This window comes from Rhizobium sp. Root482 (assembly GCF_001426565.1).
Taxonomy (GTDB): Bacteria; Pseudomonadota; Alphaproteobacteria; order Rhizobiales; family Rhizobiaceae; genus Pararhizobium.
In genome coordinates this window covers 1-114,851 of record NZ_LMFA01000003.1, presented here as the reverse complement: position 1 = coordinate 114,851, position 114,851 = coordinate 1, and the positions used below count along the sequence as shown (strand labels likewise).

General features: G+C 63.0%; 107 protein-coding genes, 1 tRNA gene and 1 riboswitch (1 of these 109 running past the window's edge). Of the genes, 67 read left to right on the top strand and 41 right to left on the bottom strand.

Annotation, left to right across the window (positions count from 1 at the left end; all coding sequences use genetic code 11):
• The 3 genes from ASD31_RS04545 to ASD31_RS04535 all read left to right on the top strand — a co-directional run.
• Positions 1-22, top strand: partial view of a hypothetical protein gene (locus tag ASD31_RS04545; RefSeq protein WP_056329992.1) — the 3' portion only. Its footprint begins 329 nt before the window's first position; the window shows 22 of its 351 coding nt (coding positions 330-351); the start codon falls outside the window, past its left edge; it ends in the stop codon at positions 20-22.
• Between the two features lie 59 nt (positions 23-81).
• A complete protein-coding gene (locus ASD31_RS04540) occupies positions 82-621 on the top strand; it encodes a DUF4375 domain-containing protein (RefSeq protein ID WP_056329989.1) in 540 nt (179 codons plus the stop codon).
• A 121-nt stretch (positions 622-742) separates the two neighbouring features.
• Positions 743-1,123, top strand: coding sequence for a hypothetical protein (locus ASD31_RS04535; RefSeq protein WP_056329987.1), 381 nt, complete (start codon positions 743-745; stop codon positions 1,121-1,123).
• Positions 1,124-1,315: 192 nt separating this feature from the next.
• Here the strand turns inward: ASD31_RS04535 and ASD31_RS25775 are convergent, their stop codons facing one another.
• Positions 1,316-1,453: a hypothetical protein gene (locus ASD31_RS25775; protein ID WP_156392511.1), complete on the bottom strand. Its 138-nt coding sequence runs from the start codon at positions 1,451-1,453 to the stop codon at positions 1,316-1,318.
• A gap of 316 nt (positions 1,454-1,769) precedes the next feature.
• Between ASD31_RS25775 and ASD31_RS04530 the strand changes: the two genes are divergently transcribed.
• Positions 1,770-2,663, top strand: a complete 894-nt coding sequence (locus ASD31_RS04530; protein ID WP_156392510.1) for a sensor domain-containing diguanylate cyclase — start codon at positions 1,770-1,772, stop codon at positions 2,661-2,663.
• Between the two features lie 184 nt (positions 2,664-2,847).
• Here ASD31_RS04530 and ASD31_RS04525 read toward each other — a convergent pair whose 3' ends face one another.
• Positions 2,848-3,759 carry a bifunctional GNAT family N-acetyltransferase/nucleoside diphosphate kinase regulator gene (locus tag ASD31_RS04525; protein WP_056329981.1) on the bottom strand — a complete coding sequence of 304 codons (912 nt, stop codon included), beginning with the start codon at positions 3,757-3,759 and terminating at the stop codon, positions 2,848-2,850.
• A 189-nt stretch (positions 3,760-3,948) separates the two neighbouring features.
• Positions 3,949-4,068, top strand: a riboswitch (TPP riboswitch).
• A gap of 39 nt (positions 4,069-4,107) precedes the next feature.
• On the opposite strand from ASD31_RS04525, the gene thiB reads away from it, so the two are divergent.
• From thiB to ASD31_RS04505, 4 genes are all read left to right on the top strand, one after another.
• Positions 4,108-5,118 carry a thiamine ABC transporter substrate binding subunit gene (thiB, locus tag ASD31_RS04520; RefSeq protein WP_056329979.1) on the top strand — a complete coding sequence of 337 codons (1,011 nt, stop codon included), beginning with the start codon at positions 4,108-4,110 and terminating at the stop codon, positions 5,116-5,118.
• A gap of 242 nt (positions 5,119-5,360) precedes the next feature.
• On the top strand, positions 5,361-6,977 hold the full coding sequence (gene thiP / locus ASD31_RS04515) for a thiamine/thiamine pyrophosphate ABC transporter permease ThiP (protein WP_056330068.1): 1,617 nt from the start codon (positions 5,361-5,363) through the stop codon (positions 6,975-6,977).
• Entirely contained in the window at positions 6,964-7,707 is a 744-nt protein-coding gene (gene thiQ / locus ASD31_RS04510; protein WP_056329976.1) for a thiamine ABC transporter ATP-binding protein, read from the top strand. The genes thiP and thiQ overlap by 14 nt, the downstream gene beginning before the upstream one ends.
• A 306-nt stretch (positions 7,708-8,013) precedes the next feature.
• Positions 8,014-9,519, top strand: a complete 1,506-nt coding sequence (locus ASD31_RS04505; RefSeq protein ID WP_156392509.1) for a M48 family metalloprotease — start codon at positions 8,014-8,016, stop codon at positions 9,517-9,519.
• A gap of 91 nt (positions 9,520-9,610) precedes the next feature.
• Here the strand turns inward: ASD31_RS04505 and ASD31_RS04500 are convergent, their stop codons facing one another.
• On the bottom strand, positions 9,611-9,982 hold the full coding sequence (locus ASD31_RS04500; RefSeq protein WP_056329969.1) for a VOC family protein: 372 nt from the start codon (positions 9,980-9,982) through the stop codon (positions 9,611-9,613).
• A 284-nt stretch (positions 9,983-10,266) separates the two neighbouring features.
• A complete protein-coding gene (locus ASD31_RS04495) occupies positions 10,267-11,130 on the bottom strand; it encodes an RNA polymerase factor sigma-32 (protein WP_056329966.1) in 864 nt (287 codons plus the stop codon).
• 487 nt (positions 11,131-11,617) lie between these two features.
• Between ASD31_RS04495 and ASD31_RS04490 the strand changes: the two genes are divergently transcribed.
• Positions 11,618-12,124, top strand: a complete 507-nt coding sequence (locus tag ASD31_RS04490) for a GNAT family N-acetyltransferase (protein WP_056329963.1) — start codon at positions 11,618-11,620, stop codon at positions 12,122-12,124.
• A gap of 34 nt (positions 12,125-12,158) precedes the next feature.
• Here ASD31_RS04490 and ASD31_RS04485 read toward each other — a convergent pair whose 3' ends face one another.
• A complete protein-coding gene (locus ASD31_RS04485) occupies positions 12,159-12,773 on the bottom strand; it encodes a hypothetical protein (RefSeq protein ID WP_244483758.1) in 615 nt (204 codons plus the stop codon).
• Between the two features lie 154 nt (positions 12,774-12,927).
• On the opposite strand from ASD31_RS04485, the gene ppa reads away from it, so the two are divergent.
• Positions 12,928-13,461, top strand: coding sequence for an inorganic diphosphatase (gene ppa, locus ASD31_RS04480; RefSeq protein ID WP_056329960.1), 534 nt, complete (start codon positions 12,928-12,930; stop codon positions 13,459-13,461).
• Between the two features lie 307 nt (positions 13,462-13,768).
• Here ppa and ASD31_RS04475 read toward each other — a convergent pair whose 3' ends face one another.
• The gene (locus tag ASD31_RS04475; protein WP_156392508.1) at positions 13,769-14,062 is read right to left on the bottom strand and encodes a YggT family protein; all 294 of its coding nucleotides are present in this window, start codon (positions 14,060-14,062) and stop codon (positions 13,769-13,771) included.
• A 132-nt stretch (positions 14,063-14,194) separates the two neighbouring features.
• Between ASD31_RS04475 and ASD31_RS04470 the strand changes: the two genes are divergently transcribed.
• Entirely contained in the window at positions 14,195-15,430 is a 1,236-nt protein-coding gene (locus ASD31_RS04470; RefSeq protein ID WP_056329958.1) for an MFS transporter, read from the top strand.
• Positions 15,431-15,446: 16 nt separating this feature from the next.
• Here the strand turns inward: ASD31_RS04470 and ASD31_RS04465 are convergent, their stop codons facing one another.
• The 5 genes from ASD31_RS04465 to hemC form a co-directional block, all read right to left on the bottom strand.
• Entirely contained in the window at positions 15,447-15,932 is a 486-nt protein-coding gene (locus ASD31_RS04465; protein ID WP_056329955.1) for a TerB family tellurite resistance protein, read from the bottom strand.
• 28 nt (positions 15,933-15,960) lie between these two features.
• Positions 15,961-17,640 carry a heme biosynthesis protein HemY gene (locus tag ASD31_RS04460; RefSeq protein ID WP_056329951.1) on the bottom strand — a complete coding sequence of 560 codons (1,680 nt, stop codon included), beginning with the start codon at positions 17,638-17,640 and terminating at the stop codon, positions 15,961-15,963.
• A 10-nt stretch (positions 17,641-17,650) separates the two neighbouring features.
• A complete protein-coding gene (locus ASD31_RS04455) occupies positions 17,651-19,033 on the bottom strand; it encodes a COG4223 family protein (protein ID WP_056329948.1) in 1,383 nt (460 codons plus the stop codon).
• A gap of 152 nt (positions 19,034-19,185) precedes the next feature.
• Positions 19,186-19,923 carry a uroporphyrinogen-III synthase gene (locus ASD31_RS04450; RefSeq protein WP_082520408.1) on the bottom strand — a complete coding sequence of 246 codons (738 nt, stop codon included), beginning with the start codon at positions 19,921-19,923 and terminating at the stop codon, positions 19,186-19,188.
• 4 nt (positions 19,924-19,927) lie between these two features.
• Positions 19,928-20,857 (bottom strand): hydroxymethylbilane synthase, encoded by a 930-nt coding sequence (gene hemC / locus ASD31_RS04445; protein WP_056329944.1) that lies wholly within the window; start codon positions 20,855-20,857, stop codon positions 19,928-19,930.
• Between the two features lie 73 nt (positions 20,858-20,930).
• Here hemC and tsaD point away from each other — a divergent pair, with 73 nt between their 5' ends.
• The 5 genes from tsaD (at position 20,931) to ASD31_RS04420 (ending at position 24,638) form a co-directional block, all read left to right on the top strand.
• Positions 20,931-22,028, top strand: coding sequence for a tRNA (adenosine(37)-N6)-threonylcarbamoyltransferase complex transferase subunit TsaD (gene tsaD, locus ASD31_RS04440; RefSeq protein WP_056329941.1), 1,098 nt, complete (start codon positions 20,931-20,933; stop codon positions 22,026-22,028).
• The gene (locus ASD31_RS04435) at positions 22,025-23,020 is read left to right on the top strand and encodes an NAD(P)H-dependent glycerol-3-phosphate dehydrogenase (RefSeq protein ID WP_056329939.1); all 996 of its coding nucleotides are present in this window, start codon (positions 22,025-22,027) and stop codon (positions 23,018-23,020) included. The genes tsaD and ASD31_RS04435 overlap by 4 nt, the downstream gene beginning before the upstream one ends.
• 29 nt (positions 23,021-23,049) lie before the next feature.
• Positions 23,050-23,343, top strand: coding sequence for a YciI-like protein (locus ASD31_RS04430; RefSeq protein WP_056329936.1), 294 nt, complete (start codon positions 23,050-23,052; stop codon positions 23,341-23,343).
• Positions 23,344-23,345: 2 nt separating this feature from the next.
• Positions 23,346-23,777: an EVE domain-containing protein gene (locus ASD31_RS04425; protein ID WP_056330056.1), complete on the top strand. Its 432-nt coding sequence runs from the start codon at positions 23,346-23,348 to the stop codon at positions 23,775-23,777.
• Positions 23,778-23,993: 216 nt separating this feature from the next.
• Positions 23,994-24,638 carry a class I SAM-dependent methyltransferase gene (locus tag ASD31_RS04420; RefSeq protein WP_056329935.1) on the top strand — a complete coding sequence of 215 codons (645 nt, stop codon included), beginning with the start codon at positions 23,994-23,996 and terminating at the stop codon, positions 24,636-24,638.
• A 12-nt stretch (positions 24,639-24,650) separates the two neighbouring features.
• Here the strand turns inward: ASD31_RS04420 and ASD31_RS04415 are convergent, their stop codons facing one another.
• The gene (locus ASD31_RS04415; protein ID WP_156392507.1) at positions 24,651-25,253 is read right to left on the bottom strand and encodes a hypothetical protein; all 603 of its coding nucleotides are present in this window, start codon (positions 25,251-25,253) and stop codon (positions 24,651-24,653) included.
• Between the two features lie 302 nt (positions 25,254-25,555).
• Here ASD31_RS04415 and sdhC point away from each other — a divergent pair, with 302 nt between their 5' ends.
• The 20 genes from sdhC to lpdA all read left to right on the top strand — a co-directional run bounded on the left by sdhC (position 25,556) and on the right by lpdA (position 44,540).
• A complete protein-coding gene (gene sdhC, locus ASD31_RS04410) occupies positions 25,556-25,948 on the top strand; it encodes a succinate dehydrogenase, cytochrome b556 subunit (protein ID WP_056329929.1) in 393 nt (130 codons plus the stop codon).
• A 12-nt stretch (positions 25,949-25,960) separates the two neighbouring features.
• On the top strand, positions 25,961-26,341 hold the full coding sequence (gene sdhD, locus ASD31_RS04405) for a succinate dehydrogenase, hydrophobic membrane anchor protein (RefSeq protein ID WP_056329928.1): 381 nt from the start codon (positions 25,961-25,963) through the stop codon (positions 26,339-26,341).
• A 4-nt stretch (positions 26,342-26,345) separates the two neighbouring features.
• On the top strand, positions 26,346-28,190 hold the full coding sequence (gene sdhA / locus ASD31_RS04400; protein WP_056329925.1) for a succinate dehydrogenase flavoprotein subunit: 1,845 nt from the start codon (positions 26,346-26,348) through the stop codon (positions 28,188-28,190).
• 54 nt (positions 28,191-28,244) lie between these two features.
• Positions 28,245-28,481 (top strand): Arc family DNA-binding protein, encoded by a 237-nt coding sequence (locus ASD31_RS04395; protein WP_056329923.1) that lies wholly within the window; start codon positions 28,245-28,247, stop codon positions 28,479-28,481.
• 8 nt (positions 28,482-28,489) lie between these two features.
• On the top strand, positions 28,490-28,936 hold the full coding sequence (locus ASD31_RS04390) for a type II toxin-antitoxin system VapC family toxin (RefSeq protein WP_162251133.1): 447 nt from the start codon (positions 28,490-28,492) through the stop codon (positions 28,934-28,936).
• A complete protein-coding gene (locus ASD31_RS04385; RefSeq protein ID WP_056329918.1) occupies positions 28,929-29,708 on the top strand; it encodes a succinate dehydrogenase iron-sulfur subunit in 780 nt (259 codons plus the stop codon). The genes ASD31_RS04390 and ASD31_RS04385 overlap by 8 nt, the downstream gene beginning before the upstream one ends.
• Positions 29,709-30,094: 386 nt before the next feature.
• Positions 30,095-30,634, top strand: coding sequence for a protease inhibitor Inh/omp19 family protein (locus ASD31_RS04380; protein WP_056330053.1), 540 nt, complete (start codon positions 30,095-30,097; stop codon positions 30,632-30,634).
• A 64-nt stretch (positions 30,635-30,698) separates the two neighbouring features.
• A complete protein-coding gene (gene zapE / locus ASD31_RS04375) occupies positions 30,699-31,853 on the top strand; it encodes a cell division protein ZapE (protein WP_056329916.1) in 1,155 nt (384 codons plus the stop codon).
• A 194-nt stretch (positions 31,854-32,047) separates the two neighbouring features.
• Positions 32,048-33,010 (top strand): malate dehydrogenase, encoded by a 963-nt coding sequence (gene mdh, locus ASD31_RS04370; protein ID WP_056329913.1) that lies wholly within the window; start codon positions 32,048-32,050, stop codon positions 33,008-33,010.
• A 7-nt stretch (positions 33,011-33,017) separates the two neighbouring features.
• Positions 33,018-33,581: a hypothetical protein gene (locus tag ASD31_RS04365; protein WP_056329910.1), complete on the top strand. Its 564-nt coding sequence runs from the start codon at positions 33,018-33,020 to the stop codon at positions 33,579-33,581.
• Positions 33,578-34,771, top strand: a complete 1,194-nt coding sequence (gene sucC, locus ASD31_RS04360; RefSeq protein ID WP_056329907.1) for an ADP-forming succinate--CoA ligase subunit beta — start codon at positions 33,578-33,580, stop codon at positions 34,769-34,771. The genes ASD31_RS04365 and sucC overlap by 4 nt, the downstream gene beginning before the upstream one ends.
• Positions 34,772-34,775: 4 nt before the next feature.
• Positions 34,776-35,147, top strand: a complete 372-nt coding sequence (locus ASD31_RS04355; RefSeq protein ID WP_056329905.1) for a cupin domain-containing protein — start codon at positions 34,776-34,778, stop codon at positions 35,145-35,147.
• Positions 35,148-35,155: 8 nt separating this feature from the next.
• On the top strand, positions 35,156-36,058 hold the full coding sequence (sucD, locus tag ASD31_RS04350) for a succinate--CoA ligase subunit alpha (RefSeq protein ID WP_056329902.1): 903 nt from the start codon (positions 35,156-35,158) through the stop codon (positions 36,056-36,058).
• A gap of 151 nt (positions 36,059-36,209) precedes the next feature.
• A complete protein-coding gene (locus ASD31_RS04345; protein ID WP_056329899.1) occupies positions 36,210-39,206 on the top strand; it encodes a 2-oxoglutarate dehydrogenase E1 component in 2,997 nt (998 codons plus the stop codon).
• Positions 39,207-39,272: 66 nt separating this feature from the next.
• On the top strand, positions 39,273-40,520 hold the full coding sequence (gene odhB / locus ASD31_RS04340) for a 2-oxoglutarate dehydrogenase complex dihydrolipoyllysine-residue succinyltransferase (protein ID WP_056329896.1): 1,248 nt from the start codon (positions 39,273-39,275) through the stop codon (positions 40,518-40,520).
• A gap of 248 nt (positions 40,521-40,768) precedes the next feature.
• Positions 40,769-41,176, top strand: a complete 408-nt coding sequence (locus tag ASD31_RS04335) for an MAPEG family protein (RefSeq protein WP_056329893.1) — start codon at positions 40,769-40,771, stop codon at positions 41,174-41,176.
• 34 nt (positions 41,177-41,210) lie between these two features.
• A complete protein-coding gene (locus ASD31_RS04330; protein ID WP_156392506.1) occupies positions 41,211-41,849 on the top strand; it encodes a LysE family translocator in 639 nt (212 codons plus the stop codon).
• A 2-nt stretch (positions 41,850-41,851) separates the two neighbouring features.
• Positions 41,852-42,343, top strand: coding sequence for a hypothetical protein (locus ASD31_RS04325; protein WP_056329891.1), 492 nt, complete (start codon positions 41,852-41,854; stop codon positions 42,341-42,343).
• Complete coding sequence (locus tag ASD31_RS04320) at positions 42,340-43,110, top strand: SDR family oxidoreductase (protein WP_413813793.1); 771 nt, start codon at positions 42,340-42,342, stop codon at positions 43,108-43,110. Before ASD31_RS04325 ends, ASD31_RS04320 begins: the two co-directional genes overlap by 4 nt.
• A 23-nt stretch (positions 43,111-43,133) precedes the next feature.
• Entirely contained in the window at positions 43,134-44,540 is a 1,407-nt protein-coding gene (gene lpdA / locus ASD31_RS04315) for a dihydrolipoyl dehydrogenase (protein WP_056329888.1), read from the top strand.
• A 216-nt stretch (positions 44,541-44,756) separates the two neighbouring features.
• On the opposite strand, the gene ftsZ is transcribed toward lpdA, so the two are convergent.
• The 3 genes from ftsZ to ASD31_RS04300 all read right to left on the bottom strand — a co-directional run bounded on the left by ftsZ (position 44,757) and on the right by ASD31_RS04300 (position 48,513).
• A complete protein-coding gene (gene ftsZ, locus ASD31_RS04310; protein WP_056329886.1) occupies positions 44,757-45,782 on the bottom strand; it encodes a cell division protein FtsZ in 1,026 nt (341 codons plus the stop codon).
• A gap of 602 nt (positions 45,783-46,384) precedes the next feature.
• On the bottom strand, positions 46,385-47,479 hold the full coding sequence (locus tag ASD31_RS04305; RefSeq protein WP_056329883.1) for a TraB/GumN family protein: 1,095 nt from the start codon (positions 47,477-47,479) through the stop codon (positions 46,385-46,387).
• A gap of 98 nt (positions 47,480-47,577) precedes the next feature.
• Positions 47,578-48,513 carry a tyrosine recombinase XerC gene (locus ASD31_RS04300; RefSeq protein WP_082520412.1) on the bottom strand — a complete coding sequence of 312 codons (936 nt, stop codon included), beginning with the start codon at positions 48,511-48,513 and terminating at the stop codon, positions 47,578-47,580.
• A gap of 133 nt (positions 48,514-48,646) precedes the next feature.
• Between ASD31_RS04300 and ASD31_RS04295 the strand changes: the two genes are divergently transcribed.
• Both ASD31_RS04295 and ASD31_RS04290 read left to right on the top strand, forming a co-directional pair.
• On the top strand, positions 48,647-49,573 hold the full coding sequence (locus ASD31_RS04295) for a GNAT family N-acetyltransferase (RefSeq protein WP_056329876.1): 927 nt from the start codon (positions 48,647-48,649) through the stop codon (positions 49,571-49,573).
• 8 nt (positions 49,574-49,581) lie between these two features.
• Entirely contained in the window at positions 49,582-50,715 is a 1,134-nt protein-coding gene (locus ASD31_RS04290) for an AAA family ATPase (protein WP_056329874.1), read from the top strand.
• 59 nt (positions 50,716-50,774) lie between these two features.
• On the opposite strand, the gene fsa is transcribed toward ASD31_RS04290, so the two are convergent.
• Positions 50,775-51,428: a fructose-6-phosphate aldolase gene (gene fsa / locus ASD31_RS04285; protein ID WP_056329871.1), complete on the bottom strand. Its 654-nt coding sequence runs from the start codon at positions 51,426-51,428 to the stop codon at positions 50,775-50,777.
• Positions 51,429-51,524: 96 nt separating this feature from the next.
• On the opposite strand from fsa, the gene ASD31_RS04280 reads away from it, so the two are divergent.
• From ASD31_RS04280 to ASD31_RS04245, 8 genes are all read left to right on the top strand, one after another.
• Positions 51,525-53,726: a primosomal protein N' gene (locus ASD31_RS04280; protein WP_056329868.1), complete on the top strand. Its 2,202-nt coding sequence runs from the start codon at positions 51,525-51,527 to the stop codon at positions 53,724-53,726.
• A gap of 328 nt (positions 53,727-54,054) precedes the next feature.
• Positions 54,055-54,441 (top strand): DUF4345 family protein, encoded by a 387-nt coding sequence (locus tag ASD31_RS04275; protein ID WP_056329866.1) that lies wholly within the window; start codon positions 54,055-54,057, stop codon positions 54,439-54,441.
• Positions 54,442-54,701: 260 nt separating this feature from the next.
• The gene (locus ASD31_RS04270) at positions 54,702-55,268 is read left to right on the top strand and encodes a F0F1 ATP synthase subunit delta (RefSeq protein WP_082520406.1); all 567 of its coding nucleotides are present in this window, start codon (positions 54,702-54,704) and stop codon (positions 55,266-55,268) included.
• Positions 55,268-56,797, top strand: coding sequence for a F0F1 ATP synthase subunit alpha (atpA, locus tag ASD31_RS04265; protein ID WP_056329863.1), 1,530 nt, complete (start codon positions 55,268-55,270; stop codon positions 56,795-56,797). The genes ASD31_RS04270 and atpA overlap by 1 nt, the downstream gene beginning before the upstream one ends.
• A gap of 26 nt (positions 56,798-56,823) precedes the next feature.
• Positions 56,824-57,708, top strand: coding sequence for a F0F1 ATP synthase subunit gamma (locus ASD31_RS04260; RefSeq protein ID WP_056329861.1), 885 nt, complete (start codon positions 56,824-56,826; stop codon positions 57,706-57,708).
• A 24-nt stretch (positions 57,709-57,732) separates the two neighbouring features.
• Entirely contained in the window at positions 57,733-59,250 is a 1,518-nt protein-coding gene (gene atpD / locus ASD31_RS04255) for a F0F1 ATP synthase subunit beta (RefSeq protein ID WP_082520405.1), read from the top strand.
• 128 nt (positions 59,251-59,378) lie between these two features.
• Positions 59,379-59,786: a F0F1 ATP synthase subunit epsilon gene (locus tag ASD31_RS04250; protein ID WP_056330038.1), complete on the top strand. Its 408-nt coding sequence runs from the start codon at positions 59,379-59,381 to the stop codon at positions 59,784-59,786.
• A 228-nt stretch (positions 59,787-60,014) separates the two neighbouring features.
• Positions 60,015-61,442: a mannose-1-phosphate guanylyltransferase/mannose-6-phosphate isomerase gene (locus ASD31_RS04245; protein ID WP_056329858.1), complete on the top strand. Its 1,428-nt coding sequence runs from the start codon at positions 60,015-60,017 to the stop codon at positions 61,440-61,442.
• A 341-nt stretch (positions 61,443-61,783) separates the two neighbouring features.
• Here the strand turns inward: ASD31_RS04245 and ASD31_RS04240 are convergent, their stop codons facing one another.
• Positions 61,784-62,887, bottom strand: coding sequence for a saccharopine dehydrogenase family protein (locus tag ASD31_RS04240; RefSeq protein ID WP_056329856.1), 1,104 nt, complete (start codon positions 62,885-62,887; stop codon positions 61,784-61,786).
• Positions 62,888-63,008: 121 nt separating this feature from the next.
• Here ASD31_RS04240 and ASD31_RS04235 point away from each other — a divergent pair, with 121 nt between their 5' ends.
• Positions 63,009-63,440: an Lrp/AsnC family transcriptional regulator gene (locus tag ASD31_RS04235; protein ID WP_056329853.1), complete on the top strand. Its 432-nt coding sequence runs from the start codon at positions 63,009-63,011 to the stop codon at positions 63,438-63,440.
• 15 nt (positions 63,441-63,455) lie between these two features.
• Here ASD31_RS04235 and ASD31_RS04230 read toward each other — a convergent pair whose 3' ends face one another.
• The 7 genes from ASD31_RS04230 to ASD31_RS04200 form a co-directional block, all read right to left on the bottom strand.
• On the bottom strand, positions 63,456-63,785 hold the full coding sequence (locus ASD31_RS04230; protein ID WP_056329851.1) for a formate dehydrogenase subunit delta: 330 nt from the start codon (positions 63,783-63,785) through the stop codon (positions 63,456-63,458).
• Entirely contained in the window at positions 63,775-64,617 is an 843-nt protein-coding gene (fdhD, locus tag ASD31_RS04225; RefSeq protein WP_056329848.1) for a formate dehydrogenase accessory sulfurtransferase FdhD, read from the bottom strand. Before fdhD ends, ASD31_RS04230 begins: the two co-directional genes overlap by 11 nt.
• A gap of 305 nt (positions 64,618-64,922) precedes the next feature.
• Positions 64,923-67,802, bottom strand: a complete 2,880-nt coding sequence (fdhF, locus tag ASD31_RS04220) for a formate dehydrogenase subunit alpha (protein WP_056329845.1) — start codon at positions 67,800-67,802, stop codon at positions 64,923-64,925.
• 177 nt (positions 67,803-67,979) lie between these two features.
• Positions 67,980-69,536, bottom strand: a complete 1,557-nt coding sequence (locus ASD31_RS04215) for a formate dehydrogenase beta subunit (RefSeq protein WP_056329843.1) — start codon at positions 69,534-69,536, stop codon at positions 67,980-67,982.
• Positions 69,533-69,952, bottom strand: coding sequence for a formate dehydrogenase subunit gamma (locus ASD31_RS04210; RefSeq protein WP_413813794.1), 420 nt, complete (start codon positions 69,950-69,952; stop codon positions 69,533-69,535). The genes ASD31_RS04215 and ASD31_RS04210 overlap by 4 nt, the downstream gene beginning before the upstream one ends.
• A gap of 246 nt (positions 69,953-70,198) precedes the next feature.
• Positions 70,199-71,092 carry a LysR family transcriptional regulator gene (locus ASD31_RS04205; RefSeq protein WP_056329840.1) on the bottom strand — a complete coding sequence of 298 codons (894 nt, stop codon included), beginning with the start codon at positions 71,090-71,092 and terminating at the stop codon, positions 70,199-70,201.
• A gap of 36 nt (positions 71,093-71,128) precedes the next feature.
• Complete coding sequence (locus ASD31_RS04200) at positions 71,129-71,899, bottom strand: SDR family NAD(P)-dependent oxidoreductase (RefSeq protein ID WP_056329838.1); 771 nt, start codon at positions 71,897-71,899, stop codon at positions 71,129-71,131.
• Between ASD31_RS04200 and ASD31_RS25770 the strand changes: the two genes are divergently transcribed.
• The 9 genes from ASD31_RS25770 to ASD31_RS04160 all read left to right on the top strand — a co-directional run bounded on the left by ASD31_RS25770 (position 71,887) and on the right by ASD31_RS04160 (position 80,640).
• Positions 71,887-72,057 (top strand): hypothetical protein, encoded by a 171-nt coding sequence (locus ASD31_RS25770; RefSeq protein ID WP_156392504.1) that lies wholly within the window; start codon positions 71,887-71,889, stop codon positions 72,055-72,057. The genes ASD31_RS04200 and ASD31_RS25770 overlap by 13 nt on opposite strands.
• A complete protein-coding gene (locus ASD31_RS04195; protein ID WP_056330032.1) occupies positions 72,057-72,821 on the top strand; it encodes a DeoR/GlpR family DNA-binding transcription regulator in 765 nt (254 codons plus the stop codon). Before ASD31_RS25770 ends, ASD31_RS04195 begins: the two co-directional genes overlap by 1 nt.
• Positions 72,822-72,947: 126 nt before the next feature.
• On the top strand, positions 72,948-74,465 hold the full coding sequence (glpD, locus tag ASD31_RS04190) for a glycerol-3-phosphate dehydrogenase (RefSeq protein WP_244483757.1): 1,518 nt from the start codon (positions 72,948-72,950) through the stop codon (positions 74,463-74,465).
• A 48-nt stretch (positions 74,466-74,513) separates the two neighbouring features.
• Positions 74,514-75,602 carry an ABC transporter ATP-binding protein gene (locus tag ASD31_RS04185; protein ID WP_056329835.1) on the top strand — a complete coding sequence of 363 codons (1,089 nt, stop codon included), beginning with the start codon at positions 74,514-74,516 and terminating at the stop codon, positions 75,600-75,602.
• A gap of 10 nt (positions 75,603-75,612) precedes the next feature.
• Positions 75,613-76,701: an ABC transporter ATP-binding protein gene (locus ASD31_RS04180; RefSeq protein ID WP_056329832.1), complete on the top strand. Its 1,089-nt coding sequence runs from the start codon at positions 75,613-75,615 to the stop codon at positions 76,699-76,701.
• 2 nt (positions 76,702-76,703) lie between these two features.
• A complete protein-coding gene (locus ASD31_RS04175; protein WP_056329829.1) occupies positions 76,704-77,570 on the top strand; it encodes a carbohydrate ABC transporter permease in 867 nt (288 codons plus the stop codon).
• A gap of 21 nt (positions 77,571-77,591) precedes the next feature.
• Positions 77,592-78,428 carry a carbohydrate ABC transporter permease gene (locus ASD31_RS04170; RefSeq protein WP_056329827.1) on the top strand — a complete coding sequence of 279 codons (837 nt, stop codon included), beginning with the start codon at positions 77,592-77,594 and terminating at the stop codon, positions 78,426-78,428.
• Positions 78,428-78,847, top strand: a complete 420-nt coding sequence (locus ASD31_RS04165) for a DUF2160 domain-containing protein (protein ID WP_082520404.1) — start codon at positions 78,428-78,430, stop codon at positions 78,845-78,847. Before ASD31_RS04170 ends, ASD31_RS04165 begins: the two co-directional genes overlap by 1 nt.
• Positions 78,848-78,921: 74 nt before the next feature.
• Positions 78,922-80,640 carry an ABC transporter substrate-binding protein gene (locus ASD31_RS04160; RefSeq protein ID WP_056329824.1) on the top strand — a complete coding sequence of 573 codons (1,719 nt, stop codon included), beginning with the start codon at positions 78,922-78,924 and terminating at the stop codon, positions 80,638-80,640.
• Between the two features lie 169 nt (positions 80,641-80,809).
• Here the strand turns inward: ASD31_RS04160 and ASD31_RS04155 are convergent, their stop codons facing one another.
• The 8 genes from ASD31_RS04155 to rocF all read right to left on the bottom strand — a co-directional run bounded on the left by ASD31_RS04155 (position 80,810) and on the right by rocF (position 88,143).
• Complete coding sequence (locus tag ASD31_RS04155) at positions 80,810-81,571, bottom strand: sugar transferase (RefSeq protein WP_082520403.1); 762 nt, start codon at positions 81,569-81,571, stop codon at positions 80,810-80,812.
• Between the two features lie 338 nt (positions 81,572-81,909).
• Positions 81,910-82,779, bottom strand: a complete 870-nt coding sequence (locus ASD31_RS04150) for a DUF6030 family protein (RefSeq protein ID WP_156392503.1) — start codon at positions 82,777-82,779, stop codon at positions 81,910-81,912.
• Between the two features lie 451 nt (positions 82,780-83,230).
• On the bottom strand, positions 83,231-83,629 hold the full coding sequence (locus ASD31_RS04140) for a hypothetical protein (RefSeq protein ID WP_056329815.1): 399 nt from the start codon (positions 83,627-83,629) through the stop codon (positions 83,231-83,233).
• Between the two features lie 86 nt (positions 83,630-83,715).
• Positions 83,716-84,519, bottom strand: a complete 804-nt coding sequence (locus tag ASD31_RS04135) for a potassium channel family protein (RefSeq protein ID WP_056329811.1) — start codon at positions 84,517-84,519, stop codon at positions 83,716-83,718.
• Positions 84,520-84,622: 103 nt separating this feature from the next.
• A complete protein-coding gene (locus ASD31_RS04130; protein ID WP_056329808.1) occupies positions 84,623-85,039 on the bottom strand; it encodes a hypothetical protein in 417 nt (138 codons plus the stop codon).
• 176 nt (positions 85,040-85,215) lie between these two features.
• Positions 85,216-85,695, bottom strand: coding sequence for a chemotaxis protein CheW (locus tag ASD31_RS04125; RefSeq protein WP_056329805.1), 480 nt, complete (start codon positions 85,693-85,695; stop codon positions 85,216-85,218).
• A 279-nt stretch (positions 85,696-85,974) separates the two neighbouring features.
• Positions 85,975-87,180, bottom strand: coding sequence for an ornithine--oxo-acid transaminase (rocD, locus tag ASD31_RS04120; RefSeq protein WP_056329802.1), 1,206 nt, complete (start codon positions 87,178-87,180; stop codon positions 85,975-85,977).
• Positions 87,181-87,207: 27 nt separating this feature from the next.
• Positions 87,208-88,143 (bottom strand): arginase, encoded by a 936-nt coding sequence (rocF, locus tag ASD31_RS04115; protein ID WP_056329799.1) that lies wholly within the window; start codon positions 88,141-88,143, stop codon positions 87,208-87,210.
• Positions 88,144-88,290: 147 nt separating this feature from the next.
• Here rocF and ASD31_RS04110 point away from each other — a divergent pair, with 147 nt between their 5' ends.
• Positions 88,291-88,725 carry an Lrp/AsnC family transcriptional regulator gene (locus ASD31_RS04110; RefSeq protein ID WP_056330018.1) on the top strand — a complete coding sequence of 145 codons (435 nt, stop codon included), beginning with the start codon at positions 88,291-88,293 and terminating at the stop codon, positions 88,723-88,725.
• A gap of 37 nt (positions 88,726-88,762) precedes the next feature.
• Here the strand turns inward: ASD31_RS04110 and ASD31_RS04105 are convergent, their stop codons facing one another.
• The 3 genes from ASD31_RS04105 to ASD31_RS04095 all read right to left on the bottom strand — a co-directional run bounded on the left by ASD31_RS04105 (position 88,763) and on the right by ASD31_RS04095 (position 96,992).
• Positions 88,763-94,477 (bottom strand): translocation/assembly module TamB domain-containing protein, encoded by a 5,715-nt coding sequence (locus tag ASD31_RS04105; RefSeq protein ID WP_056329796.1) that lies wholly within the window; start codon positions 94,475-94,477, stop codon positions 88,763-88,765.
• An 88-nt stretch (positions 94,478-94,565) separates the two neighbouring features.
• Positions 94,566-96,491, bottom strand: coding sequence for an autotransporter assembly complex protein TamA (locus ASD31_RS04100; protein WP_056329793.1), 1,926 nt, complete (start codon positions 96,489-96,491; stop codon positions 94,566-94,568).
• 243 nt (positions 96,492-96,734) lie between these two features.
• Positions 96,735-96,992 (bottom strand): YMGG-like glycine zipper-containing protein, encoded by a 258-nt coding sequence (locus ASD31_RS04095; protein WP_056329790.1) that lies wholly within the window; start codon positions 96,990-96,992, stop codon positions 96,735-96,737.
• A gap of 409 nt (positions 96,993-97,401) precedes the next feature.
• Here ASD31_RS04095 and ASD31_RS04090 point away from each other — a divergent pair, with 409 nt between their 5' ends.
• The 4 genes from ASD31_RS04090 (at position 97,402) to hemA (ending at position 102,664) form a co-directional block, all read left to right on the top strand.
• Entirely contained in the window at positions 97,402-97,890 is a 489-nt protein-coding gene (locus ASD31_RS04090; protein WP_056329787.1) for a (2Fe-2S)-binding protein, read from the top strand.
• Between the two features lie 169 nt (positions 97,891-98,059).
• The gene (locus ASD31_RS04085; RefSeq protein WP_056329784.1) at positions 98,060-100,408 is read left to right on the top strand and encodes a xanthine dehydrogenase family protein molybdopterin-binding subunit; all 2,349 of its coding nucleotides are present in this window, start codon (positions 98,060-98,062) and stop codon (positions 100,406-100,408) included.
• Between the two features lie 13 nt (positions 100,409-100,421).
• Positions 100,422-101,219, top strand: coding sequence for an FAD binding domain-containing protein (locus tag ASD31_RS04080; protein ID WP_056329781.1), 798 nt, complete (start codon positions 100,422-100,424; stop codon positions 101,217-101,219).
• Between the two features lie 227 nt (positions 101,220-101,446).
• Positions 101,447-102,664: a 5-aminolevulinate synthase gene (gene hemA, locus ASD31_RS04075; RefSeq protein ID WP_056329778.1), complete on the top strand. Its 1,218-nt coding sequence runs from the start codon at positions 101,447-101,449 to the stop codon at positions 102,662-102,664.
• A gap of 40 nt (positions 102,665-102,704) precedes the next feature.
• Here the strand turns inward: hemA and dxr are convergent, their stop codons facing one another.
• The gene (gene dxr, locus ASD31_RS04070) at positions 102,705-103,898 is read right to left on the bottom strand and encodes a 1-deoxy-D-xylulose-5-phosphate reductoisomerase (protein ID WP_056329773.1); all 1,194 of its coding nucleotides are present in this window, start codon (positions 103,896-103,898) and stop codon (positions 102,705-102,707) included.
• A gap of 147 nt (positions 103,899-104,045) precedes the next feature.
• Between dxr and ASD31_RS04065 the strand changes: the two genes are divergently transcribed.
• Positions 104,046-104,468, top strand: a complete 423-nt coding sequence (locus ASD31_RS04065; RefSeq protein ID WP_082520401.1) for an META domain-containing protein — start codon at positions 104,046-104,048, stop codon at positions 104,466-104,468.
• Between the two features lie 82 nt (positions 104,469-104,550).
• Here the strand turns inward: ASD31_RS04065 and ASD31_RS04060 are convergent, their stop codons facing one another.
• Both ASD31_RS04060 and ASD31_RS26890 read right to left on the bottom strand, forming a co-directional pair.
• On the bottom strand, positions 104,551-104,763 hold the full coding sequence (locus ASD31_RS04060; RefSeq protein ID WP_056329770.1) for a hypothetical protein: 213 nt from the start codon (positions 104,761-104,763) through the stop codon (positions 104,551-104,553).
• A gap of 197 nt (positions 104,764-104,960) precedes the next feature.
• Complete coding sequence (locus tag ASD31_RS26890; RefSeq protein ID WP_274534250.1) at positions 104,961-105,092, bottom strand: hypothetical protein; 132 nt, start codon at positions 105,090-105,092, stop codon at positions 104,961-104,963.
• 201 nt (positions 105,093-105,293) lie between these two features.
• Between ASD31_RS26890 and ASD31_RS04055 the strand changes: the two genes are divergently transcribed.
• Positions 105,294-106,577, top strand: coding sequence for a cystathionine gamma-synthase family protein (locus ASD31_RS04055; protein ID WP_056329768.1), 1,284 nt, complete (start codon positions 105,294-105,296; stop codon positions 106,575-106,577).
• A 211-nt stretch (positions 106,578-106,788) separates the two neighbouring features.
• Here ASD31_RS04055 and ASD31_RS04050 read toward each other — a convergent pair whose 3' ends face one another.
• The gene (locus ASD31_RS04050) at positions 106,789-107,475 is read right to left on the bottom strand and encodes an acyltransferase (protein ID WP_056329764.1); all 687 of its coding nucleotides are present in this window, start codon (positions 107,473-107,475) and stop codon (positions 106,789-106,791) included.
• 103 nt (positions 107,476-107,578) lie between these two features.
• Positions 107,579-107,655, bottom strand: a tRNA-Arg gene (locus tag ASD31_RS04045).
• A gap of 232 nt (positions 107,656-107,887) precedes the next feature.
• On the opposite strand from ASD31_RS04045, the gene ASD31_RS04040 reads away from it, so the two are divergent.
• The 4 genes from ASD31_RS04040 to metH all read left to right on the top strand — a co-directional run bounded on the left by ASD31_RS04040 (position 107,888) and on the right by metH (position 114,401).
• Complete coding sequence (locus tag ASD31_RS04040) at positions 107,888-108,784, top strand: ROK family protein (protein WP_056329761.1); 897 nt, start codon at positions 107,888-107,890, stop codon at positions 108,782-108,784.
• 11 nt (positions 108,785-108,795) lie between these two features.
• Positions 108,796-109,290 (top strand): heme-degrading domain-containing protein, encoded by a 495-nt coding sequence (locus tag ASD31_RS04035; protein WP_056329758.1) that lies wholly within the window; start codon positions 108,796-108,798, stop codon positions 109,288-109,290.
• 18 nt (positions 109,291-109,308) lie between these two features.
• On the top strand, positions 109,309-110,466 hold the full coding sequence (locus ASD31_RS04030; protein WP_056329756.1) for an AGE family epimerase/isomerase: 1,158 nt from the start codon (positions 109,309-109,311) through the stop codon (positions 110,464-110,466).
• 161 nt (positions 110,467-110,627) lie between these two features.
• A complete protein-coding gene (gene metH, locus ASD31_RS04025; protein WP_056329753.1) occupies positions 110,628-114,401 on the top strand; it encodes a methionine synthase in 3,774 nt (1,257 codons plus the stop codon).
• A 258-nt stretch (positions 114,402-114,659) separates the two neighbouring features.
• Here the strand turns inward: metH and ASD31_RS26480 are convergent.
• The coding region (locus ASD31_RS26480) for a hypothetical protein (RefSeq protein WP_210168914.1) at positions 114,660-114,851 on the bottom strand (192 nt) is incomplete at its 5' end.

The following is a 114,851-nucleotide window of genomic DNA, read 5'->3' as shown; positions in this document are numbered from 1 at the left end:
GTCGTTCGAGCAAGCCAAATGAGTCCGCTCCGCGCCAATGGCGGTCATCGAGCTACATTCTAGCGTCGGAATGAAATAGCGATGTCTTCGCGGTTCACCACCCGCAGCCTGAGGACTTTGAGCTATAAGGCGTTTGACATTAAACGGGACGAGATGATGGCGACTTACAATGATCTCAATTCACTCGATGACTGGTTTCTGAGGCAGGCGATAGATCAGGCTGAACGAGGCATTTCCATCGAAGACCAGCGTATTCCACAGACGGTCGCACTGCTTGGCCAGCCAAGCATATATCTCTATGCAACATCAATATTCGACGGAGAGGTCGGGAATGGCGGTGTTCAGCAGTTCTTTGACAACTCGTCGGGAGCTCTAGCTCCGATTGTACGTGATGCGCTGCAGGACATGCTCCTACCCAAATGCGCGGACATCATGAGCAGGATTATCGATGCGTTCGGAGCACCATTTCCTGTAAGTCAGTTTGATCGGATGGATCGGATCGACAGCGACCCAGCGCTGCAGATCATTCTCAACGAAGCCTACGATGCCATAGATGTCTGGAGCAGTGACTACATCTTGGCTCGTGAACGATATGCGAAGAACAACCATCTACTGAAGTAGTGACACCGAGCGCTTTTCGGAGCTCGATGGCGGCTTTGGGCCAAAACGCGAATTCCGATGTAATTTGCGGCCATCCAATCGGCTCAGCAGTATCGGCCATGGCACATTGGAGGGTGAGAAGTTGAACGCGACCGAGTTCACAGATCGCTTGAGAATTCTCTTGCCGGAATTCACACGGATAGAAGAGCGGCTGAAACTAGAGTTTTTCCCCGCCCCCATTGGAATTGTTTCCCTGTGCGGTGAGGTCGGTTGGCACATAGCAGCCAATTTTCATTCCCTTCGAAATCTACGAGCACTCTTCGAGGTGATCGAAGCCGCCATGGCCAGGGGAAACGACGGACTGAAAAATGCCGTCGCGACAGGCCTGATCGAAGGGTTAATATCCTCGTCGGATAACCATCTCAGTGAGTGGGAAATAATAGTTCCATATCTCGGCATGGAGTCGAAGGTGTATGCGGACGCTTGGATCAAGTTTACTGACACCGGAACAATTTCGGAATAGGTCCGCTTTGGGCCGAAAGCAGACAATCATCTCGAAAGCGCCCGCGCGCCCACTTCCCTTTGCCAAGCATTTCACCGGCGGCTGAACCTCGTTTTGCTCTGACGGGGCCGTTCGTCTTTTTCAGGCGGATGGCTGAGAGGCTTTTTAGGGGGCCAACCGGAGAACCTGATCGCGGTATGTATCGGCCCCGCGCTAGCCGGCATTGCGGATGGCGAAGCGGGTGATCCTGTCGTCCTTGAAGTGGAAGACGTGGAGCACGGTCTTGTTCTTGAGGCCCTGGGTCTGGTCTTCCAGCGGCCGGCCATCGAGGTCGTATATTTTCTGGATCACCTCGACGCCAGTGCGCCGTTTTCCATGGACTGAAATGCCACCGGCTCGACATGCGGGCTGACGATCGCCCGCCGATGGCGTCGAGCTTCTGACGCGGCTGAAGTTCGAAGGAGCCGGCTCAAAGGCCGATATCGTGCTCGGGCTCGCCTCGATCCGCCGGTCGGGAATAGGTTTTGCTTCCAGGACATTTAGAGAAATGAAATACTGCTGTGGCAGTCTGGAGGAACCAAGAGGCTGAATAGCAAGTGAAATACATGCCGTGTGCAGGTGTTTTGCAGCAGCGCCATGTCGTCAGGCAATGTGGGAAAGTGGTTCCTTGTTTACGCAGCAGCAGTTGTTTTCAATCCTTTCCTCGCTCCCCGACCCCGCATTCGTCCTCACCCGCAGTGGCCGTTATGCGGCTGTATTCGGCGGCAAGGACGTCCGGCATTACCATGACGGGAGCGGCCTTGTCGGGCGCAGCATGTTCGACGTGCTGAAGGAGGAGAAGGCACTCTGGTTTTCTGCCGAAATCGAGAAGGCGCTGGAAAGCGGCGCGCTCCACATCGTCGAATACGAACTCAGCGGAAGCGATGTGAAAGGTGCCGGCGACGGCCCCAGCCATTCCATATGGTTCGAGGGCCGTGTTCAGGCGCTGAGCTTTCCAGTCGAGGGTGAGGCGGCCGTCGTCTGGGTGGCAAGCAACATCACCGACAAGAACGCGGTTCAGAAAGAGCTGCGCCAACTCAGCGAAACGGACGCGCTGACGGGGCTTTACAACCGACGAAAGCTGATCGAGACGCTGGATCAGCGACTGGCGATCTTCGAGCGGGAAAGGTCACAGACCTCGGTCCTTGTTTTCGATCTCGACGATTTCAAACGGCTCAACGACGAATTGGGGCATCAGGCCGGCGACGCGGCCCTCGTGGAAATTGCCCGCCTGTGCCGACAGCATCTGCGCCAGAGCGACGTGATTGCCCGCCTCGGCGGAGACGAGTTCGTGATCGTGATGCCCGGCACCCACCGCAGCGATGCGCTGGAAATTGCAGAACGCCTGCGTGTGAGCGTTCCGATCACCTTCCGGGAAAACCTGCGTTATGACGCGACGATCAGCGGAGGCGTCAGCGAATTCGCGCAGCCGGACCGCTTTTCCAACGATATCCTCAAGCGCGCCGACGAGGGGCTGTATCTGTCCAAGAGGGCAGGCCGCAACCGGGTGTCGGCTCTGTAGCCCGCTCGACGCCCAACTTGCGCGACGGCAATGGGTTTGCAAGCGGACTTTCCGGTTCCGGCCCCAAGTCATCTGAGTTGGCTCCTTCATGGAGGACCGTGCATAGCCGGTATCGAGCCCCGCCCGTCTCCATTGTTTGTCGGGTTGGCTGACGAACCTGGCAGGCAGGTTTTATACAGTGCGACTAGAGATGAAGATCGCCAGATGATTCCGGTTGGTAGATCACCTTCTCGATCAGAATGCGTCGCGTACGATCCGCGACCATCCAGTCGACGGCAGCGCCTTCCTGATAACCCAGGATCGCTGTGCCGATGTCGGAGAAGACGGAGAGTTTCCGATCGCGCGCGTCGGCGTCTTGCGGATAGACAAGAGCGACTTCCTGTTTTTCTTCGTCGAGATGCAGCACGACCCTCGAATTCATTGTCACGACATCGCCTTCGACGTGCTGAGGATCAACGACAATGGCTCTCTCGATCTCATGTTCAAGCTCGACAATTGCCGCCCCTTCCTCGAACGCCATCAGGCTCTGGAGGCGGGCCTTGTCGATCTCGGTGATATGGATTCCGGTCGAATCCGCCATTGCGCCTTCGCGCAGGAGCTGGAGGTAACGGCCAGCGGTCATCGACAGCGAATTGAGCGTCGGCGTTTCGCGTTGGAGATGAAAGCCGCAGCGCTCGAACCCCTTCAGCGAGCGCGTATTGTCCGGGTGGATTTTGGCGATGACGTTTTCGGCGCGCATGCCGAGGAAAGCGAGCTTCAGACCTTCCCGAATGGTGCTCCCGCCAAGCCCTTGCCCCCAGTTGTCATGGTCTCCGACAACCAGGACGATTTCACAGTCGGCGCCTGTCTTGACCAGGCGGACGAAGCCGACGGGGGTATCGGTTCTATCGCAAGCGATGAAGAAACGGCCGCCTTGATTGAACAGATGCGTCAGGATGGGCATCTGCGCTCGATCGGCGGCCTGTGCGATGAACCGGGAGACGCTGCTTGAATCGCTCAGGTAGCGCGTGACGCGTTCGTCTTCCATCCAGTTCATCAGGGTGAATGCGTGCGTTCGGGTGATTTCCGGACGCAGGGAAATAAAAGGCTTGTTCATCTTCGCCACCTTGGTCGCAAGAATGAAAGCCTGTCACGGTCGCTGCCGTGCTGGTTCTTTCGGGTCAGTGCTGAGATCGGAAGGTTCATCTTAGCAAAGATCCAGCCCTAAAGGCCAGAGAGAACCGCTTGCGCAGGCGTGCCTCCACCATATCCCCTTGCCAAGCATTTCACCGGCGGCTAAATCTCAGTTGATCTAACGGGGTGCCGTTCGTCTTTTTGTGAGGCGGGCGGCTGAGAGGCTGTTGCAGGCCAACCCGAAGAACCTGATCCGGTTTGTACCGGCGGAGGGATTAGACGGCACGTTTCAGCGCCCTATTCCCAATTTTCGGATTTGAAGGAGGCGCTGATGCGCAAGGCATTCATTTCACTTTTCGCGGCTGTGGCCGCCATTGCTGCGTCGACCGGTGCTCGCGCCGAAGACAAGGTACTGACGGTCTATACCTATGAGAGCTTTACCGGCGAATGGGGGCCGGGCGCCAAGGTGGCCGAAGCCTTCGAGAAGAGCTGCGGCTGCAAGGTCGAGTATGTCAGCGTCGCCGATGGCGTCGAGCTCCTGACGCGGCTGAAGCTGGAAGGGGCGTCCTCCAAGGCCGATATCGTGCTCGGGCTCGATACCAACCTGATTGCCGAGGCCAAGGCGACCGGGTTCTTCGTGCCGCATGGCGTCGATCTCTCGGCGGTCAAGGTGCCCGGCGGCTTCTCCGACGCGGATTTCGTCCCCTATGATTACGGCCATTTCGCCGTGGTCTACGACACGCAGGCGATGAAAGAGCCGCCGAAAAGCCTCAAGGAACTGGTGGAGGGCGACCCCAGCCAGAAGATCGTCATCGAGGATCCGCGCACTTCGACGCCGGGGCTTGGGCTGCTGCTCTGGGTGAAATCGGTCTATGGCGAGGAAGCGGGCGCCGCCTGGGCCAAGCTCAAGGACCGGGTGCTGACCGTCACGCCCGGCTGGTCGGAGGCTTATGGCCTGTTCACCAAGGGTGAGGCGCCGATGGTGCTCTCCTATACGACCTCGCCCGCCTATCACATGATCTCGGAAAATACCGATCGCTACCAGGCGGCTCCCTTCTCCGAAGGCCACTATATCCAGATCGAAGTGGCCGGGATCACCAAGAGCGCCAAGGACCCGGCGCTGGCCAGGGACTTTCTTTCCTTCGTGGTCGGGCCGCAGTTCCAGTCTATCATCCCCACGACCAACTGGATGATGCCGGTGGCGGAGGGGCAGGATGCCTTGCCGGAGGCTTTTTCGAAGCTGGTCGTTCCGGAAAAGACATTTCTGATGTCGTCCGACGAGGTGGCCGCCAACCGCAAGGCCTGGATCGACGAGTGGATTTCGGCGATGAGCGGCAAGTGAGGGGCGCTGAGCGAGGCCCCTCATCCGCCCTGTCGGGCACCTTCTCCCCGCAGGCGGGGAGAAGGGATGTGCGGCACCCTCTATCGTGATGATCGACCTCTGTCGTCCCCTCTCCCCGCAGGCGGGGAGAGGGCTAGGGTGAGGGGCTTGGCTCCCCGCCTGCGGAAACAGGGTCAGGTGAGAGGCTTGGCGAGCGCATCGGAAGTTTGAAGGCAGGGATGATCAATCGCATCGAGCGACGTCTGACATTTGCAGCCGGGGCGCTTTGCCTTGGCGGTATCGTGCTGTTCGTCGGTCTGGCGGCGGGGGCGCTTCTGGCTTTCGATGAACCGGGGTCGGCGAGCGGTGATGCGCTGTTCGATGCCTATGTCTGGCGCGTTGCCCGCTTCACGCTGCTGCAGGCGACGCTTTCCACGCTCCTGTCGATCCTGCTTGCCATTCCCGTTGCCCGGGCGCTTTCGCGGCAGGGAGCGTTTTTCGGGCGCGTCTGGGTGGTGCGGCTGATGGCGCTGCCGCTCGGCCTGCCGGCGTTGGTCGCGGCCCTCGGGCTGATCGGGATCTGGGGGCGGCAGGGGGCGCTGAACGGGCTGCTTGCCCATCTTGGCCTCGACCAGCCGGTGAGCATCTACGGGCTTTCCGGCATTCTTCTGGCGCATGTGTTCTTCAACATGCCGCTCGCCGTGCGGCTGATGCTGGCGGGGCTTTCGCGCATTCCCGGCGAATACTGGCTGGTCGGCGCCAATCTCGGCATGTCGCCGCTGTCACTGTTCCGCTTCGTCGAATGGCCGGTGATCCGGGGGCTTCTGCCGGGGATTGCCGGGCTTATCTTCATGCTCTGCGCCACCAGCTTCACGCTGGTGCTGACGCTTGGCGGCGGGCCGGCGGCCAGCACGATCGAGGTGGCGATCTACCAGGCGCTGCGCTTCGATTTCGATCCGCCGCGGGCCATTGCGCTTTCGCTGCTGCAGATCGCCATGACCGGCGCGCTGCTCGTCGTGCTCAAGCTTTTGACGCCGAAGCCGGAGGAGGGACGCGGCAGCGGGCGCCGGGTACGCCGCTTCGATGGCCGCAACGGGCCGGGCCGGATGGGCGACCACGCGATGATCGGGCTTGCTGTGCTGTTCGTCCTCCTGCCGCTCGGCTCGGTGGTTGCGTCGGGCCTGCGCGCCGACATGATCGGGCTGGCCGGCGATCCGCTGGTGCGGCGGGCGCTCGTGACCAGCCTTGCCATTTCGCTGGTCTCGGGGCTTTTGAGCGTCTGTTCGACGGCGGTGATGATCCGCACCCGGCAGATGCTGCTTCGGCCGCGCCAGGTGGCGAGGGGAGACCGGCTTTTCGCCGGCGGCATCGCGATGAGCGCCTCGCTGGTGCTTTTGGTGCCGCCGGTGGTGCTGGGAGCCGGCTGGTTCCTGCTGTTGCGGCCGCTCGGCGATGTCGCGCGGTTTGCGCCGGCGCTTGTCGTCCTCATCAACATGCTGATGGCGTTGCCCTTCGTCTACCGGGTGCTGGAGCCGGCGATGGAGAGCCATTTTGCGCGCACCGGCCGGCTTGCCGAAAGCCTGGGGCTCAACGGCTGGCACCGGCTGCGGTTCATCGACTGGCCGCGGCTGAAACGGCCGGGGCTGATGGCGCTGTCCTTTGCCTGCGCGCTGTCGCTCGGCGATCTCGGCGCGGTGGCGCTGTTCGGTTCGCAGGATATGGTGACGTTGCCCTGGCTTCTCTACAGCCGCATGGGCAGCTACCGTTCGACCGATGCCGCCGGGCTGGCGCTGTTTCTCGGCACGGTCTGCCTGCTTTTGACGATCGCCGGCACGCCATCGGCCCGCAACGACCAAAGGAGACCGGATGACGCCGGCTGAGACTGAGATCGCCATTCGCCTTGCGGATGTGGTGGTGAGCTTCGACAGGACGAGGCTTGCCTTCGACTGCGCCATCGGCCGCGGCGAGGTGGTTGCCGTCACCGGCCCCTCCGGCTCCGGCAAATCGACGCTGCTCAACCTGATCGCCGGCTTCGAGCAGCCGGACAGCGGCCGGGTGGACATCCTTGGCGCGGACGTTGCCGGGAGCGGGCCGGCCGAGCGGCCGGTTTCGGTGATCTTCCAGGAGCACAATCTGTTCTCCCATCTCGATGTCGGCACCAATATCGGGCTTGGCCTTCATCCGGGGCTCAGGCTCGGCGTCAAGGATCGCGCCCGGATTGCCGGCGCGCTCATGCGCGTCGGGCTCGACGGCTTCGGCAAGCGCATGCCGCCGACGCTTTCGGGCGGCGAGAGGCAGCGCGTCGCCGTGGCGCGGGCGCTGGTGCGCCGCCGGCCAATCCTTTTGCTCGACGAGCCCTTCGCGGCGCTCGATCCGGGCTTGCGGACCGGCATGGGCGACCTTTTGATCGATCTCCATCGCCAGGAGAACAACACGATCCTGATGGTCACCCACCATCCGGACGACGTGGCGAGGCTGGCCGACCGGGTGCTGTTCCTCGATGAGGGCCGCATTCTTCTCGATGCCCCAACGCAGACCTTCCTTGCGCGCACCGATATTCCGGCTATCGCCCGCTTCCTCGGCAAGGAGCAAGGGGCCGGCCTGCCATAATTTGAACGCCGGTGCATGCGAGGGCGCTGCGCGGGCTGGCGAGGGCGCTGCGCAGGCAGCGGCCTTAGGCGGTGTTGCGTTGCGGGGATATCACGGGCCGGGGAATTCTCGGCGCCGGAGGGCGGAACATAAGCGTGATCGGCACGGATGCTCTAGGCACGCATGGCGCGAATAGGGTAGATGAGAGCCATTGCGGAAACGGCCGGCGCACCTATGTAGACGGCTGCGAGGCAGAGCATGTTTCCATGGAGGCGGACCATGGGGACGGGCCGGGGACGGCCCGGAAGACTGGAAACGAGCTGAGGCATGACGACAAGGACAGACATGGATCCGCAATCGACGGAAAGACGCCCTGGCCGCCGCGCCGCTGCCGTCCTTTTCGGCGCCCTGCTCCTGTCGGGATGCCAGTCGGTGATCGAGCAGACCTATGAGCCGAGCGTCGCGCCGTCGGACAATCCGCAGATCGTTGCCGAAGTCCAGAAGAACGATCCGCGCGCGCAGGTGGGCGCCCGCGAACATCCGCGCATCGTTGCAAGCTATGGCGGCGAGTACAAGGATGCCAAGACCGAGCGGCTGGTGGCGCGCATCGCCGGCGCCCTGACGGCGGTCTCGGAAAATCCCAGCCAGTCCTATCGCATCACCATTCTCAATTCGCCGGCGATCAACGCCTTTGCCCTGCCGGGCGGCTATCTCTATGTGACACGCGGCCTTCTGGCGCTTGCCAACGACGCCTCGGAAGTGGCGGCGGTGCTTTCCCATGAAATGGCCCATGTGACGGCCAATCACGGCATAGAGCGCCAGCAGCGCGAGGAGGCGGAGGTTATCGCCAGCCGCGTCGTCACCGAGGTTCTCTCCAGCGATCTTGCCGGCAAGCAGGCGCTGGCGCGCGGCAAGCTGAGGCTTGCGGCCTTTTCGCGGAACCAGGAATTGCAGGCCGACGTGATCGGCGTGCGCATGCTGGGCGAGGCGGGTTACGACCCCTATGCGGCGGCACGCTTCCTCGATTCCATGGCCGCCTATAGCCGGTTTTCCTCGGTCGATCCGGATGCGGACCAGAGCCTCGACTTCCTGTCCAGCCATCCGAGCGCGCCGCAGCGCGTCGATCTTGCCCGCCGTCATGCGCGCGCCTTCGGCCCGGAGGGAACGAACGGCGATCGCGGGCACGAGTATTATCTCGCCGGCATAGACGGGTTGCTCTATGGCGACAGCCCGCAGGAGGGCTATGTGCGCGGCCAGACCTTCCTGCACGGTGCGCTTGGCATCCGTTTCGACGTGCCGGCCGGGTTCCAGATCGACAACAAGGCCGAAGCGGTGCTGGCGACCGGCCCGGGCGAGATCGCCGTGCGCTTCGACGGTGTCGCCGACAAGCAGCGCCGCAGCCTCACCGATTATATCGCCAGCGGCTGGGTCACCGGCCTCAAACCGGACACGATCCGCGCCATCACCATCAACGGCCTGCCGGCGGCAACGGCCCGCGCCTCGGCCGAGCAATGGGATTTCGACGTGACGGTGATCCGCATCGACACGCAGATCTACCGGTTCCTGACGGCCGTGCCGAAGGGCGCCTCAAGCCTCGAGCCCACAGCCAATGTGCTGAAGGCCTCGTTCCGCCGGATGACGGCGCAGGAGGCGGCGGCTCTGAAGCCGCTGCGCGTGCGCGTCGTCACCGCCCGGCCGGGCGATAGCCTCGCCACGCTGTCGGCGCGGATGATGGGAACCGATCGCAAGCTCGACCTCTTCCGCCTGATCAATGCCATGCAGGTGACCTCGGCCGTGCGGCCGGGCGACAAGGTCAAGATCATTTCGGAATAATTGCGGCGAAAGCCCGGGCTTGCCGTCTTCCTCTCGGAGAAGGAAGGCGCGCCGTTACGCGCCCTGTCTTTTCATCGGTGCACCATGACGTTTATTCCCAGGCGCCCTGCCTGGCGTTGACCAGGTGGACGACGGATGCCGGCGCGGAAATCCAGTAGCCGTCAAAGCCCTCTCCCAGATCCTCGATCTCGTCGCAGCGCGCCACGCCCGCCTCAGACAGGATGCGGGCCGCGTCCGCCGTGTCGTCGGTGACGATCTCCAGCCAGAGTTCCGCCTGGCTCATGCCGGGCACCTTGTCGATCCAGAGATTGTTGGGGCCGAACTTGAACCCGACGGCATCGCCCTGCGGCCCGCCTGTCGGCTCAAGCCCCAGCACGTCGCGGTAGAAGCGGACCATCGCATCATGCTGGTGCGGGGGACATTTCAGGGCGATATTCTTTCCCCCTTCGAAGCTTGCGGTCATCGTCTTCCTCCTTACGCCGGCGGTTTTCTTTGAGGTCGGGGCGTTCCGGCAATGCCCGACCCCGAGCACCGGCAACATATGTTATAAAAATATAACACGTCAAGCCGAACGAGGAGGGCGCCGAGGGAGGATGGACGAAGGGCGAGGGATGGAAGACGGCGGCGGGCACCCGGATAGGGAAGCGGATGGCGCCTCGATACGGATGCGCAACAAACCTGCCGCCGAACTGCGAGGTTGCGGCAAGCGTTTAACGGGTGGGGTTCGACAGCGAGCCGTCTACCGCATCAATGATGCATCGCGAGCACCGGAGCCTCGGCGACGAGGGCGACCTTGAGCTTTTCGAGCGCGCGGGTCTCGATCTGGCGGACGCGCTCCTTGGAAATGCCGAGATGGGTGCCCAGTTCCTCGAGCGTGGCACTGTCTTCCGACAGGCGGCGGGCGCTGATGATCTTCATTTCGCGCTCGTTCAGCTTGCACAGCGCATGGCTGAGCCAGGTGCGCCGGCGTTCCTGGTCGATCATTTCGGAGACCTGTTCATCGGGCAGCGGTGCGTCGCAGGCAAGCAGGTCGAGCCTTTCGCCGCTTTCGGAATCGGAGGACGAGATCGGCGCCTGCAAGGAGGCATCGTTGCCGGAAAGCCGGGCATCCATGGTCTGCACGTCGGCAAGGCTGACGCCGAGGGCCACGGAAATCTCCTCGTGCACGGCGCGCGCCGTCAGCTGCCGGTCGCCCTGGGCAAGCTTGGCGCGCAGGCGGCGCAGGTTGAAGAACAGCGCCTTCTGCGCCGAGGAGGTGCCGCCGCGCACGATCGACCAGTTGCGCAGTACGTAATCCTGCATGGAGGCGCGGATCCACCAACTGGCATAGGTGGAAAAGCGAACCTCGCGGCTTGGCTCGAAGCGGGCGGCGGCCTCCAGAAGGCCGATATGCCCCTCCTGCACGAGATCGCTCATCGGCAGGCCGAAATTGCGGAATTTCGATGCCATGGAGATGACCAGGCGCATATGGGCCATGGCGATCTTGTTGCGGGCCTCCTGGTCGTTGTGATCCTTCCAGGCCAGCGCCAGCGCCTGTTCCTCATGGCGCTCCAGATAGGGAGCGGCCATGGCGATCTTGATCATGCGCCTGTCTGCAGAGAGGGTTTTCATCGGCTACTCCATGACGGGCACAGGGCGTGCCGCTAACGATAAGTCGATCGGGTCTTTCGGGTTTCCGCCGCCCCATGCTTGACCGGCGGCGGCAATGCCCTACTTCCGTTTGAGAAGACCGGAGCCCGAGGGGCCGCGGTGCCCGACCTCATCCGCTAGATTGCGCATGGGTCGGACGTGTTCAAACGCGCAGACCCATGCGAAAGTTCCCGTCCCGCTATGTTTTATTTGCGGGCGTCTTGTCGCGTCTGTACGGGTGCGGTGGCGGCCGGGCGGCGGCGGCAAATTTCCGCCATTCCGCCCCGGGCCGGCCCCGGGCCGGAATTCAAGCCGCAGTTTGTTGTGCGGCACTGCTTTTGGTGCTTGCCGGGAAAATTAAAAAAGCGTTAAAATTTCCGCGTTCTCCCCATAAGTTGCCTGTGAGTTAACAACTTCGCGGGGCCTTGGCGGGATTCCTGTTTGTACGGCATCGGGCTAGAGTAGCGTCATGAAGACATTATCCATCGAGGTCCGACCGGGCGAGCCGAGGGACGCCGTGTCCATCTCGGAGGTGCATCGCGTCGCCTGGCTGCAGGCCTATGGCGGGCTCATTCCGCACAGGCCGCTGACCCAGATGGTGCACCGGCGCGATCATGCCTGGTGGCGCAAGGCGACGCGAGGTCCCGCCACGCTGCTGGTGATCGAGGTTGCCGGCGTCATCGCCGGCTATGCGACGCTCGGCCTTAACCGGGCACGGTCCTTGCCGCAGGAAGGCGAGGTCTATGAAATCTACCTGCGCCCCGAATATCAGGGCATCGGCCTTGGCCGCATCCTGTTCGGCGAGGCGAAGAGCCTCCTGAAATCGCTCGGCTGCCAAGGGCTCGTCGTCTGGTGCTTGGAGGACAGCCACCATGCCGACCGCTTCTTCCGCATGGCCGGCGGCCGCGACATCTGCGAGGGCATGGAGGATTTCGGCGAGAAGAACCTGAAGAAGATCGGCTATGTCTGGGACTGAGAGGGACTGATCCGCCGGGGATTCTCGCCCGGTCTCATTGCGGCAGGGAACGGGTCGGATCGGTCGCCAGCGGTCCCTTCGTGCCGTGATAGGCGGGCCGGTCGGTGCCGCATCGAAAATCGCCTGCTTGCGTATCGGCGATCCGGCGGGCGATGAGATTGGGCTGCGGATTGGCCAGCGCATCGACATAGCCGGCAACGCAGCCTTCCTTCTCCTTGTCCGCCACTTTCGAGACGACCAGTACCTGGCCCCGGAACGCCGGCGAGGATTCGCCGGTTGCCGGATCGGCGTTGAAGATGAACCAGCGCAGGATGGCCGCGATCGGCTTGCCGCCGGGGCCGAGCCGCCATTCGATCCTGTCTCCCGCGGTATTGAAGGGGCCGAAACTCTCGAATGCGCCGTCGATATAGGCCGCGCCGGGATGACCATAGAGAACGCTCTGGCGCAGGTCGCCCTCCTTGAGATAGACCGGATGATCCTCCCATCCCCGGCATTTCAGCAATATGAAGCCACCCTCGGCATTGTCTGGCGAAAGCCGTTCGCAGCGGTCGGTATCGAGATCGGTATAGGCGCTGTCATTGGCGTGTCCGGGCACCGGCGCCAGAAGGATGGCGATGAGCGGGACAAGCACGATGCGGGCGATGGGCATGGCGCCTCTCCTCCTGACCGACCATGGCCGGCGTCGTCGACGAACCGGCCAGCTTCCATCATTGCAAATTCCGGGCCGCGGCGAAAGGCATGTTGCGTTGCGGCAGTTTTCCCTTTATCGCACTGGCCATCCAACACTGMCCCCTGGGGGACACATGCGTATTGATGCAATTTCCATCGGCAAGAACCCGCCGGAAGATGTCAACGTGATCGTCGAGGTTCCGGTCGGCGGTCATCCGATCAAGTACGAGATGGACAAGGAGGCCGGCACCCTGGTGGTCGATCGCTTCCTCTATACGCCGATGACCTATCCGGGCAATTACGGCTTCGTGCCGCATACATTGTCGGAGGATGGCGATCCGATCGACGTGTTGATCGCCTCGACCCGGCCGCTGGTTCCCGGCTGCGTCATCAATGTGCGGCCGATCGGCGTGATGATGATGGAAGACAATTCCGGCAAGGACGAAAAGGTCATCGCCGTTCCGAACTATCACCTTACCAAGCGCTACGACAAGGTGAAGGACTATACCGACCTGCCGGAAATCACCCTGCAGCAGATCGAGCATTTCTTCGAACACTACAAGGACCTGGAGCCCGGCAAATGGGTGAAGATCTACGGCTGGAAGGAAGCTTCCGTCGCCCAGCAGCTGATCGTCGAAGCCATCGAGCGCGCCAAGGCGGCGAAGTAGGACGGCTGCTCGTTTATCGCGGCTTTTGAGTTCGGGGAGGCTTTACCCCCCTGTGTCGGCGACGCCGACATCTCCCCCTCAAGGGGGGAGATGGGCCGCTAGCTTTGTGCCCACATGGGAAAAGAATGATCTCCCCCCTTGAGGGGGAAATGTCACGAAGTGACAGAGGGGGGGTAAAGCCTCCGCGTTCTCGGTCTGCCGCCGTTCTCCGGATAAGAGCCGGCCCATCCTTCGTATCATCCTGCCAAAAGAAAACCTCCGGATCGTGTCGATCCGGAGGTTTTTTGTTCGTGCTCGCTGGGTCGCCTCAGGAAAGCAGTGCTGCGGCGATGGTGGTGTTGAGCAGGTACCAGATGAAATAGAGGATCACCAGAACCACCAGCGGCGACAGGTCGACGCCGCCCATATTCGGCAGCAGCCGGCGGATCGGCCGGTAGAGCGGCTCGGTCAGCTGGTAGAGCGAGCGGCCGATCATGTTGATCGCCTGGTTGTTGACGTTGATGATGTTGAACGCATAGAGCCAGGAAAAGATGGCCGAGGCGATGATCAGGAACCACGCGATGTTGATGATGAAATTCAGGGTCGCAATGACAGCAAGCATGCCGGTCTCCAATTCGTTGTCGACAGACATGTAGACATTGACGAACAAACCGGCAAGTCCGCGCTTGGCGCAGGGCGGAATCATGTTTAATAGGCGCCTGTCTTCCCGTTGCTCCTCGCGAAAGTTCGCCGAATGTCCGTCTACCAGCATGCCGACCGGTTTGCCGCCTTCCGGCATCGGTCCTATGCCCGCTTCTTCTTCGCGCGTTTCCTTGCCTCCTTCGCGATCCAGATCATCAGCGTCTCGGTGGGATGGCAGATGTACGCGCAGACGCAGAACACGCTCTATCTCGGCCTGATCGGCCTGTTCCAGTTCCTGCCGTCGCTCGCCCTGATCCTCATTACCGGCTCGGTGGCCGATCGCTATTCGCGGCGGGCGATTGCGGCGATCTGCATGGTGGTCAGCGCGTTCTGTGCTCTTGCGCTGCTGGCCCTGACGGTGGCGGACGCGTTTTCGCCCTGGCCGGTCTTTGCCATCCTGATCGTCTTCGGCATCGAGCGCGCCTTCATGGCGCCGGCGGTGCAATCTCTGGCACCCAATCTGGTGCCAGCCAAGGATCTTTCCAATGCGATCGCCTGGAACTCCTCCTCCTGGCAGACGGCCGCAATTCTCGGCCCGGTCGCCGGCGGCCTGCTCTACGGGCTCGACGCGGTCGTCGCCTATTCGGTGGCGCTTGCCTTCCTCGTCCTCTCGTCGATCCTCATCGTGATGATCGAAAAGCCGGCGCAGCACAGCCTTACCGAGGCACGCGACTGGGCCTCGGTGCTGGCGGGCTTCAAGTTCATCCGCACCGAGAAAGTGGTGCTCGGCGCCATTTCGCTCGATCTCTTCGCCGTGCTGCTCGGCGGCGCCGTGGCGCTGATGCCGGTCTTTGCCAGCGAGATCCTGGTGCTCGGGCCGCTTGGCCTTGGATTGCTGCGCGCGGCACCGGGGATCGGCGCCATCTTCGTGGCGGTGACGCTGGCCGCCTATCCGATCCGCCACAATGCCGGCACGCTGATGTTTGCGGGCGTTGCGCTGTTCGGCGTGGGCACGGTGATTTTCGGCCTGTCCGAGGTCGCCTGGCTGTCGATCGCGGCGCTGATGCTGATGGGCGGCGCCGACATGATTTCGGTCTATGTGCGCGAGACGCTGATTGCGCTGTGGACGCCGGATGCGGTGCGCGGCCGGGTCAATGCGGTCAACATGGTCTTCGTCGGCGCATCCAACGAGCTCGGCGAATTCCGGGCGGGAACCATGGCCCATTTCTTCGGCGCGGTGCCGGCGGTGCTGATCGGCGGGGTCGGAACGCTTGCCGTCGCGGTCATCTGGGCGCTCGGCTTTCCGCAATTGCGCAAGATCGATTCGCTGGAAGCGCCGGAGCGCTGATATCAGTGCGCCTGCCCTATTTTTCGGGCGCGGTGCCCGTCTCTTCCGACGCGTCGAGCCCGGCGGCTACTTCCTGGCGCTTGATGATCCGGTCGCGGCCGGAGACGCCGAGCAGGTCGGCGATCCGCCAGATCACGTGGTCTTCCATCTCGCTGCGCCGGCCATCGGCATAGGCGATCTCCCAGAGCATGCCGACGAGATCGATCCGCTGTTCCTCGGAGAGGTTCCGCTTGATATCGGAGGTGAAGCGGAAGAAATCGATGGCCTGGCTTTCGGCCGTCTGGCCGGCGGCGATCAGCGCGTCGAGTGCGGCATCGTCGAGCCGGTAATGATCCTTGATCATCGCCCGCACCTTGCGGCGTTCCTTCGGGTCGGTCTCGCCATCGGCCTCCATGACCTGGATGCAGAGCGCCATGACGGCGACGCGAGGATCATCGGCCGCGATCGGCGCGGCGCCGTTGCCGGTCAGGCTGTCGAGAAAGATACGAAAACGATCGAACATGCGGCTCCGTCGGATAAGAGGTTGCGGTTCAGAACAGGCGGAAACTGGTTTTTTCCGTTGGTTTCACGTCCTGTCGGACGCCGGGATCGTCGGGCGGCCGGCCGAAGAAGGGTTCGACCACGGGTTCGTCCTTCTTGCGAACTTCCGGCCTGGTTTCACCAGGCGTCTTCGGTTCGGACGGCGTCTTCGGCTCGACGGGCACGGTCTGGGGCACGATGACGGATTCCGTCGGGGCCGGCACGGCGATGGTCTCGACGGCGGGTTCGTCGGGCGCCGGTGCGGTCTCTACGACATGATGGGGGACTGCCGGGCGGGGCCTGTCCGGTTCCCGCTCCGGCTGGTGAGCGATCGCCACCGGCGGCAGGCTGCGGATTGCCTCCTCGGCGGCATCGATGCCGCCTTCCTCGATCGGGCCGGCGACCTGAGCGACCGGCTGCTTCCATTCGAAGGCATCGAGCCTGCCGCTGACCGGGGAGACCGGCAGCCATTCGGGCGCGGTCACCCCATCGGCGGTCCAGGCCGGATCGGGCGGGCTTTTCAGCGCCTGGTTCATCCAGTGGCGGATACGGCCGTCGTCGCCGGTATCGGCTTCCTCGATATCGGCGAGCAGAAGGAAGATGCTTTCGCTCGGCTGGCTGCGAGCGGCGGCTTCCGCCTTGGCGCGGGCAAGCGACAGTTCGCGGGCCTCGAGCGCGCTTTCGGCCACGGCAGCGAGCGCCACCGGATTGTTCGGCCGCATGGCTTCCAGCTTGTTGGCGCGCTTCAGCCGGTCGAGCGCCGAATCCCCCGAGCGGGCCCGCACATAAAGGCTGGCGACTTCGGGATGCGGCTCCTGCTTCCAGAGCTTTTCGAGAATGCTGGCGGCTTTGCGCAGATTGTCCTCGCGAAATAGCGCCTTTGCGGCGACAAGGCCGGCCGGCACGAGATCCTCGGCCAGTTTCAGCGCCGCCAGCGCATCGTCGCGGGCACCCTTCGGATCGGATTCGAGCTTATCCTGGGCGCGGGCGGTCAAGAGCACGGCCTTCTTGCGGTCGGCGTCCTTGCGGTCGATCACATGGCCGGCGCGGCCCTGGTCGAGAAGGCGGATGGCCTCGTCCCACTGGCCGGTGCGGCTGCGGTCCTCCAGTGCGGCCAGCGTCGCCCAGGGCAGATGCGGCGCCTTGTCGGCGGCGCGCTTGGCATATTGCCGGGCCGCCTCGTCGGCGCCCAGCCGCTTGGCCTCCAGATAGAGGCCGCGCAGGCCGAGTTCCCGGGTCTCGGGATCGTCGGCCATCAGTTCGAACTTCTGGCGGGCCTCGTCATGCTTGCCTTCGAGCAGGGCGGTCTGCGCCTCCAGCACATGGATCAGCGGTTCCTGGTCGGCGCTGAGCAGGCCACGGGTGCGGGCGGTCATCTTGCGCGCCAGGGCCGCATCGCCGGCGCCGGCGGCGATCAGCCCGGTCGACAATGCCTGGTAGCCGCGATCACGCTTGCGGGCGCGGAAATAGCGCGACAGCGAATGCGGCGACAGCCAGAGGGTGCGGACAAGCCAGACGAGGATGAGCAGGGCGGCGATCAGCGAAACCAGAAGGGTGGCCGCCACCATCAGGCTCATCTCGATGCGGCTTCCCTGCCAGATCAGCGACAATTCGCCGGGGCGATCGGCCAGCCAGGCAAAGCCGGCGCCGAGGGCGAGAATGACGAGAACGTAGAACAGAATGCGGATCATCAATTCTTCCTCAGCCCTGGTTGGAGCCCTGCCTGGTCGTCATGGCGCCGGAAACCGCGCCGTCGATCAGGCCTTCGACGCGAATGCGCTGGTCCAGCTTGTTCTTGAAATCGGTGCCTGCCGCCTTGGCCGGGTCGGGCAGGGTCTCCCATTCCAGGCTCGCGCCCTTCAGGTCGCCATTGGCAAGCTTGTCTTCGATGCGGGCGATGACGGCCGACGGACCTTCGCCCTCGACGCTGCCGACCGGGCGGACGCGGATGGCGGAGGAGGCGCTGTCGACCAGGCGTCCGAAAATTCCCTGGTCGGGGTCCTTCTGTTCGGCGGCGTCGAGCATGGCATCGGCGGCCGCCGGGAAGGTTCGGGCGAGATCGGCGCGCGAGACGACGCCGGTCGCGGCATCGCCGGCAAGGCCGGACACCGCCGGATCGTCGGCGGCGATGCTTTTCAGCGCGTCGAGCTCGGCCAGGAAGGGGCCGCCACGATCGATCGCCGTCTTCAGCGCCGTCACCGCCACGGCGCGGGCGAGCTGCACGTCGCTTGCCGGCTCATCGATCTTCTTCTCGGCCGCCTCGATGCGGGTCGAAAGTTCGGATCGCTCCGTCTCCGCCGATTGCCTGAGATCGGCAAGGGTGGATTTCAGCGTGGCGATCTCGCTCGTGAGATTGGTGACCTCGGCCTCCAGGCCGGAAACATCTGCCGAGGCTCCGCTATCGGCCGGCTGCTGTTCCAGCGCTGCCAGCCGGGTTTCGATCGGCTGCAGATCGACGGGTGCCGGGGCAGTGGCGGGCGTCTCGGCAAGTTGGGTCTTGATCGCCTCGATCTCGCCCACAAGGCTCTGTTCGGTGGCGCTGTTGGCGCCGCCCGGACCAAGCGCCGGCAGGACGCCGGCATATTGCAGGCCGCCGGCGGCGAGAAGGGCGACAAGGCCGCCGAGAATGCCGGCCGCAAGGGCACCGGACGCGGAGGCGCCGCGCTGTTCGACGGTGGTGGAACGGGCAGGCTCGGCCGAGGCCGGCTCCTCGGTGAAGGCGGACGCAGCATCCGCGCTGCGCTCGTCGGGCGTGGCGTTGCCGGAAACGGGGTCGCCAGAAACGGAGTCGGCGGAAGCGGGACTGGGCGAATCGTAGCCGGGCGAAACGGGGTCGGAAGAAGCCGGGCCCGAGGAGGCTGGGCTTTGGGAGACAGGTTCGTCTCGAACGGCTTCGGCATCCCCGGCTTCTGTCGCGAAGGCGTCAGGCGGCGTTGCCGCGTTTACGGCGGCGTTGGATGGGGTTTCGCGCGGGCTGTCGCCGGCCGCGCCCGCATCCTGCGCCTCGGAGGAATTGGCCTCCAGGTCGATCGTCAACGGCTGCTGATCGGCTTTCGAACGGCGCGGCGGCTTTTCCGGTCCCATGGTGATCTTTCCCGTCTCGCATGAACGTCAAGGCTAATGTTCTAAACCTAGAGACCGCGCGCGGATAGGGAAAGCCCCCGGGCGACAATTCCTTTTCACCGGCCTCGGTCGACGATCGGGAATCCGTGCCGAGGGGCGGTCGGCACGGTGGATCAGAGCAGGGAAAACAGGCTGTCTTCGCTGGGCTCCGCCGCGACGGCGACGGGATGGCCCGGTGGGATGGCGGCGGCGACATGATCGCTGAGGCAGAGCATGCGGATGCCGCGAAACATCGAAGGGTTTTCCAAGTCGTTTTCCTGGCCGCAGAGCGTAAAGAACCGGCTGGCGGTCTCCTGCGAATAGAACAGGATGGTGTCCGGTCGGCGCGTTTCGAACAGGTTTGCGACCTCGCCCGGTGCCCTGGGGATCGGCGACATGCCGTAGACCTCCACCGCCCGGCAGGCAATGCCCGCCTGTTGCAGGATGTCCTCGAAATCGGGCGAGCGCGGCAGGCGGGCGAGATAGACGAGCGAGACGGGGCTTTTTGTCGCGGCTTGGGTCTCGATGACCAGCCGGGCCAGCCCCTTTCCGGTGCCGGGGCCGGCGATGACGGTTCGAAAGCCGAGATCGGCGGCGGCTTGCGCCGTCGCCTGGCCGACGCAGAAGATCGGCGTATCAAGATGCGGCAAAAGCTCCGCCCGGTTCGGCGCAAGCGCGTGGACCGCCTGGGCGCTGGTCACGGCAAGGGCGGTGTGCGGCAGGGACAGCGCCGCAAGCGCCGCTTGCGGCCGGTGGGCCGCCTGCATCACCGGCAGGAGGATGGGGTGATGGCCGAGCGCTTCCAGCCGTGCCGCCGTCGTCACTGCCGCCGGTTGCGGCCGGGTGACGAGGATGCGCAGGGGCTTGAGCATGGGCTCAGACCCAGCTTGCGAAGAAGTCCGGGCCGGCCTGGCCGCGAATATCCTCGCCTGCCTGTCTGCCGATCTTCTCGGCCTCGCTGGACCGGCCCTCGGCGGTAATCCGGTAGTGCAGGCTGCCGTCCGGGGTCAGGATCATGCCGGTGAAGCGCAGGGCGCCGCCCTCGGAGACGGCATAGCCGGCGATCGGGGTGCGGCAGGAGCCGTCGAGCGCTTCGAGGAAGGCGCGCTCGCAGGTCACCGCCTCATGGGTCTCGGCATGGTCGACCGCCGCAAGCAGCGTGTTGATCCTCTCGTCGCCGACGCGGCTTTCGATGCAGATGGCGCCTTGCGCCGGGGCCGGCGGAAAGCCCTCGGGATCAAGCAGTTCGGTGGGGACATGGTCCTTGCCGAGCCGCTTCAGGCCGGCAAAGGCGAGCAGCGTCGCATCGACCTGGCCTTCCGCAAGCTTGCGCAGCCGCGTATCGACCTGGCCGCGGAAGATGACGACCTCGATATCCGGGCGCAGTCGCCGGATCAGCGCCTGGCGGCGCAGCGAGGAGGAGCCGACCACAGCACCTTTCGGAAGGTCCATGAGTGTCGGCGCGGTGCGGCCGATAAAGGCGTCGCGGGGGTCTTCCCGCGGCAGATAGGCGGACAGGAACAGGCCGTCGGGCAGTTTGGTCGGCATGTCCTTGGAAGAATGGACGGCGATATCGAGGCCGCCGGAGAGCAGCAGATCCTCGATTTCCTGGGTGAACAGGCCCTTGCCGCCGATCTGCGCCAGCGAGCGATCGGTGATCCGGTCGCCCATCGTGGACAGGACGACGATCTCGAACATTTCGGCCGGCAGGCCATGAGCGGCCATCAGCCGGTCGCGCGCCTCATGGGCCTGCGCGAGCGCCAGCGGGCTGCCCCGCGTGCCGATCCGGAAAGGTTTTGTTTGCATCCGCTGCCATCCGTTGTTACCGGAGTTCCCTGTATCCGCCTTTCCCCGCGACCGCAACATTCGAGCAACGGCCATGTCCGCGCCCATCCGCATCCTCGGCATAGAAACAAGCTGCGACGAAACCGCCGCTTCCGTGGTGCTGCGCGACGAGGACGGACGTGGCGAGATCGCCAGCGACGTGGTGCTGAGCCAACTGGAGGAACACAGCCTCTATGGCGGCGTCGTGCCGGAAATCGCCGCCCGCGCCCATGTCGAAGCGCTCGATACGCTGATCGAGGAAGCGCTTTCGCGCGCCGGCGTCACGCTTGCGGACGTGGATGCGATCGCCGCCACCAGCGGCCCCGGCCTGATCGGCGGGCTGCTCGTCGGGCTGATGACCGGCAAGGCGATCGCCAGGGCTGCGGCAAAACCGCTCTATGCCATCAACCATCTGGAAGGCCACGCGCTGACGGCGCGTCTGACCGACGGGCTTTCATTTCCCTATCTGATGCTGCTCGTTTCCGGCGGCCATACGCAATTGATCCTTGTGCGCGATATCGGCGTCTACGAGCGCTGGGGCACCACCATCGACGACGCGCTGGGCGAGGCCTTCGACAAGACGGCCAAGCTTCTGGGCCTGCCCTATCCGGGCGGACCGGCGGTGGAAAAGGCGGCTAGACAGGGCGATCCGCAGCGGTTTTCCTTCCCGCGTCCGCTGGTGGGCGAGGCGCGGCTCGATTTTTCCTTTTCCGGCCTGAAGACCGCGGTGCGGCAAGCGGCGCAGTCGATCGCGCCGGTGAGCGACCAGGATATCGCCGATATCTGCGCCTCGTTCCAGACGGCGATCTCGCGAACCCTGAAAGATCGCATCGGCCGCGGACTGGCGCGCTTCAGCGAGGAATTCGCAGGTGTCGTCGCGGACCCGGCACTGGTGGTGGCCGGCGGCGTTGCGGCCAATCAGGTGCTGCGCGCCACGCTTCAGGATCTGTGCGACCGCAACCGTTTCCGCTTCGTCGCGCCGCCGCTTGAGCTGTGCACCGACAATGCGGCGATGATCGCCTGGGCGGGAGCCGAGCGGCTGGCGGCTGGCCTGCCGGCCGACGAACTCGATGTCGCGCCGCGCTCGCGCTGGCCGCTCGATGCCGATGCCAAGGCGCTGGTCGGCTTTGGCAAGCGGGGAGCGAAGGCATGATGGCGAAAGAACAGGCTGCCGTCGTGGTCATCGGTTCCGGCGCCTTCGGAACGGCGCTTGCCGCCGTTGCCGCCGCCACGGCCAAGCGGCCGGTGACGCTGCTTTGCCGCCGCGAAAGCATCGCCGCTGATTTCAGGCGGACCGGCCGCAACGACAGCGCCCTGCCGGGCATCGACCTGCCGCGTTCATTGCGGGTGTCGAGCGATCCGGCGGTGCTGGAAGAGGCCGGCATCGTGCTACTCGCCATGCCCTCGCAGGCGCAGCGCGCGGCGTGCCGCTCGCTCAACGGGCTGGTCGCCGAAGATGCGGATCTCGTCATCTGCGCCAAGGGCATGGAGCAGGCCAGCGGCCGGCTTCTGACCGACGTGGTCGCGGAGGAGCTGCCGACACACCCGATCGCCGTCCTTTCGGGCCCCGGTTTCGCCGCCGATATCGCCCGGGGCTTGCCGACCGCCATGGTGGTTGCCGCCGCCGATCTCGCGCGCGCCACGGCTCTCGCCGAAGCCCTGTCCGGCACGAGCTTTCGGCTCTATCCCTCGACTGATCGGACCGGCGTGCAGTTGGGCGGCGCGCTGAAGAACGTGCTGGCGATTGCCTGCGGCATCGTCGAAGGCGCCGGGCTCGGCGATTCCGCCCGCGCGGCGCTGATTTCACGCGGACTTGCGGAAATGTCGCGCTTCGTTGCGGCGCGCGGCGGCGAGGCCGACACGGTGCGCGGGCTTTCCGGCCTCGGCGACCTCGTGCTGACGGCGACCAGCCACCAGTCTCGCAATCTGCGCTACGGCATCGCGCTCGGCAAAAGCGGCCGGGCCGGCGAGGCGACGGGCGAACTGGTCGAGGGCGCCTTTGCAGCCTCCGTTGCCGCCAATGTCGCACGGCAGCTCGGTGTCGACATGCCGGTGACCGAAGCGGTCGCGGCCATCATCGAGGGAAAGACCGATGTGGCGACAGCGCTGGAGCAGCTGATGTCGCGGCCGATCACCCAGGAATAGATATCAGGATAAGACCAAGGAGACGAACCATGCTGTTTGCCGTTCTGTGCACAGACAAGCCGAATGCCCTGCAGGTGCGGATGGATACGCGCCCGGCCCATCTCGACTTTCTCAACGAGCTCAATGCCAAGGGCGTGCTCGGTTTCGCCGGGCCGTTTCTCGACGCGGCCGGCAAGCCGGACGGTAGCCTGGTGGTGATCCGGGCGGAGACGGCGGAAGAGGCCGGCGCCATTGCCGCCGCCGATCCCTATGCCACGGCCGGCCTGTTTTCCAAGGTCGAGATCAGGCCCTGGAACTGGGTCTTCAACAATCCGGAGGCATGATCTTGGCATATTGGCTCTACAAGTCCGAACCGTTCAAATGGTCCTGGGCGATGCAGAAAGACGCCGGTGACAAGGGCACCGAATGGACCGGCGTGCGCAACTACCTGGCGCGCAACCATATGCGGGCCATGCAGATCGGCGACAAGGGCTTCTTCTACCATTCCAACGAGGGGCTGGAGATCGTCGGGATCACCGAAGTCTGCGCGCTGTCGCATCCGGATTCGACAGCGGACGGCGATGCGCGCTGGGACTGCGTCGATATCCGCGCGGTCTGCGACCTGCCGACGCCGATTTCGCTGAAGGAGATCAAGGCCAATCCGAAGTTCGAGACCATGGCGCTGGTCACCTCGATGCGGCTTTCGGTGCAGCCGGTGACCGAGGCGGAGTATCTGGAAATCTGCCGGCTGGGCGGATTGAGCGACCCGCCGCGGTGACCGCAAAAGCCCTCGTCCGGCCTGTCGGCCACCTTCTCCCCGCAGGCGGGGAGAAGGGATGCGTGGCGGGCTTTGTCATTCCTAATAAGATACCGTCATTCTCTTGCAGGAAGCCGGAGTTCGCCGCTTGTCCCTTCTCCCCGTTCACGGGTAGAAGGTGGCCGACAGGCCGGATGAGGGGCTTTTGTGCCATGCGCATCAACCGGAAACCCATCCGTGAAAACCGATCCCGAGACCTTCATCCTGGCGAATACCGAGATCATGGCGCCGCCGCATGTGGCGGAGGTGCGGTTGCATCTGGCGAGCGAGGCGCATGGGCTGTGGCTGAAGACGGAGGAGGAGCTGGAGGAGATCGGCCTGCCGCCGCCGTTCTGGGCCTTTGCCTGGGCGGGCGGGCAGGGGCTGTCGCGGCATCTGCTTGACCATCCCGACCTGGTCGCGGGCAAGCGGGTGTTGGACTTCGCCTCCGGCTCCGGGCTCGTGGCGATCGCCGCCATGAAGGCGGGGGCGGCGTCGGTGCTTGCCGTCGATATCGATCCCTGGGCGGAAACGGCGGTGCGGCTCAATGCGGTGCTGAACGGGGTTAAGGTGTCCTTCGCCTCTGCCGATATCATCGGCGCGGCGCGGGCCGCCGATATCTATCTGGCCGGCGACGTCTTTTACGACAGGGGTTTTGCCGAGCGCCTCATTCCCTGGTTTGCGGCGCTCGCCGCGAAAGGGGCCGAGATCCTGGTTGGCGATCCCGGCCGTGCCTATTGCCCGCGCGAGCGCATGGAGAAACTGGCGACCTATCAGGTGCCGGTGACGCGGGCGCTGGAGGACAGCGAGGTGAAGAGCACCACGGTCTGGCGGTTTTCTTAAACTTTAAATTCGCTACCTGCGAATGACGCAGACACCGGCCTCGTAGGAGCAGGCGCGGCTGGCGGTCCTGGGGTTCACATGGATGATCTTCGGGCGCGACGGGGGATAAACCGTTTCGCCGTCATAGGTGCCGTAGCCATAGCCGCCGCGTTCGGAACTGAAATAGATGCCGTTGCCGGGATCGGTCCAGGCCGACAGCCCGCCGAAATAGGTGCCGCCCCGCGACTGCGACGGAAAATTGCTTTCGTCATCGCGGCGCCCGGAGCGATCCCGGTATTCGCGGATGACGATCCTGCTATCCGGCCGGCGGTCGCGGTCGAAATGCCGGCGATCGGAATATCGGTCGTCCCGCCGGTCGAAATGTCGCTCGGCGTTGCGGCCGGAGAGCCAGACATCGCGGTCGCGGTGACGGTGATGGCGGTCGGCATTGATGCCGGAAATGGCCTCCTGGCGCTGATGGTGGGGCCGGTCGTGACCACGGCGTTTGAAATGGCCTTCGCCGCGATCGCGTGCCTCGGCAAAACTGCTGGCCGACAGGATGACGAGGGCGGACAGGATGGCAAGGCAGGCCGCGACCATGGCTTTGGTTGGGTGAGGCAGAGTGAATGAACGCATGACGGCAGACCTCCGGAACACGGTTAACAGATCCTTAAAGTGCAATCTGGGCCTGTTTCCCGCAAAAGTCACGGGTGGTCGCGGAGTTTTTCGCGTTATCCTTAACGCAGCCGGCCGCTTCCGGCCGGTTCCATGCGGCTTTCGTCTAATCGATTAAATTGATTTTGCACTGCAAACACACTTGTCGTTAATGATTAGGGTGATTAAACCACGACTGAATGAATTGCGCACAATCAGGTGCGATACCGGATGGAAATAGTCCAGTTTTCTGAGCTCCCGTCCGGTTTCTCCGTGAGGTTCAGATGACGAATGTCACCAAAAGCCGGCCGCTCTCGCCGCATCTGCAAATCTACAAGTTCGTGCCGACGATGGCCATGTCCATCCTGCACCGCATCACCGGCGCGGCGCTCTATGTCGGCACCATCCTTGTTGCCGCCTGGCTGATCGCGGCCGCCTCCGGCGCCGAGCATTTCGACCGGGTCAACTGGCTGTTCGGAAGCATCATCGGCCAGCTCGTGCTGATCGGCTATACCTGGGCGCTCATCCATCACCTTATCGGCGGCTTGCGCCATATCATGTGGGATGTGGGAATGGGCTACGAGAAGCATTTCGCCAACAGGCTGGCGATCGCCAATCTCGTTGCTTCGGTTGTCCTGACGCTGCTCGTCTGGGCAGCCGTGTTCTTGTTCGTTTAAGGGATTTTGCTGATGGATATGCGCACGCCACTGGGCAAGGTTCGCGGGCTCGGCTCGGCCAAATCCGGCACCGAGCATTTCTGGCGCGTCCGTACGACGTCGCTGGCGCTGGTGCCGCTCATCCTGTTCTACGTGGTCTTCCTGATCTGCTATGCCGGCCGGCCCTATGAAGAGGTGATCGCGGCGCTTGCCAATCCCTTCGTCTCGGTGATCACCGTGCTCACCATCCTTGCCGGCATCATCCACATGAAGCTCGGCATGGAAGAGATCATCCAGGACTATTTCCATTCCGAAGGCCTGAAGCTCTCGCTTCTCGTCCTCAACAGTTTCTTTTCCTATATCGTCGGCGGCCTCTGTCTGCTTGCCGCTCTGAAGATTGCATTTGCGGGATAATCAGATGGCAACCAACAGTTCACCCGCTCAGGCCGGCAAGGCCTATACCTATGTCGACCATTCCTTCGACGTCGTCGTCGTGGGTGCCGGCGGCGCCGGCCTGCGCGCCGCGCTCGGCATGGCCGAACAGGGCTTCAAGACGGCCTGCGTGACCAAGGTCTTCCCGACGCGCTCGCACACGGTGGCGGCCCAGGGTGGCATCGCCGCCTCGCTGCAGAACATGACGCCGGACAGTTGGCAGTGGCATCTCTACGACACGGTCAAGGGTTCCGACTGGCTTGGCGATGTCGATGCCATGCAGTATCTCGCCATGGAAGCGCCGAAGGCCGTCTACGAGCTCGAGCATTACGGCGTGCCCTTCTCGCGCAATGCGGAAGGCAAGATCTACCAGCGGCCGTTCGGCGGCCATATGCAGAATTACGGCGAAGGCCCGCCGGTGCAGCGCACCTGTGCCGCTGCCGACCGCACCGGCCATGCCATCCTGCACACGCTCTATGGCCAATCGCTGAAGCATAATGCCGAATTCTTCATCGAATATTTCGCGCTCGACCTGATGATGTCGGACGACGGCAGCCATTGCACCGGCGTCGTTGCCTGGAATCTCGACGATGGCACGATCCATCGCTTCGCCGCCAAGATGGTGGTGCTGGCGACCGGCGGCTATGGCCGCGCCTATTTCTCGGCGACTTCGGCCCATACCTGCACCGGCGACGGCGGCGGCATGATCGCGCGCGCCGGCCTGCCGCTCCAGGACATGGAGTTCGTGCAGTTCCACCCGACCGGCATCTATGGCGCCGGCTGCCTGATCACCGAGGGCGCGCGCGGCGAGGGCGGCTATCTCGTCAATTCCGAGGGCGAGCGCTTCATGGAGCGCTACGCACCGTCCGCCAAGGACCTTGCCTCGCGCGACGTCGTCTCGCGCTGCATGACGCTCGAAATCCGCGAGGGACGCGGCGTCGGCAAGAACAAGGACCATATCTATCTGCATCTCGACCATCTCGACCCGGCCGTGCTGCACGAGCGCCTGCCGGGGATTTCCGAGAGCGCCAAGATCTTTGCCGGCGTCGACGTGACGCGCGAGCCGATCCCGGTGCTGCCGACCGTGCATTACAATATGGGCGGCATCCCCACCAATTACTGGGGCGAAGTGCTCAACGCCGACAGCGCCAATCCGGAGCGGATCATTCCCGGCCTGATGGCCGTCGGTGAGGCCGGTTGCGCCTCGGTGCACGGCGCCAACCGGCTTGGCTCCAATTCGCTGATCGATCTCGTGGTCTTCGGCCGCGCCGCCGCCATCCGCGCCGGCGAGGTCATCGACCGGGCGTCATCCATCCCGCCGGTCAACGAAAAGGCCAGCGAGAAGATCATGGCGCGCTTCGACAAGCTGCGCCATGCCAATGGCAGCACGCCGACGGCGGTATTGCGTGAAAAGATGCAGCGCACCATGCAGGAGGACGCGGCCGTGTTCCGCGCGCAGGAATCGCTGGAAAGCGGCTGCAAGCGGATGAGCGCGATCTGGCAGGAACTGCCCGATATCAAGGTCACCGACCGCTCGATGATCTGGAATTCCGATCTCGTCGAGACGCTGGAACTGGAAAACCTGATGGCCAATGCCATCACCACGGTCTACGGCGCCGAGGCCCGCAAGGAAAGCCGCGGGAGCCATGCGCGCGAGGATTATGTCGACGGCCCCTTCGCCGGCCGCGACGACGTCAACTGGCGCAAGCACACGCTCTCCTGGGTGAACGAGGCGGGCGAGGTGAGGCTCGACTACCGGCCGGTGCATACGCAACTGCTGGCCGAAGGCATCGACCCGTACAAGATCGAGCCGAAGGCGCGTGTGTATTGAGGCGGGTTATGGCAGGATGGTTCGCCGTGGTGACAATGTGCGAGGTGTCCTGTCATGGGTGAGATGAACATAAGGATAGAAGACGAACTGCGCACGAGGATCGAGGATCTGGCGAGGAACAACGACCGTTCCATGGAAGAGGAGATCGCTTATCTCCTTCGCCAAGCCGTCGATGGCCAGCCGAAACGGGAATCGTTCGCGGATATTGCAAGGAAGATCGCTGCCATGACGCCGAAAGGTGTCGAGCAGACAAGCAGTCTGGAAATGCTCAGAGAGGATCGTGATCGTTGATCTTCGTCGTGGATGCCTCGGTCGCGGTGCTGTGGTTCGTTGAAGAACCCGGACACCGCAAGGCCGTCGCCATTGCCGAGAATCCGAACCGGCTGATCGCCCCCGACCTGATCTTTCCGGAGGTTGGAAACGTCTTGAGAAGGAAGGTGCGTTCGGGTCTGATCGCGGAATCGCAGGCGATGATATCCATCCAGAACCTCGGGCGGGCCTTCACGCGGATCATTCCGTCGCAAGCGTTGATTGACGATGCTTTCGCGATGGCATCCAGGCTCGATCATTCGGCCTACGATGTCGTCTATCTGGCCTGCGCATTGAGAGAGCCCGGCAGCGTGCTGGTCACGATCGATGAAAAGTTTAGGGCCAAGGCGATAAATGCCGGTTTCGGCGCGCATATTTTGAGTTTGGAAGCGGCCCATGCTCGCTTCGAGACGGGACAGGAAGACAGGAATGGTTGAACTCGCTCTCCCCAAGAATTCGCAGATGACCGAAGGCAAGGTCTGGCCGAAGCCGGCTGGCGCCACGAACACCCGCGAATTGCGTATCTATCGCTGGAGCCCGGATGACGGCAAGAATCCGTCGATCGACACTTTCTATATCGATGTCGATGATTGCGGCCCGATGGTGCTCGACGCGCTGCTCTATATCAAGAACAAGATCGACCCGACGCTGACCTTGCGCCGCTCCTGCCGCGAGGGCATTTGCGGCTCCTGCGCCATGAATATCGACGGCACCAACACGCTGGCCTGCACCAAGGGCATGGACGACGTGAAGGGGACGGTCAAGGTCTATCCGCTGCCGCACATGCCTGTCGTCAAGGACCTGGTGCCGGACCTCACCAATTTCTACGCCCAGCACCGCTCGATCGAGCCCTGGCTGAAGACGGTTTCGCCGACGCCGGCCAAGGAATGGAAGCAGAGCCACGAGGACCGCCAGAAGCTCGACGGGCTCTACGAGTGCATCCTCTGCGCCTGCTGTTCCGCCTCCTGCCCGAGCTATTGGTGGAACGGCGACCGCTATCTCGGCCCGGCCGTTCTGCTGCAGGCCTATCGCTGGCTGATCGACTCGAGAGACGAGGCCAAGGGCGAGCGGCTGGACGACCTCGAGGACCCTTTCCGCCTCTATCGCTGCCACACGATCATGAACTGCGCCCAGACCTGTCCCAAGGGTTTGAACCCGGCCAAGGCGATCGGCGAGATCAAGAAGATGATGGTCGAACGGAAGCTTTGATTGTTCGAATCTTCCGGCCGGCACCTGCAGTAAGATATCGCTTGCTTCCCTTCTCCCCAGCGGGGAGAAGGTGCCCGAAGGGCGGATGAGGGGGCCGAAGGCCTGTTCTTTCCAATCGCCTCTCGCTTTGGCTTCGCCCCCTCATCGCCTCACTGCGTTCGGCACTTCTCCCCGTGGGGAGAAGAGGGAAAGTGTTGCGCCTTTCGCGATCCATAGCAGACTGTTCTGGCGTTCACGCGGCGATGACGCAGGCAAGGGCCGACCGTTTCCATCCTGCCACAGGTCTTAAAGAATCTGGCGCGTCTTGATTTTAAAGTTCGTTTTAAGCTAATTGCGCCTATATTCCCATGCAGAACGCCATGGCAGACATGATCGGGAGCAGAAACATGCGGACAAGAGATGCGGTTGCGGGACTGGCGGTTATCCTGGCTTTGGCCGGTTGCCAGCGAACCTCGATGAGCGATTTCAGCAACAGCAGCTATTCTCCGGCACCCTTGCAGGCGCAGCCCGTGGCGACCGTCTCCTCCGGCCAGCTTGCCGCGCCTACCAACAGCGCGCAGTTTCCGGCGGCCCCGGTCAGCGGCACGGCGACCGTCGGCGGCGTCCAGACGGCTGCGGCTTCGCCGGCGGCGGCGGCCTCGGCGCTGGATGTCACCAAGGAATCCATGGTCGGCAACTGGCGCGTCGCCAATGCCGGCAGTTCCTGCGACATGTTCCTGACGCTAACCAATCTGGGCAGCGGCTCGCGCGGCGGTACGCGCGGCTGCGCCGGCGAACTGACGGCCATGGGCTCCTGGGAAGTGGCCGGCAAGCAGGTGGTGCTGAAGGACCGCAGCGGCAATCCGCTGGCGCGCCTCTACAAGACGGCCGATTCACGCTTCGACGGCTCGACCAATAGCGGCCAGCCCGTCAGCCTCAGCCGCTAGCCAGTCAGCCCGGCATCGCCGGGCTTTTTCCTGCCGTCGTCCCGACACCAGACCGGTCCAGCGCGTGCCCAATCCGCAAGACAGTATTTCGCGAAAACTGGAAGCCCTGATCGCGGCCGGAACGCTCCGGCGCGATCAGGGCCAGCTTTCCATCGCAAGGCGGCTCGATCTTCTTTCGGCCGAACTGGCCGCCGGCCGTGCCGAGCGCAAATCGAACGCGCTCGGCTGGCTGTTTGCCGCCCGCAAGAGCGAGCACAAGCCGCTCAAGGGCCTCTATCTTCACGGCGGGGTCGGCCGCGGCAAGACCATGCTGATGGACCTGTTCTTCGAAACGGTGCCCATCAAGCGCAAGCGGCGGGCGCATTTCCACGCCTTCATGGCCGATGTGCACGAGCGCATCTTCCGCCATCGGCAGAAGCTGAAGGCCGGCGAGACGCGCCAGGCCGATCCGATGCCGCCGGTCGCCGCCGAGATATTTGCCGAGGCGCGGCTCCTGTGCTTCGACGAATTCTCCGTCACCGACATTGCCGATGCAATGATCCTTTCGCGCCTGTTCGGCGAACTGTTCTCGAAGGGCTGCGTGCTGGTCGCGACCTCCAATGTGGAGCCGGGCGATCTCTACCGCGACGGTTTGAACCGGGGGCTGTTCCTGCCTTTCGTCGGCCTTCTGAAGGCCCATGCCGATATCGTGCCGCTCGATGCCGGCACGGATTACCGGCTGGCAAAGACCGAGGGCCTGCCGGTCTGGACGGCACCGCTCGGGCCCGAGGCGGACGAGGCGCTGGAGACGGCCTGGTCGCTGGCAACCGCAGGGCTCGTCGTAGCGCCCGCCAAAGTGGCGTTCAAGGGCCGCTCGATCACGGTGCCGCAAGCGGCCGGCGAATGCGCCCGCTTCTCCTTTGCCGATCTCTGCCAGAAGCCGCTCGGGGCGGCCGACTATCTTGCCATACTGACGCATTATCGCACCCTGTTCATCGAGCATATTCCGCATCTTACGCCGGAGCGGCGCAACGAGACGAAGCGCTTCATCATGCTCGTGGATACGCTCTATGATCATGGCGCCCGGCTTTTTGCCACGGCGGCCGCCGAACCGATCGATCTCCTGACAGTGCGGAAGGGCACGGAGGGTTTCGAGTTCGACCGGACCGTCTCGCGCCTGATCGAGATGCAGAGCCATGATTATGCGCAGGCACATGGCTTCGAGACGGCGGATTCATGACCGAAGCATGGCAAAAAATCTTACGTTTACGTAAGAAATTTATCATCTAACCGATTGAAATTACTCCCCCTAAAAGTAGTGGTTGATAAAATTCATTTTGGCGTTTAAGTCCTTTCGCCGAAGGTTTGCCATCGTCGGCGTCTCGTTGCGCCGCATCAGGCCTGTCGGATTTGATCGCAAGAGGAAGCACTTTCATGGCGCGCAACAAGATCGCACTTATCGGTTCTGGAATGATTGGTGGCACGCTGGCGCATCTCGCCGGCCTGAAGGAATTGGGCGACATCGTCCTGTTCGACATCGCCGACGGCATCCCGCAGGGCAAGGGGCTCGACATCGCGCAGTCCTCGCCCGTCGAAGGCTTCAATGCCAACCTGACCGGCGCCAGCGATTATTCCGCCATCGAAGGCGCCGATGTCTGCATCGTCACCGCCGGCGTTGCCCGCAAGCCCGGCATGAGCCGCGACGATCTTCTCGGCATCAACCTCAAGGTCATGGAACAGGTCGGCGCCGGCATCAAGAAATATGCCCCGAACGCCTTCGTGATCTGCATCACCAATCCGCTCGACGCCATGGTCTGGGCGCTGCAGAAATTCTCCGGCCTGCCGAAGAACATGGTCGTCGGCATGGCCGGCGTGCTCGATAGCTCGCGCTTCCGCCTGTTCCTCTCCCAGGAATTCAACGTCTCCGTCCAGGACGTCACCGCCTTCGTTCTCGGCGGCCATGGCGATACGATGGTGCCGCTTGCCCGCTACTCCACCGTCGGCGGCATCCCGCTGACCGATCTGGTCAAGATGGGCTGGGTCACCAAGGAGCGTCTGGAAGAAATCATCCAGCGCACCCGTGATGGCGGCGCCGAAATCGTCGGCCTCTTGAAGACCGGTTCGGCCTATTACGCGCCCGCCGCCTCGGCGATCGAGATGGCCGACAGCTTCCTCAAGGACAAGAAGCGCGTGCTGCCCGCCGCTGCCCACCTGACAGGCCAGTATGGCGTCAAGGACATGTACGTTGGCGTTCCCACCATCATCGGTGCCGGCGGTGTCGAGCGCATCATCGAAGTCGAATTCACCAAGGCCGAGCAGGACGCCTTCGACAAGTCGGTGGCCTCGGTCGCCGGCCTCTGCGAGGCCTGCATCGCCATCGCGCCCAACCTGAAGTAGTCCTTAAATGTCGAGCGCAACGAAGCAGCAGGCTTTAGGTTTTCTTTTGCTCATCCCAATTATTTTGGGTGGGGGCTGGCTGCTTGTTGTGTTTTTCCGAGCTTTTTCCGCCGCTGATAAGTCGGTTCAGGCGTCGATAATTGCGGCCGGAGTGGCCGTCTTTTCTGTGGTCTTCACTTTTTGGAAAGAGCGGAGCCGATCTCTGAAGGAGGCTCATCGAGATAAAAAGATCGAGGTTTATTCACAATTTTATGACCTCGTTTTTTCATTACTTAAGCAGGCACAGGCTGGTGTGGAAATGTCGCCGGAGGAGATGAGCGTTCAGATGCACGCCACGTTCATGGCGATCTATCGTGGAGCGTTATTCTACGGATCACCAAAGGTTATAACTGCAATATCGCAATTTAAAAGCAACTCAGATCCTGATCCGTCTGCTTCGATGAGAGCTGTAGGGCGGGTCTTGCTTGCAATGCGCGAAGATATTGGTCTGAGTAACTCAGGTCTCAACGAGATGAACATCCACCAAATTTATGTCCGCGATGACATAAGCAAGTTAGGGCAAGTTCAATGAACATTCATGAATATCAGGCCAAGGCTCTTCTGAAGGGTTTTGGCGCACCGGTCGCGGAAGGTGTCGCGATCTTTTCGGCCGACGAGGCTGAAGCCGCCGCGAAGTCGCTGCCGGGCCCGCTTTACGTGGTCAAGAGCCAGATCCATGCGGGCGGCCGCGGCAAGGGCAAGTTCAAGGAACTCGGCCCGGATGCCAAGGGCGGCGTGCGCCTGGCCTTCTCCATCGACGAAGCCAAGGCCCATGCCAAGGAAATGCTCGGCAATACGTTGGTGACCAAGCAGACCGGCGAGGCCGGCAAGCAGGTGAACCGCCTCTATATCGAGGATGGCGCCGATATCGACCGCGAACTCTATTTGTCGCTGCTCGTCGACCGCGCCGTCGGCCAGGTCTCCTTCGTGGTTTCCACCGAAGGCGGCATGGACATCGAGACCGTTGCCCATGACACGCCGGAAAAGATCATCAATGTGGCGATCGATCCGGAAAAGGGCGTGACGGCGGAGAACCTCAAGGAACTGACCTCGGCGCTGAAGCTGGACGGCGAAGCCAAGGCCGATGCCGAAAAGCTGTTCCCGATCCTCTACAAGGCCTTCGTCGAGAAGGATATGAGCCTTCTGGAAGTCAATCCGCTGATCGTCATGAAGAACGGCCGCATGCGCGTTCTCGACGCCAAGATGTCGTTCGACGGCAATGCGCTGTTCCGTCACGAGGACGTGGTTGCCCTGCGCGACACGACCGAGGAAGACGCCAAGGAAATCGAGGCCTCCAAATATGACCTCGCCTATGTCGCCCTCGACGGCAATATCGGCTGCATGGTCAATGGCGCCGGCCTTGCCATGGCGACCATGGACATCATCAAGCTCTACGGTGCAGAGCCCGCCAACTTCCTCGACGTCGGTGGCGGCGCCTCCAAGGAAAAGGTCACGGCCGCCTTCAAGATCATCACCGCCGATCCGGCCGTGAAAGGCATCCTGGTCAACATCTTCGGCGGCATCATGAAATGCGACGTCATCGCTGAAGGCGTGATCGCGGCTGTCAAGGAAGTCGGCCTCGAAGTGCCGCTCGTCGTGCGCCTCGAAGGCACCAATGTCGAGCTGGGCAAGAAGATCATCAACGAGAGCGGGCTGAACGTCATTTCCGCGGATGATCTCGACGATGCCGCCCAGAAGATCGTCAAGGCTGTGAAGGGCTGAGCCGATGCCGCCACGCAAGATCAATCTCGTCGAAGCGGCCGATCGGACGATCGACAAGGTCTTCGATCCGCATATAGCCGGCGACGTCAACGATGCGCAGGCCAAGGTCGCCAAATTCGGCGAGATGTTCGATTGGCATGCGCATGAAAACGAAGACGAGGCTTTCCTTGTCCTGCGTGGCAGGATCGCCATCGATTTTCGCGACGGTGCGGTGGAGCTTGGCGAAGGCGATTTCATCGTCGTGCCGCGAGCCGTTGAGCACAGGCCGCGCTCCTTGACCAAGGAGCCGGTCGTGCTGATGTTCGAACCGTCGACGACCCTCAATACCGGGAGCGCCAAGAGCGATCTCACCGTGACCGACCTCAAGCGACTTTAGGAAGCTCCATGTCCATTCTCATCAACAAAGACACGAAGATCCTGGTTCAGGGTCTGACCGGCAAGACCGGCACCTTCCACACCGAGCAGGCGCTGGCCTATCACGGCACCAAGATGGTCGGCGGTATCCACCCTAAGAAGGGCGGCGAGACCTGGACCGGCGCCAAGGGCGAAAACCTGCCGATCTTCGCAACCGTTGCCGAAGGCCGCGACGCGACCGGCGCCGATGCGTCGGTGATCTATGTGCCGCCGGCAGGCGCCGCGGCTGCGATCATCGAGGCGATCGACGCGGAAATCGGCCTGATCGTCTGCATCACCGAAGGCATTCCGGTGGCCGACATGGTCAAGGTCAAGGCGCGCCTCGACCGGTCCAAGTCCCGCCTGATCGGCCCGAACTGCCCCGGCGTGCTCACGCCGAACGAATGCAAGATCGGCATCATGCCGGGCAATATCTTCAAGAAGGGCTCGGTCGGCGTTCTCTCGCGCTCCGGCACGCTCACCTATGAGGCCGTGTTCCAGACGACCAATGAGGGCCTTGGCCAGACGACGGCCGTCGGCATCGGCGGCGATCCGGTCAAGGGCACCGAATTCATCGACATGCTGGAAATGTTCCTCGCCGACGACGAGACCAAGTCGATCATCATGATCGGCGAAATCGGCGGCTCGGCGGAAGAGGACGCCGCGCAGTTCCTCAAGGACGAGGCCAAGAAGGGCCGCAAGAAGCCGATGGTCGGCTTCATCGCCGGCCGCACGGCGCCCGAAGGCCGCACCATGGGCCATGCCGGTGCCGTCATCTCCGGCGGCAAGGGTGGCGCGGAAGACAAGATCGCCGCCATGGAATCGGCCGGCATCCGGGTCTCGCCGTCGCCGGCCCGCCTCGGCAAGACGCTGGTCGAAGTCCTCAAGGGCTGAGACAGGAAAACGGAACGGGGCCGGCCGCGGCGGCGGGCCCCGCTTCACAAGGATAAACGGCGCATTGCCGAAAAACGCAGCGAAGACTTCAGGCCGGTGACCCCGGCACACCCAACGAGCAGGAGGCGGACGGACAGGTCCGCGCGACATCATGGCAAGGCAAGAAGCCAACGAGCAATTTCAGCTGACTTCGTTCCTGGATGGAGCGAATGCCGGCTATATCGAGCAGCTTTACGCGCGTTACGAAAGCGACCCCGCCTCGGTCTCGGGCGAATGGCAGTCGTTTTTCAAGGCGCTGCAAGACCAGCCGGAGGATGTGATCAAGGCCGCCCGCGGCGCCTCCTGGAAGAAGCCGAACTGGCCGATTCCGGCGTCCGGCGACCTGGTCTCGGCGCTCGATGGCGACTGGGGCACGGTCGAGAAGGTCATCGAGAAGAAGGTCAAGGCCAAGGCTGAGGAACAGGCCGCCACCGCCGGCGCCGAAGTGAGCCCGGCCGACGTCCACCAGCAGACCCGCGACAGCGTGCGCGCGATCATGCTTATCCGCGCCTATCGCGCCCGCGGCCATCTTCATGCCAAGCTCGATCCGCTCGCCATCGCTGCGCCGGTCGAGGACTATCACGAGCTTTCGCCCTCCAATTACGGCTTCGGCCCGGAGGACATGGATCGCCGGATCTTCCTCGATAATGTGCTCGGCCTCGAATATGCGACGATCCGCGAGATGATCGATATCCTCGAGCGCACCTATTGTTCGACGCTCGGTGTCGAGTTCATGCATATTTCCGATCCGGAGATCAAAGGCTGGATCCAGGAACGGATCGAAGGTCCGGACAAGGGCGTCGATTTCACCGCCGAGGGCAAGAAGGCGATCCTGCAGAAACTGGTCGAGGCCGAAGGCTTCGAACAGTTCATCGACGTCAGGTACAAGGGCACCAAGCGCTTCGGTCTCGACGGCGGCGAAAGCCTCATCCCGGCGCTGGAGCAGATCATCAAGCGCGGCGGCCAGGAAGGCCTCAAGGAAATCATCCTCGGCATGGCCCATCGCGGCCGGCTGAACGTGCTTACCAATGTGATGGGCAAGCCGCATCGCGCCGTGTTCCACGAGTTCAAGGGCGGCTCTGCCGCGCCTGACGACGTCGAGGGCTCGGGCGACGTGAAGTATCATCTCGGTGCCTCCTCGGACCGCGAGTTCGACGGCAACAAGGTGCATCTGTCGCTGACCGCCAACCCGTCGCATCTGGAAATCGTCAACCCGGTGGTCATGGGCAAGGCGCGCGCCAAGCAAGACCAGATGGCGAAGATCTTCGAGGGCGACATCATTCCGCTTTCGGAACGCGCCCAGGTCATGCCGCTTCTCTTGCATGGCGACGCCGCCTTCGCGGGCCAGGGCGTGACGGCCGAAATCCTCGGGCTTTCGGGCCTGCGCGGACACCGCGTTGCCGGTACAGTGCATTTCATCATCAACAACCAGATCGGCTTCACCACCAATCCGGCCTTCTCGCGCTCGTCGCCCTATCCGTCCGACGTCGCCAAGATGATCGAGGCGCCGATCTTCCACGTCAATGGCGACGATCCGGAAGCGGTGACCTATGCGGCCAAGATCGCCACCGAATTCCGCATGAAGTACCACAAGCCCGTGGTCATCGACATGTTCTGCTATCGCCGCTTCGGCCATAACGAGGGCGACGAGCCGTCGTTCACCCAGCCGACGATGTACAAGGTCATCCGCGCCCACAAGACCGTGGTGCAGATCTACGGCGAGCGGCTGATCGCCGAAGGGCTGATCTCGGAAGGCGACCTGGAGAAGATGCGGGCCGACTGGCGCGCCAAGCTGGAGCAGGAATTCGAGGCTGGCCAGAGCTACAAGCCCAACAAGGCCGACTGGCTGGATGGCGCCTGGTCGGGCCTGAGGGCTGCCGACAACCAGGACGAACAGCGCCGCGGCAAGACCTCGGTGCCGATGAAGACGCTGAAGGAGATCGGCCGCAAGCTCTCGGAAGTGCCGGCCGGCTTCAACGCTCATCGGACCATCCAGCGCTTCATGGACAACCGCGCCAACATGACCGCGACCGGCGAAGGCATCGACTGGGCAATGGGCGAGGCGCTGGCCTTCGGGTCGCTGGCGATGGAAGGAACGAAGATCCGCCTTTCCGGTCAGGATTGCGAACGCGGCACCTTCTCGCAGCGCCATTCGGTGCTCTACGACCAGGAAACCGAAGAGCGTTATATCCCGCTCGCCAACCTGTCGCCGACGCAGGCACGCTACGAGGTCATCAATTCGATGCTCTCGGAAGAGGCGGTGCTGGGCTTCGAATATGGCTATTCGCTTGCCCGCCCCAATGCGCTGACGCTCTGGGAAGCCCAGTTCGGCGACTTCGCCAATGGCGCGCAGGTGGTGTTCGACCAGTTCATCTCGTCCGGCGAACGCAAATGGCTGCGCATGTCCGGTCTCGTCTGCCTGCTTCCGCACGGCTATGAGGGACAGGGCCCGGAACATTCCTCGGCACGGCTCGAGCGCTGGCTGCAGATGTGCGCGGAGGACAATATGCAGGTGGCCAACGTCACCACGCCCTCCAACTATTTCCACATCCTGCGCCGGCAGATGAAGCGCGACTTCCGCAAGCCGCTGATCATCATGACGCCGAAATCGCTGCTGCGCCACAAGCGCGCCGTTTCCTCGCTGTCGGAAATGGCCGGCGACACTTCGTTCCACCGCTTGCTGTGGGACGATGCGGAGGTGATCAAGGACGGGCCGATCAAGCTCGTCAAGGATGCGAAGATCCGCCGCGTCGTGCTCTGCACCGGCAAGGTCTATTACGACCTGCTCGAGGAACGCGAGAAGCGCGGCATCGACGATGTCTACCTGTTGCGCGTCGAGCAGCTCTATCCGTTCCCGGCAAAGGCGCTGATCAACGAGCTTTCCCGCTTCCGCAACGCCGAAATGGTCTGGTGTCAGGAAGAGCCGAAGAACATGGGCGCCTGGTCGTTCATCGACCCCTATCTGGAATGGGTGCTTGCGCATATCGACGCCAAATACCAGCGGGTGCGCTATACCGGCCGTCCGGCCGCCGCCTCACCGGCGACGGGCCTGATGTCCAAGCATCTGGCTCAGCTTGCCGCCTTCCTCGAAGACGCCCTGGGAGGTTGAAAGGGCGCGCAAGCGCCCTCTCTTTCCCGATAGAAACAGACACCCGATCAACGGACGACAAATATCATGGCCACAGAAATCCGCGTTCCCACCCTGGGCGAATCCGTCAGCGAAGCCACCGTCGGTACCTGGTTCAAGAAGGTCGGCGATGCCATCAAGGCCGATGAGCCCCTGCTCGAGCTCGAAACCGACAAGGTGACCATCGAGGTTCCCGCACCCGCCGCCGGCACGCTGTCGGAAATCGTCGCCGCCGCCGGCGAGACGGTGGGCCTGGGCGCGCTGCTCGGCCAGATCGCCGAAGGTGCCGCCGGTGCCGCCGCGGCGCCTGCCGCCGCAGAGAAGAAGGCCGCCGAACCCGCTGCCGCTGCCCCTGCTGCTCCGGCCGCAGCGCCCGCTGCCGCCTCGGCCGCTCCCTCCGCCATGCCGGCAGCGCCTGCTGCCGCCAAGATGCTTGCCGAAAACAATCTGTCCGCCGATCAGGTCGAGGGTTCCGGCAAGCGCGGCCAGGTGCTGAAGGGTGATGTCATCGCCGCCGTCGCCAAGGGGCTTTCGGCCCCGGCCGTTTCCGAGCCGGCCAAGGCCGTGTCGCGCGGGCCGTCCTCGGCCGAGGATGCGCCGCGCGAAGAACGCGTCAAGATGACCCGCCTGCGCCAGACGATTGCCCGGCGCCTCAAGGACGCGCAGAACGCCGCCGCCATGCTGACCACCTATAACGAGGTGGACATGAGCGCGGTGATGAGCCTGCGCACCAAATACAAGGACATCTTCGAGAAGAAGCACGGCGTCAAGCTCGGCTTCATGGGCTTCTTCACCAAGGCGGTGACGCATGCGCTGAAGGAAATCCCCAACGTCAATGCCGAGATCGACGGCACCGACATCATCTACAAGAACTTCTGTCACATTGGCGTTGCCGTCGGCACCGACAAGGGCCTCGTCGTGCCGGTGGTGCGCGATGCCGACCAGATGTCGATCGCCGAGATCGAGAAGGATATCGGCCGGCTCGGCAAGGCGGCGCGCGATGGCCAGCTTTCCATGGCCGACATGCAGGGCGGCACCTTCACCATCTCCAACGGCGGCGTCTACGGTTCGCTGATGTCCTCGCCGATCCTGAACGCGCCGCAGTCGGGCATTCTCGGCATGCACAAGATCCAGGAACGCCCGGTCGTCGTCGGCGGCCAGATCGTCATCCGCCCGATGATGTATCTGGCGCTCTCCTACGACCACCGTATGGTCGACGGCAAGGAAGCCGTGACCTTCCTGGTGCGCGTCAAGGAAAGCCTGGAAGACCCGGAACGCCTGGTTCTCGATTTGTAATTTGCTTTCGGGGGCGTGGAACAAGGCCCCTCATCCGCCCTTCGGGCACCTTCTCCCCGTTGACGGGGAGAAGGACCAGGCGGCACCCTCCGCTGTTTCCTCGGCTATTGTGATGAAGGGAAGATGGTGCGGCGGTCTCCGTTATCCCCTCTCCCCGCTGGCGGGGAGAGGGCTAGGGTGAGGGGCCATATCCCCACGTGACGGTCTGAAATACCGTCGGCCGAGCGGACCTTGCAGGAAGATTTTCGATGGACATGGCAGCCTCATCCTCCTTCACCATGCTTCTCGGCTGGAGCGTGCTGCTGCTCGCTGTCCATATCGGTCTGCAGGGCATAACGGCGACATTGGAGCTCGGATCGGCCTGGAATGCCGGGCCGCGTGATGCTGAAAAGAAGCCGGAAGGCAAGTTTGCCGGCCGCGCCGCGCGGGCCTCAGGCAATTTTCGCGAGACCTATCCGGCCTTTGTCGGGCTGGCGCTTGCGCTTGCGATGTCCGGCGATCCCACCGGCTGGGGGCTGACAGGTGCATGGTTATGGCTTGTCTGCCGGCTTGTCTATATCCCGCTCTACCTCGCCGGCATTCCCTATATCCGCTCGCTTGTCTGGGTAGGATCGCTCATCGGCTTGCTCGTCATGACGGCTGTGCTTATCTTCTGAGGGATCGGAACCCGTAAACGACCGGAGGCGTGCCGTGCAATCCTATCTTCTCGAACTCGCATCGCTGATGGCGATCTTTGCCTTTGCCATCGTTTCGCCCGGCGCCGACCTCGCCATGGTCATGCGCCAGTCGCTGGTGAGCGGCCGCCGCGCGGCGATCATCACCTCGTTCGGCATCGGCAGCGCGCTGATGGTGCACGTGACCTATACGATCCTCGGCCTCGGGCTGGTGATCTCGCAATCGATCACCCTGTTCAACATCGTCAAATGGTGCGGCGTCGCCTATCTCGTCTATATCGGCGTGAAGTCGCTGAGGGCCGGCAAGACCGATATGACGGTTTCGACCGGCGGCGAGACGCCCGAGCGGCGCCAATCCACTGTCAAAGCCTTCGGCCTCGGCTTTGCCGCCAATGCGCTCAATCCGAAGGCGGTGTTCTTCTTCCTGTCGATCTTCTCGACGGTGGTGGATGCCCATACGCCGATGGCGGTGAAGTTCGGCTATGGCCTCGTCATGGCAAGCTGCCTCATCCTCTGGTTCGTCGGCGTCAGCCTGTTCATGACGACGCCACGCATGCGCGCGGGCTTTTCGCGCGCCAGCCAGTGGATCAATCGGGCAAGCGGCCTGGTCTTCATCGGGCTTGGCCTGAAGCTCGCCACCGAGAAGGCGATCTGAGCATGCGCCTTTCCGTCCTCCTGCCCCTGTTGAGCCTGTGTGCCGCAGCGCCTGCGCTGGCGGTGGACTGTGTGCAGGAAAAGGCCATCTATGGCGACGAGGACGGTGCCTATACGCTCGATTTTGCGCCGGTGGAGATGGATAGCGCCGCGATCAGCCATGCGTTCACGGTGAGCGTCGCGGGGACGGACATCGTGCTCAACGGCCATGTCATGCCGGCGGGCGAGCCGGAGCGCACCAATGGCATGATCATGAACAATTGCCCGGAAGGCGACGTCACCGGCGAGGACATCCGCACCTGCACGATCTGGGAAGGCGTGGTCTATGCCGTCGGCCTCGATGGCAAGGTGGCGTCCCTGCCGGAAGAGGGACAGCCCGCGGCCGCACAACTGCTCCTGCCCGATTTCGGCCCTTCCATCCGCAATTCCGCCCTCTGGGGCAAGGCAAGTGTCGCGCCTTGGGACGTGCTGGCCCTCAAGGGATGCGCCCCATGAGCGTCATGACAACCACAACGGACAAGCCCGTTCTGCTGGTGACCGGCGGCAGCCGCGGCATCGGTGCGGCGATCTGCGTCTCTGCTGCGCGGCAGGGCTGGGCGGTGGCCGTCAACTATGCCAGCAACCGGGCAGCGGCCGAGGCGGTCGTCGCCGCGATCGAGGCCGAAGGCGGCACGGCCATCGCAATCGAGGGCGATGTCGGCCGGCAGGACGGTATAGACGCGATCTTTGCCGCGGTCGACGAGACCTTTGGCCGGCTCGACGGGTTGGTCAACAATGCCGGCATCGTCGCTCCGCCGCAGCGGGTCGAGGAGATGACGGCGGACCGGCTGGACCGGCTGTTCCGGATCAATGTTTCCGGCTCCATCCTCTGCGCTTCAGCGGCGGTGCGGCGCATGTCGATCCGGCGCGGCGGCAGGGGCGGCGCGATCGTCAACCTGTCTTCGATCGCCGCCGTCCTCGGCGCGGCCGGGCAATATGTCGATTATGCCGCCACCAAGGGCGCGATCGATACCTTCACCACCGGGCTTTCGCTGGAGGTCGTCGATGACGGCATCCGCGTCAATGCGGTGCGGCCGGGCATCATCGATACCGAAATCCATGCGTCGGGCGGCCTGCCGGACCGCGCCCGGGCGCTGGCCTCGACCATTCCGATGAAACGGCCGGGCACGGCCCAGGAGGTCGCCGATGCGGTTCTCTATCTTCTCTCGCCCTCGTCCTCCTATGTGACGGGCGCCATTCTCAACGTCAGCGGCGGACGCTAGCCGCTTCCAGGAAGGATTTTCCCATGGCTTATGATCTTATCGTAATCGGCACCGGTCCCGGCGGCTATGTCTGCGCCATCAAGGCGGCCCAGCTCGGCCTCAAGGTCGGCGTCATCGAGAAGCGTGCCACCTTCGGCGGCACCTGCCTTAATATCGGCTGCATTCCCTCCAAGGCGCTGCTGCATGCCTCGGAAGTCTTCCACCAGACCGGCCATGGTATCGATGCGCTCGGCGTCGAGGTCTCCGCCCCCAAACTGAACCTTAGCAAGATGATGGGGCACAAGGACGCGACGGTGAAGGCGAATGTCGACGGCGTCTCCTATCTCTTCAAGAAGAACAAGATCGACAGCTTCCAGGGCACCGGCAAGGTCGTCGGCGAGGGCAAGGTGTCCGTCACCAATGACAAGGGCGAGGAACAGGTGATCGAGACGAAGAACGTCGTCATCGCCACCGGCTCGGATGTCGCCGGCATTCCCGGCGTCGAGGTCGCGATCGACGAGAAGATCATCGTCTCCTCCACCGGCGGCATCGCGCTCGAACAGGTGCCGGCCAGCATGGTCGTTGTCGGCGGCGGCGTCATCGGGCTGGAACTGGGCTCGGTCTGGTCGCGGCTCGGCGCCAAGGTCACCGTGGTCGAATATCTCGACACGGTGCTCGGCGGCATGGACGGCGAAGTGTCCAAGCAGTTCCAGCGCATGCTTGCCAAGCAGGGCATCGATTTCAAGCTCGGCGCCAAGGTGACCGGCGTCGAAAAATCCGGCAAGGGCGCCAAGGTGACATTCGAGCCGGTCAAGGGCGGCGAGGCCGCAGCGATCGACGCCGATGTCGTGCTGATCGCCACCGGCCGCAAGCCGTTCACCGATGGCCTCGGCCTCGACAAGGCAGGCGTGACCATGGATAAGCGCGGTCGCGTCGAGATCGACAATCATTTCCGCACCAGCGTGCCCGGCATCTATGCGCTCGGCGACGTGGTGCGCGGCCCGATGCTCGCCCACAAGGCGGAGGACGAGGGCGTCGCCGTCGCCGAGATCATCGCCGGCCAGGCGGGGCATGTGAACTACGACGTCATCCCGAGCGTGGTCTATACCCAGCCGGAGGTCGCCTCCGTCGGCAAGACCGAAGAGGAACTGAAGGCTGCGGGCATCGCCTACAAGGCCGGCAAGTTTCCCTTCACCGCCAATGGCCGCGCCCGCGCCATGCAGGTCACCGACGGTTTCGTCAAGATTCTTGCCGACAAGGAGACCGACCGCGTGCTCGGCGGCCATATCGTCGGCTTCGGCGCCGGCGAGATGATCCACGAGATCGCCGTGCTGATGGAATTCTCCGGCTCCTCGGAAGATCTCGGCCGCACCTGCCACGCGCATCCCACAATGTCGGAAGCGGTCAAGGAAGCGGCACTCGCGACGTTTGCAAAGCCGATCCATATGTGAGGTGTGGGGGGGAGGGTTCCGTGTTCGCGGAGGCTTTACCCCCCTCTGTCGGCGATGCCGACATCTCCCCCTCAAGGGGGGAATTGGCCGCGGGCTCTGTGCCTTCCTTACGATTGGGGCACTGTCGGTTATGATAATCTCCCCCCTTGAGGGGGAGATGTCACGGAGTGACAGAGGGGGGTATTGCGCCACCCACGGAACCGTCCCGAAAAAACCCTATTGCAGCGTGCGCGCCTGGGTCGGCTGGGTGGCGGCGACGGGGGCGTCTTCGGCGGGGGGCTGGTGGTCGAGGCCGGTGGCGACGACGGAGACGCGGAAGACGCCGTCCAGGCTCTTGTCGAAGATGGCGCCGACGACGATGTCGGCATCCTCGTAGACTTCCTCGCGGATGCGGGTCGCGGCTTCGTCGACCTCGAACAGGGTCATGTCGGAACCGCCGGAAATCGAGATCAGCACGCCCTTGGCGCCCTTCATCGAGACTTCGCTGAGGAGCGGATTGGCGATCGCCGCTTCGGCGGCCTTGGAGGCGCGTTCGTCGCCGCTCGCCTCGCCGGTTCCCATCATCGCCCGGCCCATGCCCTTCATGACCGATTTGACATCGGCGAAGTCGAGATTGATCAGGCCTTCCTTGACGATCAGGTCGGTGATGCAGCCGACGCCGGAATAGAGCACCCGGTCGGCGATGACGAAGGCATCGGCAAAGGTGGTCTTGGCATCGGCGATGCGGAAGAGGTTCTGGTTGGGGATGACGATGACCGTGTCGGCGGCCTCGCGCAGCCGCTCGATACCTTCCTCGGCCGATTGCATGCGCCGCTTGCCCTCGAAGCTGAACGGCTTGGTGACGACTGCGACCGTCAGGATGCCGGCCTTGCGGGCGGCCTCCGCGATCACCGGGGCGGCGCCCGTGCCGGTGCCGCCGCCCATGCCGGCGGTGACGAAGCACATATGGGTGCCGCCGAGATGATCCATGATCTCGTCGATCGATTCTTCCGCCGCGGCGCGGCCGACCTCCGGCAGGGAGCCGGCGCCAAGCCCCTCGGTCACCTGCGCGCCGAGCTGGATCAGCCGGGTCGCCCGCGACATGGTCAATGCCTGCGCATCCGTATTGGCGGCCACGAATTCGGCGCCCTGCAGGCCCTCGGCGATCATGTTGTTGATGGCATTGCCGCCGCCGCCGCCGACGCCGATGACGGTGATCTTTGGCCTCATTTCCGAAATCACCGGTTTCTTGAACTCTGACATCTCGTCTCTCCTTGGACTTAGCTGCGGCCCCGCGCGACTGGAAGCGCGGTCCGGGGCTGCAGGCGAATGCGAAGCGGAGCGGACGCGAATCAGGCCACCGCAGGTTAGGTTGGCAAAAAGGCAGAGAGACGGCGCCGGTGCAAGAGGAGGCAGCAAGATTGCGGCGGATGGAACCGATCCGGCCTCAAGGGCGCTCGCCCGGTAACCATACCCGCGAGGGCCTCCTATCTACTATTCGCGATCAGCGTCACTCTCCTCCGTCATCCCTGTGCCTGTCACAGGGATCCAGCCACCGCGCGTCGGCGCGGTGAGAAGACTGCTCTTAGCCATGAAGGGTGATGATGCCATGGCATTGGCGGTGACGAAGTTCTTTCACACGATAGACATCGCGTGGCTGGATCCCGGCACAAGGGCCGGGATGACGGGAGCAGGGTGCTGTCTTGGCTCGGCTTCGCCGACCCCCTCATCGCCTCGCATGCGCTCGGCACTTCTCCCCGCTGGGGAGAAGGGGGCTTTTCGTTGCTCAGTCTTCCGCCGCCATGCTGGCTACCATATGCGTTCCCGCGCTTTTTCCCTTCTCCCCGCTGGGGAGAAGGGGCCGTTCAGTTTGCGGCGGTCATGCTGGTCACCGTGAAGCCGTCGGCGCGGAGGAGTTCGATGACGCCGTCCTTGCCCGGCAGGTGCAGGGCGCCGACGGCCATGAAGACGGCGCCGGTGTCGAGGATGGGGCGGGCGCGGCTGGCCATGATCCGGTTACGGTCGGTGACGATGCGCTGTTCGAAGCCGGCATAGTCGGCCTCTTCCTCACCGCCGGATTTCTCCGCCGACACCGCCTTCATCAAGGGCATGATCATGCCGATCTCGCCGGCGAGATAGAGGTCGGTCGTCGTCGCCATCACATCGGCGATCGTGTCGCCGAGGTCGAGCGTCTCGATCAGGGCTTCCAGGTGGAATTTCACCGGCAGCGCGTCCATGGCCTGCAACTGTTCCACCATGGTTTCGAGTCCCTTCAGGCTTTTGCCCTGCGCCAGCGCATCCTCGGCCAGCTTCTTGTCGAGGAAGGAGGCACCGGCGGCCTTGCGGGTGAGTTCGCAGGCCGGCAGGGCGACGAAGCTGGCGATCATCCAGGGCTTCATCCGGGCAACCAGAGTCAGGGGAATGCCGCGTCGCTTCAGGCCGGCATCGAGCTTCTCCCGGTCTTGCGCGTTCAGGAAATCGCCGATGGTCTTGCCGTCGGCAAACATGGTCAGGCCCGGCTGCATCATTACGGCGGCTGCGGCCTTGCGTTCGTCGATGATTTCCTCGGATTCGACGACGACGGTGCGGGCCGCTTCATAGGCCTCTGCGGCACCCTTGGGCATGGCGAGCACGCGCGGATCGGTGACATGCATGGTGCCGAGCAGATAAGAGGGCGCGATGCCGGGTTTTTCGACCTTCCAGAAAATGCCCTTGCCATTGGGAATGGCGGCGGCCTGTTTCTCCAGATCCACCAGGCGGGCCGGGTCATTGGCGCGCATCTCCGCAATCAGGTTGCGGCCGCCGCAATTCTCTTCCGCCGCCTGCGACTGCGAGACGGAAAAAAGGACCATGGCGAGGCTGAGCACCAGGAGCACATGCAGCGTGGCGACCAGCGCCAGCAGATCGTCGCCGAATTTTTCAGCAAGCCTGCGCGCCGGCTTTGCCACGGTGTCAAACATCGTCGTTCCTGTCTGCGATCGTTATTGCGCCAAGCCTAGCGCGGGCGCTCTCACAGCGCCTTTAACAAAACTGGTTAATGCGCCTTAACCGGCAAATTTCAGGCGCGTGGATGGGCCCGGTCGTAGATTTCCAGCAGCCTTGCGGAATCGACGCCGGTATAGACCTGGGTGGTGGACAGACTGGCATGGCCGAGCAATTCCTGGATGGTGCGGAGATCGCCGCCGCCGGCCAGAAGATGGGTGGCGAAAGAATGGCGCAACGCATGCGGCGTCGCGGTATCGGGCAGGCCGAGCGCGCCGCGCAGTTTCTGCATTTCGCGCTGGATGATGGCCGGCTGCAGCGTGCCGCCCCTGGCGCCGCGAAACAGCGCGGCAGTACCCTCCAGATGATGGGGGCAGAGTTTCTGATAGGCCCGAACCGCATCGATGGCCGCCGCGATCAGCGGCACAATGCGGGTCTTGCCGCCCTTGCCGTGGATGCGCAGCGCCGTCGGTGTGTCGGCGAAATCGGAGGGCGTGAGATCGAGCGCCTCGGAAATGCGCAGGCCGCAGCCATAGAGCAGGGTCAGCACGGCGGCGTTGCGGGCGGCGATCCAGGGCTCCTCGGCCAGCTGCGCCTCGCTCGTCACCACCATCAGCGCGTCGCGATCGGTCAGCGGCTTGGGCAGCGATTTCGGCTGTTTCGGCGAGCGCACGGCAGACGCGCCGGCGGCATTGGCGAGCCCCTTCTTCTCCAGATGCCGCAGGAAGGAGCGCAGGCCGGCCAGGCCGCGCCCCAGCGTGCGGGCGCCGGCGCCGTCTCTCCGGCGGGACGCCAGAAAGCCGCGCAGGTCTGCGGGGCGGAGGGCGCTGATATCGGAAAGCCGCGCCGGACCGGCCAGATGGCCGGTGAGGAAGTGGAGAAACTGGCGAGTATCGCGCTCATAGGCCTCGACCGTCTTGTCCGACAGGCGGCGTTCTTCGCCAAGGCTTGCCAGCCAGCGCAGGCGCTCCAGCATCAATTCCGGATGGCCGATGATCAACACTTCGTTCACGCGCATGCCCCGCACTGGTCAAAGCGGGATTCTGTGCGCAAAGCCCCTTCGTTTTTGCTAACGGCTCTTGGAATTTGTCATGTTCGGATCATATTGAACTGCGATAGCTGAGGGCGTGGAGGCGGGAGAAGTGATGGCAAGACGGGATCCGGCAAGCGGTTTTGCGCATTTCGCCGAGACGGTGGCGCTGGTTTCGCAGGGACAGCCGGGTCATATCGTCGATACGCTGATTGCCGAGCGCGGCCAGCGCATCGTCAAGCATCCGCTCTGGCCGGTGATGCGGCCGCTTCTCTATACGGTGCTGAATTATCGAAAGGCGATCCAATTCGCCGATGCCGTTGCCAATGCGCCCGGTTTCCAGGCCTTCGAGCATCTGAGCGAAAGCCTGTCGCTGGATATCCGCGTGCGCGCGCCGGAGCGAATCCCGGAAAAGGGCGGCTTTCTCCTCGTCAGCAACCATCCGACAGGCATTGCCGACGGGATCGCCGTCTTCGACCTCCTGAAAGCCCGCCGTCCCGACATGATGTTCTTTGCCAATCGCGATGCGATCCGGGTCAATCCGCGCTTCGTCGAGATGGTCATTCCGGTGGAATGGCGCGACGAGCACAAGTCGAAGCTGAAGGCGCGCGAAACGCTGCAGGTGACCAACCGGGCGATCTCGGAAGGCAAGGCGACGGTGCTATTTCCCTCCGGCCGCATCGCCTATTGGGCGGATGGCAGGCTCAACGAGCGCCCCTGGAAGACCTCGGCCGTCAGCTTCGCCCGCAAATACAACTTGCCGATCCTGCCGGTGCACATGGCGGCGCGCAATTCCGGCCTGTTCTACTGGCTGGCCAAATGGTCGACCGAACTGCGCGACATGACCGTCTTCCACGAGCTTCTGAACAAGAAGGGCAACCGCTTCGACTTCACCATCGGCAACCTCATTTCGCCGGATGCGCTGGACGGCGATCCGGGGGAGGTGACACGGGCGCTGGAAAGGCACACGGTGTTCGACCTGGCGCGGGACGGCGATGCGCAGTTCGGCAACCCGGTTCCGCCCGTGGAGACGATCAGGTAATCTGCATCATGCAGATTCGCTCCATGTTCGCCGCCAATTATCGGTCCCTGAAATCCATTCGAACGGACATGGCGGGCGTCAACCTGTTCATCGGCGAAAACGGTGTCGGCAAGTCCAATCTCTATCGTGCCTTGCAGCTTATCCAGGCCGCCGTGCGCGGCAGGCTTGCCCACGAGATTGCCCGCGAAGGCGGTATGGCCTCGACCCTGTGGAGCGGCAGGCGTCGCAGCGGCGACCCGGTCCGCATCAAGCTCGAGGCGGAGCTTCTGGATGAGGAACGGGCTCTGAGCTTTCACTACCGGGTGGAGGCCGGGTTGAGACCACCGATAGACGCGGCCGGTTTCGCCTTCGAGCCACAGGTGAAGGAGGAGGAGTTGCGGGTGGACGCCGGACGCCCGACGACGATGATGAAGCGCAAGGGGCCATTGATCTCCGTCAGGAATGGCGTCGGCCGGATGGAGGAGTATCCGGAACAGGCGCTGACCTCGGAAACGGCCATTGCGCTGCTCGGCGATGCCGGCCACTATCCGGAAATCGGGACCTTCCGTCGCGCGATCGACGGCTGGCGCTTTTTTCACGGGTTTCGAACCGACCGGGATTCGCCGCTGCGTTCGCCTTGCCTCGCCGTCACCGCCACGATGCTGGATGAGGATGGCTCCAATCTTGCCGCCGTCTTCGCAACGCTTGCGCATACCCGCCAGGATACGGTCGATCTTGACCGCGCCGTTGCCGATGCCTTTGGCGGTGCTCGTCTTGTGGTTCCCGATCCCCTGGAGTTCGCGGAATTCTCGCTGGTCTTCCCGGACTTTCCGCAGCGCCAGTTTTCGCCACGCGAACTGTCGGACGGCCAGATGCGGTTTCTGGCACTGGCCGGAGCGCTGCTCTCCTACCGCCGCCCGCGTTTCATCGCGCTCAACGAACCGGAAACCAGCCTGCATCCGGACATGCTGCCCGCCCTTGCCCAAATGATCGCCAGCGCCTCCGCCGACAGCCAGATCTGGATTGTCACCCATTCGGAACTGCTGGGCGCGGAGATTGAGAAGCGCTGCGGCACGCGCCCGAAGCGGGTCATCCGCAAGGATGGCGCGACCTGGATCGAGGGCATGCGGCTGACGGGGATGATCGATGAGGATGATGATTAAAAAGAAAAGCCCCGCGATCGTCTCGCAGGGCTCTTGGTTTATTCCCAATCCTTAAAAGATCAGGCGATCTTCTGGCCGGTCTTGGCCCAGTCGGCGAGGAAGGTTTCCAGGCCCTTGTCGGTCAGGGGGTGCTTGACGAGGGCTTTGAGGGTCGCCGGCGGAGCGGTGACAACGTCGGCGCCGATCAGGGCTGCCGCCTTGATGTGGTTGACCGTGCGGGCGGAAGCCGCGAGGATTTCGGTCTCGAAGCCGTAATTGTCGTAGATCTGGCGGATTTCCTGGATCAGGTCCATGCCGTCAAGCCCGATATCGTCGAGGCGGCCGATGAAGGGCGAGATGAAGGTAGCGCCGGCCCGGGCGGCGAGCAGCGCCTGGTTGGCCGAGAAGCAGAGCGTCACATTGGTGAGGTGACCGTCCGAGGACAGGTTCTTGCAGGCTTTCAGGCCATCGAGCGTCAAGGGCAGCTTGATGCAGATATTGTCGGCGATCTTGGCGATGACCGCCGCTTCCTTCATGATCGCGTCATATTCGGTGGCGGTGACTTCCGACGAGACCGGCCCTTCGACGATGTCGCAGATTTCCTTGGTGACTTCGAGGATGTTGCGGCCGGACTTCAGGATCAGCGAGGGATTGGTCGTCACGCCGTCGACGAAACCAAGATCGTTCAATTCGCGAATTTCATTCACATCGGCCGTATCGACAAAAAACTTCATGGAACTCTCCCTTTCACCGCGCGGGGTGGGGAACGCGCGGCCGCTTTGTTGTTTCGGGGTTTTCTTTAAAGCAAAGCGAAGGCAAGGTCACGGCCGATGACTGAAGATTCGAGCGATTTGTTTGGCGGCCCGCCCGCCCGCCGGGTGGTGCCCGTTCTGGTGCCCATGCCTGCCCCGAAAGCCTATTCCTATGCGGTGCCGGAGGGCATGGCGGTCGAGCCCGGCTCGATCGTTCAGGTGCCGCTCGGGCCGCGCCAGGTCGTGGGCGTCGTCTGGGACGGCGAGGACCACGGCGTCGATCCGAAAAAGCTGAAGGAGATCACCCGTGTCTTCGATTGCCCGCCGCTGGCGAGCGATATGCGCGCCTTTCTGGATTGGGTGGCGGCCTATACGGTCTCGCCGCCCGGCCTCGTTGCCCGCATGGCGCTGCGCGCGCCGGCCGCCTTCGATCCCGAGCCGATGGTGGAGGCGCTGCGGCTGACCGAGGCCCGCCCCGAACGGCTGACCTCGGCGCGCGAGCGGGTGATCGCGGCGGCCGACAATGGGTTTGCCTGGACGCGCTCCGGTCTTGCGCATGCGGCCGGTACCTCGTCCAGCGTCATCGACGGGCTGACGCAGCAGGGTGTGTTCGAGACGGTGTTCATGGCGCCGCCGCCGGTGGTGGCGCCGCCCGATCCGGATTTTGCCCGGCACCGGCTGGAAGGGCCGCAGAAACAGGCGGCCAGCGATCTCCTCGAAAGCGTCGAGAACGGCGGGTTTTCCGTCTCGCTGATCGACGGGATTACTGGTTCGGGCAAGACCGAGGTTTATTTCGAGGCGATCGCCGCCACGCTGAAGGCGGGCAGGCAGGTGCTCATCCTCCTGCCGGAAATCGCCCTCACGGCAAGTTTCATGGAGCGTTTCCAGGACCGGTTCGGCACCAAGCCCGCCGAATGGCATTCCGACCTTGCGCCGAGAACCCGTGAAAAGGTCTGGCGGCAGGTGACGGAAGGCGGCGTGCGGGTGGTGGCCGGCGCCCGCTCGGCGCTGTTCCTGCCGTTCGAGGATCTCGGCCTGATCGTCGTCGATGAGGAACATGACCCGGCCTACAAGCAGGAGGACCGGGTCTTCTACAATGCGCGCGACATGGCGGTGGTGCGCGCCCGGATCGGTGACTTCCCGATCGTGCTCGTTTCGGCGACGCCCTCGGTCGAAAGCCGAGTAAACGGCGATCTCGGCCGCTACAAGCCGATCCACCTGCCGACGCGGTTTGGCGATGCCGCGCTTCCGACGCTGGGCGTGGTCGATATGCGCCGCCATCCGCCGGAACGAGGCGGCTTCCTGTCGCCGGTGCTGTTGAACCAGATCGGCAAGACGGTGGGGCGCGGCGAACAGGCGCTGCTCTTTCTCAACCGGCGCGGCTATGCGCCGCTGACGCTCTGCCGGGTCTGCGGCCATCGCTTCCAGTGCCCGGACTGCTCCAGCTGGCTGGTCGAGCACCGATTCCGAGGCCAGATCCAGTGCCATCACTGCGGCTATGCCGAGAAGACGCCGGAAGCCTGCCCGGAATGCGGCACCTTCGATCACCTCGTCGCCTGTGGGCCGGGCGTCGAGCGCATCGCCGAGGAGGTCGACCGGCATTTTCCCGATGCACGCACCATCGTCTTGTCCTCCGACCTGATGGGCGTCAAGCGGCTCAGGCTGGAGCTGGAGGCCATTGCCAGGGGTGAAGCCGATATCGTCGTCGGCACGCAATTGGTGGCGAAGGGTCATAATTTTCCGATGATGACGCTGGTCGGCATCGTCGATGCCGATATCGGCCTTGCCAATGGCGATCCGCGTGCCGCCGAGCGCACCTTCCAGCTGCTCAGCCAGGTAACCGGGCGGGCCGGGCGCACCGGGTTGAAGAGCCTGGGGCTGCTGCAGACCTACCAGCCGCAGCATCCGGTGATGCAGGCCATCGTCTCCGGCGACCAGCAGGCTTTCTACGAGCGCGAGATCGGCGAGCGCGAAAAGGCGCTGCTGCCGCCCTTCGGCCGGCTTGCCTCGATCATCGTCTCGGCCGAAACCCGCGCCGACGCGGAAACCCATGCGCGCGGCCTGCGGCAGGCGGCGCCGAAGGTCACCGGCATCAGCATTCTCGGCCCGGCCGAGGCGCCGCTGGCGCTGATCCGCGGCCGCCACCGCTTCCGCCTTCTCGTCCACGGCCGCCGCAATGCCGACATGCAGGGCTTTGTGAAGACGATGCTGGCGAGCGGCCCGAAGCCGCGCGGGTCGGTGAACGTGCAGCTTGATATCGATCCGCAGAGTTTTCTGTGAGAGGGACGCGACCTCCTCTTGTTGCCGGCAAATCGCCCGTCATCCTCGTGCGAGCGCAGCGAGTTCCGGGGATCCAGCAACGCCGCGTCCGCGGCGTTGAAGACTTGCCACCATCGGATACCAAAGGTCCTTTCACCGCGCAGACGCGCGGTGGCTGGATCCCTGTGACACGCACAGGGATGACGGAGGAGGGTGGGTGACGACGCAATTGTTAGTCCTCAAGCGCTCGAATGGCGTGTGAGGCGGTACCAAATTCCGCTTGCCTGTCGATTCCCTTTCATCCGTAGTTGGGTTAGATCAGGGAAATCAGGCTGAAGGAGGGCGTGCCATGGAATTCTATATTCCGACCGAAACAGGGGAATTCCTGGCGTTCTGCGCGGCCGTGGCGACGGCGGCGATCGGGATTGTTTTCCTGTTCGCGCCCGGTCTCGCCTTTCGGGCGCTGGGGCTCGATCTGCGTGAAGGCCGGCGCGGCGGCTATGCGGAGGCGCGCTCCGTCATGGGCGGCTTTCCTCTCGGGCTTGGCCTTGCGGCGGTGTTGCTTGCCCAGCCGATGGTCTATCTGGCGCTTGGGGCCGCCTTTGCGCTCGCCGCCTTCGGGCGCATCCTGTCGATGTTGTCGGATGGCGGAAATACGCTCGTCAACTGGGCCTATCTCCTGGTCCAGATCGTGCTTGCGGGCCTGCCGCTGGCCTATGTCTTCGGATTTGTCTGAGCCCGATCGCCGCAGGTCAAGGGCTCGCACCCTTAGTTGATACCCCATTTTTGGCAAAATTCGGTCAAACCATGCGGTCTTATGGCGCATTCATGCGGTTGGCGTGTTGCGAGTCCAGATATCCTATGCTAGACGAACCGCGACTTGTGAGGGAAACAGGCCGCCTGGTCTGAATAGCCCTTAAATATCGCAGCAAATTCAAGATGTTGGGTTTACGGTTCTCCGCAGACATCGCTCTTGAATTAAAATAAGAGAAGCTTGTGCCCGTGGCAGACACATCCCAGCTTATTTCCGGTGTTGCAGAAAGATACGCGTCTTCGCTTTTCGATCTCGCGCTCGAAGCGGGAGCCGTCGATAGCGTCGGTGCCGATCTCGACAGTTTCCAGCGCATGATCGACGAAAGCGCCGATCTGAAGCGCCTCATCGTCAGCCCGGTCTTTTCCGCCGACGACCAGTTCAAGGCCATTTCCGCGATCATCGCGCGCGCCGGCATTACCGGTCTCACGGGCAATTTCCTGAAGGTCGTTGCCCGCAATCGCCGTCTCTTCGCGGTGCCCGGCATCGTCAGGTCCTATCGCGAAACCGCCGCCCGTCATCGGGGCGAGGTTTCCGCCGAGGTGGCCTCTGCCCATGCGCTCACGGAAGCGCAGCAAATCGAATTGAAGGCGGCGCTGAAGAGCGTCACCGGCAAAGACGTGACGCTCAACGTCACGGTTGAACCCTCTCTTCTCGGTGGTCTGATCGTCAAGGTCGGGTCCCGCCAGATTGACACTTCCCTTCGCACAAAGCTTTCGAGCCTTAAGCTTGCACTGAAAGAGGTCGGCTGATGGATATCCGCGCCGCGGAAATTTCCGCAATTCTCAAAGATCAGATCAAAAATTTCGGCCAGGAGGCAGTCGTCTCCGAAGTCGGTCAGGTGCTCTCCGTCGGTGACGGTATTGCCCGCGTCTACGGTCTGGACAATGTCCAGGCCGGCGAGATGGTCGAATTCCCCGGTGGAATTCGCGGCATGGCGCTGAACCTCGAAGCCGACAATGTCGGCGTCGTCATCTTCGGTGCCGACCGCGAGATCAAGGAAGGCGACACCGTCAAGCGGACCGGCGCCATCGTTGACGTTCCGGTTGGTCCGGAACTGCTCGGCCGCGTCGTCGACGCGCTCGGCAATCCGATCGACGGCAAGGGTCCGATCAATGCGACCCGCCGTTCGCGCGTCGACGTGAAGGCGCCGGGCATCATCCCGCGCAAGTCGGTGCATGAGCCGATGTCGACCGGCCTGAAGGCCATCGATGCGCTGATCCCGGTCGGCCGCGGCCAGCGCGAGCTGGTCATCGGCGACCGCCAGACCGGCAAGACCGCCATCATCCTCGACACGATCCTCAACCAGAAGGCCATTCACGACAATGGCCCGGATGCCGAAAAGCTCTATTGCGTCTATGTCGCGATCGGCCAGAAGCGTTCGACGGTTGCCCAGTTCGTCAAGGTGCTCGAAGAGCGCGGCGCACTGAAATATTCGATCATCGTTGCCGCGACCGCCTCCGATCCGGCTCCGATGCAGTATCTCGCGCCGTTCGCCGGCTGCGCCATGGGCGAATATTTCCGCGACAACGGCATGCACGCGCTGATCGGCTATGACGATCTGTCCAAGCAGGCCGTGTCCTATCGCCAGATGTCGCTGCTTCTGCGCCGCCCGCCGGGCCGCGAAGCCTATCCGGGCGACGTCTTCTACCTGCATTCGCGCCTTCTCGAGCGCGCCGCCAAGCTTTCCGACGACAATGGCGCCGGTTCGCTGACGGCCCTGCCGGTCATCGAAACGCAGGGCAACGACGTTTCGGCGTTTATCCCGACCAACGTGATCTCGATCACCGATGGCCAGATCTTCCTCGAAACCGACCTGTTCTACCAGGGCATCCGCCCGGCGGTGAACGTCGGCCTGTCGGTATCGCGCGTCGGCTCGGCCGCGCAGATCAAGGCGATGAAGCAGGTTGCCGGCTCGATCAAGGGCGAGCTTGCCCAGTATCGCGAAATGGCCGCCTTTGCCCAGTTCGGCTCGGACCTCGATGCCGCGACGCAGCGCCTGTTGAACCGCGGCGCCCGCCTGACCGAACTCCTGAAGCAGCCGCAGTTCTCGCCGCTGAAGACGGAAGAACAGGTCGCTGTGATCTTCGCCGGCGTCAACGGCTACCTCGACAAGATCGCCGTCAACAAGGTCGGCGCTTTCGAGCAGGGCCTCCTGTCCTACATGCGCTCCGAGGGCAAGGACATTCTCGATACGATCCGCAAGGACAAGGCCATCAGCGACGACGTCAAGGGCAAGCTTAAGGCTGCCATCGACACCTTCGCGAAATCCTTCGCCTGATCGGGTAGCAGTTAGGACGGAAACGGATGCCTTCACTTAAGGATCTGAAAAACAGGATCGCCTCCGTCAAGGCGACGCAGAAGATCACCAAGGCGATGAAAATGGTCGCTGCGGCGAAGCTTCGGCGTGCGCAGGAGGCGGCCGAGGCCGCACGGCCTTATTCCCAGCGGATGAGCGCTGTTCTCTCGAACATCGCCCAGGCCGTTGGTGCCGACGACAGCGCACCGCGCCTGATGACCGGCAACGGCCGCGACCAGACGCATCTGCTTGTGGTCTGCACTGCGGAACGCGGCCTTTGCGGCGGCTTCAACAGCCAGATCGCCCGGTTTGCCCGCGACCATGTGCGCAGGCTTCTGGCCGAAGGCAAGACGGTGAAGATCATCTGCGTCGGCAAGAAGGGCTTCGATATCCTGCGTCGCGAATTCGCCTCGCTGATCATCGACCGGGTCGACCTGCGCGAAGTCAAGAAGATCGGCTTCGAAAATGCCGACCAGATCGGCAAGAAGATCATCGGCCTGTTCGAAAAGGACGAGTTCGACGTCTGCACGCTGTTCTATTCGGAGTTCAAGTCGGTCATCTCCCAGGTTCCGACCGCGCTCCAGCTGATCCCTGCCGCCGCTCCGGCGGAAGCGGTATCGACCGAAGCAGGTGCGGCGGCGATCTACGAATACGAGCCCGACGCGGGAGAGATCCTCAGCGACCTCATTCCGCGCAACATTTCGGTGCAGGTTTTCCGGGCTCTGCTCGAAAACGTCGCGGGTGAAATGGGTGCCAAGATGAGCGCGATGGACAACGCCACGCGCAATGCCGGTGAGATGATCAACAAGCTGACGCTGTCCTACAACCGTCAGCGTCAGGCCCAGATCACCAAGGAACTCATTGAAATCATTTCGGGCGCGGAAGCGCTCTAAGGTTACGGAAAGAGGGTAAGGATTATGGCTAAGGCAGCTACCCCCACAGATACAGCAGCGGTCAAGAAGCCCGCAGCCCGCAAGCCGGCGGCTGCAAAGGTCTCCGCGGTCATCGCATCGGCGGGTGCAGTCGGTCGCGTCACGCAGGTCATCGGCGCCGTCGTCGACGTGACCTTCGAGGAAGGCCAGCTTCCGCAGATCCTCAACGCGCTGGAAACGGACAATAACGGCAACCGCCTGGTTCTCGAAGTTGCCCAGCATCTCGGCGAGAACGCCGTGCGCACCATCGCCATGGACTCGACCGAAGGTCTGGTTCGCGGCCAGCCGGTGACCGACACGGGCTCCCCGATCACCGTTCCGGTCGGCCTGGAAACGCTCGGCCGCATCATGAACGTCATCGGCGAGCCGGTGGACGAAGCCGGTCCGCTGGTCACGTCGGGCAAGCGCTCGATCCACCAGGAAGCGCCGTCCTACGTCGAGCAGTCGACCGAAGCGCAGATCCTCGTCACCGGCATCAAGGTCGTCGACCTGCTCGCACCTTACGCCAAGGGCGGCAAGATCGGCCTGTTCGGCGGCGCCGGCGTCGGCAAGACCGTTCTCATCATGGAACTGATCAACAACGTCGCCAAGGCGCATGGTGGTTACTCGGTCTTCGCAGGCGTGGGTGAACGGACCCGCGAAGGCAACGACCTCTACCACGAAATGATCGAATCCGGCGTCAACAAGCTGGGCGGCGGCGAAGGTTCCAAGGCTGCCCTCGTTTACGGCCAGATGAACGAACCGCCGGGCGCCCGCGCCCGCGTCGCCCTGACGGGTCTCACGATCGCCGAACAGTTCCGCGACGAAGGCCAGGACGTTCTGTTCTTCGTGGACAACATCTTCCGCTTCACCCAGGCGGGCTCCGAAGTGTCGGCTCTTCTTGGCCGTATTCCTTCGGCCGTTGGTTATCAGCCGACGCTTGCCACCGACATGGGCCAGATGCAGGAACGCATCACCACGACGACCAAGGGTTCGATCACCTCGGTTCAGGCCATCTACGTTCCGGCCGACGACTTGACCGACCCGGCGCCGGCAACCTCGTTCGCCCATCTGGACGCAACGACGGTTCTGTCGCGCTCGATCGCCGAAAAGGGTATCTACCCGGCCGTGGACCCGCTCGACTCGACCTCGCGCATGCTCGACCCGATGGTTGTCGGCGAAGAGCACTATGAAGTCTCGCGCAAGGTGCAGACGACCCTGCAGCGCTACAAGTCGCTCCAGGACATCATCGCCATTCTCGGCATGGACGAGCTTTCGGAAGAAGACAAGGTCGCGGTTGCCCGCGCCCGCAAGATCGAGCGCTTCCTCTCCCAGCCGTTCTTCGTCGCCGAAGTCTTCACCGGTGCGCCGGGCAAGCTGGTTGCGCTCGAAGACACGATCAAGGGCTTCAAGGGCCTGGTCAACGGCGAATACGACCATCTTCCGGAAGCCGCCTTCTACATGGTCGGCTCCATCGAGGAAGCCGTCGAGAAGGCCAAGAAGCTGGCTGCCGAAGCCGCTTGATGAATGCGCGTTCGGGGTGCCCTTCCGGCGCCCCGGCCGCCCAGGCGGTGCCGCGCTCCGTCGTGCGGCCGTGCTGAACTGATTTTCTACCGGCGGTGTGCCGGTCGCGTCAAAAGAAGCGAATGATCATGGCTGATTTCAATTTCGAACTCGTCTCCCCGGAGCGCCTTCTGCTGTCCGAGCGCGTCACCGAAGTCGTCATTCCGGCAACGGAAGGCGAGATGACCGTCATGGCCAATCATGCGCCGACGATGACGACGATCAAGCCGGGCGTTGTGACGGTCAAGTCGGCCGACGGCAAGGTGAGCCGCTATGTGGTGTTCGGTGGTTTCGCCGACATCCTGCCGACGGGCTGCACCCTGCTTGCCGAATCCGCCGTTCCGGTGAGCGACCTGACGCTGGCGACGCTTGAAAAGCGGATCGAAGCGACCCGCGCCGAGCTTGAGGATGGTTCGCACCATGACGAGCACAGGACGCGGCTCGAGCAGTTCCTTGCCGAGCTGACGCAATTGAACGGCATCGTCGTCGCCGCCTGAGCGGTACGGCGAGACCGCAGGCTGCGACCCCGCTTCGGCGGGGTTTTTTATTGCCGTGCTTTGGCCGCTTGCTCCGCGCAGGGCGGGCGGTCGGCGCAGTAAGGTCTTGTTTTCATAAAAATACGGGCCGGCCGGCCATTTTATCTGCCATTCTTTTCCGCTAGGCTGGCCTTGTCGCCGATTGTGGCACTCGGGGCAAACGCCCCGACGGGAAAGAAGAGGATAAGCATGGCTTCCAAGATCGTGCCGGTGATCATGGCCGGCGGCAAGGGAACGCGGCTTTGGCCGCTGTCGCGCTCGGCCGCGCCCAAGCAGTTCCTGCAGTTTCTCGGGGATCATTCGCTTTTCCAGAAGACCCTGCAGCGGGTCTCGGATCAGGGCCGCTACACGCCGGCGGTTATCGTCACCAATGCCGAATTCCGCTTCATCGTCGCCGAGCAGGCGCGCGCGCTCGATGCGCCGCTGTCGAGCATCCTGCTCGAGCCGATCGCCCGCAACACGGCGCCGGCGCTGGCCGCAGCGGCTTTCGTTGTGCTGCGCGAGCATGGCGACGATGCGATCATGCAGGTGCTTGCTTCCGACCATGAGATTGATGCCGGGGCGCATTATTTCGACTGCATCGACATGGCGCGCGAGACCGCCGCGACCGGCAAGCTGGTGACCTTCGGCATCAAGCCGACGGAGCCTGCGACCGGCTATGGCTATATCGAGACCGGCGAGGCGCTTGAAACGGGCGCACATCTCGTTGCCCGCTTCGTCGAAAAGCCCGATCGGGAGCGGGCCGAGGAGCTGCTGGCGAGTGGCCGGTATCTCTGGAATTCCGGGATGTTCATGCTGCCGGTGGGACAGTTCCTGGCGGAAATCCTGCGCTATGCGCCGGCGGTCTATGATGCCGCGCAGCGCGCCATCCAGGCGGCCGAGCGCGACCTCGATTTCGACCGGCTGGATGAGGAAGCCTTTTCGCAGGCGCCGAATATTTCGGTCGATTACGCCGTGTTCGAAAATACGCCGCATGCAGCCGTCGTGCCATCCGCCTTCAGCTGGTCGGATCTCGGCAGCTGGGACAGCGTCTGGGCGATCGGCGAAAAGGACGAGGCGGGCAATGTGGTCGGCCAGAAGGCGACGGTCAACGATACCCGCAATTCCCTCGTCCTGTCGCGGGATATCCATGTCGCTGTCCAGGGGATGGATGACGTGGCGGTGATTGCCAGCGAGGATGCGGTCTATATCGGCCGGATGGAGGACAGCCAGAATGTCGGCCAGATCGTCAAGCAGTTGGCGCGCTCGGCAAAGACGAAGGGGCTGACGGAGAATCACCCGACCTCCTACCGGCCCTGGGGGGCGGTGGCCTCGGTGCTGAGCGGCGAGCGCTTCGAGGTCAAGCGCCTGCATGTCACGCCCGGCCGCAAGATTTCGCTGCAGAAGCATCATCATCGCTCGGAACACTGGATCGTCGTGCGCGGAACGGCGGAGATCATGATCGACGGCCAGACGCGCCTGCTGCATGAAAACGAATCCGTCTATATCCCGCAAGGCGTCGTCCACCGGCTGACCAATCCCGGCAAGATCGCGCTCGAACTGATCGAGGTGCAGACCGGCTCCTATCTCGAAGACGACGACATCATCCGGCTGGACGACGAGTTCGGGCGGACGTGACGGTTGACGGGCCAATGCCCGTCGCTCCCTCTTCTCCCCAGCGGGGAGAAGGTGGCCCGAAGGGCCGGATGAGGGGGTTCAAGACTACCTCAGTAAGGCTCCGGCTACGCCGGCCCCCTCATCGCCTCGCATGCGCTCGGCACTTCTCCCCGCTGGGGAGAAGAGGGACATCGCGGCGGCGACGCAGCTCCTGGCTTGTAACCCGCAATGCGCGGGAGACAATGAGTCGCCCAAGGCTGGGCTGGTGGTTTTTATCCGGGATCGCACACAGACAGGCCGACATGAAGAAACGCCCGGGATTTTTCGGTCCCGGGCGTTTCTTCATGTGCGAACAGGCTCGATCAGCCGGCCAGCTTGTCGGCGTAGGACTTCTGTTCGTAGTGGTGGCCGAAGCGGCTCTTGAGGAAGGCGCTAAGGTCGATATCTTCCTGGCGGATAAAGCCCTTGGCGGGCAGTTCGCCCTTGGCCAGCATGTCTAGAACGGCGCAGATGCTGGAGGCCGTGGTGATCTGGATGGCGCTCATCATGCGGCCGGCGACGACGGCTGCATAGACCTTGTTGGCATAGGTTTCCTGGACCAGGCGGCCATCCTTGCGGCCGGACACGGTCACGAAGATGATGACGACGTCCTGCATGGTCGAGGGCAGCGAGTTCTCGAAAATATCCTTCAGCACTTCGCGGCGGTGGCGCAGGCCGAGATCGTTGAGCAGCGCCTTCATGATTGCGGCATGGCCGGGATAGCGGATGGTGCGGTAGTTCAGCGTGCGCACCTTGCCCTTCAGCGTTTCGCAGAGCGTGCCGAGGCCGCCGGACGTGTTGAAGGCTTCATAGGTGACGCCGTCGAGGGAGAATTCCTCGCGTTCCTCGAGCGCCGGGACCTCGGTCAGATGGCCTTCGACGATGGCTTCGCAGGGCTCGATATATTCGTTAATGACGCCGTCGGTGCTCCAGGTCAGGTTGTAGTTGAGCGCGTTGGACGGATATTGCGGCAGGGCGCCGACGCGCATGCGCACGCTGTCGAGCGTATCGAAACGGCGGCTCAGATCATTGGCGACGATCGAGATGAAGCCGGGGGCGAGACCGCACTGCGGAATGAAGGCGGTATTGGCGGTTTCGGCGATGGCCTTGACGCGGCGGGTGGATTCGACGTCTTCGGTGAGGTCGAGATAGTGGACGCCGGCCTTGGAGGCGGCTTCGGCAATCGCGATCGTCAGGTGGAAGGGGGCGGCACTCAGGACCGCGAACTTGCCGGTGAGCAGGCCGACCATGGCGGCGCTGTCGGCAATGTCGATTTCCGCAACCGAGATGGCGTCATGCTTTTCGATCTGGGCAAGCTGCTCGGCACTGCGATCGGCAAGCGTGACCTGGTAATCGCCCGAATGAGCGAGAAGCCGGGCGATGGTGGAGCCGATCTTGCCGGCGCCGATGACGACGATGTTCTTCATATTGGTTCCCCTTGAACGAAACGGATGGATGGAGTGTCGTCGTTTTCACTGTTGTTCTGTAGCGCCGATCCGATTAAAATGACGGTGCGAAGCCGGCAATATGCCGATAAGGGCGAACATTATGACGTTGGCAGACAAGGACCGGCAGCTTCTTGCCATTTTGAGCGAAAATGCCCGCATGCCGACGGCGCTGCTCGCTCGCCGGCTGGGCCTTTCACGCACCACCGTGCAGGCCAAGATCGAGCGGTTGGAGCGCGACGGGATCATCGCCGGTTATGGCGTGCGGCTTTCGGATGATTTCGAGAAGGGGCTGGTGCGGGCGCATGTGCTGATCACGCTGGCGCCCAAGGCGCTCGGGCGGGTGACGCAGGAGCTTCACGCCATCGAGGATGTGCGCATGCTGCATTCGGTGAGCGGCAGTTTCGATCTGATCGCCATCGTCGCTGCGTCCTCGATCAGCGAACTCGATCTGGTGATCGACCGGATTGGCGAGATCGACGGCGTCGAAAAGACCTTGTCGTCGATCATCCTGTCGACGCGGATCAACCGCTAAGGTCGATTGGGGAGCTTATTCCGGGATGCTGGGCTCCGAAAGCGATTCGCCGGCTGCCGTTCCCTTGCCGCCGGGGGCGCCCGCGACTGCTTCTCGGCCGGTGCCGACGCCTTCAGAGCCGGAATCGGGCGGCTTGACCAGGGCGGCGGCCGACAAGACAAGGGGATCGAAACCGGCATCGCCCCTGTCGATCAGTTCGAAGAAAGCGCGGCGCATGCGCGGCTCCCAGAACTTGTTGATATGGGTGGCGACGCCCTCGGCGCGCTCGGCTTCGGGCTGGGACTTGAAGAAAACGGCGATCTGGTTCGCCATCCGCACAAGTTTGCCATTGGTATCAAGCGACATCGGCGACGGCTCCGGTTTGAATGCGATGGGGATGCGTGAAAATCTCGAAATCCGATCCGCGCACCAGCGCCACCAGCGTCATGCTGGCCTCATCGGCCGTACGGATGGCGAGCGCGGTCGGGGCGGAAATGGCAATGATGAAGGGGCTGCCGAGGACTGCGGTCTTCTGGACCATCTCGACCGAGACGCGGCTGGTGACGACAACGGCGCCGGTGGTCCCTGCATGACGGGTGCCGCCCACAGGAGCACGGGCGATGGCGCCGGCCAGCTTGTCGAGCGCATTGTGACGGCCGACATCCTCGCGCACCGCGACCAGTCCCTGGCCTGGGACATAAAAGCCGGCGCCATGGACGGCGCGGGTTTCGGCATGCAGCGACTGAAGTCCGTCAAGCAGGGCGACCGCCTCAACGACCTCCAGGGGCGACAGGCGCAGTGACGAGGCACCGACCGAGGGCGAGCGGCGCAGGGCCTCGCCGATCGATTCGATGCCGCAGAGGCCGCAACCGACCGGCCCGGCCATATGACGGCGGCGGACGGCAAGGGCTTCGTTGCGCTCGTGCTTCAGCGTGATCTGCAGGTCGATGCCCCGCTCGTCGGCGATGGGTTCGATCGCCTCGATTTCGGCGGCGTCCGCGATGATCCCTTCCGCCAGGCTGAAGCCGACGGCGAAATCTTCGAGATCGCCGGGGGTGGCCATCATCACCGCCTGGGTGCTGCCGCCATAGGAAAAGGCGATCGGCACCTCTTCCGGCACGATACGGGACCCGGCGGAAAGCCTGCCATTGCGGCGCGCGGTCTCGGGCACGGTCCGGGTAAGGGGGAAGGAGTTCATGATGCCTGCCTTCCCTTCTCCCCAGCGGGGAGAAGGTGGCGCGCAGCGCCGGATGAGGGGGGCGAAGCCAGATTGCTTGGGCGAGCTTTGATAGTCTTCCGGTCCTGCTTCAGGCGTGCCGGCAGGATAAGCGCTGACGTCAGAGTGTGCCGCGCCACCCCCTCATCCGCCCTTCGGGCACCTTCTCCCCGCTGGGGAGAAGAGGGAGCATGCCGCCCACGCCGCATCCAATCTCCGCCCTTGAGGGGGAGATGCCCCGAAGGGACAGAGAGAGGTGTTTGCGACAAATGCATCATGCCACTGCCTTACTCCGCGGCCTCCATCTTTCCCGCGATGCGGCGGGATTGGCGGGCTTGTTCGTCGTAATCGATCTGCCATTGCGACGGACCGTTTGACGGTGAGATCTGCACGGCGGTCACCTTGTATTCCGGGCAATTGGTTGCCCAGTCGGAAAAATCGGTGGTGATGACGTTCGCCTGGGTCGTCGGGTGGTGGAAGGTGGTGTAGACGACCCCCGGCGCGACGCGATCGGTAACCAGCGCCCTCAGCGTCGTATCGCCGGCGCGGCTCGACAGCCTTACCCAATCGCCATCGCGCACGCCGCGCAGTTCGGCGTCGTTCGGGTGAATCTCCAGCCGATCCTCCTCGTGCCAGACGACATTGTCGGTGCGCCGTGTCTGGGCGCCGACATTGTATTGTGAGAGGATGCGGCCGGTGGTGAGAAGCAGCGGGAAGCGCGGGCCGATCTTCTCGTCGGTCGCCACATATTCGGTGCGGATGAACTTGCCCCTGCCACGCACGAAGCCGTCGATATGCATGATCGGCGAACCGAGCGGGGCCTTTTCGTTGCACGGCCACTGCACCGAGCCCATCCTTTCCAGATAATCGTAGGACACCATGGCGAAGCTTGGCGTCGTCGCGGCGATCTCGTCCATGATCTGGCTCGGATGGGTGTAATTCCAGTCGAGACCCATGGCCCTGGCGAGGTTCTGGGTCACTTCCCAATCGGCATAGCCGTTGCGCGGGGTCATGACCCGGCGGACGCGGTTGATGCGGCGTTCGGCATTGGTGAAGGTGCCGTCCTTTTCCAGGAAGGTCGAGCCCGGGAGGAAGACATGGGCGTAGTTGGCGGTCTCGTTCAGGAACAGGTCCTGGACGACGACGCATTCCATGGCGGCAAGGCCCGCTGCGACATGCCTTGTGTCCGGGTCGGACTGCAGGATATCCTCGCCCTGGATGTAGAGCCCCTTGAAGCCGCCATCGACCGCCGCATCCAGCATGTTGTTGATACGCAGGCCAGGCTCGTTGGAAATCGTCACGCCCCACAGTTTTTCGAAGATGTCGCGGGTGGCGTCGTCGGAGATATGGCGATAGCCCGGCAGTTCATGCGGGAAGGAGCCCATGTCGCAGGAGCCCTGGACATTGTTCTGGCCACGTAGCGGGTTCACGCCGACGCCGGGGCGGCCGATATTGCCGGTGACCATGGACAGATTGGCGATCGCGATGACAGCGGTCGAGCCCTGGCTGTGCTCGGTGACGCCAAGGCCGTAATAGATCGCGCCATTGCCGCCGGTGGCATAGAGGCGGGCGGCACCGCGGATCTCCTCGGCGGGAACGCCGCACAGTGCTTCGATCGCTTCCGGGCTGTGGTGCGGCTCGGAGACGAAGGCAGCCCAGTCCTCGAATTCCGACCAGTCGCAGCGCTCGCGGATGAAGCTTTCGTTGTAAAGCCCCTCGGTAACGATCACATGGGCGAGCGCGGTCAGCAGCGCGACATTGGTGCCGGGCTTGAGCGGCAGATGATGGGCGGCCTTGACATGCGGCGAGGAGACGAGATCGATGCGGCGCGGGTCGATGACGATTAGCCTGGCGCCCTCGCGTAGCCGCTTCTTCAGCCGCGAGGCAAAGACGGGGTGGCCATCGGTCGGGTTGGCGCCGATGACGACGACGACGTCGCTGTGCTCGATGCTGTCGAAATTCTGGGTACCCGCCGAGGTGCCGAAGGTGGCGCCGAGGCCATAGCCGGTGGGCGAATGGCAGACGCGGGCGCAGGTATCGACATTGTTATTGCCGAAGCCGGCGCGGACCAGCTTCTGGACCAGATAGGTCTCTTCATTGGTGCAGCGCGACGAGGTGATGCCGCCGACCGAATCGCGGCCATATTGATATTGCAGGCGGCGGAACTCGCCGGCCGTATGGGCAAGTGCCTCTTCCCAGCTCACTTCGCGCCAGGGATCGGTGACCTTTTCGCGGATCATCGGGTTGAGGATGCGTTCCTTGTGGGTGGAATAGCCATAGGCGAAGCGGCCCTTGACGCAGGAATGGCCGCGATTGGCCTGGCCGTCCTTCCACGGCACCATGCGGATCAGTTCCTCGCCGCGCATTTCCGCCTTGAAGGAACAGCCGACGCCACAATAGGCGCAGGTGGTGACCACCGAATGTTCAGGCTGGCCGATCTCGATCACCGATTTTTCCGTCAGCGTCGCCGTCGGGCAGGCCTGGACGCAGGCGCCGCAGGAGACGCATTCGGAGGAGAGAAAATCCTCGTGCATGCCGGCCGAGACCACGCTGCCGAAGCCGCGACCTTCGATGGTCAGCGCAAAGGTGCCCTGCACCTCCTCGCAGGCGCGCACGCAGCGCGAACAGACGATGCATTTGGCGGGGTCGAAGGTGAAATAGGGATTGGATTCGTCCTTCGGCATCCATTTGGCATTGATCTCGCCATTGTTGCGGGCACGCACATGGTTTTCGCCCTCATAGCCGTAGCGCACGTCGCGCAGGCCGACGGCGCCGGCCATGTCCTGCAGTTCGCAGTCGCCATTGGCAGCGCAGGTCAGGCAATCGAGCGGATGGTCGGAGATATAAAGCTCCATCACCCCTTTGCGGATATCCTTCAGGCGGCTCGTCTGGGTATGGACGCTGATCCCCGGCGCAACGGGCGTCGTGCAGGAGGCGGGCGTGCCGTTGCGGCCGTCGATCTCGATCAGACAGAGTCGGCAGGAACCGAAGGCGTCGATCATGTCGGTGGCGCAGAGCTTCGGTATCTCGATGCCGGCCTCCATCGAGGCCCGCATGATCGAGGTGCCCTCCGGCACGGTGATCTCGCGACCATCGATGGTCAGCGTCACCAGCTTTTCCGAGCGGGCGGCGGGGGTGCCGAAGTCGATTTCAGAGACGAGGGGCATGGGTATCTCCCGAAAAACTGGATGCGATCCGCGAGGAGGCACGCCCCTCATCCGGCCTGTCGGCCACCTTCTCCCCGTAGACGGGGTGAAGGACCGGGCGGCAACCTCTGTCGTCCCCTCTCCCCGCAAGCGGGGAGAGGGCTAGGGTGAGGGGCAATTCTGTTAAAAATCGGTCCATCATTCCGCCGCCTCCACCAAGGGTGCCGGGCGGAAATCGTCGGGGAAATGGGTGACGGCGCTCATGACCGGATAGGGGGTGAAGCCGCCGAGCGCGCAGAGCGAGCCGAATTTCATCGTGTTGCAGAGGTCGGACAGCAGAGCGAGGTTCTGCTCGGGCTCGATCCCTTCGGCGACCTTGTCGATCACCTCGACGCCGCGGGTCGAGCCGATGCGGCAGGGGGTGCATTTGCCGCAGCTTTCGACGGCGCAGAATTCCATGGCGAAGCGGGCCTGTTTCAGCATGTCGGCGCTGTCGTCGAAGACTACGATGCCGGCATGGCCGATGAGACCGTCGCGGGCGGCGAAGGCTTCGTAGTCGAAGGGCGTATCGAACAGCGCCGGCGGGAAATAGGCACCGAGCGGGCCGCCGACCTGAACGGCCTTTACCGGCCGGCCCGTTGCCGTGCCGCCGCCGATCCGGTCGACGATCTCGCCGAGCGTCAGGCCGAAGGCGACCTCGTAGAGACCGCCATGCCTAACATTGCCGGCGATCTGGATGGGGATGGTGCCGCGCGAGCGGCCCATGCCGAAATCGCGGTAGTAGGCGGCGCCCTTGTCCATGATGATCGGCACGGAGGCGAGCGAGATGACATTGTTGATCACCGTCGGACGGCCGAACAGGCCCTTGTGGGCGGGAAGCGGCGGCTTGGCGCGCACGACGCCGCGCTTGCCTTCCAGGCTGTTGAGGAGTGCCGTTTCCTCGCCGCAGACATAGGCGCCGGCGCCGGTACGGATTTCGATGTCGAAGCCCCGGGCCGAGCCGAGCACGGAGGCGCCGAGAATGCCAGCGGCGCGGGCGATCCCGACGGCTTGCGTCATCGTCTCGATCGCATGCGGATATTCCGAGCGGATATAGACAAAACCCTTTGTGGCGCCGGTCGCGAGCCCGGCGATCGCCATGCCCTCGATGACGACGAAGGGGTCGCCCTCCATGATCATCCGGTCGGCAAAGGTGCCGCTATCGCCTTCGTCGGCATTGCAGACGATATATTTGCGCTCATCCGCTGTATCGAGCACGGTCTTCCATTTGATGCCGGTCGGGAAGCCGGCGCCGCCGCGGCCGCGCAGGCCGCTTTCGGTGACCTGGGCGACGACATCGGCGGGCGCCATGGCCACGGCCTTTTGCAGGCCCTTCAACCCGTCATGGGCGCGATAATCGGCCAGTGACAGCGGATCGACGATGCCGCAGCGGGCAAAGGTCAGACGCGTCTGGCTTTTCAGGAAGGGCAGGTCCTCGGTCTTTCCAAGACAGAGCGGGTGATTGCCGCCATTGGCGAGGCCGGCGTCGAGCAATGCTGCGACGTCCGACGGCCTGACCGGACCATAGGCGATCCGGCCCTCGGCAGTGTCGACCTCGATCATCGGCTCCAGCCAGTGCAGGCCGCGCGAGCCGTTGCGCACGATCGTCGCATCGAGACCGCGTGCCTCGATCTCGCTTGCGAGGCGTTCCGCCACGCGCTCGGCGCCCACCGCCAGTGCGGCCGCATCCCTCGGAACGAAAATCCTGACCGTCATGCCCGCACCTCCGCCACCAGCGCGTCGACCGCGTCGGCATCCAGTCGCCCGTGCACTGCGCCGTCGAGCATCGCGGACGGCGCGGCGGAACAGAGCCCGAGACAATAGACCGGTTCCAGCGTCACAGCGCCATCCAGCGTCGTCTGGTGGAAATCGATGCCGAGCAGGGTTTTCACGCGCTCGGCAAGGTGATCGCCGCCCATGGACTGGCAGGCTTCGGCGCGACAGAGTTTCAGCACGTGACGCCCGGCGGGGTGGTTGCGATAATCATGATAGAAGGTGACGACGCCATGGACCTCGGCGCGCGACAGGTTCAGTTCGCGGGCGATGAGCGGCAGGATTTCCTGCGGCACATGGCCAAACTCGGCCTGGATCGCGTGCAGGATCGGCAGCAGCGGCCCTTCGAGCGATTTCATTTCGCTGACGATATCGAGCGTCCGTGCGCTGATATCGAGGCTTGATATGTGCTGGTTCACCGGCAGACCTCCCGAATCTCCGCGCCATGCAACGGGCTTCCGGCGCGGGCCGTGGCCGGCACTCCTCCAGGCCATCCACCCGCTCGCCGCAGGCTTTTCCCTTGGGCCTGGCGCATGGAATGGAGCTTTGCAGCCATCAGAAGGGCGGTCAATACGCGTGTTTCGTTGAGCGATAGATTTTTTCTATCAGAACGCCTGGGTCTCGGCCAGGATGCGGGCCTCATGCAAAAGCGCCGATACCAGCGGCGTGAAAGGCTCGCGATGCGTGGCGACCAGGCCGACCGTGTGGCGGGCATCCGGCTCGACGATCGGTATCAGCTTGACTTCGTTGTGAAAACCAAATGATTTCCCGACGTTATAGGGCATGATGCTGGCCCAGTGGCCGGTGCGGATATGCGAGAAAAGCACGATCATCGAATTGGATTCGAGCGTCGGTGCGACTGTCACGCCGGCTTCCGCGAAATGCTGGTTGATGATCCTGCGGTTCTGCATGTCGGCCATCAATAGACAAAGCCGAACACTGCCGACTTCCTTCCAGGTGACGCTTTCGCGTTCCGCCAGTTCGGTGCCGACAGCCGTCACCAGATGGTAGCGCTCGACCTGCAGGGGCACGCTGGTGACCCGGCCGAGTGGCTCGTTCTCCAGATAGGTGAGGCCGGCGTCGATCTCGAGATTTTCCAAGAGGCCGAGGATTTTCAGCGAGGTGGTGGACAGGACGGAGAAGGTCACTTCAGGGTGCTTTTCCTGGAAAGGCGCCGTCAGGCGCGGCACCATGGCGAGCGTCGTCGGCACCGCCGCCAGCCGGATATGGCCGACCAGGCCGCGCCGGGCGGCGCGCATCTCCTCGCGCATGGTGCGGGTATCGCCGACGATGCGGCGCGCCCATTCGAGCACGCGCTGGCCTTCCGGCGTCAGCCCCTGGTAGCGCGAGCCGCGGCTGACCAGCATGACGCCGAGCTGGTCCTCCAGCTGCCGGATCGCCGCCGAAAGCGTCGGCTGGGTAATGCCGCATTGTTCGGCGGCGCGGCCGAAATGCCGCTCCTGGGCAAGTGCGATGAAGAATTCAAGCTTGTCGATCACTTGGGCGCCCTCCCGGTCGTCACCCTGCCAGGCATGTCAGCAGATCAATTGCCCGCCGTTCACTTCCAGCACCTGTCCGGTGATGTAGCCGGAGAGCGCGTCCGAAGCGAGAAACAAATAGGCCGGCGCGCAATCCTGTGCGGTGCCGAGCCTCTGCAGCGGGATGGATTTGCGGGTGGCCTCCAGTTTTTCGGGGGAGGAATAGCGATCGTGGAAATCGGTGGCGATGGTGCCGGGGGAGACACAATTGACCCTTATGCCTTCGGGCGCCAGTTCGCGGGCAAGCGCCTTCGAATAGGTGGAGACGAAGGCCTTGGTGGCCGAATAGATCGACGAGCCGGGACTGCCGCCGGTCACTGCCGAGATCGAGACGGTGTTGACGATAGCCGGGTTCTGGCCGCGCCGCAGCAGCGGCAGCAGCGCCCGGGTGGTCTGGACGACCGAGGTCTGGTTCAGCCGCACCACCGTTTCATATTGCTGGTCGGTCAGTTCGGCTGCCGGATAGCGGCCGAACATGGTGCCGGCATTGTTGACGAGCACATCGACCGCCTCGAAGGCCGTGGCGATGTCGGAGGCGAGCGTTTCGACGCCGCCTTCGGCCAGGAAGTCCGCATGGGAAAGAAAGGCGCGGCCTTCGGCAAGGGGGGCCTCGAGAAAATCCGGCAGGGCGGCTTGCGGCGCCCGCCCGCCATGCAGGAAGACGGTTGCGCCGCAGGCAAGAAACTGCCGCGCCACTTCCAGCCCGATGCCACGGCCGGCGCCGGTGACGACGATCTTCCTGTCCCTGAACGATGATGGGTGAAACATTCCCTACCTCCCGGCAGCCCATGGCCGCTTTGTCACTGTCGGTCGCCGCCGCATTTTTCCCGCGTTCATTTGCGGCAGCGATCCGTGTTTATGAATTTGCCTTGCTTTCGTTTTCGCATATTATGAAGAAAAACGAAACCAAGAGGGAAAGACATTGATCTATCTGACCGGCCGCCAATCGGAAATCCTCGAGCTTGCCAAGACGGAAGGCCGGGTTCTCGTCGACGAACTGGCGGCCCGCTTTTCGGTGACGCCGCAGACCATCCGCAAGGATCTGAACGACCTGTGCGACGGCCGGGCGCTGACGCGCATTCATGGCGGCGCGATCTTTCCGCGCGGCAATGAGAATGTGAAATACGAGGCGCGCCGGTCGATCGCCGCCCTAGAAAAACAGGCGATCGGGCAGGCCGCGGCCGCCATGATCCCCAATAATTCTTCGCTGTTCATCAATATCGGCACCACCACGGAAGCCGTTGGCGAGGCGCTTCTCGATCATACCGAACTGATGGTGATTACCAATAATATCAATGTCGCCAATCGGTTGCGGGTCTTCCCCTCGATCGAGGTGGTGATCGCCGGCGGCGTGGTTCGCGGCGCGGACGGCGGCATCGTCGGCGAGGCGGCGGTGGATTTCATTCGCCAGTTCAAGGTGGATTACGCCGTCATCGGCGCCTCGGCGATCGATCATGACGGTGCGCTGCTCGATTTCGACTATCGCGAAGTGAAGGTGGCGCAGGCGATCATCGCCAATGCCCGTCATGTGATCCTGGTCTCCGATTCCACCAAATTCGAACGCACGGCGCCGGTCCGGATCGGCCATATCACCCAGGTTCACAGCTTCATTACCGATCGCTGTCCGGTCGAAAATGTGCGGACGATCTGCCAGGAGCAGGATGTCCGGCTGATCGAGACGGCCGTTTGAAGTGGACCGGTTTTTCGCTTCCAGCTTTCTTAAAACATTCATTTGACATTCGAAATATTTTCGTTTTAATTATTTTGGCTTTCGCAAATGCGCAGGATTGTGCATTGCGAAATGGGAGGGGAAGCAGTGCCTACGCAGGACGTAATCGACATCTTCGTGATCGGTGGCGGCATCAATGGATGCGGCATCGCAAGGGATGCCGTCGGCCGCGGATATTCGGTGGCGCTGGCCGAAATGGACGATTTCGCTTCCGGTACGTCCTCGCGCGCTACCAAGCTCATCCATGGCGGATTGCGCTATCTCGAACATTACGAATTCCGGCTGGTGCGCGAATCGCTGATGGAGCGTGAAGTGCTCTGGGCGATGGCGCCGCACATCATCTGGCCGATGCGCTTCGTACTGCCTTTCCACAAGGGCGGCATTCGTCCGGCCTGGCTGATCCGGCTCGGCCTCTTCCTCTATGACCATATCGGCGGCCGCAAGCTCCTGCCGCCCACCCGCACGCTCGACATGCGCCGCGATCCCGCCGCCAGGCCGCTGAAGGCTTTGTTCACCAAGGCCTTCGAATATTCCGACGGCTGGGTGGATGATGCCCGCCTCGTCATCCTCAACGCCCGCGACGCCGCCTTGAAGGGCGCGCGCGTCATGACCCGCGCCAAGGTCCTGTCGGCGGAGCGTGAAGGTGATCTCTGGTTGGTGAAGGTCGAGGATGTCGCGACCGGCACTGTCAGCCTGTTTCGGGCGCGCATGCTGGTCAATGCCGCCGGCCCCTGGGTGGACGTGGTCCTGTCCCATGCGGTGCGCAAGAACAATGTTCATAATGTGCGGCTGGTGCAGGGCAGCCATATCGTCGTGAGGAAGAAATTCGAGGGCGAGCGCGCCTATTTCTTCCAGAATCCCGACAATCGCATCATCTTCGCCATTCCCTACGAGACGGATTTCACTCTGATCGGCACGACCGACAGGGATTTCACCGGCGATCCCAAGGATATCCAGATCACCGAAGGGGAGATCGACTATCTCTGCGCCGCTGCAAGCGAATATTTCGCCGAGCCGGTGACGCGTGACGATGTGGTCTGGACCTATTCGGGCGTGCGGCCGCTGTTCGACGACGGCGCCTCCAAGGCGCAGGAAGCCACGCGCGACTATGTGCTGAAGGTGGATGGCGATGGCGGCGAGGCGCCGCTGCTCAACGTCTTCGGCGGCAAGCTGACCACCTATCGCCGGCTGGCCGAGCATGCGCTGGAAAAGATCGCCGGCGTGATCGGCGGCAAGGGTCAGCCCTGGACGGCGAAAAGCGTGTTGCCGGGCGGCGATTTTCCGGCCACCGGCTACGACGCCGAAGTGTCGAAGCTGACGTCTCGCTATCCGTTTCTTGCCGACCGCCATGCGCGCCGGCTGGTCAGGCTCTACGGGACACTCGCCGCCGAGTTGCTAGGTGGTGCCGTCAAGGTCGAGGATCTGGGGCGGCATTTCGGCGCTGATCTCTACGAGCGCGAAGTGCAGTGGCTGATCGGCCAGGAATGGGCGCGCCGCGCCGAGGACATTCTGTGGCGGCGCACCAAGCTCGGACTGACATTGACCCAGGCAGAGGCTGCCGGGTTGGAGGATTATATGCGGGAGACCATCCGCAACGTCGCCTGAGGGCAGCGCCCGCGTGGCGCCGCCGATGGCTGGGAGGAAGCCTTAGGAATGCTTGAACTGAAAAACATAACCAAGGTGGTCGGTGCGGAAACGCATATCTATCCGACCGATCTTGTGCTGCAGCGGGGCTCGCTCAATGTGCTTCTCGGCCCGACGCTGTCGGGCAAGACGTCGTTGATGCGGCTGATGGCTGGTCTCGACAGGCCGACGACCGGCACCATCATTTTCGATGGCAAGGATGTGACCGGCGTGCGCGTGCAGGATCGCTCGGTCGCCATGGTCTACCAGCAGTTCATCAATTATCCGGCGATGACGGTCTACGAGAATATCGCTTCACCGATGCGTATTTCCGGCAAGGACAAGGCGACGATCGATCGCGAGGTTCGCAAGGCCGCCGAACTGATGAAGCTGACGCCCTATCTGGAGCGCTTGCCGCTCAACCTGTCGGGCGGCCAGCAACAGCGCACGGCGCTCGCCCGCGCCATCGTCAAGAATGCAAGCCTGGTCTTGCTCGACGAGCCGCTCGCCAATCTCGATTACAAGCTGCGCGAGGAACTGCGCGAGGAACTGCCCAAGCTCTTTGCCGCCGCCGGCTCGATCTTCGTCTATGCAACGACGGAGCCGACCGAGGCGCTGCTGCTCGGCGGGCATACGGCGACCATGAACCGGGGCCGCATCAGCCAGTTCGGGCCGACCATTTCGGTTTATCGCAAACCGGCCGATATCGTCACCGCCCAGACCTTCGCCGACCCGCCGCTCAACACGATCGATCTGGTGAAATCGGGCAACGGTTTCGAGCGGGAAGGCGTTGCCGTGCTTCCGGTGCCCTCGCATCTGTCGGCGCTTGCCGACGGGCCGTACACGGTCGCCTTCCATCCGCATCATCTGTCGCTTGCCAGCCCGCATGCGACGGCGGCAATGCTCAAGGCGCGGGTCAATATTTCCGAAATCGCCGGATCGGAAAGCTTCATCCATGTCGATTGCGCCGGGACGCGCTGGGTCATGCTCGAGCATGGGATCCACGATCTCGACGAGAATACCGCCATCGACCTGTTCGTCGATACCCGCCACCTGATGGTCTTTTCCGCCGATGGGCGAGCGATCGGTCATGACGGCCCGGCCGGGCAGGGGGCGTGAGGAGAAAACCATGGCACGCATCGATCTCGACCATATCCGCCATGCCTACGGGCCGAACCCGACATCGCCTTCGGATTATTCGCTGAAGGAGGTTCATCACGAATGGAACGATGGCGGCGCCTATGCACTGCTCGGTCCGTCCGGCTGCGGCAAGACCACGCTTCTCAATATCATTTCCGGGCTGTTGCAGCCCTCGGAAGGCCGTATCCTGTTCGACGGCAAGGACGTTACCAACCTGTCGACGCAGGAGCGCAACATCGCCCAGGTGTTCCAGTTCCCGGTCATCTACGACACGATGACGGTCTATGACAATCTGGCCTTTCCGCTGCGCAACCGCCGTGTTCCGGAAACCGAAGTCGATCGCCGGGTCAAGGAAATCCTCGAGATGATCGGGCTTTCCGACCGGGCGAAGAAAAAGGCGCAAGGGCTGACGGCCGACCAGAAGCAGAAGATCTCGCTCGGCCGCGGCCTGGTGCGCTCCGATGTCAGCGCCATCCTGTTCGACGAACCGCTGACCGTCATCGATCCGCATATGAAATGGGTGCTGCGCTCGCAGTTGAAGCGGCTGCACCGGCAGTTCGGCTTTACCATGGTCTATGTCACCCACGACCAGACCGAGGCGCTCACCTTCGCCGACAAGGTCGTCGTCATGTATGACGGCGAGATCGTCCAGATCGGGACGCCGGCCGAGCTTTTCGAGCGGCCGAAACATACATTCGTCGGCTATTTCATCGGTTCGCCGGGCATGAACGTGCTGCCGGCCAGGATCGATGGCTCCTCGGTCGATCTCGACGGCGAGAAGATCGCCTTGTCCTTTGCGCCGAAATTTACAGCCGGAGCCAAGACCGAGCTCGGCATTCGCCCCGAATTCATCAGGATCGGCCGCGAGGGCATGCCGGTGACGGTTTCCAAGGTCGAGGATATCGGCCGGCAGAAGATCGTGCGGGCGTCCTTTGCTGGCCAGCCGATCGCCATCGTCCTGCACGAGGACGGCGAAATCCCGGCGGAACCGAGGATCAGTTTCGATCCCGCGGCCATCAATATCTACGCCGACAGCTGGCGCGTGGCAGATTCCTTGCCGGCAGGAGGGGAGGCCTGATCATGGAAAAGACCTGGAACAACAAGGCCTGGTTCATGGTCCTGCCGGTGCTGGTGCTGGTCGCCTTTTCGGCGGTGATCCCGCTGATGACCGTCGTCAATTACTCGGTTCAGGATACGTTCGGCAACAACCAGTTCTTCTGGGCGGGAACCAGCTGGTTCAGCGACGTCCTGGAGTCGGATCGCTTCTGGGACGCGCTCACCCGCAACCTGGCCTTCTCCGCCATCATCCTTGCCATCGAGATTCCGCTCGGCATCCTGATTGCGCTGAACATGCCGAAAAAGGGGCTCGGGGTTCCGGTCTGCCTCGTCCTGATGTCGCTGCCGCTGCTCATTCCGTGGAATGTGGTCGGCACGATCTGGCAGGTTTTCGGGCGCGTCGATATCGGCCTGCTCGGCTATACGCTGGCGGCGCTCGGCATCAACTACAACTATGTCAACAATGTCTTCGATGCCTGGGTGACGCTGATCGTCATGGATGTCTGGCACTGGACGAGCCTCGTCGTGCTGCTCTGCTATGCCGGCCTCGTCTCGATCCCGGATGCCTATTACCAGGCCGCCAAGATCGACGGCGCCTCGCGCTGGTCGGTGTTTCGCTATATCCAGCTGCCGAAGATGAAGCGCGTCCTCCTGATCGCCTTCCTCCTGCGCTTCATGGACAGTTTCATGATCTACACCGAGCCCTTCGTCGTCACCGGCGGCGGCCCCGGCAATTCCACCACATTCCTGTCGATCGATCTCGTCAAGATGGCCATCGGCCAGTTCGACCTCGGCCCGGCGGCGGCACTTTCGCTCATCTACTTCCTGATCATCCTGTTGCTCTCATGGATCTTCTACACCGTGATGACCAATAGTGATGCGAAGACCTGACGGCCGGAGGGAGGAAAAGCAATGACCACCGCAACACAATCTGCACCCCTTTCATCCACCCGCAGCCTCTCCTGGCTCGTGCCGACGATCTATATCCTCTTCCTGCTCCTGCCGATCTACTGGCTGGTGAATATGAGCTTCAAGACGAACACCGAGATCACCGGCGCCTTCTCGCTCTATCCGCACGATCCGACGCTGGCCAACTACGCCGTGATCTTCACCGATCCGTCCTGGTACAAGGGCTATATCAACTCAATCATCTATGTGGTGATGAACACGGTCATCTCTGTTTCGGTGGCGCTGCCGGCGGCCTATGCCTTTTCGCGCTACCGGTTCCTCGGCGACAAGCACCTGTTCTTCTGGCTTCTGACCAACCGCATGGCACCGCCGGCGGTCTTCGCGCTGCCCTTCTTCCAGCTCTATTCGGCCTTCGGCCTGATCGACACGCATATTGCCGTGGCGCTTGCGCACTGCCTGTTCAACGTGCCGCTGGCGGTCTGGATCCTCGAGGGCTTCATGTCGGGCGTGCCGAAGGAAATCGACGAGACCGCCTATATCGACGGCTATTCCTTCCCGCGCTTCTTCGTGCGTATCTATATTCCGCTGATTGCCAGCGGCATCGGGGTCGCGGCCTTCTTCTGCTTCATGTTTTCCTGGGTCGAGCTTCTGATCGCCCGGACGCTGACCACCACCGACGCCAAGCCGATCGCGGCCATCATGACGCGCACGGTCTCGGCCTCGGGCATGGACTGGGGCGTGCTGGCGGCGGCCGGCGTGCTCACCATCATCCCGGGCGCGATCGTCATCTATTTCGTCCGCAACTACATTGCCAAGGGCTTTGCCCTGGGGAGGGTCTGATGGCTGCCTTGCCGAACCGCAACAATCGCTGGCCGGTGGCGCTGGTCGCCGTCCTCGTCGTCTATCTCGTCGTGGCCTGGGCGCTCTTCATGATGCTTCCGGTCAAGGACGGCGTGCGCGACTGGTTCTCGACGCTGGTTGACGGGGGGTGGATGGCTTGGTCCTTTCCGACCGCCATGTTCTTCCTGACGATCTTTGCGCTTCTCTCGCTGATGGCGGTCTGGGAATATGCCTCGCCCGGCGGCAATCCGCGTGTCGGCATCCTGCGCTTCGAGACGACGCGCGGCGACCGCCTGTTCATTTCGCTGCTCGGCAGCGCCTTCATTCATCTCGCATGGTTGGGGCTTGTCGGCCCCAATGTGTGGTGGGCTCTTGCGCTTTCCATCCTGTACGCCATCGGCGTTTTCAAGCTGGTTTGAGGCAAGATTACTGAAACGGACTGCCGGGGAGGCAATCCGCCATTGCAATCGCAAACCTTTAAGGGAGGACTATAATGCGACGGCATCTTCTAACATCGACGGCAGTCATGCTGCTGGCCTTTACCGGCTCCGCATTCGCGGGCATGGACGAGGCCAAGCAGTTCCTCGACAAGGAAATCGGGGACATGTCGACGCTTGACCGCGCCGGCCAGGAAGCGGAAATGCAGTGGTTCATCGATGCGGCGAAGCCTTTCGCCGGCATGGATATCAAGGTGGTCTCCGAAACCATCACCACGCATGAATACGAGTCCAAGGTGCTGGCGCCCGCCTTCACGGCGATCACCGGCATCAAGATCACCCATGACCTGATCGGCGAAGGCGACGTCGTCGAAAAGCTGCAGACGCAGATGCAGTCGGGCGAGAACGTCTACGACGCCTATGTCAACGACTCGGACCTGATCGGCACCCATTGGCGCTACCAGCAGGCCCGTTCGCTGACCAAATGGATGGAAAACGAAGGCAAGGACGTGACCAATCCCGGTCTCGATCTCGCCGACTTCATCGGCACCAAGTTCACCACCGCTCCGGACGGCGATCTCTACCAGCTGCCCGACCAGCAGTTCGCGAACCTTTACTGGTTCCGGTATGACTGGTTCAACGACGAGAAGAACAAGGCGGACTTCAAGGCGAAGTACGGCTACGATCTCGGCGTTCCGGTCAACTGGTCGGCCTACGAGGACATTGCCGAATTCTTCACCGGTCGCGAAATCGACGGCAAGAAGGTCTATGGTCACATGGACTACGGCAAGAAGGACCCGTCGCTCGGCTGGCGCTTCACCGATGCCTGGCTGTCGATGGCCGGCAATGGCGACAAGGGCCTGCCGAACGGCCTTCCGGTCGACGAATGGGGCATCAAGGTCAACGAGAAGTCCCAGCCGGTCGGTTCCTGCGTTGCCCGCGGCGGCGACACCAACGGCCCGGCATCGGTCTATGCCATCCAGAAATATCTCGATTGGCTGAAGGCCTATGCACCGGCGTCCGCCCAGGGCATGACCTTCTCGGAATCCGGTCCGGTTCCCTCGCAAGGCGAAATCGCCCAGCAGATGTTCACCTATACGGCCTTCACCGCCGACTTCGTGAAAGAGGGCCTGCCGGTCGTGAACGAGGACGGTACTCCGAAATGGCGTTTCGCTCCGAGCCCGCACGGCGTTTACTGGAAGGAAGGCATGAAGCTCGGCTATCAGGACGTGGGTTCCTGGACGCTGCTCAAGTCCACGCCGGACGACCGCGCCAAGGCCGCCTGGCTCTATGCGCAGTTCGTCACCTCGAAGACCGTGGATGTGAAGAAGAGCCATGTCGGCCTGACGCTGATCCGCGAATCGACGGTCCAGCACAAGAGCTTCACGGACCGCGCGCCGAAGCTCGGTGGCCTGATCGAGTTCTACCGTTCGCCGGCCCGCGTTCAGTGGTCGCCGACCGGCACCAACATCCCCGACTATCCGAAACTGGCCCAGCTTTGGTGGCAGGCGATCGGTGATGCTTCCTCAGGCGCGAAAACCGCCCAGGAAGCCATGGACTCGCTCTGCGCCGAGCAGGAAAAGGTTCTGGAGCGTCTGGAACGTGCTGGTGTCCAGGGCGAAATGGGTCCGAAGCTCGCCGAGGAACACGATCTCGAATACTGGAACGCGGACGCCGTCAAGGCCGGCAATCTCGCACCCCAGTTGAAGATCGAGAATGAAAAAGAAAAGCCCCAGACCGTCAATTACGACGAACTGGTCAAGAGCTGGCAATAAAAGCAACCCGGCGCGCCGCATAACCGCGTGGCGCGCCGGGTTTCAACGACGGTGCAGCGCCGGCGTTCCAAAACGAAAACCGCCCGTGGAGAGATCCGCGGGCGGTTCTTTTTTGTCAGTCATCGCTGCAAAAGCGGGATGTTTGTGATGCGCTGCCGGCATCGTCCCCTCAGAGGCCGGTGCCGCCCTTCAATTCGTTGATGACGGTGCGCAGGATGATCTTCATGTCGAGAAGCAGCGAGAAATTGCGGACATATTCGACATCGCAGACGATGCGGCGGATCGCCATCCAGCGATGGCCGGTCGGGCCACGCAGCCCGCGCGCCTGGGCAAGGCCGGTGAGCCCCGGCCGCATCAGGTGGCGGTATTCGTAGCCCTGCACAAGTTCGCAATAGCTGCGGCCTGCGGCCAGCATGTCGGGCACGTGCGGACGCGGCCCGACGAGCGACATATCGCCGACCAGCACGTTCCACAATTGCGGCAGTTCGTCGAGATTGGTCCGGCGCAGGATGCGTCCCAGAGGTGTGATGCGGGGATCCTTGTCGGTCGTCTGGCACAGGCCGCTATTGTCGCAGAGATCGGTGTACATCGAGCGGAATTTCAAGATCTCGAAGGGCGCCTCGTTGAGACCGGTGCGGACCTGGCGGAAGAAGACGGGCCCCCTGCTTTCGAACTTGATCAGAAAGGCAATGAACAGCAGGACAGGCGACAGGACGAGAAGGCCGAAGAAGGCGCCGGACATATCCACACCGCGCTTGAGCTTCAACTGGATGGGAAGGGCGGGGGCTTCTGCCGGATTGATGTAGAAATTCGTTTCGTCGGCCCGACGGTCCCTGCCTGGCGGGGAAAGGTTATCGTTGAGGGTTCTGATCGGCCCGTTCTTGCCGCTTCCGGCAACCGTCGGCCGGTGCCAAATCACTTTCTCGGTCATTCTTCAAATACTCCCGACACTATAACAAAATGCAGGCCTGCCCATCCAAACCATGGCAAGCATCATTATTATCTGGAGAATTCGGCCACAGGCCTCTTCCCGGAAAATCATATTTTTCCGCCGCCGGACAATTTTATTGTTCTGGTCGCTGCCCGTGGGCGGGTGTCTTTAAAAATTTCTTTGGTTCAAAAGCATTTTTTAGTGATTAATGATTTATTAAAGATAATCGACTTTGGCAAGCTGCATCAGCGCCCAGTTTTTTCTTGTGGTTAATCCGGCCGTGTCCCGAATGGTTCATTTTTGGGCAGGTTGCCGAAGGGCTACCCCAGCAGGCGCCGTCAGGGCGCGGAACCGGGTGGGGGCGCCAGGGACCAGCCGTCCGGATTCTCGCCGGCCATCATGCCGTCCACCATCGGCACGCCGTCGCTATCGGTCAGTGGAAACCATCTGGTCCGGTCGAAGAACCAGTCGGCCGGGGTCTTGCCGCGGGGCTTTTCGATCTGGTTGGCCAGGAAATTATAGCGCGGCGTGTCGCCGAATTCCCTCTTGAACTGGATGCGGCTACCGAAACTGCTGATGTCGAAAGCCTTGAGCGCGTGGATTTTTCCGATGATGTCGCTCGAATTTTCCCAGCGCACCTGCTGCAGAAAGATATTGGCGGCTTTTCCGGCGAGGTCGACGACCTTGATCGTATCGGCCGTGTTTTCGATATTGAGCTTGACGCGAAATGAAGTGACGCGATCCTCTTCGTCGCCCTTGATGAAGATAAACACAGAGGATTGGGTGTCCGGCTCTTCACCGATGTCGATGAAGGACGAACATTCCCATTTCTCCCTGTCGGCCCGGCTGACCGTCCAATCCAGTTCGCCGAAGCCGCCATCGGCCAGCCGCTCGCACAGTTTCTCCGGGTCGCTGCGGATTCGCCGGATGAAATTCTGCTCGGGGGCCTTGAGGTCGGCAAAGAGATGAGTGGGTGAGACAAAGTGCGCCGGCGGCAGGCGGACCCCTCTGCTGCGGGTGATCTTCACCTCGTCCGCCGGCGGCCGGCTTTTCGCCGGAACGATGGAATAGCCGAGCGAGGCAAGCAGGCGGTCGAGGTTTTGGTGGTCGCGGGCAAGCAGCACGGTGGCGAGGATCGCCGCGAAGACCAGTCCGACGGCGGCAAGAAAAAATGCCTTTCCGGACCGATGCCTCCGCTCATCCTTCATGCCAAAACCCAAATTGCGCGGCTCCCCATCGGACTTTTCCCCTGCCTGGGACCGATTGCGCCGTGGTCCGTTTCATTTTGCGTCGATCCCGCAGCTGCTTCCGGCCTCCACCGGAAGGCCTGCGCGCCGGTCTCGCCAGGCTGCAAAGACGATATAGCCGACAAGTGCCGGCCAAAACAGGCACAAAGCCAGCCCCAGCAGCCGCATTCCGTCCCAATTCCCGCCCGCAGCCTTACCCTCGCGATAGGTCCTGTCGAGGAAAACCAAAGCTATCAAGGTATAAATCGAAAGAAGCGGATTTGGCCAGGCCATGATCAGTTCGCCATATCATGGCCGTTCAGGGTGGCTTCTACGGGAGGTGCTGTTCCTGTTCGCCCCGTGGCCAAGCGGAGCTTGCGTCGGAATAGCTCCGCCCGTTGCCGAACCGTCGGATGAGGGTGCTCGAAGGCGACTATTGCGCGGCGGCCGGACGGGCGGCGACAGTTTCGCTGCTGAAGACGATCATCGCAAACATCAGCACGCCGGCGGCCGTGATCAACGAGGCGATCGCCACGACCGGCTCCATGGCAGGATTGCCCGTCAGCATGAGATAGAGCGCCGGTACCATCAGGGTGACGCCGGCCGTATAGACCACATACTGGATCAAGGCGATCCGTCGTTCCGCCTTGGCGGGGTTCAGTGCGTGATAGATGCCGAAAATGGCCATGGTCGCCCAACCCAGAAGATTGGCATGAGCATGGGCGCCGATCGCGCTGTGATCATGTGAGATCGCCATGGTGAGGCCCATGGCAATGCCGACGATCAGAAAAATGATGGCGGTGCGAAAATAGAGCTGTGCGACGCGCGGCATTGTATCCCCCTCGATCCTGTCCCCGATGCATATTAGCATTCTGTCCCGCGCCTTGTGAATGCCAAATTTGGGCAGATCGGGAGGCGTCAGCTGCCCTCGTCGGGGATGTTGAGGACATGGCCGCAGGCCTTGCAATGCACGGCGTCGGTCTCGTGACGCTGCAGGCCGCATTGCGGGCAGGGGAAGACCACCTTGTGCGGCCGTACGATCGCCTGGGCGAGTCGCACGAACAGCGAGATGCCGAAGATCATGGTGACGATCGAGGTCAGTTTGCCGAGCGTGCCAGGCAGGATGATGTCGCCAAAACCCGTCGTGGTCACGGTCGCGACCGTGAAATAGAGCGCATCGACGAAACCATCGACGCCGGCCTGATGGTAGAAGAACGCCGTGTAGACGAAGCCCGTGACCAGGAACAGGAAGGTCAAGAAGTTGATGCAGGCCCGGATGACATCTTCCCATTCGCCATATCCCGCCCGCTTGATCAGCAGCGCGAAGACCTTGCTCTGGCCGAGCGACCAGATGCGGAAGGCGCGCAGGAAGGCGAAATTGGAAAATTGCGCGGGAAAGAGCAAAGTTGCAAGGATGGCGAAATCCACCCAGGTCATCGGCCGCATCAGCCAGCGCTTGATCGTGGTTGCCATCAGGGCGCGGGCGCCGAGTTCGAAGGCGATCAGGAAGGCGATCACATAGTCGATGACGAGATAGGTGCTGCCTGCGCTGAAATATGGGCCGGCCAGGAAAAACACGATGATGGCGAGATCGACGATCGCCATGCCGATCTGGAAACGGATGGCGCGGGCGCTGGTGCCCAGATAGAGCGGGCGCAACCGGGCGCGAATCCTGTCCAGCGTCAGGCGGGCAGGTTCTGGCAAATCGGTGCGCTCTGTCATGGGTAGGACGTAGTCTGGCGCTGTCGAAGGGTCAAGGTGTCGGGCGCGATCGTTTCAATCCATAAGGGAACCGCCCTTGGAGGGCGGTTCATCGAGTGAGGTATTATTGCTTCTTGGCTTCCGCGGTATCCGTGCGCCCGCTCGGGATGGTGCTGACCGTGGCGGAGACCGGATCGCTTGCCGGAAAGGAACCGTCCAGGCCCGCATCGAGCTCTTCCTCGAGCGTACCTTCGTCGCGGGCCTTGCGCGCGCTTCTCAAGGAAACGACCGCGGGCGACTCTTCGCCGCGCTGGCCCTTTGTGCTGTTGCTGTTGTCGGTCATGGTGTCTTCCTCTGCGTGGAATGTGGCAACCTGCATCATCAGCGCCTTGGCCTTGGAGATGGCGTTGAGGCGATTGAGATCGCTGTCATCGGTGTTCTGCATCTGAACGGAAATCACATCGCCGCCTTCGCCGACGAATTCGACGGTCATTCTGCCGGATGAAGGCTCCGGGAGCACCTGCGTGCCGATTACTTCCATGACAAACAACCTCCGTGAAAACGTTACTGCGGGATAACCGTTTGATGAAGGCTTTGTTCCGTCCGCAGGCGCTTGCCGTGAAACTTCCGCCGCTGGGAGGTACGCGCTCCGGGCAGTCGGTGGCGCAAACGAAAAGGGCGGCCATTTGGCCGCCCTCGATCGGATATTTCGCGCGCTCAGGCGGCGATATCGTCCATCTCGCGGTCCTTGAACATGCGGGCCAGATTGAGGAAGCAGATCATGCCGGTCTCGTTGGCGATGATGCCCTCGGCATAGCTCTTGTCGAAGGAGGTGGTGATTTCCGGAACCGGCTGCACCTGGTTGCCCTGCACGGTGAGAATATCGGATACCCGGTCGACGACGAGGCCGATGACCATATTATGGACTTCGGCGACGACGATGGCGCTGCGCTCGTTGGCAACCGTGCTTTTCATGCCGAGTTTGTGGGCAAGGTCGATGATTGGAATGACGGTGCCGCGCAGGTTCATGACGCCGAGAACCTCGGCCGGCGAGTGCGGGATCGGCGTCGAGGGGGCCCAGCCGCGGATTTCGCGAATGGTCGTCGTCTTGACGCAGAATTCCTGATCGTGAAGGCGAAAGGCGATGATCTCCAGCGTCTCGCCGTCGAAACCCGCCATTTTCAATGCAGTGGTCATCTTCTTTTCCTTCCCGTTGCGGCTTTCGGCCGGGCGTTCTGCCGCGCAGCGCGACGATGTTCCTTCGCTGCATGCAGCATCGGAACGTTTTGTCCCGTGCCTTGCCACGTCAGATAGAGTGTCTGGAATGCCGGCTACATCCGGGCCCGGGCGATGCGTCATGCACGGCGAATGGCCGTTTGCGCCCCGAAAAGAAGCTTATATCAAAAATCGTTAAGAGATGCTTTTTCAGCGCGGGCAAAGTTGCACCGGCCTTTCGCCGGCCGGTGCAGGGGAAAATTAAGCTGAGGCAAGCACGGCCGCGAACTGTTCGACGGCCCAATCGACCTGGCCTTCGGTGATCACCAGCGGCGGGGCGATGCGGATCGTGTCGCCATGGGTATCCTTGGCAAGGATGCCGCGCTGTTTCAGGGCTTCGCAATATTGGCGGGCGCCGCCGGCTTCCGGGACCAGTTCCACCGCCAGCATCAGCCCGCGGCCGCGGACCTCCTTGATGATATTGGAGCGGATATCCTTCAGGCCCGTCTGGAAACGGTCGCCCATGCGGGCGGAATTTCCGATCATGTCCTCCTCGGTCAGAACCTTCAGCGCGGCGCGGGCAATGGCACAGGCGAGCGGATTGCCGCCGAATGTCGAGCCATGCTGGCCAGGCTGCAGAACGCCGAGCACTTCGGAATTGGAAAGTACGGCCGAGACCGGATAGAAGCCGCCGGACAGCGCCTTGCCGATCAGCGTCACATCGGCTTCGATGCCCTCGTGCTCTTCGGCCAGGAGCTTGCCGGTACGGCCAAGGCCGGTCTGGATCTCATCGAGGATCAGCGTGATGCCGTGCCTGGAGCAGAGGGCGCGGACCTCAGGGAAATAGCCCTGCGGCGGGATCAGCACCCCGGCCTCGCCCTGAATCGGCTCGATCAGGAAGGCGACGGTGTTGTTGTTGATCGCGGCGCGGAAGGCCTCGATATCGCCGAAGGGCACGGTCTTGAAACCGGGCGCGAAGGGGCCGAAGCCCGTGCGAGCGTCCGGATCCGTGGAGAAACCGACAATACCCATGGTGCGGCCGTGGAAATTATTCGAGCAGACGATGATCTCGGCGCTGTCTTCCGCCACGCCCTTGACCTCATAGCCCCATTTGCGCACCGCCTTCAACGCGGTTTCCACGGCTTCCGCGCCCGAATTCATCGGCAGGATCTTGTGGCTGCCGGTGAGGGCCGCCAGTTCCTCGTAGAAATGCGCCAACTGGTCGTTGCGGAAGGCGCGCGAGGTCAGCGTCAGCTTCTGGGCCTGTTGCATCATCGCTTCGAGGATTCTTGGATGGCAGTGCCCCTGGTTGACGGCGGAATAGGCCGACAGGCAGTCGAGATAACGGTTGCCGTCGAGGTCCCAGACATAGACGCCCTCGCCGCGCGACAGCACCACGTCGATTGGCTTGTAATTATGGGCGCCCAACCGGTATTCGGTCTCGATCAATGCACTGGTGGTGTTCATGCGGGTTCTCCGGTGGCTCGGGCGGGATCAGGCGCTGCGGGTGGGGCGGTCGAGGACACGGCGCCCGAACAGGCTTGCGGTCAGTTCCACCAGAATACGGGCGCTCTTGCCGCGATCGTCGAGGAAGGGATTGAGTTCGACGAGATCGAGCGAGGACACCAGGCCGCTGTCGCAGAGCAGTTCCATGATCAGATGCGCCTCGCGGAAGGTGGCGCCGCCGGGCACCGTGGTGCCGACACCGGGGGCGAGTTCCGGATCGAGGAAATCGACGTCGAGGCTGACATGCAGGAGGCCGTTCGCCGCTTTGATGGTGGCGATGATCTCGTGCATGATATGGGCCATGCCGGTCTCGTCTATGGCGCGCATGTCGTAGACATTGACGCCATGCGCGGCAATTTCCTCGCGCTCGCGGTCATCGACCGAACGGATGCCGACCTGGAAAACATGCTTCGGATCGACAAAGGGGCGGTTGGCATCGAGGATGGGCGCGAATTCCGCCTGGCCGCAGAAAAAGGCGACGGGCATGCCGTGCATATTGCCGGAGGGCGATGTTGACGGCGAATTGAAATCCGCGTGCGCATCGAGCCAGAGCACGAAAAGCGGGCGTCCCTGTTCGGCTGCATAACGCGCCATGCCGGAGACCGAACCCATGGAGAGCGCGTGATCACCGCCAAGGATGAGCGGGAACTTGCCGCTGCGGGCTGCGTCATGAACGGCACCATCGAGCGCGCGGGTCATCGCCGCCACGACCTGCAGATTGTTGGCGCCGGGATGGTTGGCAAGGTCGCGGGCCGGAATGGGTTCGAGGTCGCCGTCATCCGCGATGCTGTGGCCAAGGGCGGCGAGGATCGTGTCGATGCCGGCGATGCGCAGGGCCATCGGCCCCATCGCCGCGCCGCGCCGGCCGCTGCCCTCTTCGAGCGGAGCGCCGATCAGCGCGATGTTCTTCTTGTTGTCAGCCATGGATTTCCCCGCAAGGTGCGTGATGCCGGTTTGCCCGGTTTATGGCGGGAGTATCGCGGTTTCAGATGTTGGCAAATAGATGGAAAACTGGCAGATAGGCGGTGATTATCGACATTATGAGAAGCGTGGATAGCCATTGTGATAAGCCTGGATGATCTCGACCATGCCCTGATCAGTGCCCTCAGGCACAATGCCCGCACGCCGGTCTCCTCGCTTGCCGCCTCGACCGGGGCATCGCGGGCGACGGTGGCGGCGCGCATCGACCGGCTGGTTTCGTCCGGCACGATCGCCGCCTTCACGATCCGCACCGGCGCCGAGCTTGCCGGCAGCGGCGTGCGGGCGATCGTCATGATCGAGGTTCATGGAAAGATGGCCGATCGTGTGGCCGCCCAGATGCGCGGCTTGCCGCAGGTGCGGGCCCTGCATTCGACCAATGGCCGCTGGGATTTCATCGCCGAGCTGGAGGACAAGGACCTTGGCAGTTTCGACGAGACGCTGCGCCGCATCCGGCTGATCGACGGCATCAACCTGACGGAAACCAATATCCTCCTGAAGACCAGCAAGATCTCGGCGGCGCTCTGACACGCCGCCTATTGACCCGGTCGTCATAATTGCGGGGTCAATATTCCTTTTCGTAGAAGATGCCGCCGCCTGCACCATCGCTGCCGGCTTCGCCGCGCAATTTTATGCCACGGCCGACATCGAGATTGATGATCGCCTTGCCGCCCCCGGCTTCCGAGCCGGACTGCAGCTCCAGATAGGTGCGGTCGTTCAGATATTTGCCGGCGGTTACCGTGGCGCCGCCAGTGGCGTCGGTGGAGATGTCGAGATCGTCGACGCCGAGCTGGTTGCGCAATCCGTCGAGAAGCGAATTGGAGCCGCCGCCGGCAAGCTGGCTGACGGCGCTTGCCAATTGCGCGACCTGCAAGGCGGAGAGCCTGGACAGCGACCGGTTGAAGATCAGCTGTGCCAGGATTTCATCCTGCGGCAGGGCGGGCGACGAACTGAAGGTGACCGCCGGATTGTTGGCGGGGCCGGCGACATTGACGGTGATCGTCGTCGAGCCGGCGGTAGAGGTGGCGTCGAGGTCGAGCGTCGGGGTCAGATTTCCGCCGAAGGAGATCGTGCCCTCGGTAAAGTTCAGGCGTTTTCCGAGGATTTCCAGCCGCCCGCGACGCATCTCGAAGGCGCCCGAAACGACCGGCTGTGCCGCCGTACCCCGGATGACCAGGTCGCCGCCCAGCTCCGCATCGATGCCACGACCGCGCACGAACAATTGCGACGGTGCGCTAACGGCCAGATCGAAGCCGATGCCGCCGCTCTTGGCGCCGCCGCTGCTCGGCGTATCCCCGCGGATATTCGCCTGCATCCGCAGCACGGCGGGCGGCGCGTTCCTGTGCTTGATGTTGATCTCCGACAGCGAGGCGGGAAGTTTCTCCGGTATGGTGATCGCTGCCCGCTCGATGGTGACTTTTCCGCCCAACACCGGCGTTGCGGTAAGCGAGCCGGTCAGCGTCAGCGTGCCGTCGAGATTGGCGGTGAACAGGCTGCCATCGGCATAGGTGGCGCTGTCGAGGCGGATCGTCAGATCGGCGGGGTAGCCCGAACCGGGAGCTATGCCGATCGTGCCGCCGACCGTGACGGAGCCGCCACTGGCGAACCTGCCCGACAGGCTGCGGATGGTTGCCGTCTGTCCATCCAGCACGACGGTGCCGGCAAGTCCGGTGAGGGCCAGATTGTGCCGGACATCGACGAAGCGGGCACCCGCAGTGGAGATCGTTCCGGCGATCCTGGGTGCCGAGGCGGAGCCGGTGATCGAGAGATCGACATCGGCGGCGCCGGTCAGGGTGAAGCCCTGCTGTGAAAGCAGGCCGGCTGCCAGTGCGAAGGGCAGGTCGCCTGAAAGTTTCATGTCGATCGGCCTGTCGCCGCCCAGGCCAACCCTGCCGTTGCCGGTGAAGGAAAGGCCGCCGCCGCCGCTGATCGTGGTATCCACCGTCACGCTGTTATCGGCGAACCTGCCCCTGGCGCCGATGTCGAGCGAACCAATGCCGGCGGAGCGGGTTTGCGCCACCATGGCATCGGCCCAGCGCAGATCATAGCCGACGACCGGAGCCGATGGACTGCCCGTCACATCGAGCGTGCCGCTGATGGAGCCACCGGCGCCAAGAGCCGGCGCAAAACCATTGGCCAGCTCGGCGGGAAGAGCCTTGAGGGTGGCGTCGATATCCAGTCTTTCGCCGATCGTCCCGGTCGCGGTGATCGAACCGCCGGATGCGGCGATGGCCAGTCCCTCGATGCTGACCGTTCCGTTGGTGATGGAAATGGTCGTCGGAGCCGACAGCTTCACCGGTATTTTCCGTGGTGCGGCGGAAAAGGACTGGAGATCGACCACAGTCTTGCCGGCACCGGTGCGGATGGCAGCGCGCAGGGAAAGCGGCGCGCCGTCATAGGTGCCGTCGAGCGTCACATCGGTCGTCTCAGCCTGCTGGGCGAAATCGAGCTTCAGGTCGCTGACGCGGTTCTGCCCCGACGCGAATGTCTCGACCGACAAATTGCCCTTGACGGCCAGCGCCTTGAGGTCGGCGATGGTGATATCGGCGACCGGTCGGGTGATGACGAAGTCGCCGCGCCTGATGCCGGAGCCGCTTGCCTTCAGGGCGAGGGAGGTCTGGCCGCCGTCGCTTGCTATGGTTGCCGAGCCGGCGAGATCGCCGGAGGCTTTTTCGCCGGCCATTGCGGCCAGCAGCGCCACATCGGGGAAGTCGAAGGAGATCGACCCTTTCGGCAGAAAATCGCTGGTGAATTCAAACGCGCCGTTCAGGGTGTTTTCGCCGATCCGCACATCGAGAACCGGCACGCTCGTGCGCCCCTCAGTGGAAACGAGATCGACCTTCACATTGATTGCCTGACCGTCGAGCGCGCCGGTGGCGACGATCTTGGCTTGCGGGCTCTTGGGGTTGGCTGTCGCGTCCGCCGTCAATTGCAGGTCGCTCAGCGTCCGGCCGGCAAGTGTGGCGCCGCTGGACGCAAGCTCAGCCTTGACGGCAAGGTTGTCGAGCGGCCCGGTGGCGTCGATCTCGAAGCTCGCCTGGCCGCTGGCATCGGACAGGACCTTGCCAAGATCGGGCAGGGTGCCGGTCAGCGCGGCGGTCAGGTTTTCCGCTTTCAGCGCAACAGTACCCGCAGCCATCACCGTGCCCGACGCCACTTTCAAATCCGTGACATCGACAGCGCCTTCCGGTCCGGTTGTGAGCTTGCCGCTGATCTCCACCGGTGCATCGAATTTCGGGGCGATGGCGGCGGGGAGCGCCTCGGGGCGGGCGGTGAGCGTGAAGAGAGTGTTCAGCGAATTGCCGGCAAGGGTGAACGCGCCGGAAAGCGTGCCGTCGAGATTGACGCTGGCAAGGGTGAGGGGATCGAAGCGGATGGCGTCCGGCGAGATGTCGAGCGTGGTGGCGATCTCGAGCGGCCCTTTGACGAGCCTGTCGAGATCGGCATTGTTCAGCTGCGTCGCGCCGGCCTTGACGGTGGTCGCGATCTTTCCGGAACGGGTTGTCAGGTTGAAGGCGTCGCCATGGGCGGAAAGTTCGATCGCCCCGGCGCGTCCCTGCGGCAGCGACAATTCGCCGATCCGTGCCTCAAGGTCGAGAATGGCCGACTGGAGATCGCCCTTTACCGAGAGAGTGCCGGTGTCGAGACGGATGCGGGCCTCGCCGCCGGCGAGCGGCAGGCGATTGTCCAGAGCGGTGAATTCGGCGGTGAGGTCGAGCGTCTGTCCGGCGCTGCCATTGAGTGTTACCGTGCCGCCGGAAGCGGCGATCGTCAGTTGATCGAGACTGACCGCGCCATCGCCGATGACGATCCTTGCGGGCGCGGCAAGTTCGAGCGGGGCCTTGCTCGGTGCTGCCGAAAAGGCATCGAGATCGATCACCGTCTTTCCTGCTGCTATTTCCAGGGCGCCTCGCGCCAGGAGCGGGGCATCGTCATAGCTGCCGTCGAGGGAGAATTTCGTGGCGGCGCCCTGCCGGTCGAAGCCGAGCGTCAGTCCGGCGAGTTTCGCATTGCCTTGCGCAATGGACGCGGCGGTGACGCTGCCTTTGACGGCAAGGGCTTGCAGATCGGCGATGGTGAGATCGGCGGCGGGCTTGGTGATGACGAGGTCACCGCGCTGGAGCGTGGCGCCATTTGCTTTGATCGCGACCGAGGTGATGCCATTTTCGGTGGCGATGCTGGCCGAGCCTGCGAGATCGCCGGATGCGGTCTGGCCGGCCAATGCGGCAAGCAGACCGATATTTGGGAGGTTGAAGGCCAGCGATCCGTTCGGCTGGAAATCCTCGGTGAAATCCAGCGACCCCCTCAGCACGTTCTGGCCGATCGTTGCCTCGAGCGACGGCAGGCTCATCGTGCCCTTTGCCGAGGCGATCTCGGCCCTGGCGTCGATCGCCTGGCCGTCCAGTGTTCCGGTGGCGGTCAGCGTGGCGGTCGGCCCGTTCTGGCCGATGACGCCATCGGCATTGACCGAGAGGTCGTTGAGGCTGCGGCCGGCCAGCGTCGCGTCGCTGGCGGTCACTTCCGCCTTGACGCCGAGCGCCTCCAGCGGTCCGTCGATATCGACGCTGAAGGCCGCCGCGCCACTGGCGTTCTCCAAAAATTTTCCGATCTGCGGCACGGTGCCGGTGACGGCCGCCGTCAGATTGCCCGTTTCGAGCGTTGCCGAACCGGCAGCCTCGATCGTTCCGGAGGTGAGGGTAAGATCGCTTACCGCGACGGTGCCGTCGGTGCCGGTGGAGAGCTTGCCATCGAGCGCGATGGTCGTATCGAATTTCGATGCCAGCGCAGGCGGCAGGATGGCGGGCATGCCGAAAATCTTGAAGGCGGTTGCGACCGTGCCTTCCGCCAATGTGTAAGCGCCGGTCAGCGTGCCGCCGATACTGGCGCTCTCCAAGGTCACCGGATCGAAGGAGACGGTTTCCGGGGTTAGCGAGAGCGTGCCGGCAAGCGTGACCGGGCCTTTGACCAGCCGGTCGATATTGGCATCGACGAAGCGCGTGGCGCCGGTCGATAGGGTGGTCTGCAGCAACCCGGTGCGCGTCGAGAGATTGAAGGCGTCGCTGAAGGCATGGAGCGTGATCACGTCGATCTCGCCCTGCGGAAGCACCGCCCTGCCGATCTCGGCGCCGATGTCGAGAACCGTGCTCCGGGCATCGCCGATCAGCGAGGCGCTGGCGGAATTGATTGCCAGTTGTGCCTCGCCCTTTTCCAGCGGCAGGCGGAAATCGATCGGGCCGTTCTTGCCGGCGAGGCGTGCCTGCAGGTCGTTTACGCCTGAAGTGCTGTAGGTGCCGGAGGCCGATAGCTCCAGGGCGCCGGTCGAAAGCCGGCCCTTCTCTATGCGAATGGACTTGCCGCCCTCGAAGGCGGCAGCAAGGTCAATCTCCGTCGTGCCATCGAACAGGGGCCTGAAGGCGGCGGGCAGGAGGCCGCTGAAGGTTCCGCCACCCTTCAGCGAGAGGCTGCGCTGTCCGTCCGAGGCAAGTGTATGGCGGCCGTCCAGTTTCAGGATTTCATCGCCATCGAGGGCGGCGGTCGCGGTGCCGCTCCAGTTGGAGAGCGGACCTTCTCCCGTCACTTTGGCGCTGACGGCCGGCTCGCCCGGCAGGCGCATGGCCTTGGCGAGCAACCCGCCCTTCGGCTCGTCGATTTCGGCCTCCAGTTTCAGTGCATTGGCGGCCGGATCGAAGATGATATCAGCGATCGTCTTGGCGTCGGGCCGGTCGCGCTGGGCGACGGCGAGGGCGGCGGCGATGCTGGCATTGGTGGCGTCGAACTTGCCCTGCGCGCTCAGGAACTGGTCCGCGCCGGCAATGTCTTTGCCGATGACGATCTCCTTCAGGTCGAAGGCGTCTATCCTGATATCGAGCGGCAGCGCGAAGGTCTGGCGGACCTCCCGGGTTTCCTGCGAGGGGATAGGCAGCCGTTCCAGGCGAACCGATCCGGCTGCCAGCGACGAGGCGTCGAAGCGGGAGGAGAAAAGTGCGGTCGGCGACCAGTCGATGGCGACGTCGCGGATTTCCGCATAGATGCCCTTGCTGTCGAACAGCGTGACGCTGGAGGCGGTAAAATCACCGGTCAGGAGGGCGCTCGGATCGTTGATGCGGACGATCTGGTCCGGCGTCGAGGCATATTTCTCGATGAGCACTGCCACAAGGCGCGCGCCGGGCGCGGTGAAGCCGGCAAAGAGAACGAAAAGCAAGACGGCGACGAGGCCGAATCCCAGCCCATAGGCAAGCCAACGCAGCGCGGTTTTCAGAAAAGAGAGCAAATGATTCATGCTTCATCCATAGCGCAGATTGCGTTGCGGCGGAATTGATGGTCTCCGAAGCCGGCCTGCCAGGCGGCTTCGGACGGTCGCCGTGCCCTCAGAAAGACTGGCCGATGCCGGCATAGATGCCGTAGCGCGTGCCGCCCGGATAGGCGTTGAGCGGCAGCGCGACATCCAGCCGGATCGGCCCGAACGGCGTATTGTAGCGCAGGCCGAGGCCGGCGCCGGCGCGGATATCGGAAAAGTCCGGCGCGGTCTTGGCGGAGACGGTTCCGATATCGACGAAGGGTACGAGACCGATCTTTTCGGTGATGCCGATACGCGCCTCGACCGTCGCGCTGACATAGGAACGGCCCCCAAGAATGTCGTTGTCATCGTTGCGCGGGCTGATTTCCTGATAGGAATAGCCGCGCACGGTGCCGCCGCCGCCGAGATAGAAGCGCCGATTGGCGGGAATGGAGGCAAGGCCGCTGCCGCCGACGAGAACGCCCGCGCCAAGCCGACCGGCGAGCACGAAGCGGTCCTCCTCGCCGAAGCCGTAGTAGACGGCCGCCGAACCCTCGAACGAGCTGAAGAAGGTCTCGCCGTTGATCTCGTAGCTCGGCTTGGCATTGATCGAGGCGCGGTAGCCTTCGGTCGCGTTCAGCTTGTTGTCGCGGGTGTCGCGGACATATTCGATCGGGATCGACGCGGTCAGATATTCATTGTTGCCGAAGGCATCCTCGACATCCGCCCACTGGACCTCCCCGCCGGCCGAGAGCGTGTCGAAATCAGACAGTTCGAGGGTGACACCGGCCGCGCCGGTAAAGATCGTCGCCTTGTAGGCATCGGGATCGAGAAGCTGGGCCTTCAGGCTGGCATTGAAGGCGGTGGTCGGACCAAAGGCGCCCGGCTTGGTAAAGAGCAGGCCTGCCGAATAATCGAGATCGCCGACATCCGTGGTCTCGCCGATCCGGCTTACCGATCCTTCCAGGCGCAGCGATTCGGCCCGGCCGAAGAGATTGCGGTGGCCCCAATAGCCCTGGATTCCGAAGCCGTCGGTGGTCGAATATTGGGCGCCGGCCCCGAAATAGCGATGCTTGCCTTCCGAGACCTCGATGGTCATCGGGATGCTGCCGTCCGGCGCCAGGCGATCGTCTTCCTTGATGGTGATGCTGGAAAAGACGCCGAGCTGGCGCAGCCGCTCGGAGGCCTTGCGCAGATCCTCGGGCGAATAGGGCTGGCCATTGTTGAGGCGCGAATAATCGGCGACGAACAATGGATCGACGGTCCGGGTGCCGACGACGGTTACCGCCCCCACCGGCGCGATCGGTCCACCTTCAGCGGCGATGGTGACATCCACTTCGTCCGTGGCATGGTCTGCGACGGCGGTACGCTCGGTCAGGCGGGCAAGCGGCCGGCCCTCTTCCTTGAGATCCTCGACGACCTTTTCGCCGGCCTTGATGATGAGGGTGGATTTGGCCGGTTCCCCGGTCTTCAGATATTCCTCCGGCCTTCGTCCGACCGCGTCTCCCTTGAGGACGACATCGTCGAGGTTGAAGACGGGGCCAGGCGTGACGGTGATTTCGACGGGAACCGGCGCGCCATCCGGAAAGTCCGGATCGGGCGGCAGCGTATCGATATCCCTGCCATTGACCCGGACCTCGACGATGCCGCCATAGCGGGCCTGTTCGTAGAGGGCGGCCAGCAGACGGTCGCGGTCGTCGCGCGCCCGGATCACAAGGCCGAGATCGCCGGAAACCGGCCTGTCCTTGTCCTGGAAGAGGCGGGAGCTGTTTTCCAGCGTTTCCCTGAGTTCGTCGTCGCCAGTGCCTTCGCTCAGCGTCAGGCTGTACTCGACGGGATCGACGACGGGGGTGGTGTCCTCCTCGCCTTCGAAGAAGCGCATGCCGAATATCTTGAAGGCGTGGGCGTCGGTCGCGGGCAGCAGCGCTCCGCATGCGGTGAGAACGGTAACCGCAAAGGCGGCGCCGGCCCTGCGATACGCAACACTCATGATCGGCAGACGCATTCGTTTCCGCATTCGCTGTTCAGGCCACTTCAGCAATCCGCCCACCGACACGGCAGGAGCACCATTCCACGACAAGTTCGTTCTTCATCGGCGGCGACACTACACAGCATTGGCCGGTTGATGAAGGCGCGGGCGCGATTTTATCGAAAAACGCTCGCCTGTGTGACACGCGGGAAACAGAAGGCCCCGGATCGCTCCGGGGCCTGGGCAGAATTTTCCGGCTGCGAGCGCATCGCCGGCATTGTCTTGTGCGGATCAGCGCGGGCAATCGTCGATATAGCGGCGGCCGTAGCGGTCGCGGTAGTAGCACTGGCCCGGCTGTTCCGAGACATGGCCGATGACGGCGCCGGACACACCGCCGATTGCGGCACCAACGGCCGCACCGCGCACGTCGCCGGTGATTGCGCCGCCGATAATGGCGCCGGAGACGGCGCCGATGCCGGCGCCCTTTTCAGTCTGCGTGCAACTCGCGACGGACAGAGCGAGTAGGATAAGCGCAACAGCTTTTTTCATTTGGTTCTCCAATCTGGACGCGAGAACTCAAATCTCCGCCGTCCGTTTCCCCGAATATGGAAGATGGACATGAGGCCCCCTCCGGTCGAACTTGCACTCGAAAGATAAATGGCCGCCTGTGAAAGTCCACACAGATATGCCGCAATTCATCTTCTTCGCAAGACAAGCCCATTGAAGCTGAACGGAAGCTGAAAGCGCTGTTCCCCGCGTCACAGGCGGCGAGATTTTTTGCAGGAATTGAAAGTAGCGGTTGCGGGGATGAGAAAAAAATCAAATGATGGCGGGGCCGCGATGCCTTGAGGAGGGTTTTCGCGGCAGAGGCATAAAGAGTTGACGCGGTTCTGTCGCGGAACGAGTTTACCTGCCCGACAGCCGCTCGCATTGGCAAGACCAATCTTGGAGGAGCGAGATGGCAAAAGTGAAAATGACGGTCAATGGCCGGCAGGTCGGCAGCGATTGCGAGGATCGCACGCTTCTCGTGCATTTCCTTCGCGAAAACCTGGCGCTCACCGGAACCCATGTCGGCTGCGACACCACCCAATGCGGCGCCTGCGTCGTGCATATGGATGGCCGGTCGGTGAAAAGCTGCACCATTCTTGCAGCCCAGGCGGCGGGGTCTTCGATCACCACCATCGAGGGAATGGCGAAGGACGGCGAGCTTCATCCGGTCCAGGCGGCCTTCAAGGCCAATCATGGCCTGCAATGCGGCTTCTGCACGCCGGGCATGGTGATGACCGCCGACGACATGATCCGTCGGCATGGCGCCAATCTCGATGAGGCGACGGTGCGCGCGGAACTCGACGGCAATATCTGTCGATGCACCGGCTATCACAATATCGTCAAATCGATCTTGGCCGCCGCGCAGGAAATGCGCGCCGTGCCACAGGCAGCTGAGTGAGGAAGTGAGTAGTGAATAGTGAGCAGGAATTAGTGGAAGACCTGGTAGATGCCAGGAAATCCCGCCCGCCCTGCTGCCGCTATCAACTACTCACTACTCACTACTCACTACTCACTACTCACTACTCACTACCACCACTATTTGCTATTCCACCGGGAGGAGATGACGCATGGGTGTCGAAGGCATTGGCGCAAGCGTTGCGCGTAAGGAAGACAAGCGGTTTCTGACCGGCAAGGGCCGCTACACGGACGATATGAGCGTTCCGGGGATGAAATATGCGTTCTTCGTCCGCAGCCCCCATGCCCATGCCCGCATCAAAAGCATCGACCTGTCGGCGGCCAGCGACATGCCGGGTGTCATCGGTATTCTGGAAGGCAAGCAATTGCAGGCCGATGCCATCGGCAACATCATCTGCGGCTGGATGATCCATTCGAAGGACGGCTCGCCCATGAAGATGGGCGCCTGGCGGCCGCTGGCGCATGAAACCGTGCGCTATGTCGGCGATGCCGTGGCCATCGTCGTTGCCGACAGCCTCGGCGAGGCGCGCGATGCGGCCGAAGCCGTTGTGGTCGATTACGAAGTGCTGCCGGCGGTGACTGAGGCGCTCCAGGCGCTGGAGGCGGGCCAGCCGCAACTGCACCCGGAGGCGCCGAACAATCTGATCTTCGACTGGCAGATCGGCGATGGTGCTGCCACTGACAAGGCGATCGGCGAAGCGGCGCATGTGACGGAAATAACCCTCCGCAACAACCGGCTTGCTCCCAATCCGATGGAGCCGCGGGCGACGCTCGGCATCTACGACAGCGCCGAGGATCACTATACCTGCTACACGACCAGCCAGAACCCGCATGTGGCACGACTGGTGATGAGCGCCTTCTACAATGTCGCGCCGGAAAACAAGCTGCGGGTGATCGCGCCGGATGTCGGCGGCGGCTTCGGCTCGAAGATCTATATCTATCCGGAGGAAATCGTCTGTCTCTGGGCGTCGAAGAAGACCGGCGTTCCGGTGAAATGGACCTGCGACCGCACCGAGGCTTTTCTCACCGATGCCCATGGCCGCGACCATGTCTCGACGGTGAAGATGGCCTTCGACCGGGATCATCGCATCATCGGGCTGAAGGTCGATACGATCGCCAATCTCGGCGCCTATATGTCGCTGTTTTCGTCGGCCGTACCGACCTATCTCTATGCGACGCTGCTGTCCGGCCAATATGCTATTCCAGCGATCCACGCCAATGTCCGCACGGTCTATACCAATACGGTTCCGGTCGATGCCTATCGCGGTGCCGGCCGGCCGGAGGCGACCTATCTGCTTGAGCGCACCATGGAGACGGCGGCCCGCGAACTGGGCGTGTCTCCGGCTGAACTCAGGCGAAAGAATTTTGTCCGGACCTTCCCCTACCAGACGCCGGTGATCATGAACTACGATGCCGGCGACTACGAGGCATCGCTGGAGGCGGCGATGGCGAGCGCCGACTGGAACGGCTTTGCCGCCCGCAAGGCGGAGGCGGCGGGGCGTGGCATGAAACGTGGTATCGGCATGAGCTGCTATATCGAGGCCTGCGGCATTGCGCCGTCGGCGGCGGTCGGCTCGCTCGGCGCCGGCGTCGGCCTGTGGGAATCGGCCGAAGTGCGGGTCAATGCGGTCGGCACGATCGAGGTGATGACCGGCTCGCACAGCCATGGCCAGGGCCACGAGACGACCTTTGCCCAGCTGATCGCCGATCGGTTCGGCATTCCGATCGACAATGTCAACATCGTCCACGGCGATACCGACAAGGTGCAGATGGGCATGGGCACCTATGGTTCACGCTCCGGCGCCGTTGGGATGTCGGCGGTCGTCAAGGCGCTGGACAAGGTGGAGGCCAAGGCCAAGAAGATCGCCGCCCATCTGATGGAGGCCGACGAAAGCGACATCGTCATCGAGAATGGCGAGCTGAAGGTGGCGGGCACCGACAAGACATTGCCCTGGTTCCAGGTGGCGCTGGCCGCCTATACCGCCCACAATCTGCCGCCGGGCATGGAACCGGGCCTGAAGGAAGGGGCCTTCTACGATCCCTCCAATTTCACCTTCCCGGCCGGATGCTATATCTGCGAGGTCGAGGTCGACCCGGAAACCGGCAAGACCGAGATCGTCCAGTTCGTCGCCGCCGACGATTTCGGCAATATCATCAATCCGATGATCGTCGAAGGCCAGGTGCATGGCGGCATCGCGCAAGGGGTCGGCCAGGCCCTGCTCGAAAATGTCCACTACGATCCGCAGAACGGCCAGCTGATCACCGCGAGCTACATGGATTACGCCATGCCGCGCGCAGATGACCTGCCCTCGTTCAAGCTGTCGCACCAGAACACGCCGTGCCCATCCAATCCGCTGGGGATCAAGGGCTGCGGCGAGGCGGGCGCTATCGGTTCGCCGCCGGCGCTGATGAACGCCATCACCGACGCGATCGGCAACAACGACCTGACGATGCCGGCGACCCCGCAAAAGGTCTGGTCCGCGCTCAACGCCGCCAATTGAGGGAGGAGTGACCATGTACGAGACCAATTATCATCGCGCATCCTCTGTCGAGGACGCGGTCCGGCTGAAATCCTCCGCCGAAGAGGGCAAATATCTGGCCGGCGGCATGACGCTGATCGCCACCATGAAACAGCGGCTGGCGGCGCCCGGCGATCTCGTCGATATCCGCCATATTGCCGGGTTGAAATTCATCTCCGTCACCGGCCGGAGCGTGCGCATCGGCGCGGCGACGACGCATTACGATGTCGCGTCGTCGCCGGAACTCAAGGCGATCTGTCCGGCGATCTGCGATCTCGCCCATCATATCGGCGACCCGCATGTCCGCCATATGGGCACGATCGGCGGCTCGGTGGCCAACAACGACCCGGCGGCCGACTATCCGGCAGCACTTCTCGCCCTTGATGCGGTGATCGTCACCAATCAGCGTGAGATCGGTGCGGCGGATTTCTTTACCGGCCTGTTCGAGACCGCACTGGAGGAAGGCGAAATGATCGTGGCCATCGCCTTCGAGGCACCGGAAAGGGCGGCCTATGCGAAGTTCCGCAATCCAGCCTCGCGCTATGCGATGACCGGCGTGTTTGTTGCCCGGCGCGACAGCGGCGATGTGCGGGTGGCGGTGACCGGCGCCGGGGCCGACGGGGTCTTTCGCCATGCCGGGATGGAGGCGGCGCTTGCCCAGAACTGGTCGCCGGATGCGCTTTCCGGCGCCACCACCGATCCCGCCGATCTCCTGTCCGATCTCCATGCCAGCTCCGAATATCGTGCGCAGCTGGTCAAGGTCATGGCCAAACGGGCCGTGGCGGCGGCATGAGGGGATTGCCGCTGATTTCCTGAAACTGATGAACGGGGGCGGAGCGGTCCGTCGCCGTTTCTCGCGTCTTGACTCGAACCGCGCCGGGTGGAATGAAACCCGGACGGTTAGTTTGGAATCGTTCCAAAATCAGAGGCCTTTTGCCGCAGGTGGCCGCCTCACGCCCTTCAAGGGTTGACGCCAATCCGCTTTGGTACAAAAAAGACGGCAAGGTTCTGGAGACAATGATGGATTTCGAGAGTTTCTTCAAAGGCGAGTTGGACGGTCTGCATCAGGAAGGCCGATACCGGGTTTTTGCCGATCTGGAGCGCCAGCGCGGCCAGTTTCCCAAGGCAACCCGCTACAATGCGGCCGGCGAAAAGCAGGATGTCACCGTCTGGTGTTCCAACGACTATCTTGGCATGGGCCAGCATCCCAAGGTCACCGAGGCGATGAAAACCGCCATCGACCAGTGTGGCGCGGGTGCGGGAGGCACCCGGAATATTTCTGGCACCAATCATTACCATGTTCTTCTCGAGCGTGAGCTTGCCGACCTGCACGGCAAGGAATCTGCACTTTTGTTCACCTCCGGCTATGTGTCCAACTGGGCGGCACTCGGAACGCTCTGTTCGAAGATCCCCGGCGTTATCGTCTTTTCGGACGCCGCCAACCATGCCTCGATGATCGAGGGTATCCGCCATTCCAAATGCGAGCGGGTGATCTTCAAGCATAATTCGGTCGCCGACCTCGAAGCCAAGCTGATGGCCGCCGATCCGCGCGCACCAAAACTCATTGCCTTCGAATCGGTCTATTCGATGGATGGCGATATCGCGCCGATCAAGGAAATCTGCGATCTCGCCGACAAATATGGCGCCATGACCTATCTCGACGAAGTGCATGCCGTGGGCATGTACGGGCCGCGCGGCGGCGGCATTGCCGAGCGCGAAGGCCTGATGCACCGCCTGACCGTCATCGAGGGAACGCTCGGCAAGGCCTTCGGCGTCATGGGCGGCTATATCGCTGCCTCGACGGCGCTCTGCGATTTCATCCGCTCCTTCGCCTCCGGCTTCATCTTCACGACAGCCTTGCCGCCAACGCTGGCCGCCGGCGCCGTCGCCTCGATCCGGCATCTGAAGGAAAGCCAGGTCGAGCGCCTGGCACATCAGGAACGGGTTCGCCGGCTGCGCGGTCTGCTCGACAGGAACGGCATTCCGCATCTGAACAATCCGAGCCATATCGTGCCGGTGATCGTCGGCGATGCCGCCAAGTGCAAATGGATTTCCGACCTGCTGCTCGACAATTGCGGCGTCTATGTCCAGCCGATCAATTACCCGACAGTGCCGAAGAACACCGAGCGCCTGCGCATCACGCCGACGCCGCTGCATTCGGATGCCGATATGGATCATCTGGTCGGCGCCCTGCACCAGCTCTGGTCGCGCTGCGCGCTTGCCCGGGCCGTTGCATAGGCTGAAATTGCTGTCTTGATTGCATTGACGAGGCCGCCGCTCAGGCGGCCTTTTCCGTGGCGGAGACGGCTTGCGCCGCGCGGATGCGCGCTTCGTCGTCTGCGGCATAGACGTCGTCCATGGAGAGCGCCGGAGTGATATCCGTCATCCTCTCCATCACCGTCTCGGCGATATCGGCCATGTCGAGAAAGCCGATGCGGCCGGCGACGAAGGCATGGAAGGCGATTTCTTCCGCCGCGTTCATGATCGCGCCCTGGAGGCCGCCGCGCCGCATGGCCGTGCGGGCAAGGCGAAGTGCTGGAAAGCGAACCTCGTCCGGTGCCTCGAAATCGAGCCGCGCAATCCGTGCGAAATCGAGCCGGTCGACATTCAGCTTCGTGCGCGTCGGATAGGTCAGCGCATAGCCGATGGCGGTGCGCATGTCCGGGCAGCCGAGCTGGGCGAGGACCGAACCATCGCTGTAACCGACCATGGAATGGATGATCGACTGCGGATGGACGACGACTTCGATCTGCTCGGGCCTGGCATCGAACAGATGCTTTGCCTCGATCATTTCCAGAGCTTTGTTGAACATCGACGCGCTGCCGATGGAGATTTTCAGGCCCATCGACCAATTGGGATGGGCGCGGGCGATCTCGGCGGTTACGCCGGCCATCTGCTCGCGCGTCCAGGTACGGAAGGGGCCGCCCGAGGCGGTGAGCACGATGCGCTCGACGGCATGGCGCTGGTCGTCTTCGAGCGCCTGGAAGATGGCGCTGTGCTCGCTGTCGACCGGGATCAGCCGGCCGCCGCCTTTTGCGACGGCACTGACGAACAGATCGCCGGCCGAAACCAGGCATTCCTTGTTGGCAAGGGCGATATCGGCGCCGCGCCGGGCGGCGGCCAGTGTCGGGGCAAGCCCGGCCGTGCCGACAATCGCTGCCATGACCCAGCCGGCATCGCGGTCGGCGGCCTCGATCAGGCCGCTGCGGCCGGCGGCAACTTCGATATTGGTGCCGGACAGAGCGGATTTGAGGTTTTCATATTGGCCCTCGTCGGCGGTAACAGCCAGTTCGGCACCCACGGCTTTCGCCTGCGCGGCCAGGAGGTCGATATTACCGTTGCCGGTCAGAGCCGCGATCTCGAAGCGGTCACGGCCGCCGAGTTGATCGATCACATCAAGCGTGTTGGTGCCGATCGAGCCTGTCGAACCCAGAATGGTCAGGCGGCGTTTTGCGTTCGCGCCGGAGGTCATGGCCAAAGTCCCGTTGTCTTCTTTTCTTAAGGATGGCTCTACAGGTGAAAGCCGGTGGCAACAAGGGTGTTGCAGCTCTCTCAAGGGCTATAGGGTCTGCAGGCTGCGAATCATCGCCGTGGACTTCGCCGTTGGAAGGGATCGCCCGTGCTGAAACTTGCTTTGCTTCTTTCCTGCGGCTGCGTGCTTCTCGACGGCCAGTCGGTGACGAATATCGCCGCGGCCTCGGTGCCGGCGGAGCTTGTGGGGACGTGGCTGGCGGAGGATATTTCCGGCCGCGGCGTCATGGATTTCCTGCAGACGACGCTCGAGATCAACGATGACGGCACCTATTCGGGTTTCGCCGGCTGCAACAGCTATACCGGTGTCTTTAGCTTGAGTTCCGGCATCCTCGCCTTCGGCCCGGTGGCATCGACGCGCAAAATGTGCCCGCCGGCGGTGATGGACCAGGAGAGGAAGTTTTTCGACGTGCTGAAGACAGGCCTGTCATGGACGATCGACGGAACGAAGCTGCTGCTGGCAAAGCCCGGTGCGACGAGCGGATTGCTGCTGGCAAGGCACGACATCTAGCAACGGATGCCGACCACGCGGTTGGGTGGGCCGCGCACGGCGGGACTTGCGCTAGAGCGCTGCCAATCTCCAGGCGTCTCGATCAGGATTTTTCGTCAAGCGCCTTGAGGACGCGACGCAGCAATTCCTCTTCTTCCCAAACGCCGTGCCGATAGAGCGTCAGCACCAGGGCTGCGACGGGATCATTGGCATCGCTGTCGTCCGGTATCTTGCGGGCAACCTTTGCGGCATCGAAGACGCGCTGGCATAGGCCGACATGATCGGGGAGCATCGGCTCGTTGCGCCATTTCGTCATCGTCACGTCTCCTGCCGTCCATTGCCATGTAACAGCGCTTTGCCAAGCGGCAGCACCGCCCTTCAGGTCGCGCCGGAACGAAGACGTTCGGCCAGCCACCGGCGTGGACGCTACGAGTGAAGACTGATTGTGGCGGATTTTCTACCGGCGGCAGCGCGGTACCGCAAGCCAGCGGCACGATGGACGGACCGGCTTCGTCAGCTCGATTGGGCGGCTGTGGCCGGGTCGATCATCGGCACGGCGGCGTTCAGGTCGTTCTGCGAATATTTGATCGCGAGGATACTGAGGATCGATCCCACGATTACGAAGACAACGGCTCGCATCGTCATTTGCATTTTCTTGTTCCTTTTTTAGCTGAAGTGCAAACGCTCCGGCTGGCCTGTTGTTCCGAACGCGGGAGCTCGCCTTCTGCCGCTGCAGTTCATATGGTTAGTGCCGAACCGTCAGCCAAGCCTTTTCGCTGGCGGCCGATGCGCCGATCTGGTCTAGTCTGCGCAGGGCAATGGAACCTGTTGAAGCCGGAGACCGTCATGACCGCACCGCATCCTTCCAAAACGCATATCGGCAACCACGCGCTGCATCCCGAAACGCTGATGCTGAACTACGGTTATGATCCGGAATTGTCGGAGGGCGCCGTCAAGCCGCCGGTGTTCCTGACCTCGACCTTCGTGTTCAAATCCGCCGAGGAAGGGCGCGATTTCTTCGATTTCGTTTCCGGACGCCGCGAACCGCCGGCGGGCACCTCCGCAGGCCTGGTCTATTCCCGCTTCAACCACCCCAATAGCGAGATCGTCGAGGACCGGCTGGCGGTCTATGAGCGCACCGAAAGCTGCGCGTTGTTTTCTTCGGGCATGTCGGCGATCGCCACCACCCTGCTTGCCTTCGTGCGGCCGGGCGATGCCGTCCTCCATTCGCAGCCGCTTTATGGCGGCACCGAAACCTTCCTGGCAAAAACCCTGCTCAATATGGGCATCGCCGCCGTCGGCTTCAGCGACGGCGTCAACGAGGAGGCGATATGGGCGGCGGCGCAGGACGCGATGCGGAAGGGGCGCGTTTCGGTGATCCTTGCTGAGACGCCGGCCAATCCGACCAACAGCCTCGTCGATATCGCCATGCTGCGCAGGGTCGCCGATGCGATTGGTGAAAAACAAGGGTATGTTCCGGTCATTGCCTGCGACAACACGTTGCTGGGGCCTGTCTTCCAGCGGCCGATCGAACATGGCGCCGATATTTCGCTCTATTCGCTGACCAAATATATCGGCGGCCATTCCGACCTGATCGCCGGCGCGGCGCTCGGCTCGAAGGCGGTGATGAAGCAGGTCAAGGCGCTGCGTGGCGCCATCGGTACGCAGCTCGACCCGCATTCCTGCTGGATGCTCGGCCGATCGCTGGAAACGCTGTCGATCCGCATGGAAAAGGCCAATAGCAACGCGCTCGATGTCGCCAATTTCCTGCGCGACCATCCAAAGGTCGCTGGCATCCACTATCTGCCCTATCACGATCCCGCTTCGCCGCTCGGGAAGACCTTTGCCGCGCAATGCACCGGCGCCGGCTCGACCTTTTCCTTCGATATCCGCGGCGGCCAGCCCGCGTCGTTCCGCTTCCTCAACGCGCTGCAGATCTTCAAGCTCGCGGTCAGTCTCGGCGGTACCGAATCGCTTGCCAGCCATCCGGCCAGCATGACCCATTCGGGCGTGCCGCTCGATGTGCGCGAGAGGATCGGCGTGCTGGAATCGACCATCCGCCTGTCGATCGGCATCGAGCATCCCGACGATCTGATCGCCGACCTGACGGTGGCGCTGGATGCGGCCTGAGGCCGTTTCCAAACGATTTTTCGTTATGTCTTGAAACGGTTACATTGCCACGCCATATTACACCCATGGAATTGGTTTCCAGCGGTTGACCACGGATGTACTGGCAATTGCTGTCGAGACGGTTCCGGGAGGTCGGGTTTTCACCCGGCCTTTTTCTTTGCCCGCTCCCCGGTTATCGCGACTATCCCGGATAGCGTCGGCGCAAAACGGCCTATAGAAGCGGCAAATCCTTCCACGCATAGAGGTCGTCATCCGGCAATCGGATATTGCCCTTGCGCGACCAGGTCACCCGCTTCGAGGTGACGGCCTGCGCGGGCGCACCGACGATCCGCGCATTGGAACCTCTGATCTCGCCGAAAACGGACGCGCCAAATCCGACGATGTTGTCGTCGCCGATGACCGCGCCCTTCTGTACGAAGACCCGTTTCGAGACCCAGACATGATCGCCAATATAGACGCCATCCGGCTCGTTGAGCTTTTTCATGGCATCGAGATCGACGATCGAATGCGAGTCGGAGGTGCGGATTTCCACGTCGGACGAGAACATGCAGTCCCGGCCGATATAGACCCCGTGAAGCCGTCCCTTGCAGAATATCCTGACCTGGTTGAAGGTCGTGGCTGCGCCGATCAGGACCGTAATATGGCTTCCGCCGATGCTGATGCTGCCTTCAAGGTTCACATCCGATCCGAGGATGATGCGGTTCCTGTCGCCTTTTACGCTGATGGCGAGCTTGGAGGTGACGGCGCGAGGTCCGCGAAACAGGATGTTGTCATCACCGATGCACCGCACGGATGCAAAACCATCCTTCAGATCGGCAATCGCCAACTCGTCCAGATAGTCGGGCAGGTCGACGTCGATCTTTCCGATTGTCTCGTTGACCTTGAATCTCGCATGCATCACGCGCTCCATCATGGGTAGCACCGGTTCTGGACCGTGCGACGAAGCCCGTCGCTGCCGCCGGCTCCGGCCAGCCTGTGATCGCGCCGAAAAGTTTGAACGATGGTGATCCCAATTGGATTCGAACCAATGGCCTCAGGATTAGGAATCCTGCGCTCTATCCTGCTGAGCTATGGGACCAGCCGGGAAAACCCATACAAAAGCCGGGCGCGGAAGCCAAGCGTTTTCCCACCTGCTTGATGGCGAAGTTTTCGTTCGCATTTGCGCGCAAGGCTCTTTCTGACATGCGTGGGAATGGGCGGGGCTGGCGCCGGATGGTTTTCCGATGTTACACGGGATGCGGCGGCGTGGCAGGGGAACCGACCGGTGCAGAGCCGCCTTTGCAAAGAAACCATCACGAGTTTGATCCAGCATGTTCATCGGAATTGATTGGGGCGGCACGAAAATGGAGGTCATCGCGCTGGAGCGCGACGGCACGACGAGGGCGCGCCACCGGATCGCCACGCCGACCAGTGGCTACGACGCCTGCATCCGGGCGGTACAGGAGCTTGTCGCCACCGCCGAGCAGATGGCCGGCGAACGCGGCACCATCGGCATCGGCATTCCCGGAAGCCCCAATCCGCGCACCGGCATCGTACGCAACTCCAATGCGGTCCTCCTGAACGGCCAGCCGCTGGGGCGCGACCTTGAGGCGGCGCTCGGCCGCGAGGTGCGGCTTGCCAATGACGCCAATTGCCTGGCCGTCTCCGAGGCGGTCGATGGTGCCGGCAGGGATGCGCATACGGTGTTCGGCATCATCGTCGGTACAGGTCATGGCGGCGGGCTGGCGATCGGCAGGCATGTCCATGCCGGCTATCAGGGCATTGCCGCCGAAATCGGCCATTATCCCTTGCCCTGGATGACCCCATCCGAATATCCCGGCCATAAATGCTGGTGCGGCAAGCATGGCTGCCTCGATATGTATGCCTGCGGCACCGGCGTCGAACTGGACTACCGGCTGGCGACCGGGATCGACCGGCGCGGCCGCGACATCATCGCCGACAAGCGGGCAGGGGAGCCGATGGCAGCCGCCGTTTACGCGCGCTTCGTGGACCGTCTGGCGCGCAGTCTTGCGCTGCTCACCAATGTCATCGACCCGGATGTGTTCGTGCTCGGGGGCGGCATGTCGAATGTCGATGAGATCTACGGAGAATTGCCGGATCTGATCGTCAAATATCTTTTCGGCGACAGTTTCGAAACGCCGATCCGCAAGGCAGTGCATGGCGACAGTTCGGGTGTGCGCGGCGCCGCCTGGCTTTGGAAGGACTGAAGGAGAGAACCATGAGCATCGAGGCGGACATAGAGCGCATCGCGCTGCAGGAACGGGAATTGCAGTTTGCCAGTTTCAGCCTCGAAAGCGGCTGGGAACTGGGCGCGCTGCTGCGCAGCATGGCGGTGGAACGCAGGCTCGGCGTCGTCATCGACGTGACGCTGTTTTCCATGCCGGTCTTCTATGCCGCGCTCGAAGGGGCGACGCCCGACAATCCCAACTGGGTGCGCCGCAAGCGCAATTGCGTCTTCCGCTTCTTCAAGAGCAGCTATGCGGTGGGGCTTGGGCTCACCCGGCAGCAAAGCACTCTCCAGGCGAAATTCGGACTGGCGGAGGCCGACTTCGCGCCGCATGGCGGCAGTTTCCCGATCACCGTCAAGGGCACGGGCTGCATCGGTGCCGTCACGGTTTCCGGCTTGCCGCAGCGCGAGGATCACGCCATGGTCGTGGAGGCGCTGGCAAGGCTTCTTGGCAAGGAGATCGATGCGCTGAAACTGGACGACTAGCGAAATGGATATGTGACGATGGATATAGCCGGTTTTTCCACGGAACTGAACGAATGGCTGGCGGGTGCGGCCTTGCCGCTCTGGCAGGAAAGTGGTTTCGACCGCAAAAACGGTGGCTTCGTCGAGACCATCGACATGGCCGGGCAGCCGACGCGGGCCAATCGTCGTTCACGCGTCCAGCCCCGTCAGGCCTATTGCTTTGCCGAAGCCGGACGTCGCGGCTGGAAGGGGGACTGGCAAAGTGTCGCCACCGAAGGGCTTGCCTATTTCGACCGGGTCTATCTGCAGCCTGACGGTTTCTACGGCGCGTTGGCGGACGCGGACGGCAAACTGCTCGATCCGTCCTTCGATCTTTACAACCAGGCTTTCGCGCTGCTCGCCTTCTCCTATCTGGCGCAGGTTTTTCCCGACCGTCGGGCGGAAATGGCCGAGCGCAGCAATCGCCTGCGCGAGAAGCTCGAAGCCTATTGCAAACATCCCACGGCCGGCTTCGAGGAGGACAATCCGCCCCGCCTGCCGCTCTGCTCCAATCCGCATATGCATCTGTTCGAAGCCTGCCTCGCCAGCGAAGAGACCGAGGGTTTCGACCGGGTCGCCTGGACCAATCTCGCCGACGAAATCGCCCATCTCTGCATGGACAATTTCATCGACCGCGAAACCGGGGCCTTGCGGGAATTCTTCGATCACGATTGGGCGCCGATGCCTGATGACAAGGGCCGCATCGTCGAGCCCGGCCACCAGTTCGAATGGGCCTGGCTGCTGTTGCGCTGGGGTGAGCGGCGCGGCAATGCCGACGCGCTGGTCAAGGCCCGCCGGCTGTTCGAGATCGGCGAGCAATATGGCATAGCGCAGCCGCGCGACGTGGCCGTGATGACGCTGCTCGACGATTTTTCCGTCGCCGATCCGGTGGCGCGGCTCTGGCCGCAGACGGAATGGCTGAAGGCGGCCGCCCGTTTCTCTGCATTGACGCAAGGCGAGGAACGCGAACGCTATCTGCGCTCCGCCGTGCGGGCAGCGACCGCGCTATCCCGGTTCCTGGATACACCGGTGAAGGGATTGTGGCGCGACAAGCAGAAGGAAGATGGTGGTTTCATCGACGAACCGGCGCCGGCCAGCAGTTTCTATCACATCCTCTGCGCTATTTATGAGCTGGACGATTGCCTGAAGAGGCTTTGAGACAGTAATTCCCTGTTTGTTTGAACCGGCCCGCTTCGAAAGGAGCGGGCCGGTTTCGTTTCTGCAACGGCACGGATTACAGTGATATGTTGACATAAAGATATCTTTATGTGATCTGTCTTTTTGCACGCTATTGTCGTTTTCAGAACGGGAGATTGCCCATGTCCGCCATCGATGCTCTTTTCGGGCCCGTTTCGCCCCTGCCGGATGGATCGGAAGTCATGGCCGCGCTGAAGGCGGCGGCGCGCGAGCGCATCCTGATCATGGACGGTGCGATGGGCACCGAAATCCAGCAGCTCGGCCTTGGCGAGGAGCATTTCCGCGGCGAGCGCTTTGCCGGCTGCGATTGCCATCTGCAGGGCAATAACGACCTCCTGACCCTGACCCAGCCCGGCGCCATCGAGGAAATCCACTATAATTACGCCATTGCCGGCGCCGATATTCTGGAAACCAATACCTTCTCCTCGACCTCCATTGCCCAGGCCGATTACGGCATGGAGGCGATGGTCTATGAACTGAACCGCGACGGCGCCCGGCTGGCGCGGCGGGCCGGATTGCGGGCGCAGCAGGTCGACGGCAGGCGCCGTTTCGTCGCCGGCGCGCTCGGGCCGACCAACCGCACCGCCTCGCTCTCCCCGGATGTCAACAATCCCGGCTTTCGCGCCGTTTCATTCGATGACCTGCGCCTTGCCTATGGCGAACAGCTGCGCGGCCTGATCGACGGCGGCGCCGATATCATCCTGATCGAGACGATCTTCGACACGCTGAATGCCAAGGCGGCGATCTTCGCGACCGAGGAAGTCTTTACCGAAAGGGGACTGCGCCTGCCGGTGATGATCTCCGGCACGATCACCGATCTTTCAGGCCGCACCCTGTCGGGCCAGACGCCGAGCGCCTTCTGGCATTCGGTGCGCCATGCCGATCCCTTCACCATCGGATTGAACTGCGCGCTCGGCGCTTCGGCCATGCGCGCCCATCTGGCGGAAATCTCGACTGTTGCCGACACCTTCGTCTGCGCCTATCCGAATGCCGGCCTACCGAACGAATTCGGGCGCTATGACGAAAGTCCTGAGGATATGGCGGCCCAGATCGAGGAATTTGCCAGCAGCGGCCTGGTCAACATCGTCGGCGGCTGCTGCGGCTCGACGCCGGAGCATATCCGGGCGATTGCGCAGGCCGTGTCCCGGCATCCGCCGCGCCGGATTCCAGACGTGCCGCGGCTTATGAAACTCTCCGGGCTCGAGCCCTTCGTGCTCACAAAGGACATTCCCTTCGTCAATATCGGTGAGCGCACCAATGTCACCGGCTCGGCCAGATTCCGCAAGCTGATCACCGCAGGCGATTTTTCCACCGCCCTCGAGGTCGCCCGCGACCAGGTCGCCAACGGCGCCCAGATCATCGACATCAACATGGACGAGGGCCTGATCGATTCGAAGCAGGCAATGGTCGAGTTCCTCAACCTAATGGCCGCCGAACCGGACATCGCCCGGGTTCCGGTGATGATCGATTCCTCGAAATGGGAGATCATCGAGGCCGGGCTGAAATGCGTCCAGGGCAAGCCGCTGGTCAATTCCATCTCGATGAAGGAAGGGGAGGAGGCCTTCCTCCATCAGGCAAGGCTCTGCCGGGCCTATGGCGCCGCCGTCGTCGTCATGGCGTTCGACGAACAGGGCCAGGCGGATACCAAGGCTCGCAAGGTGGAGATCTGCACCCGCGCCTACCGGCTTCTGACCGAGCAGGCGGGTTTCGCGCCGGAAGACATTATCTTCGATCCGAATATTTTCGCGGTGGCCACGGGCATCGAGGAGCATAACAATTACGGCGTCGATTTCATCGAGGCCACCCGCGAGATCACCGAGACCCTGGCCCATGTCCATGTGTCTGGCGGCGTCTCCAACCTCTCCTTTTCGTTCCGCGGCAATGAACCGGTGCGCGAGGCGATGCATGCCGTCTTCCTCTACCATGCCATCCAGGCGGGCATGGACATGGGCATCGTCAATGCCGGGCAGCTCTCCGTATACGACCAGATCGAGCCGGAGCTGAAAGAGGCCTGCGAGGATGTCGTTCTCAACCGGCGCGCCGATGCGACCGAGCGGCTCCTCGAATTGGCCGAACGCTTCAAGGGCGCGGCCGGCAAGGAAGCGCGGGAGCGGGACCTGAAATGGCGCGACTGGAGCGTCGAGAAGCGGCTCGAACATGCGCTGGTCAATGGCATCACCGAATTCATCGACGCCGATACGGAAGAGGCGCGCCAGAAGGCGGAGCGGCCGCTGCATGTCATCGAGGGGCCGCTGATGGCCGGCATGAATGTCGTCGGCGATCTGTTCGGCGCGGGAAAAATGTTCCTGCCGCAAGTGGTGAAATCCGCCCGTGTGATGAAGCAGGCGGTGGCGCTTCTCCTGCCCCATATGGAAGCCGAACGGCTGGCCGGCGGCGGGCTTGGCGAACGCCAAAGCGCCGGCAAGGTGCTGATGGCGACGGTCAAGGGTGATGTTCACGATATCGGCAAAAACATCGTCGGCGTCGTGCTGGCCTGCAACAATTACGAGATCATCGATCTCGGCGTCATGGTGCCGGCGGCGAAAATCCTCGAAATTGCGCGGAGCGAAAAGGTCGACATGATCGGCCTATCCGGCCTGATCACCCCCTCGCTCGACGAAATGGCGCATGTGGCCGCCGAAATGGAACGCGAAGGCTTCGATATTCCGCTCTTGATCGGTGGCGCCACGACAAGCCGCGTCCATACCGCCGTCAAAATCCATCCGCGCTACGAGAAGGGCCAGGCGATCTATGTCACCGATGCGAGCCGCGCCGTCGGCGTGGTGTCGAGCCTCCTGTCCCGGGAGGCGAAGGACGGCTATGTCGAGACCCTGCGCGCCGAGTATCGGAAGGTGGCCGACGCGCATGCGCGCAACGAAAGGGAAAAGCAGCGCCTGCCGCTTTCCAGGGCACGTGCCAATGCCCAGAAGGTCGATTGGGGCACCTATGCGCCGAAGACCCCGTCCTTCCTCGGGACGCGCGTCTTCGAGAACTGGGATCTCGGCGAACTGGCACGCTATATCGACTGGACGCCATTCTTCCAGACCTGGGAGATGAAGGGCGTCTATCCGAAGATCCTCGACGACGAACGCCAGGGAGAGGCCGCCCGCCAGCTATTTGCCGATGCTCAGGACATGCTGGCGAAGATCATCGCTGAGAAATGGTTCGTTCCGCGCGCCGTCGTCGGCTTCTGGCCGGCCGGTGCCGTCGGCGATGATATTCGCCTGTTTACCGATGAGGCACGGACGCAGGAAGAGGCCGTTTTCTTCACCCTGCGCCAGCAGATGGGCAAGCGCGACGGCAGGCCCAATGTGGCGCTCTCGGATTTCGTCGCGCCGGTCGAGAGCGGCGTGAAAGATTATATCGGCGGCTTCGTCGTCACGGCGGGGATCGAGGAAGTGGCGATCGCCGAACGCTTCGAACGGGCCAATGACGATTATTCCTCGATCATGGTGAAGGCGCTGGCCGACCGGTTCGCCGAAGCCTTTGCCGAGCGGCTGCACGAATATGTCCGCAAGGAGCTCTGGGCCTATGCGCCGCAGGAGGACTTTGCCCCGACCGAACTGATCGGCGAGCCCTATGCCGGCATCCGCCCGGCGCCCGGCTATCCCGCCCAGCCGGACCATACGGAGAAGGCGACCCTGTTTAGCCTGCTCCAGGCCGAGGAAAAGATCGGCGTGGCGCTGACCGAGAGCTTTGCCATGTGGCCCGGCTCCTCCGTGTCCGGCCTCTATATCGGCCATCCGGACGCCTATTATTTCGGTGTCGCGAAGGTGGAGCGCGACCAGGTCGAGGATTATGCGGCGCGCAAGGGCATGCCGCTGTCAGACGTCGAGCGCTGGCTCGGCCCGATCCTCAATTATGTCCCGGCCCCAAGGGCGGAAGCCGCCGAATAGGCAGGCTTCGGCCAGATTTAAGGCAGGGGAGGGGTGTCTCCTCACACCGTGCATCCTCCGGGGACTTCCCCGGAGGATGATCCAAGGTTTTGCCCTCCCTGCAGATGGGCATCTTCCAGCCGTGACACCAGGGGGACGTCAGCCACCTGTCGTTCGGGCTTCGCCGGCTGATTTGCGCCCAATCCCCGCGGCAATAGTCCATTTATCATATCGATTGTATTTGCTGTTGGTTGTGTGATTGGAAATATCTGTTGTTTATCATGATGTTGGAAGATTTTTTGATTTTTTGGAATTGGGCTGTTGACTTCGTTCGGGGGTGGGGCCTATAAACCGCTCACCAACGAGGGCGGCGGCGCTGCTGGCGACCGACGAACTCGCTCTGAAATTTCCTAGTGAAAGTTTAGTGCGGATTGTGGGTTTCAGGCGGGAACGCTTTTGGCTCTTGTGGGT

Coding starts and splice junctions, on each gene's coding strand:
- ASD31_RS04540 (WP_056329989.1), top strand. CDS start 82: ATGTCTTCGCGGTTCACCACCCGCAGCCTGAGGACTTTGAGCTATAAG.
- ASD31_RS04525 (WP_056329981.1), bottom strand. CDS start 3,759: ATGAACAAGCCTTTTATTTCCCTGCGTCCGGAAATCACCCGAACGCAC.
- thiB (WP_056329979.1), top strand. CDS start 4,108: ATGCGCAAGGCATTCATTTCACTTTTCGCGGCTGTGGCCGCCATTGCT.
- thiQ (WP_056329976.1), top strand. CDS start 6,964: ATGACGCCGGCTGAGACTGAGATCGCCATTCGCCTTGCGGATGTGGTG.
- ASD31_RS04505 (WP_156392509.1), top strand. CDS start 8,014: ATGACGACAAGGACAGACATGGATCCGCAATCGACGGAAAGACGCCCT.
- ASD31_RS04500 (WP_056329969.1), bottom strand. CDS start 9,982: ATGACCGCAAGCTTCGAAGGGGGAAAGAATATCGCCCTGAAATGTCCC.
- ASD31_RS04495 (WP_056329966.1), bottom strand. CDS start 11,130: ATGAAAACCCTCTCTGCAGACAGGCGCATGATCAAGATCGCCATGGCC.
- ASD31_RS04490 (WP_056329963.1), top strand. CDS start 11,618: ATGAAGACATTATCCATCGAGGTCCGACCGGGCGAGCCGAGGGACGCC.
- ASD31_RS04485 (WP_244483758.1), bottom strand. CDS start 12,773: ATGCCCATCGCCCGCATCGTGCTTGTCCCGCTCATCGCCATCCTTCTG.
- ppa (WP_056329960.1), top strand. CDS start 12,928: ATGCGTATTGATGCAATTTCCATCGGCAAGAACCCGCCGGAAGATGTC.
- ASD31_RS04475 (WP_156392508.1), bottom strand. CDS start 14,062: ATGCTTGCTGTCATTGCGACCCTGAATTTCATCATCAACATCGCGTGG.
- ASD31_RS04470 (WP_056329958.1), top strand. CDS start 14,195: ATGTCCGTCTACCAGCATGCCGACCGGTTTGCCGCCTTCCGGCATCGG.
- ASD31_RS04465 (WP_056329955.1), bottom strand. CDS start 15,932: ATGTTCGATCGTTTTCGTATCTTTCTCGACAGCCTGACCGGCAACGGC.
- ASD31_RS04460 (WP_056329951.1), bottom strand. CDS start 17,640: ATGATCCGCATTCTGTTCTACGTTCTCGTCATTCTCGCCCTCGGCGCC.
- ASD31_RS04455 (WP_056329948.1), bottom strand. CDS start 19,033: ATGGGACCGGAAAAGCCGCCGCGCCGTTCGAAAGCCGATCAGCAGCCG.
- ASD31_RS04450 (WP_082520408.1), bottom strand. CDS start 19,923: ATGCTCAAGCCCCTGCGCATCCTCGTCACCCGGCCGCAACCGGCGGCA.
- hemC (WP_056329944.1), bottom strand. CDS start 20,857: ATGCAAACAAAACCTTTCCGGATCGGCACGCGGGGCAGCCCGCTGGCG.
- tsaD (WP_056329941.1), top strand. CDS start 20,931: ATGTCCGCGCCCATCCGCATCCTCGGCATAGAAACAAGCTGCGACGAA.
- ASD31_RS04435 (WP_056329939.1), top strand. CDS start 22,025: ATGATGGCGAAAGAACAGGCTGCCGTCGTGGTCATCGGTTCCGGCGCC.
- ASD31_RS04430 (WP_056329936.1), top strand. CDS start 23,050: ATGCTGTTTGCCGTTCTGTGCACAGACAAGCCGAATGCCCTGCAGGTG.
- ASD31_RS04415 (WP_156392507.1), bottom strand. CDS start 25,253: ATGCGTTCATTCACTCTGCCTCACCCAACCAAAGCCATGGTCGCGGCC.
- sdhC (WP_056329929.1), top strand. CDS start 25,556: ATGACGAATGTCACCAAAAGCCGGCCGCTCTCGCCGCATCTGCAAATC.
- sdhD (WP_056329928.1), top strand. CDS start 25,961: ATGGATATGCGCACGCCACTGGGCAAGGTTCGCGGGCTCGGCTCGGCC.
- sdhA (WP_056329925.1), top strand. CDS start 26,346: ATGGCAACCAACAGTTCACCCGCTCAGGCCGGCAAGGCCTATACCTAT.
- ASD31_RS04395 (WP_056329923.1), top strand. CDS start 28,245: ATGGGTGAGATGAACATAAGGATAGAAGACGAACTGCGCACGAGGATC.
- ASD31_RS04385 (WP_056329918.1), top strand. CDS start 28,929: ATGGTTGAACTCGCTCTCCCCAAGAATTCGCAGATGACCGAAGGCAAG.
- ASD31_RS04380 (WP_056330053.1), top strand. CDS start 30,095: ATGCGGACAAGAGATGCGGTTGCGGGACTGGCGGTTATCCTGGCTTTG.
- mdh (WP_056329913.1), top strand. CDS start 32,048: ATGGCGCGCAACAAGATCGCACTTATCGGTTCTGGAATGATTGGTGGC.
- ASD31_RS04365 (WP_056329910.1), top strand. CDS start 33,018: ATGTCGAGCGCAACGAAGCAGCAGGCTTTAGGTTTTCTTTTGCTCATC.
- sucC (WP_056329907.1), top strand. CDS start 33,578: ATGAACATTCATGAATATCAGGCCAAGGCTCTTCTGAAGGGTTTTGGC.
- ASD31_RS04355 (WP_056329905.1), top strand. CDS start 34,776: ATGCCGCCACGCAAGATCAATCTCGTCGAAGCGGCCGATCGGACGATC.
- sucD (WP_056329902.1), top strand. CDS start 35,156: ATGTCCATTCTCATCAACAAAGACACGAAGATCCTGGTTCAGGGTCTG.
- ASD31_RS04345 (WP_056329899.1), top strand. CDS start 36,210: ATGGCAAGGCAAGAAGCCAACGAGCAATTTCAGCTGACTTCGTTCCTG.
- odhB (WP_056329896.1), top strand. CDS start 39,273: ATGGCCACAGAAATCCGCGTTCCCACCCTGGGCGAATCCGTCAGCGAA.
- ASD31_RS04335 (WP_056329893.1), top strand. CDS start 40,769: ATGGACATGGCAGCCTCATCCTCCTTCACCATGCTTCTCGGCTGGAGC.
- ASD31_RS04325 (WP_056329891.1), top strand. CDS start 41,852: ATGCGCCTTTCCGTCCTCCTGCCCCTGTTGAGCCTGTGTGCCGCAGCG.
- ASD31_RS04320 (WP_413813793.1), top strand. CDS start 42,340: ATGAGCGTCATGACAACCACAACGGACAAGCCCGTTCTGCTGGTGACC.
- lpdA (WP_056329888.1), top strand. CDS start 43,134: ATGGCTTATGATCTTATCGTAATCGGCACCGGTCCCGGCGGCTATGTC.
- ftsZ (WP_056329886.1), bottom strand. CDS start 45,782: ATGTCAGAGTTCAAGAAACCGGTGATTTCGGAAATGAGGCCAAAGATC.
- ASD31_RS04305 (WP_056329883.1), bottom strand. CDS start 47,479: ATGTTTGACACCGTGGCAAAGCCGGCGCGCAGGCTTGCTGAAAAATTC.
- ASD31_RS04295 (WP_056329876.1), top strand. CDS start 48,647: ATGGCAAGACGGGATCCGGCAAGCGGTTTTGCGCATTTCGCCGAGACG.
- ASD31_RS04290 (WP_056329874.1), top strand. CDS start 49,582: ATGCAGATTCGCTCCATGTTCGCCGCCAATTATCGGTCCCTGAAATCC.
- fsa (WP_056329871.1), bottom strand. CDS start 51,428: ATGAAGTTTTTTGTCGATACGGCCGATGTGAATGAAATTCGCGAATTG.
- ASD31_RS04280 (WP_056329868.1), top strand. CDS start 51,525: ATGACTGAAGATTCGAGCGATTTGTTTGGCGGCCCGCCCGCCCGCCGG.
- ASD31_RS04275 (WP_056329866.1), top strand. CDS start 54,055: ATGGAATTCTATATTCCGACCGAAACAGGGGAATTCCTGGCGTTCTGC.
- atpA (WP_056329863.1), top strand. CDS start 55,268: ATGGATATCCGCGCCGCGGAAATTTCCGCAATTCTCAAAGATCAGATC.
- ASD31_RS04260 (WP_056329861.1), top strand. CDS start 56,824: ATGCCTTCACTTAAGGATCTGAAAAACAGGATCGCCTCCGTCAAGGCG.
- atpD (WP_082520405.1), top strand. CDS start 57,733: ATGGCTAAGGCAGCTACCCCCACAGATACAGCAGCGGTCAAGAAGCCC.
- ASD31_RS04250 (WP_056330038.1), top strand. CDS start 59,379: ATGGCTGATTTCAATTTCGAACTCGTCTCCCCGGAGCGCCTTCTGCTG.
- ASD31_RS04245 (WP_056329858.1), top strand. CDS start 60,015: ATGGCTTCCAAGATCGTGCCGGTGATCATGGCCGGCGGCAAGGGAACG.
- ASD31_RS04240 (WP_056329856.1), bottom strand. CDS start 62,887: ATGAAGAACATCGTCGTCATCGGCGCCGGCAAGATCGGCTCCACCATC.
- ASD31_RS04235 (WP_056329853.1), top strand. CDS start 63,009: ATGACGTTGGCAGACAAGGACCGGCAGCTTCTTGCCATTTTGAGCGAA.
- ASD31_RS04230 (WP_056329851.1), bottom strand. CDS start 63,785: ATGTCGCTTGATACCAATGGCAAACTTGTGCGGATGGCGAACCAGATC.
- fdhD (WP_056329848.1), bottom strand. CDS start 64,617: ATGAACTCCTTCCCCCTTACCCGGACCGTGCCCGAGACCGCGCGCCGC.
- fdhF (WP_056329845.1), bottom strand. CDS start 67,802: ATGCCCCTCGTCTCTGAAATCGACTTCGGCACCCCCGCCGCCCGCTCG.
- ASD31_RS04215 (WP_056329843.1), bottom strand. CDS start 69,536: ATGACGGTCAGGATTTTCGTTCCGAGGGATGCGGCCGCACTGGCGGTG.
- ASD31_RS04210 (WP_413813794.1), bottom strand. CDS start 69,952: ATGAAATCGCTCGAAGGGCCGCTGCTGCCGATCCTGCACGCGATCCAG.
- ASD31_RS25770 (WP_156392504.1), top strand. CDS start 71,887: ATGGGTGAAACATTCCCTACCTCCCGGCAGCCCATGGCCGCTTTGTCA.
- ASD31_RS04200 (WP_056329838.1), bottom strand. CDS start 71,899: ATGTTTCACCCATCATCGTTCAGGGACAGGAAGATCGTCGTCACCGGC.
- ASD31_RS04185 (WP_056329835.1), top strand. CDS start 74,514: ATGCTTGAACTGAAAAACATAACCAAGGTGGTCGGTGCGGAAACGCAT.
- ASD31_RS04180 (WP_056329832.1), top strand. CDS start 75,613: ATGGCACGCATCGATCTCGACCATATCCGCCATGCCTACGGGCCGAAC.
- ASD31_RS04175 (WP_056329829.1), top strand. CDS start 76,704: ATGGAAAAGACCTGGAACAACAAGGCCTGGTTCATGGTCCTGCCGGTG.
- ASD31_RS04170 (WP_056329827.1), top strand. CDS start 77,592: ATGACCACCGCAACACAATCTGCACCCCTTTCATCCACCCGCAGCCTC.
- ASD31_RS04165 (WP_082520404.1), top strand. CDS start 78,428: ATGGCTGCCTTGCCGAACCGCAACAATCGCTGGCCGGTGGCGCTGGTC.
- ASD31_RS04160 (WP_056329824.1), top strand. CDS start 78,922: ATGCGACGGCATCTTCTAACATCGACGGCAGTCATGCTGCTGGCCTTT.
- ASD31_RS04155 (WP_082520403.1), bottom strand. CDS start 81,571: ATGACCGAGAAAGTGATTTGGCACCGGCCGACGGTTGCCGGAAGCGGC.
- ASD31_RS04150 (WP_156392503.1), bottom strand. CDS start 82,779: ATGAAGGATGAGCGGAGGCATCGGTCCGGAAAGGCATTTTTTCTTGCC.
- ASD31_RS04140 (WP_056329815.1), bottom strand. CDS start 83,629: ATGCCGCGCGTCGCACAGCTCTATTTTCGCACCGCCATCATTTTTCTG.
- ASD31_RS04135 (WP_056329811.1), bottom strand. CDS start 84,519: ATGACAGAGCGCACCGATTTGCCAGAACCTGCCCGCCTGACGCTGGAC.
- ASD31_RS04130 (WP_056329808.1), bottom strand. CDS start 85,039: ATGGAAGTAATCGGCACGCAGGTGCTCCCGGAGCCTTCATCCGGCAGA.
- ASD31_RS04125 (WP_056329805.1), bottom strand. CDS start 85,695: ATGACCACTGCATTGAAAATGGCGGGTTTCGACGGCGAGACGCTGGAG.
- rocD (WP_056329802.1), bottom strand. CDS start 87,180: ATGAACACCACCAGTGCATTGATCGAGACCGAATACCGGTTGGGCGCC.
- rocF (WP_056329799.1), bottom strand. CDS start 88,143: ATGGCTGACAACAAGAAGAACATCGCGCTGATCGGCGCTCCGCTCGAA.
- ASD31_RS04105 (WP_056329796.1), bottom strand. CDS start 94,477: ATGAATCATTTGCTCTCTTTTCTGAAAACCGCGCTGCGTTGGCTTGCC.
- ASD31_RS04100 (WP_056329793.1), bottom strand. CDS start 96,491: ATGCGGAAACGAATGCGTCTGCCGATCATGAGTGTTGCGTATCGCAGG.
- ASD31_RS04095 (WP_056329790.1), bottom strand. CDS start 96,992: ATGAAAAAAGCTGTTGCGCTTATCCTACTCGCTCTGTCCGTCGCGAGT.
- ASD31_RS04090 (WP_056329787.1), top strand. CDS start 97,402: ATGGCAAAAGTGAAAATGACGGTCAATGGCCGGCAGGTCGGCAGCGAT.
- ASD31_RS04085 (WP_056329784.1), top strand. CDS start 98,060: ATGGGTGTCGAAGGCATTGGCGCAAGCGTTGCGCGTAAGGAAGACAAG.
- ASD31_RS04080 (WP_056329781.1), top strand. CDS start 100,422: ATGTACGAGACCAATTATCATCGCGCATCCTCTGTCGAGGACGCGGTC.
- hemA (WP_056329778.1), top strand. CDS start 101,447: ATGGATTTCGAGAGTTTCTTCAAAGGCGAGTTGGACGGTCTGCATCAG.
- dxr (WP_056329773.1), bottom strand. CDS start 103,898: ATGACCTCCGGCGCGAACGCAAAACGCCGCCTGACCATTCTGGGTTCG.
- ASD31_RS04060 (WP_056329770.1), bottom strand. CDS start 104,763: ATGACGAAATGGCGCAACGAGCCGATGCTCCCCGATCATGTCGGCCTA.
- ASD31_RS26890 (WP_274534250.1), bottom strand. CDS start 105,092: ATGACGATGCGAGCCGTTGTCTTCGTAATCGTGGGATCGATCCTCAGT.
- ASD31_RS04055 (WP_056329768.1), top strand. CDS start 105,294: ATGACCGCACCGCATCCTTCCAAAACGCATATCGGCAACCACGCGCTG.
- ASD31_RS04050 (WP_056329764.1), bottom strand. CDS start 107,475: ATGCATGCGAGATTCAAGGTCAACGAGACAATCGGAAAGATCGACGTC.
- ASD31_RS04040 (WP_056329761.1), top strand. CDS start 107,888: ATGTTCATCGGAATTGATTGGGGCGGCACGAAAATGGAGGTCATCGCG.
- ASD31_RS04035 (WP_056329758.1), top strand. CDS start 108,796: ATGAGCATCGAGGCGGACATAGAGCGCATCGCGCTGCAGGAACGGGAA.
- ASD31_RS04030 (WP_056329756.1), top strand. CDS start 109,309: ATGGATATAGCCGGTTTTTCCACGGAACTGAACGAATGGCTGGCGGGT.
- metH (WP_056329753.1), top strand. CDS start 110,628: ATGTCCGCCATCGATGCTCTTTTCGGGCCCGTTTCGCCCCTGCCGGAT.